The sequence below is a fragment of the Shewanella salipaludis genome, from assembly GCF_012911865.1.
Lineage (GTDB): Bacteria > Pseudomonadota > Gammaproteobacteria > Enterobacterales > Shewanellaceae > Shewanella > Shewanella salipaludis.
Window position 1 is genome coordinate 55,469 of the sequence record NZ_JAAXYH010000005.1, and the last position, 115,343, is coordinate 170,811.

The 115,343-nt window shown below is 55.0% G+C and carries 100 protein-coding genes and 2 tRNA genes (2 of these 102 running past the window's edge); 67 read left to right on the forward strand and 35 right to left on the reverse strand.

The window, feature by feature from the left end; all coding sequences use genetic code 11:
• The 5 genes from HC757_RS08980 to rsgA all read right to left on the reverse strand — a co-directional run.
• Positions 1-391 carry the 5' portion of a glycerophosphodiester phosphodiesterase gene (locus HC757_RS08980; protein ID WP_169564012.1) on the reverse strand. The gene continues 344 nt to the left of window position 1, outside the view, so 391 of the gene's 735 nt are visible here — the first part of the coding sequence; it begins with the start codon at positions 389-391; its stop codon lies beyond the left edge, outside the window.
• 25 nt (positions 392-416) lie between these two features.
• Complete coding sequence (locus tag HC757_RS08985) at positions 417-3,620, reverse strand: mechanosensitive ion channel domain-containing protein (RefSeq protein WP_169564013.1); 3,204 nt, start codon at positions 3,618-3,620, stop codon at positions 417-419.
• A 67-nt stretch (positions 3,621-3,687) separates the two neighbouring features.
• Positions 3,688-4,599 (reverse strand): DMT family transporter, encoded by a 912-nt coding sequence (locus tag HC757_RS08990; RefSeq protein WP_169564014.1) that lies wholly within the window; start codon positions 4,597-4,599, stop codon positions 3,688-3,690.
• Between the two features lie 23 nt (positions 4,600-4,622).
• Positions 4,623-5,504, reverse strand: a complete 882-nt coding sequence (asd, locus tag HC757_RS08995; RefSeq protein ID WP_169564015.1) for an archaetidylserine decarboxylase — start codon at positions 5,502-5,504, stop codon at positions 4,623-4,625.
• Between the two features lie 42 nt (positions 5,505-5,546).
• Complete coding sequence (rsgA, locus tag HC757_RS09000) at positions 5,547-6,608, reverse strand: small ribosomal subunit biogenesis GTPase RsgA (protein WP_169564016.1); 1,062 nt, start codon at positions 6,606-6,608, stop codon at positions 5,547-5,549.
• 112 nt (positions 6,609-6,720) lie between these two features.
• Here rsgA and orn point away from each other — a divergent pair, with 112 nt between their 5' ends.
• The 26 genes from orn to astD all read left to right on the forward strand — a co-directional run bounded on the left by orn (position 6,721) and on the right by astD (position 32,977).
• A complete protein-coding gene (gene orn, locus HC757_RS09005) occupies positions 6,721-7,266 on the forward strand; it encodes an oligoribonuclease (protein WP_169564017.1) in 546 nt (181 codons plus the stop codon).
• Positions 7,267-7,526: 260 nt separating this feature from the next.
• Positions 7,527-7,602 (forward strand) — tRNA-Gly (locus tag HC757_RS09010).
• Between the two features lie 49 nt (positions 7,603-7,651).
• A tRNA-Gly gene (locus HC757_RS09015) sits at positions 7,652-7,727 on the forward strand.
• 354 nt (positions 7,728-8,081) lie between these two features.
• Positions 8,082-9,578, forward strand: coding sequence for an NAD(P)H-hydrate dehydratase (locus HC757_RS09020; protein WP_169564018.1), 1,497 nt, complete (start codon positions 8,082-8,084; stop codon positions 9,576-9,578).
• An 86-nt stretch (positions 9,579-9,664) separates the two neighbouring features.
• Positions 9,665-10,123, forward strand: coding sequence for a tRNA (adenosine(37)-N6)-threonylcarbamoyltransferase complex ATPase subunit type 1 TsaE (gene tsaE, locus HC757_RS09025; protein WP_169564019.1), 459 nt, complete (start codon positions 9,665-9,667; stop codon positions 10,121-10,123).
• Positions 10,124-10,125: 2 nt separating this feature from the next.
• Positions 10,126-11,454, forward strand: a complete 1,329-nt coding sequence (locus tag HC757_RS09030) for an N-acetylmuramoyl-L-alanine amidase (protein ID WP_169564020.1) — start codon at positions 10,126-10,128, stop codon at positions 11,452-11,454.
• A gap of 14 nt (positions 11,455-11,468) precedes the next feature.
• Positions 11,469-13,379 carry a DNA mismatch repair endonuclease MutL gene (gene mutL / locus HC757_RS09035; protein WP_169564021.1) on the forward strand — a complete coding sequence of 637 codons (1,911 nt, stop codon included), beginning with the start codon at positions 11,469-11,471 and terminating at the stop codon, positions 13,377-13,379.
• Entirely contained in the window at positions 13,372-14,298 is a 927-nt protein-coding gene (miaA, locus tag HC757_RS09040; RefSeq protein ID WP_169564022.1) for a tRNA (adenosine(37)-N6)-dimethylallyltransferase MiaA, read from the forward strand. The genes mutL and miaA overlap by 8 nt, the downstream gene beginning before the upstream one ends.
• A gap of 87 nt (positions 14,299-14,385) precedes the next feature.
• Entirely contained in the window at positions 14,386-14,661 is a 276-nt protein-coding gene (gene hfq / locus HC757_RS09045) for an RNA chaperone Hfq (protein WP_169564023.1), read from the forward strand.
• Between the two features lie 23 nt (positions 14,662-14,684).
• Positions 14,685-15,986 (forward strand): ribosome rescue GTPase HflX, encoded by a 1,302-nt coding sequence (hflX, locus tag HC757_RS09050; protein WP_169564024.1) that lies wholly within the window; start codon positions 14,685-14,687, stop codon positions 15,984-15,986.
• Between the two features lie 35 nt (positions 15,987-16,021).
• Positions 16,022-17,164 carry an FtsH protease activity modulator HflK gene (gene hflK, locus HC757_RS09055; RefSeq protein WP_169564025.1) on the forward strand — a complete coding sequence of 381 codons (1,143 nt, stop codon included), beginning with the start codon at positions 16,022-16,024 and terminating at the stop codon, positions 17,162-17,164.
• Positions 17,165-17,166: 2 nt separating this feature from the next.
• Complete coding sequence (gene hflC, locus HC757_RS09060) at positions 17,167-18,063, forward strand: protease modulator HflC (protein WP_169564161.1); 897 nt, start codon at positions 17,167-17,169, stop codon at positions 18,061-18,063.
• Between the two features lie 492 nt (positions 18,064-18,555).
• Positions 18,556-19,146: a ubiquinol-cytochrome c reductase iron-sulfur subunit gene (petA, locus tag HC757_RS09065; RefSeq protein WP_169564026.1), complete on the forward strand. Its 591-nt coding sequence runs from the start codon at positions 18,556-18,558 to the stop codon at positions 19,144-19,146.
• Positions 19,146-20,360 (forward strand): cytochrome b, encoded by a 1,215-nt coding sequence (locus tag HC757_RS09070; RefSeq protein ID WP_169564162.1) that lies wholly within the window; start codon positions 19,146-19,148, stop codon positions 20,358-20,360. The genes petA and HC757_RS09070 overlap by 1 nt, the downstream gene beginning before the upstream one ends.
• On the forward strand, positions 20,360-21,055 hold the full coding sequence (locus HC757_RS09075) for a cytochrome c1 (protein ID WP_169564027.1): 696 nt from the start codon (positions 20,360-20,362) through the stop codon (positions 21,053-21,055). The genes HC757_RS09070 and HC757_RS09075 overlap by 1 nt, the downstream gene beginning before the upstream one ends.
• Before the next feature lie 95 nt (positions 21,056-21,150).
• Complete coding sequence (gene sspA, locus HC757_RS09080; RefSeq protein ID WP_169564028.1) at positions 21,151-21,780, forward strand: stringent starvation protein SspA; 630 nt, start codon at positions 21,151-21,153, stop codon at positions 21,778-21,780.
• Complete coding sequence (locus HC757_RS09085) at positions 21,780-22,220, forward strand: ClpXP protease specificity-enhancing factor (protein WP_169564029.1); 441 nt, start codon at positions 21,780-21,782, stop codon at positions 22,218-22,220. The genes sspA and HC757_RS09085 overlap by 1 nt, the downstream gene beginning before the upstream one ends.
• Positions 22,221-22,398: 178 nt before the next feature.
• Positions 22,399-22,971: an anthranilate synthase component II gene (locus tag HC757_RS09090; protein WP_169564030.1), complete on the forward strand. Its 573-nt coding sequence runs from the start codon at positions 22,399-22,401 to the stop codon at positions 22,969-22,971.
• Between the two features lie 209 nt (positions 22,972-23,180).
• Entirely contained in the window at positions 23,181-25,664 is a 2,484-nt protein-coding gene (locus tag HC757_RS09095; RefSeq protein ID WP_169564031.1) for a S9 family peptidase, read from the forward strand.
• 265 nt (positions 25,665-25,929) lie between these two features.
• A complete protein-coding gene (locus HC757_RS09100) occupies positions 25,930-26,355 on the forward strand; it encodes a carboxymuconolactone decarboxylase family protein (RefSeq protein WP_169564032.1) in 426 nt (141 codons plus the stop codon).
• Positions 26,294-26,578 (forward strand): hypothetical protein, encoded by a 285-nt coding sequence (locus tag HC757_RS09105; RefSeq protein ID WP_169564033.1) that lies wholly within the window; start codon positions 26,294-26,296, stop codon positions 26,576-26,578. The genes HC757_RS09100 and HC757_RS09105 overlap by 62 nt, the downstream gene beginning before the upstream one ends.
• Positions 26,579-26,695: 117 nt before the next feature.
• Positions 26,696-27,838: an HDOD domain-containing protein gene (locus tag HC757_RS09110; protein ID WP_169564034.1), complete on the forward strand. Its 1,143-nt coding sequence runs from the start codon at positions 26,696-26,698 to the stop codon at positions 27,836-27,838.
• A gap of 79 nt (positions 27,839-27,917) precedes the next feature.
• Positions 27,918-28,838, forward strand: a complete 921-nt coding sequence (locus HC757_RS09115) for an alpha/beta hydrolase (protein ID WP_169564035.1) — start codon at positions 27,918-27,920, stop codon at positions 28,836-28,838.
• 306 nt (positions 28,839-29,144) lie between these two features.
• Positions 29,145-30,362 (forward strand): aspartate aminotransferase family protein, encoded by a 1,218-nt coding sequence (locus HC757_RS09120; RefSeq protein ID WP_169564036.1) that lies wholly within the window; start codon positions 29,145-29,147, stop codon positions 30,360-30,362.
• A gap of 122 nt (positions 30,363-30,484) precedes the next feature.
• The gene (gene astA, locus HC757_RS09125; RefSeq protein ID WP_169564037.1) at positions 30,485-31,504 is read left to right on the forward strand and encodes an arginine N-succinyltransferase; all 1,020 of its coding nucleotides are present in this window, start codon (positions 30,485-30,487) and stop codon (positions 31,502-31,504) included.
• A 12-nt stretch (positions 31,505-31,516) separates the two neighbouring features.
• Entirely contained in the window at positions 31,517-32,977 is a 1,461-nt protein-coding gene (astD, locus tag HC757_RS09130) for a succinylglutamate-semialdehyde dehydrogenase (RefSeq protein ID WP_169564038.1), read from the forward strand.
• 151 nt (positions 32,978-33,128) lie between these two features.
• Here the strand turns inward: astD and crp are convergent, their stop codons facing one another.
• On the reverse strand, positions 33,129-33,764 hold the full coding sequence (crp, locus tag HC757_RS09135; RefSeq protein WP_169564039.1) for a cAMP-activated global transcriptional regulator CRP: 636 nt from the start codon (positions 33,762-33,764) through the stop codon (positions 33,129-33,131).
• Between the two features lie 255 nt (positions 33,765-34,019).
• Between crp and HC757_RS09140 the strand changes: the two genes are divergently transcribed.
• Positions 34,020-34,799, forward strand: a complete 780-nt coding sequence (locus HC757_RS09140) for an SEL1-like repeat protein (protein WP_169564040.1) — start codon at positions 34,020-34,022, stop codon at positions 34,797-34,799.
• Positions 34,800-34,843: 44 nt separating this feature from the next.
• On the opposite strand, the gene HC757_RS09145 is transcribed toward HC757_RS09140, so the two are convergent.
• From HC757_RS09145 to HC757_RS09155, 3 genes are all read right to left on the reverse strand, one after another.
• Positions 34,844-35,725 carry a phosphoribulokinase gene (locus tag HC757_RS09145; RefSeq protein ID WP_169564041.1) on the reverse strand — a complete coding sequence of 294 codons (882 nt, stop codon included), beginning with the start codon at positions 35,723-35,725 and terminating at the stop codon, positions 34,844-34,846.
• A gap of 92 nt (positions 35,726-35,817) precedes the next feature.
• Complete coding sequence (locus HC757_RS09150; protein WP_169564042.1) at positions 35,818-36,063, reverse strand: YheU family protein; 246 nt, start codon at positions 36,061-36,063, stop codon at positions 35,818-35,820.
• Positions 36,047-37,030, reverse strand: a complete 984-nt coding sequence (locus HC757_RS09155) for a hydrolase (protein WP_169564043.1) — start codon at positions 37,028-37,030, stop codon at positions 36,047-36,049. Before HC757_RS09155 ends, HC757_RS09150 begins: the two co-directional genes overlap by 17 nt.
• Before the next feature lie 139 nt (positions 37,031-37,169).
• Between HC757_RS09155 and HC757_RS09160 the strand changes: the two genes are divergently transcribed.
• Positions 37,170-37,679: a TAT leader-containing periplasmic protein gene (locus tag HC757_RS09160; protein WP_169564044.1), complete on the forward strand. Its 510-nt coding sequence runs from the start codon at positions 37,170-37,172 to the stop codon at positions 37,677-37,679.
• Between the two features lie 41 nt (positions 37,680-37,720).
• Complete coding sequence (locus HC757_RS09165; RefSeq protein WP_169564045.1) at positions 37,721-39,346, forward strand: GMC family oxidoreductase; 1,626 nt, start codon at positions 37,721-37,723, stop codon at positions 39,344-39,346.
• 31 nt (positions 39,347-39,377) lie between these two features.
• On the opposite strand, the gene HC757_RS09170 is transcribed toward HC757_RS09165, so the two are convergent.
• Together HC757_RS09170 and HC757_RS09175 are read right to left on the reverse strand one after the other, a co-directional pair.
• On the reverse strand, positions 39,378-39,824 hold the full coding sequence (locus HC757_RS09170; RefSeq protein WP_169564046.1) for a TIGR02444 family protein: 447 nt from the start codon (positions 39,822-39,824) through the stop codon (positions 39,378-39,380).
• Positions 39,825-39,901: 77 nt separating this feature from the next.
• Positions 39,902-41,806, reverse strand: a complete 1,905-nt coding sequence (locus tag HC757_RS09175; RefSeq protein WP_169564047.1) for an ABC transporter ATP-binding protein — start codon at positions 41,804-41,806, stop codon at positions 39,902-39,904.
• A 210-nt stretch (positions 41,807-42,016) separates the two neighbouring features.
• Here HC757_RS09175 and HC757_RS09180 point away from each other — a divergent pair, with 210 nt between their 5' ends.
• Positions 42,017-42,220 (forward strand): YheV family putative zinc ribbon protein, encoded by a 204-nt coding sequence (locus HC757_RS09180; RefSeq protein ID WP_169564048.1) that lies wholly within the window; start codon positions 42,017-42,019, stop codon positions 42,218-42,220.
• 371 nt (positions 42,221-42,591) lie between these two features.
• Positions 42,592-43,053, forward strand: a complete 462-nt coding sequence (locus HC757_RS09185; RefSeq protein ID WP_342343059.1) for an acyloxyacyl hydrolase — start codon at positions 42,592-42,594, stop codon at positions 43,051-43,053.
• Positions 43,054-43,059: 6 nt separating this feature from the next.
• On the opposite strand, the gene HC757_RS09190 is transcribed toward HC757_RS09185, so the two are convergent.
• The 8 genes from HC757_RS09190 to HC757_RS09225 form a co-directional block, all read right to left on the reverse strand.
• On the reverse strand, positions 43,060-43,854 hold the full coding sequence (locus HC757_RS09190; RefSeq protein WP_169564050.1) for an ion transporter: 795 nt from the start codon (positions 43,852-43,854) through the stop codon (positions 43,060-43,062).
• A 143-nt stretch (positions 43,855-43,997) separates the two neighbouring features.
• Positions 43,998-44,321, reverse strand: a complete 324-nt coding sequence (locus HC757_RS09195; RefSeq protein ID WP_169564051.1) for a hypothetical protein — start codon at positions 44,319-44,321, stop codon at positions 43,998-44,000.
• A gap of 48 nt (positions 44,322-44,369) precedes the next feature.
• Complete coding sequence (locus tag HC757_RS09200; protein ID WP_169564052.1) at positions 44,370-45,023, reverse strand: hypothetical protein; 654 nt, start codon at positions 45,021-45,023, stop codon at positions 44,370-44,372.
• Between the two features lie 15 nt (positions 45,024-45,038).
• Complete coding sequence (locus HC757_RS09205; protein ID WP_169564053.1) at positions 45,039-45,728, reverse strand: PspA/IM30 family protein; 690 nt, start codon at positions 45,726-45,728, stop codon at positions 45,039-45,041.
• A gap of 11 nt (positions 45,729-45,739) precedes the next feature.
• Positions 45,740-46,153, reverse strand: coding sequence for a YjfI family protein (locus HC757_RS09210; protein ID WP_169564054.1), 414 nt, complete (start codon positions 46,151-46,153; stop codon positions 45,740-45,742).
• 78 nt (positions 46,154-46,231) lie between these two features.
• Positions 46,232-47,971, reverse strand: a complete 1,740-nt coding sequence (locus tag HC757_RS09215; RefSeq protein ID WP_169564055.1) for a polyamine aminopropyltransferase — start codon at positions 47,969-47,971, stop codon at positions 46,232-46,234.
• 4 nt (positions 47,972-47,975) lie between these two features.
• Positions 47,976-48,875 carry a DUF350 domain-containing protein gene (locus HC757_RS09220; protein WP_169564056.1) on the reverse strand — a complete coding sequence of 300 codons (900 nt, stop codon included), beginning with the start codon at positions 48,873-48,875 and terminating at the stop codon, positions 47,976-47,978.
• Between the two features lie 14 nt (positions 48,876-48,889).
• The gene (locus tag HC757_RS09225; protein WP_169564057.1) at positions 48,890-49,858 is read right to left on the reverse strand and encodes a hypothetical protein; all 969 of its coding nucleotides are present in this window, start codon (positions 49,856-49,858) and stop codon (positions 48,890-48,892) included.
• Positions 49,859-50,140: 282 nt separating this feature from the next.
• Here HC757_RS09225 and glnE point away from each other — a divergent pair, with 282 nt between their 5' ends.
• From glnE to HC757_RS09240, 3 genes are all read left to right on the forward strand, one after another.
• Positions 50,141-52,996: a bifunctional [glutamate--ammonia ligase]-adenylyl-L-tyrosine phosphorylase/[glutamate--ammonia-ligase] adenylyltransferase gene (gene glnE / locus HC757_RS09230; RefSeq protein WP_169564058.1), complete on the forward strand. Its 2,856-nt coding sequence runs from the start codon at positions 50,141-50,143 to the stop codon at positions 52,994-52,996.
• Between the two features lie 151 nt (positions 52,997-53,147).
• Complete coding sequence (locus tag HC757_RS09235; RefSeq protein WP_169564059.1) at positions 53,148-53,777, forward strand: hypothetical protein; 630 nt, start codon at positions 53,148-53,150, stop codon at positions 53,775-53,777.
• Between the two features lie 259 nt (positions 53,778-54,036).
• The gene (locus HC757_RS09240) at positions 54,037-55,488 is read left to right on the forward strand and encodes an amidohydrolase family protein (RefSeq protein WP_169564060.1); all 1,452 of its coding nucleotides are present in this window, start codon (positions 54,037-54,039) and stop codon (positions 55,486-55,488) included.
• 82 nt (positions 55,489-55,570) lie between these two features.
• Here the strand turns inward: HC757_RS09240 and zapE are convergent, their stop codons facing one another.
• The 4 genes from zapE to HC757_RS09260 form a co-directional block, all read right to left on the reverse strand.
• Positions 55,571-56,767, reverse strand: coding sequence for a cell division protein ZapE (zapE, locus tag HC757_RS09245; RefSeq protein ID WP_211164342.1), 1,197 nt, complete (start codon positions 56,765-56,767; stop codon positions 55,571-55,573).
• 327 nt (positions 56,768-57,094) lie between these two features.
• Positions 57,095-57,628, reverse strand: a complete 534-nt coding sequence (locus tag HC757_RS09250) for a hypothetical protein (RefSeq protein ID WP_169564062.1) — start codon at positions 57,626-57,628, stop codon at positions 57,095-57,097.
• 172 nt (positions 57,629-57,800) lie between these two features.
• The gene (locus HC757_RS09255; protein WP_169564063.1) at positions 57,801-59,012 is read right to left on the reverse strand and encodes a LapD/MoxY N-terminal periplasmic domain-containing protein; all 1,212 of its coding nucleotides are present in this window, start codon (positions 59,010-59,012) and stop codon (positions 57,801-57,803) included.
• Between the two features lie 16 nt (positions 59,013-59,028).
• Positions 59,029-59,616, reverse strand: coding sequence for a transglutaminase-like cysteine peptidase (locus HC757_RS09260; RefSeq protein WP_244623383.1), 588 nt, complete (start codon positions 59,614-59,616; stop codon positions 59,029-59,031).
• A 744-nt stretch (positions 59,617-60,360) separates the two neighbouring features.
• Between HC757_RS09260 and galU the strand changes: the two genes are divergently transcribed.
• The 19 genes from galU (at position 60,361) to HC757_RS09355 (ending at position 83,726) form a co-directional block, all read left to right on the forward strand.
• Positions 60,361-61,305 (forward strand): UTP--glucose-1-phosphate uridylyltransferase GalU, encoded by a 945-nt coding sequence (gene galU, locus HC757_RS09265; RefSeq protein ID WP_169564065.1) that lies wholly within the window; start codon positions 60,361-60,363, stop codon positions 61,303-61,305.
• A 391-nt stretch (positions 61,306-61,696) separates the two neighbouring features.
• Positions 61,697-62,815: a non-hydrolyzing UDP-N-acetylglucosamine 2-epimerase gene (gene wecB, locus HC757_RS09270; RefSeq protein ID WP_169564066.1), complete on the forward strand. Its 1,119-nt coding sequence runs from the start codon at positions 61,697-61,699 to the stop codon at positions 62,813-62,815.
• A 71-nt stretch (positions 62,816-62,886) separates the two neighbouring features.
• Positions 62,887-64,128, forward strand: a complete 1,242-nt coding sequence (gene vpsB, locus HC757_RS09275; protein ID WP_169564067.1) for a UDP-N-acetyl-D-mannosamine dehydrogenase VpsB — start codon at positions 62,887-62,889, stop codon at positions 64,126-64,128.
• The gene (locus HC757_RS09280; protein WP_169564068.1) at positions 64,125-65,267 is read left to right on the forward strand and encodes an O-antigen ligase family protein; all 1,143 of its coding nucleotides are present in this window, start codon (positions 64,125-64,127) and stop codon (positions 65,265-65,267) included. The genes vpsB and HC757_RS09280 overlap by 4 nt, the downstream gene beginning before the upstream one ends.
• Positions 65,268-65,286: 19 nt before the next feature.
• Positions 65,287-66,576 (forward strand): MATE family efflux transporter, encoded by a 1,290-nt coding sequence (locus HC757_RS09285; RefSeq protein ID WP_169564069.1) that lies wholly within the window; start codon positions 65,287-65,289, stop codon positions 66,574-66,576.
• Positions 66,577-66,579: 3 nt separating this feature from the next.
• Positions 66,580-67,758: a glycosyltransferase family 4 protein gene (locus tag HC757_RS09290; RefSeq protein ID WP_169564070.1), complete on the forward strand. Its 1,179-nt coding sequence runs from the start codon at positions 66,580-66,582 to the stop codon at positions 67,756-67,758.
• Positions 67,758-68,852: a glycosyltransferase family 4 protein gene (locus tag HC757_RS09295; RefSeq protein ID WP_169564071.1), complete on the forward strand. Its 1,095-nt coding sequence runs from the start codon at positions 67,758-67,760 to the stop codon at positions 68,850-68,852. The genes HC757_RS09290 and HC757_RS09295 overlap by 1 nt, the downstream gene beginning before the upstream one ends.
• A complete protein-coding gene (locus tag HC757_RS09300; RefSeq protein ID WP_169564072.1) occupies positions 68,842-69,963 on the forward strand; it encodes a glycosyltransferase family 4 protein in 1,122 nt (373 codons plus the stop codon). Before HC757_RS09295 ends, HC757_RS09300 begins: the two co-directional genes overlap by 11 nt.
• Before the next feature lie 137 nt (positions 69,964-70,100).
• Entirely contained in the window at positions 70,101-72,134 is a 2,034-nt protein-coding gene (locus tag HC757_RS09305; RefSeq protein WP_211164343.1) for a bi-domain-containing oxidoreductase, read from the forward strand.
• 8 nt (positions 72,135-72,142) lie between these two features.
• Positions 72,143-73,318: a glycoside hydrolase family protein gene (locus HC757_RS09310; RefSeq protein WP_244623385.1), complete on the forward strand. Its 1,176-nt coding sequence runs from the start codon at positions 72,143-72,145 to the stop codon at positions 73,316-73,318.
• A complete protein-coding gene (locus HC757_RS09315; RefSeq protein WP_169564075.1) occupies positions 73,305-74,051 on the forward strand; it encodes a WecB/TagA/CpsF family glycosyltransferase in 747 nt (248 codons plus the stop codon). Before HC757_RS09310 ends, HC757_RS09315 begins: the two co-directional genes overlap by 14 nt.
• Before the next feature lie 494 nt (positions 74,052-74,545).
• The gene (locus tag HC757_RS09320; protein ID WP_169564076.1) at positions 74,546-75,946 is read left to right on the forward strand and encodes an undecaprenyl-phosphate glucose phosphotransferase; all 1,401 of its coding nucleotides are present in this window, start codon (positions 74,546-74,548) and stop codon (positions 75,944-75,946) included.
• Positions 75,947-75,981: 35 nt separating this feature from the next.
• Positions 75,982-77,184: an outer membrane beta-barrel protein gene (locus HC757_RS09325; RefSeq protein WP_169564077.1), complete on the forward strand. Its 1,203-nt coding sequence runs from the start codon at positions 75,982-75,984 to the stop codon at positions 77,182-77,184.
• Positions 77,185-77,192: 8 nt separating this feature from the next.
• The gene (locus tag HC757_RS09330) at positions 77,193-77,711 is read left to right on the forward strand and encodes a polysaccharide biosynthesis/export family protein (protein WP_169564078.1); all 519 of its coding nucleotides are present in this window, start codon (positions 77,193-77,195) and stop codon (positions 77,709-77,711) included.
• Positions 77,711-79,900, forward strand: coding sequence for a GumC family protein (locus HC757_RS09335; RefSeq protein ID WP_211164344.1), 2,190 nt, complete (start codon positions 77,711-77,713; stop codon positions 79,898-79,900). The genes HC757_RS09330 and HC757_RS09335 overlap by 1 nt, the downstream gene beginning before the upstream one ends.
• Positions 79,897-80,622, forward strand: a complete 726-nt coding sequence (locus tag HC757_RS09340) for a tyrosine-protein phosphatase (RefSeq protein ID WP_169564079.1) — start codon at positions 79,897-79,899, stop codon at positions 80,620-80,622. The genes HC757_RS09335 and HC757_RS09340 overlap by 4 nt, the downstream gene beginning before the upstream one ends.
• A gap of 72 nt (positions 80,623-80,694) precedes the next feature.
• Positions 80,695-81,324 (forward strand): hypothetical protein, encoded by a 630-nt coding sequence (locus HC757_RS09345; RefSeq protein ID WP_169564080.1) that lies wholly within the window; start codon positions 80,695-80,697, stop codon positions 81,322-81,324.
• A gap of 45 nt (positions 81,325-81,369) precedes the next feature.
• Complete coding sequence (locus HC757_RS09350) at positions 81,370-82,704, forward strand: O-antigen ligase family protein (RefSeq protein ID WP_244623387.1); 1,335 nt, start codon at positions 81,370-81,372, stop codon at positions 82,702-82,704.
• Between the two features lie 194 nt (positions 82,705-82,898).
• On the forward strand, positions 82,899-83,726 hold the full coding sequence (locus HC757_RS09355; RefSeq protein WP_169564082.1) for an N-acetyl-ornithine deacetylase: 828 nt from the start codon (positions 82,899-82,901) through the stop codon (positions 83,724-83,726).
• A gap of 172 nt (positions 83,727-83,898) precedes the next feature.
• Here the strand turns inward: HC757_RS09355 and HC757_RS09360 are convergent, their stop codons facing one another.
• From HC757_RS09360 to HC757_RS09375, 4 genes are all read right to left on the reverse strand, one after another.
• Entirely contained in the window at positions 83,899-84,813 is a 915-nt protein-coding gene (locus HC757_RS09360; RefSeq protein ID WP_169564164.1) for a L,D-transpeptidase family protein, read from the reverse strand.
• Positions 84,814-84,995: 182 nt separating this feature from the next.
• Positions 84,996-86,540 (reverse strand): nitric oxide reductase transcriptional regulator NorR, encoded by a 1,545-nt coding sequence (gene norR, locus HC757_RS09365; RefSeq protein ID WP_169564083.1) that lies wholly within the window; start codon positions 86,538-86,540, stop codon positions 84,996-84,998.
• A 178-nt stretch (positions 86,541-86,718) separates the two neighbouring features.
• Complete coding sequence (locus HC757_RS09370) at positions 86,719-89,001, reverse strand: nitric-oxide reductase large subunit (protein WP_169564084.1); 2,283 nt, start codon at positions 88,999-89,001, stop codon at positions 86,719-86,721.
• A 333-nt stretch (positions 89,002-89,334) separates the two neighbouring features.
• On the reverse strand, positions 89,335-90,261 hold the full coding sequence (locus tag HC757_RS09375; protein WP_169564085.1) for an LpxL/LpxP family Kdo(2)-lipid IV(A) lauroyl/palmitoleoyl acyltransferase: 927 nt from the start codon (positions 90,259-90,261) through the stop codon (positions 89,335-89,337).
• Between the two features lie 103 nt (positions 90,262-90,364).
• Between HC757_RS09375 and hldE the strand changes: the two genes are divergently transcribed.
• The 3 genes from hldE to HC757_RS09390 all read left to right on the forward strand — a co-directional run bounded on the left by hldE (position 90,365) and on the right by HC757_RS09390 (position 93,277).
• Positions 90,365-91,795, forward strand: a complete 1,431-nt coding sequence (gene hldE / locus HC757_RS09380) for a bifunctional D-glycero-beta-D-manno-heptose-7-phosphate kinase/D-glycero-beta-D-manno-heptose 1-phosphate adenylyltransferase HldE (RefSeq protein ID WP_169564086.1) — start codon at positions 90,365-90,367, stop codon at positions 91,793-91,795.
• Positions 91,796-91,811: 16 nt separating this feature from the next.
• Positions 91,812-92,657, forward strand: coding sequence for a hypothetical protein (locus tag HC757_RS09385; protein WP_244623405.1), 846 nt, complete (start codon positions 91,812-91,814; stop codon positions 92,655-92,657).
• Positions 92,658-92,788: 131 nt separating this feature from the next.
• On the forward strand, positions 92,789-93,277 hold the full coding sequence (locus tag HC757_RS09390) for a TetR family transcriptional regulator (RefSeq protein WP_169564087.1): 489 nt from the start codon (positions 92,789-92,791) through the stop codon (positions 93,275-93,277).
• A gap of 85 nt (positions 93,278-93,362) precedes the next feature.
• On the opposite strand, the gene HC757_RS09395 is transcribed toward HC757_RS09390, so the two are convergent.
• The 4 genes from HC757_RS09395 to HC757_RS09405 all read right to left on the reverse strand — a co-directional run bounded on the left by HC757_RS09395 (position 93,363) and on the right by HC757_RS09405 (position 96,402).
• Positions 93,363-94,745, reverse strand: coding sequence for an NAD(P)(+) transhydrogenase (Re/Si-specific) subunit beta (locus HC757_RS09395; RefSeq protein WP_169564088.1), 1,383 nt, complete (start codon positions 94,743-94,745; stop codon positions 93,363-93,365).
• Between the two features lie 92 nt (positions 94,746-94,837).
• Positions 94,838-94,939, reverse strand: a complete 102-nt coding sequence (locus HC757_RS19040) for an NAD(P) transhydrogenase subunit alpha (RefSeq protein ID WP_244623389.1) — start codon at positions 94,937-94,939, stop codon at positions 94,838-94,840.
• Positions 94,940-94,945: 6 nt separating this feature from the next.
• Positions 94,946-95,221, reverse strand: coding sequence for an NAD(P) transhydrogenase subunit alpha part 2 (locus tag HC757_RS09400; RefSeq protein ID WP_169564089.1), 276 nt, complete (start codon positions 95,219-95,221; stop codon positions 94,946-94,948).
• A complete protein-coding gene (locus HC757_RS09405; RefSeq protein WP_169564090.1) occupies positions 95,221-96,402 on the reverse strand; it encodes a Re/Si-specific NAD(P)(+) transhydrogenase subunit alpha in 1,182 nt (393 codons plus the stop codon). The genes HC757_RS09400 and HC757_RS09405 overlap by 1 nt, the downstream gene beginning before the upstream one ends.
• A gap of 264 nt (positions 96,403-96,666) precedes the next feature.
• Between HC757_RS09405 and HC757_RS09410 the strand changes: the two genes are divergently transcribed.
• From HC757_RS09410 to HC757_RS09425, 4 genes are all read left to right on the forward strand, one after another.
• Positions 96,667-98,445 (forward strand): assimilatory sulfite reductase (NADPH) flavoprotein subunit, encoded by a 1,779-nt coding sequence (locus HC757_RS09410; RefSeq protein WP_169564091.1) that lies wholly within the window; start codon positions 96,667-96,669, stop codon positions 98,443-98,445.
• Positions 98,446-98,552: 107 nt separating this feature from the next.
• Positions 98,553-100,250 (forward strand): assimilatory sulfite reductase (NADPH) hemoprotein subunit, encoded by a 1,698-nt coding sequence (cysI, locus tag HC757_RS09415; RefSeq protein WP_169564092.1) that lies wholly within the window; start codon positions 98,553-98,555, stop codon positions 100,248-100,250.
• Positions 100,243-101,025 (forward strand): phosphoadenylyl-sulfate reductase, encoded by a 783-nt coding sequence (locus HC757_RS09420; RefSeq protein ID WP_169564093.1) that lies wholly within the window; start codon positions 100,243-100,245, stop codon positions 101,023-101,025. The genes cysI and HC757_RS09420 overlap by 8 nt, the downstream gene beginning before the upstream one ends.
• Before the next feature lie 714 nt (positions 101,026-101,739).
• Entirely contained in the window at positions 101,740-103,461 is a 1,722-nt protein-coding gene (locus HC757_RS09425; protein ID WP_169564094.1) for a hypothetical protein, read from the forward strand.
• Between the two features lie 3 nt (positions 103,462-103,464).
• Here the strand turns inward: HC757_RS09425 and HC757_RS09430 are convergent, their stop codons facing one another.
• Positions 103,465-105,117: a S41 family peptidase gene (locus HC757_RS09430; RefSeq protein ID WP_169564095.1), complete on the reverse strand. Its 1,653-nt coding sequence runs from the start codon at positions 105,115-105,117 to the stop codon at positions 103,465-103,467.
• Positions 105,118-105,185: 68 nt separating this feature from the next.
• Positions 105,186-106,052, reverse strand: coding sequence for a phospholipase A (locus HC757_RS09435; protein WP_169564165.1), 867 nt, complete (start codon positions 106,050-106,052; stop codon positions 105,186-105,188).
• Positions 106,053-106,563: 511 nt separating this feature from the next.
• On the opposite strand from HC757_RS09435, the gene cobA reads away from it, so the two are divergent.
• The 7 genes from cobA (at position 106,564) to HC757_RS09470 (ending at position 114,242) form a co-directional block, all read left to right on the forward strand.
• Positions 106,564-107,376 carry a uroporphyrinogen-III C-methyltransferase gene (gene cobA / locus HC757_RS09440; protein WP_169564096.1) on the forward strand — a complete coding sequence of 271 codons (813 nt, stop codon included), beginning with the start codon at positions 106,564-106,566 and terminating at the stop codon, positions 107,374-107,376.
• A gap of 42 nt (positions 107,377-107,418) precedes the next feature.
• Positions 107,419-108,327: a sulfate adenylyltransferase subunit CysD gene (gene cysD / locus HC757_RS09445; protein WP_169564097.1), complete on the forward strand. Its 909-nt coding sequence runs from the start codon at positions 107,419-107,421 to the stop codon at positions 108,325-108,327.
• 45 nt (positions 108,328-108,372) lie between these two features.
• Positions 108,373-109,815 (forward strand): sulfate adenylyltransferase subunit CysN, encoded by a 1,443-nt coding sequence (gene cysN / locus HC757_RS09450; protein ID WP_169564098.1) that lies wholly within the window; start codon positions 108,373-108,375, stop codon positions 109,813-109,815.
• A 3-nt stretch (positions 109,816-109,818) separates the two neighbouring features.
• Positions 109,819-111,543: an SLC13 family permease gene (locus HC757_RS09455; protein WP_169564099.1), complete on the forward strand. Its 1,725-nt coding sequence runs from the start codon at positions 109,819-109,821 to the stop codon at positions 111,541-111,543.
• A gap of 75 nt (positions 111,544-111,618) precedes the next feature.
• On the forward strand, positions 111,619-112,251 hold the full coding sequence (gene cysC / locus HC757_RS09460) for an adenylyl-sulfate kinase (protein WP_169564100.1): 633 nt from the start codon (positions 111,619-111,621) through the stop codon (positions 112,249-112,251).
• Positions 112,252-112,571: 320 nt separating this feature from the next.
• Positions 112,572-113,669 carry a M35 family metalloendopeptidase gene (locus HC757_RS09465; protein ID WP_169564101.1) on the forward strand — a complete coding sequence of 366 codons (1,098 nt, stop codon included), beginning with the start codon at positions 112,572-112,574 and terminating at the stop codon, positions 113,667-113,669.
• Positions 113,670-113,747: 78 nt separating this feature from the next.
• A complete protein-coding gene (locus tag HC757_RS09470) occupies positions 113,748-114,242 on the forward strand; it encodes a hypothetical protein (protein ID WP_169564102.1) in 495 nt (164 codons plus the stop codon).
• A gap of 116 nt (positions 114,243-114,358) precedes the next feature.
• Here HC757_RS09470 and HC757_RS09475 read toward each other — a convergent pair whose 3' ends face one another.
• Both HC757_RS09475 and HC757_RS09480 read right to left on the reverse strand, forming a co-directional pair.
• The gene (locus HC757_RS09475; RefSeq protein ID WP_169564103.1) at positions 114,359-115,216 is read right to left on the reverse strand and encodes a TIGR03899 family protein; all 858 of its coding nucleotides are present in this window, start codon (positions 115,214-115,216) and stop codon (positions 114,359-114,361) included.
• A gap of 22 nt (positions 115,217-115,238) precedes the next feature.
• On the reverse strand, positions 115,239-115,343 hold the final stretch of the coding sequence (locus tag HC757_RS09480) for an MFS transporter (protein WP_169564104.1). Its footprint extends 1,110 nt past the window's final position; only the last 105 of its 1,215 coding nucleotides appear in the window; its start codon lies off the right edge, out of view; it ends in the stop codon at positions 115,239-115,241.

Sequence of the window (115,343 nt, forward strand, 5' to 3'; positions counted from 1 at the left end):
AGGAGGAGATCAGCAGCTGCTCGGATCTATATCCCAGCTCGGTCAGCGCCTTGGGGTAGAGCGCCAGGAAGGGCGTGACTGTGTCTATGCCTTTCAATTCTATGTTGATGATGCAACGCCCCCCGACAAACTCCAACACTTGCCACAGGCTGGGAATAGGCTCGCCGCCCACTCTGATGCCGGCCAGCTCGGCCCGGCTCGTCAGGTGAATAAGCCCCTTGCCCGAACTCTTGCCTTCGAGCCGGCGGTCATGGAATACCATCAGCTCGCCGGCGACATTGTGGACATCCAGCTCGATCGCCTCGGCGCCCAGCGCCAATGCCTTTTCCATCGCGGCCAGGGTATTCTCCGGGGCGTAACCGCTGGCCCCCCTATGGGCAAATATCAGCATCTCATCATCCTGTTTCTGTTTGTCGTCAGCTTCTGATCAGGCTGGCGGTGTCTCTTTGCTGGCCGTTGTGAATATGGATTTCCATCTGTGGATAGGCCAGTTCCAGCTGGTTTTCCTTGAGCTTTCTGGTGATCCTCTTATGCAGATCGTGGCGCAGCGGCCAGCGCGACGCCATCTCCTTGGCATAGGCCCTGACCTCATAGTCCTGGGTGTGCTTGCCAAAGCCGGCAAACCAGACCTCGGGCTCAGGGGTCTGTAGGGCGTCCTGGCATTCACGCACCGCCTGATAGAGCGAGGCCTCGACCTTGGCGGGATCCGAATCCCGGGCCACAGAGACATAGACTATCACCCGGGTGATGGGATCCGACAGGGACCAGTTGATCAGCTGCTCAGTGATGAAGGCCTTGTTGGGGACTATGATCTCCTTCCTGTCCCAGTCTATGATGGTGGTGGCGCGGATTTGGATCTTGCTGACCGTCCCGGTGAGCTCGCGTATGGTGACTGTGTCGCCGATGCGCACCGGCTTCTCGAACAATATGATGAGACCCGAGATGAAGTTGGCGAAAATTTCCTGCAGGCCGAAACCTAAACCGACCGACAGGGCGGCGATCAGCCACTGGAGCTTGGACCATTCCATCCCCAGGGTCGAAAAGCCCACCAGCAGGCCGAAGAAGACCACCAGGTAGCGGCTGACCGTGGTGATGGCAAAGCCGGTTCCCGGGCTGAGATCCAATCTTTGCAAGAGTACCAGTTCCAGCAAGCCAGGCAGGTTGGTGGCTATCATCATGGAGAAGCCGACAATGACTATGGCAAACAGCAGAGACTTCAGGGTGATCGGCAGGGTCTGTTCCATGCCGTTGACCATGGCACTGCTGGTCCAGAGGCTGATGCCATCCAGGAAGGAAAACAGCGCCGTGTGGGTCTGAGTCCAGAGGCCGATCAGGCTGATGAGGAAGGCCAGCAGCAACAGGGAACGCACCAGGCCCAGGGACTGGCTGGAGATGGTGTCGAGATCGACCACAGGTTCCTCATAGCTGTCCGCCGTTTCGTTGATCCCGCCCTGAATCTCCCCCTTATCCCGCTGCGCCAGGCGTTCGGCCCGTTTCGCCTTGGCGCGATCGAAGGCGATGCGCCTGTGCTCTATCAGCATCCAGCGGCGGATCAGTTGATACAGCAGCAGGAAGCTCAATCCCAGCAGGAAAGAGAGCTGCAGTTGCAGCAACATCTGGAACGCGGTGAAGTAATAGCCGCGGATGGCCAGCACTGCGCTCACCAGGGGCACGAATATCAGGCCGCTCCACAACAGCTTCTGCAGCAGCTGTTTATTCTTGCCATCCTGTTGGGGTTCATTATGCTGCTTGGACAAGAGCAGCATGTCTTTATAGAGCAGGAATAACACCAGACAGAAGAGGATGAAGGCGCCGCGGCCTATGCTGTTGCGCACCAGGGATGCATCCAGCACTTCGGTGAAGCCCATCACCCAGATCAAGGGGCTGGCGACTATGACGAACTTCCTGAACCTGAGCTGCCCCAGCTGCAGCACCTCACGCGGCCATTTGAAGTGGCCCACCATCACGCCTTTCTCCGATGCCAGCAGCCGGGTAAGCCGGTGCAGCAGATAGATGAGGCCGATGGCGAGTGTGCCCATGCCGATAGCCTGGACCGAGTTGCGCTCCGAGGCGTATAGGATCAGGCCCGCCACTATGATGGGGAAGGGCTTGACCAGGGCGTAGCCGAAGGTCGCAGTCAATGCCTTGAAGGTATAGATGAACTTGTCCTGGGTCACGTTACCTACGCGGGTGGCGTACTCGTCCATGGCGGCATTGAATCCCGGACTCAACAGATCCTGGGCGACCAGACAGAGCACCAAGAGTATGATCCACCAGGACCAGTAGTTATTCTGTTCTGCCCAGGTTTGTTGCAGCTGCTGCCATTGACCTGGTTGCAGCAGCCAGAGACCGCTGCTGTGGACATCCGTCAGCCAGAGCTTGCTTATGCTGGCGGCATTGGGCACCCAGAATAAGTGTTCATTGAGGGTATTCTTCAGCGTTTGGTGCAGCTGGTTGAGTTGTTCGAAGTTAACTTTGAGTTTGGCCAGCTCGTTCAGATATTGATCGTAGCCCTGCAGCAGCTGCTCGATCAGCACTTGCTGGGAGGCGAGCAGTTTGAGCTGGAATTCGTTGAGCAGATTGCTCTGTTCATACCTCTGCTCGTTGATCGAGAGCTGTTGCTCCAGATGGTATCTGGCCAGCCTGGCGTCGGCTATGTCGGCCTGCAGTCCTTCCTGACTCGGGGGTTTGGGCAGGGACTGCAGCATCTGCAGGAAACGCTCGCCGAAGGCCGAGTTCATCTTCACCCAGGTGATCTGTTCCTGGATATTGGTCAGCTGCTGCGACTGGGATTGGTACTGTTTCTCCGTGTCTTCCTGCTGTTCTATGGCATTGCCTATCTGCAGCGTCAGGGTCTGAAGTTTCTGGCCATAGAGCTGGTTGGCATCGCTGAGTTGTTGGCTCAGGGGATCGGTGCCGGCTTCGCTGGGTTGCAGATTGTCAGCCAGGGTCGCCTCTGTCTGTTGCTGCCGTTTTTCACTCATGACCTTGTTGAGCGTCTCAATCTGAGTTTCTTGCTGGAGCAATTGCTGACGCAGCAGCTGTAGTTGCAGCTGTGCCAGCTCGATACGCTTCTGGCTGCTGGCCAGCTCGGCTTCGTCCGTCGCCAGACTCTGTTCATACAGTAATCGCTGCGCCTGCTGCACCTGACCCTTGGGGGTGTCTATCGGGGCCAACTCCGTCTTCTGATGTTGGGTCAGCGCCTGTCTGGCCTTGGAGATGACACCGGGCAGGTTGTTGTGGCGCTGCAGCAGCTCGGCGACTTGCTGACTCAGCTGGGCTTCACTCTCCTTGAGCTCCGACAGGCGAAAATGTGCCATGGAGACTTGTTGGTTGAGTTCCACTTCTTTGTCCAGCGGAAGCTGGGCCGCGGCCTGCTGCAACTGGGTCAGCAGCGCCTGCTTATGGTGCTCGAAATTCAGCTGGACTTGCTGATATTGGGTCGCCTTGCTCGCCAGGCTGTCTATGCCGAGTTTCAGCTCATCGAGTTGTTCGTTGGTGGTCGGCTTTTGCGGCTCGGTCTGGGGTTGCCCCCCCAAGCGATTGTTGAGCGAGAGAACTGGGCTGGCCACGGAAGCGAAGGAGAAAAAAAGAATAATAAACAGGAAAATACGCAGCATATAAGGTATGAGCTTCAGGACGGGAGACTGACCATCTTAGCCAACTTGGCCGCCAATTGGTATGTTTCTACAGGCTCTTTTTTTGCCTTTGGGTCCTGTGACTCTGATGGGTTTCCAACAGGGCCGTCACGACCACCAGAGTGCCGCCCAGCAGGGTGCGGCCATCGAGGGTTTCACCCAGCAGCACCAATGCCAGCATGGCGCCGTAGAAAGGTTGCAGGCAGGAGACCAGGCCAACCGTCTTGGCACTCAATTGCCTCAGTGCCGAGGTGAACAGGGCATGGGGCGCGGCGGTAAAGACAACCCCCAGCAACAAGATGAGCCACCAGGTCTGTTGCTGAATTTCGCCCGGCGTTACCTGGTGCCAGGGGGCGAGGAATAGCACGGCCACAGCTGTCTGGTAGAACATGGCTTGGGGGCCGCTGTAGGCAGAAAAATAACGCTTATGCAGCAAGTTGCGGGCGGTGAATAGCATGGCGGACAGGACCCCGAGCAGTATTCCCAGGGTGACATCGTTGCCCAGGCTGGCCTCGGGGATCAGCAGGCTCACGCCGGCGAGCACGGCAACACCACTGAGCAAGTCCCCGAGCCTAAGCCGGGTCCGGGTCAACATGGGTTCGAGCAGCACAGTCATCACCGGATAGCAGAAGAAGGAAATCATGCCTATGGCCACGGACGAGAGTTGCATGGAGGCGAAATAGGTCACCCAATGCAGGCTGACCAAGACCCCCAGCCCGATGGCTATGAGGTAATCCCGGCCGCTGCCGAGGGTGAGTCTATGGCGGCTGAACTTGACTATCGAGGCCAGCACCACGGCGGCAACGATGCAGCGCAGCAGGGTGATATCCAAGGCGCCAAGGGGAATGAGCTTGGAGAACAGGGCCGTGCCACCGAAGAGCAGCACCGCCAGGTGCAGTTCTATGAGACCCGCACCCGGCAACCCGGATGATGCCGGGGCGGGAGTCTTGGGTCCCGGCATTTGCGCTGGTGCTTGCAAGCGTCTCAGTCTGCCTGTTTGGTCTGTGGCGCCAGGGTGGCGAAGGGGGCGCCCATACGGGTGACGGCCTCGGCTTCGACGCCGGCGGCAAAATCGGTCAGTGCGTTCTTGGCAAACAACATGACGACAGTGCTGCCGAGTTTGAAGCGACCCATTTCGGCGCCCTTCTCCAAGGTGAGGGCTTCCGGCCCCTGGGTCGGATAGTCCCAGGTGAATACTCGCTTGCCTTCTGGGGGCGTCACTGTGCCGGCCCAGACGGTTTCTATGCTGGCCACTATCGTCGCGCCGACCAACACCATGGCCAGTGGGCCAACCTCAGTTTCAAAAATGGCCACAACCCGCTCGTTGCGGGCGAATAGCCCGGGTACATGGCGTGCGGTCAGAGGGTTGACCGAAAACAGCTCTCCCGGCACATAGGTCATCTTGGACAGGGTGCCGCGAATGGGCATATGGATCCTATGATAATCCTTGGGTGCCAGATAGATGGTGGCAAAATCACCGCCGTCGAAGCGTTTGGCATCTTCGGCTTGATCGCCGAGCAAGGCCAGTGAGGAATAATTGTGCCCCTTGGCCTGGAAGATACGGCCATCCTCGATAGGCCCCAGCTGGCTCACGGCACCGTCGACCGGGTGCACCATGATGTCACTGTCCTGGCACAGGGGCCTGATGCCGGGCTTGAGTGCCCGGGTAAAGAAGGCATTGAAGCTGGTGTAGGCTTCGGGTTGGCTCTGGGCCGCCTCACTCATGTCAATCTTATATCGCTTGATGAACCACTTAATGCCGGCGGTGGTCAAAGCACCGGCTTCGGCGGCGGCCAATTTACCCACTAAGCGTGATAACAAGTGTTTAGGCAGCAGATACTGCAACGCTATCTTCACTTTATCCAATTTAGACTTCCTTCATGGTACTGATTAATTATGGGGTGATTTCTACTGTTCGTCCGTTGCCGCCCTGAAATAACGGGCATGGCGCTGCTCGTCCAGGCTGGCGATGATCTTGTGATAGTTGTTGAACCTGTCCTCGGTGATCTTCCCTGCCTTGAGGGCCTCTTGCAGGGCACAGCCGGGGTCGTCGCCATGTTTACAGTCGCGAAACTTACAGGTGCCGAGGAATTCGCGGAATTCGATGAAACACCAGCCCACTCTCTGCGCCGGCAAGTGCCAGAGGGCAAACTCACGCACCCCGGGGGAGTCGATGAGATCGCCGCCGCTGGGCAGATGCAGCAGTTTGGCTGTGGTGGTGGTGTGTTGTCCCAGGCCCGAGTTGTCTGAGACATCGCCGACCAGCAATTCGGCGTCCGGCAGCAGGGCATTGATCATGGAGGATTTACCTACACCCGACTGGCCCGCGAAGACGCTGACCTTGTCCTTGAGCAGGCCCTTGATGGCATCCAGGCCGTCACCGGATTTGCTGCTGACTTTAAACACCTTGTAGCCTATGTCTTCATAACGCTGGAGCGCGGCGGCTATCTCATCGGCCTCGTCTGGATTGAGCAAGTCTATCTTGTTGAGGATGATCACCGGGGGTATGCCCGTGTCTTCGGCGGCCACCAGATAGCGGTCGATGATCTGAGTGGTAAAGCTGGGTAACACGGATGAGACTATGAGGATCTGATCTATGTTGGCGGCAATCACCTTGACGCCATCGTACAGATCCGGACGGGTCAGGGACGAAGTGCGCGGGTGCACGGCTTCCACTATGCCGCCAATGCCGGACTGTTGTTCGAGTGCCAGCCTGACGATCACCTTGTCGCCTGTCACCAGGCCTTTGATGGTGCGGCGGATGTTGCAGCGCACGGTTTGACCGTCCGCAGTCTCTATGTCTGCATGCTGGCCGAAGCGGGAGATCACCACCCCAGCCTGTTCCGGTCCGAGAGAATTGTCCTGTAGTTCAGGCAAGTTTTTATCTGAATTGCCGCGCTGCAATCGCTTCTCGTGATTGGCACGCATGCGCCGTAACTGGCCTTGGCTTAGGGGTTTCTTTTTGCTCACAGGTTTATCTTCATCAATAAGGTGATTTTTTGTGTTCCGAAAAGGCAGTATGATACACACTCTTGAATAAAAAAGCCTGAGTTTAGGCTAATGGACACGATAAGGCTTAGTTATGGCGGCGGACGCGAACAATCTGATTTGGGTAGATTTGGAAATGACGGGGCTGGACCCTGAGGTGGACAGGATCATAGAGATAGCCACCATAGTGACAGATCAGCAGCTGAACATACTGGCACAGGGGCCAGTGATTGCGATTCATCAGTCCGATGACACCCTGGCGAAGATGGATGACTGGAACCAGAAACACCATGGTGAGTCCGGGCTGATCGCGAGGGTGAAGGCCAGCCAGTTCAGCGAAGCGGATGCCATAGCCCAGACGATAGCTTTCTTGAGCGAACACGTGCCCCAGGGAGCTTCCCCCATGTGTGGTAATAGCATAGGCCAGGACAGGCGTTTCCTGAATCGCTACATGAGAGAGTTGGAAGATTACTTCCACTATCGCAATGTCGATGTCAGCACCATCAAGGAGTTGGTGAAGCGCTGGAGCCCGGAAACCATGGACGGTTTCAAGAAGCAAGGCACCCACCAGGCATTGCAGGATATCCAGGAGTCCATCGCCGAACTCAGGTATTATCGCGACAAAGTATTTAAAATTTGAGCGATCGGCAGATAAATCTTCAAGAAGGGGTTGCAGGCGATGGAATTTTTCATATAATGCGGCCTCAACTTTCGGATGGCATGCCGGATGGGAGTTGAATGTTGTGATACATATTTCAGTTTTGGGGTTGGAAACCTGACGCCGAAGCAGTAAGTTGGATATGTGGCACAACAGATTAAAGCGACATTGGCTCAGTTGGTCTTGGTGGAAATACGATACCTTGCCAATAAAATGAGTCAGAACGACGAAGAAAAATTAAAGCGACATTAGCTCAGTTGGTAGAGCGATACCTTGCCAAGGTATAGGTCATCGGTTCGAACCCGATATGTCGCTCCAATTTAAAGGTTAAGCGATTCACAAGCGTCGTTAAACCGCAAAGCATTAAGCGACATTAGCTCAGTTGGTAGAGCGATACCTTGCCAAGGTATAGGTCATCGGTTCGAACCCGATATGTCGCTCCAATTTCCAAATCCCCCTGTTTTCTCAAAAATCCAGCATTCTCAAGAGCCGCACTCGACTGTTTTGTTCGAATGAAATGATATCCGCTTGGTTTTGAACTGCACTAGTCATAGCCCGAATCATAGCTCTGAACCTTTGCCTATGCCGGCAGGGTCGCGCCAATGCCCAACAAATCCCCCTCTTGCTCTTAGCATCTCAGGTGACACTCTCGTGCTGTTGGCATTTAGTGGTGTCTGCCCATGGCTTGTTGCCGGCGGCATTTATGGCTAGTCTGGAGATTGAGTCGGCAAGGGGCCGTTCGGCATTGTTGGCGGGGAACACAAGAGGCCGTTGGCATCATTAGCGGGGGACACAAGATGGCGCAAGATTTGTCTGCATTGCCCAGAAGCTTGTACACAGGCCAACAGATACGCGCGGCCGAGACAGAGGCTGTGGCGCGGGGTGATGTGACCCTGTATGGCCTGGTCGAGCGGGCCGGTGAGGCGGCATTTGGGCTCATCACCCAGCAACACAGTGCGCCGACAGAGGTGTTGGTGCTGGCCGGCACTGGCAATAACGGCGCCGATGCGCTGGTGTGCGCCGCCAGGCTGTTGAAGGCAGGTTATGCCGTGACCCTGATGGCTTTGCCTAAGGCCGAGCCGGGTGAGCCCCTGTCGCTGGCGCTTGCGGCCTTCGCGGCTCAGGGCGGTAAGGTGCAACCCATGGCTCTGCCGGACATCGCCAAGGCCAAGCTCATAGTCGATGGGCTGTTGGGGACAGGGGTGACGGGCGTGCTGCGCCCCGGGCTGGCGGACATAATAGCCGCCGTCAATGGCTCGAACGCCTGGGTGCTTAGCCTGGATTTACCTTCAGGACTCAACGCAGATACCGGGGCCTGTGACGGCGTCCCGGTGCAGGCCGATGTCACCCTGACCTTCGGCGGCCTGAAACAGGGACTCTTTACCGCCAAGGGACGCCAACACTGCGGCTTCATAGCGCTGGCGGAGCTAGGTTTGACTGCGTATCTGCCGCAGCCTGCCGCCCGGAAAGTGACCCTTGAGTATCTGGCATCCTGCCTCGCTCCCAGGGCCAGGGATAGCCATAAGGGCATGGCGGGCAAGGTACTCATGGTTGGGGGGGACACTGGTATGGCCGGGGCGATACGGCTAGCGGGTGAGGCGTGTCTCAGGGCCGGCGCCGGCCTGGTGACTGTCATGAGCAGGCCAGAGCATCAAGTCACGGTCAACATGAATCGTCCCGAGTTGATGTTTCTCGGTTGTGAGCCGGCGGATCCGGCGTTTCTGCAACGCCTGGAGTGGGCCCAGCTGGTATTGCTTGGTCCAGGTCTTGGGCAGCAAGTATGGGGCCGGGCCTGTTTTGATGCCTGCCTGGGTGTCGGCAGGGCAGGCATTCCCAAGTTGCTGGACGCAGATGCATTGAACTTGTTGAGCCAGGCGCCGCGAAGCTGTCCGGACTGGGTATTGACTCCCCATCCGGGGGAGGCGGCTCGGCTGTTGGGCTGCAGCCTGGCCGAGGTCGAGACAGACAGGTTTGCGGCCATCAGGGCCATCCAACGCAAGTATGAGGGTGTGGTACTGCTCAAGGGCGCCGGCACCCTGATCTTCGACGGTGAACATATGTATGTCGCGCCCGTGGGCAATCCTGGGTTGGCGAGTGGTGGGTGTGGCGATGTTTTGTCTGGTATAATCGCCGCCTTGATGGCACAGGGGCTGGAGCCCATATCGGCGACGCTTGCGGGCGTCATAGTACATGGTCATGCCGCAGATCTCGCCGCCGCAGAGGGGGAGAGAGGCATGCTGGCCAGCGATTTGATGCCTTTTATTCGCCAATTGGTCAATAGTGATTTACTCTAGGCGGCCCATGGATACTCAGTCAGCTCGGGTTAAGGCATGAGTGTGCATCCTCACACATTTTGAGACAGCGGCGATACGAAACAGACATGACAGCAATAACTTTTTTTCTCGAGACTGAAACTGAAACCTTGGACCTGGGCAGAAAACTCGCCGCGCTGATGCGTCCTCCTTTCACCCTGTACCTCAGCGGTGAGCTGGGAGCGGGAAAGACCACCCTGAGCCGGGGAATAGTGCAGGGGCTGGGGCATGAGGGGGCCGTCAAGAGTCCGACCTATACCTTGGTTGAACCTTATGAGCTCGCAGACGTCGAAGTTTATCATTTTGATTTATATCGGTTGAATGACCCTGAAGAACTCGAGTATATGGGGATCCGCGATTATTTCTCCGCCACCAGTTTGTGTATTGTAGAATGGCCTGAAAAGGGGATGGGGTTGCTGCCCGAAGCCGATATACAGCTGCATCTTCAATATGCCGATGGCGGGCGGGAGGTACGGATAGAAGCCAAGTCCATCAAGGGGCAAGCGCTGTTAAATAATGTTAAGTAACCATGATAAAGACTAATAAGTTATTCACCCGGATTCTATGCTGCCTATGCCTGCTCACTTCTTGTTGGGCGGCCGCGGCGAATAAACTCGACGGTGTCCGCATTTGGGCGGCTCCCGAGTCGACTCGGGTCGTTTTTGACCTCAGCTCGGCGCCTGACTACAGTCAATTTACCCTGACGGGCCCCTATCGCCTGGTGGTCGATCTCAAGCAAACCTCGACGTCACTCAAACTGGCGGACATAGCCAACAACAGCAAGTTAGTCAAACGGGTGCGTGCCAGTCAGTCACCGGAAAAGGGGACCTTGAGGTTGGTCATAGATCTGGCCAAGCCGGTTGCCGCCAATTTATTTTCGCTGCCGGCGACTCCGCCCTATGGCAACCGTTTGGTGGTCGATCTCGAAGACAAGCTGCCGCCGGCCAAGAGCCAGGACAGGAGCCTGAGTCAAAGTGGGTCCAGCCTCAGGGATGTCATAGTGGCCATAGATGCGGGCCATGGCGGCGACGATCCAGGTTCCATAGGCCCTTCGGGTATGTATGAGAAGAAGGTGGTGATGGAGATCGCCGATAGGGTGGCGCAGAAAATCAACACAACCCCGGGCATGCGTGCCGTGATGACCCGCAGCGGCGATTATTTCGTCAATCTCAATAAACGTTCCGAATTGGCGCGCAACAGCAAGGCGGATCTGCTGGTGTCTATCCATGCCGACGCATTCACCTCACCACAGCCCAGGGGGGCGTCCGTGTGGGTCCTGTCCATGCGTCGGGCCAACAGTGAAATAGGCCGCTGGCTGGAGCAGAAAGAGAAGCATTCGGAACTGCTCGGCGGCGCCGGAGAGATCATCCAGAATACGGATAACGAGCAGTACCTGGCGATGACCCTGCTGGATATGTCGATGGACAGATCCATGGCCATCAGTCATTCCATCGCCGGTGATGTGCTCAAGAATTTAGGCTCTGTGACCCAGCTGCATAAGCGGCGCCCCGAGTCGGCGAGTTTTGCCGTGCTCAAATCACCGGATATTCCCTCGATTCTGGTGGAGACAGGCTTCATCTCCAATCCCAAGGAAGAGAAGTTACTCTCAAGCTATGCGCATCAGGAAAATCTGGCCAAGGCGATACATAAGGGGGTGTTGCGTTATTTCGAGAATAACCCGCCGGTCGACAGCCTGTTCGCCAGCAAGAGCGACATCCGGCATAAGGTGAGTCGGGGTGAGTCACTCTCGGCCATAGCCAAGAGATATCAAGTGTCGGTCGCCAGCATCAAACAAGCCAATAATCTCAAGACCGACGTAGTGCGTATCGGCCAGAAGTTAGTGATCCCAAGGGCTTAACACAGGACGCATTTATGGGTATTCAAATACTGCCGCCGCAATTGGCCAACCAGATAGCCGCGGGTGAAGTGGTGGAACGGCCTGCATCCGTGGTCAAGGAACTGGTGGAAAACAGCCTGGACGCCGGCGCTACCCGTGTCGATATCGAGATAGACAAGGGCGGCAGCAAGCTTATCAGGATACGGGATAACGGCGTTGGCATTCCCAAGGATGAGCTGTCACTGGCCTTGTCGCGGCATGCGACGTCCAAGTTGCATAGCCTGGACGATCTCGAGGCGATCCTCAGTTTCGGCTTTCGCGGCGAGGCGCTGGCCAGTATCAGCTCAGTGTCGAGATTGACCCTGACATCCAATACCGCCGGACAGAGTGAAGCCTGGCAGGCGTATGCCGAGGGTTCGCAGATGGCGGTCAGGGTGATACCTGCGGCGCACCCCATAGGCTCGACGATCGAGGTGATAGATCTCTTCTTCAATACCCCGGCGCGGCGCCGTTTTCTCAAGAGCGATAAAACCGAATTTACCCATATAGATGAGTGGCTCAAGCGCATCGCCTTAGTGCGGGGGGAGATACATTTCACCCTGAGTCACAATGGTAAACTGGTGCGCAATTATCGCCCGGCGCTCACCCAGGCCCAATATCTGCAGCGTTTGGCCCAGGTCAGTGACCGCCATTTTGCCGAGCAGGCGCTGCGGATCGAGTGTGAGCACGATGGCCTCAGGCTCAGCGGTTATCTGCAATCACCGCTGCAGACCAGGGCAACCGAGACCCATTATTTTTACGTCAATGGCCGGCTGGTGCGTGATCGCCTGGTGAACCATGCGGTGCGCCAGGCGTTTGCCGGTCAGGCCCAGGCAGAACAACCCGCCTATGTGTTGATGCTGAACCTGGATCCCCATCAGGTCGATGTGAACGTGCATCCGGCCAAGCACGAGGTGCGCTTCCATCAGGGGCGTTATATCCACGACTATATTTTGCAGGCATTGCAGTCGGCCTTGGAGCAAGCCGGGGAGCTGGCCCTGTCCGGCGCTGTGCCGGCAATGGCCGAGGCGGTTGGAGAGCCTGTCGGCGAGTATCTAGCCCAGGTCCAGGGGGCCGAGAGTGCTGCCGTAGCGGATGCAGCGCCAGCGGCTGCGGCCACACCCCATGCCGGTGCCGGCTCTGCGGTGACTCAGGTGCATGCCAACCCGCATTCTTCCGCGGCGAGGCGCGTCAGTCAGAGCCGTTATGGCAGCATGGAACTGCCTGGCAGCGGCGGTTACTCTGGCGGGCGGCCCGCCACCTCAGGTCATGGCCAGCAGACGTTGCCCAGCCAGAGCGCCATCGCCAGTTATGGGGCCCTGTTGACCACGCCTTCGGCGAGCAGCCAGGAAGCAACTTCGGCCGCTCAAACGCTCAAGCCGGCGGGCATGCCACCCTTGCTCGGTGGCCGCTATTGGGTATTGACCCAGGGAGAGGCGCTGAGTCTGCTGGCGGTAAAAGAGCTGGCGCTCTCGACCCGCAAGGCGGAGATCGCGGCTAAGCTGGCGACCGGCCTGATAGGTCAGCCGCTGTTGATGCCGGTATCCGTCGCCGTCGATCCCGATTGGGCCGAGATACTCGCTAGCCGCGAGACCCTGATCAGGCAGATGGGGCTGGAGCTAACAATTCGCTATCAACAGTTGATTATCAAGAAAGTGCCCCCATATCTGAGAGACAGTCAGCTCGCGACTCTCATCCCCGAATGGCTGCAATGGGTTAAGTATGAGTCGCCGACCCCAGAGGCCCTGGTGGCTTGGTTGGCAAAACAGAGCTTATCGGGTTTTATTTCTGCGCCGCAGATTTGGTCGGCCTACCTGATGCTCGACGAGCAGCAACAAGCAGATATTTTGAGTAGCGCCAAGGCGCTGCCCTGGCAGTCATGGTTAGAAGAGCAGGCAAGTGAATAAAGAAACCCAGCCGAGAGTCTTGTTTTTGATGGGGCCCACGGCCTCCGGCAAAACAGCATTGGCAATCGAGATGGCTCAGCAGCATAACTGTGAGCTAGTGTCTGTCGATTCGGCCTTGATCTATCGCGGTATGGATGTGGGGACGGCTAAACCTACTCAGGCCGAACTCGCCTTGGGGCCACACAGGTTGATCGATATTCGCGATCCCAGTGAAAGTTACTCGGCGGCGGATTTCAGGCGAGATGCGCTCAGCGAAATCGAACAAATAGTGCAGGCGGGTAAGACGCCCCTGCTGGTCGGTGGCACCATGATGTACTTCAAGGCCTTGCTCGAAGGCTTGTCGCCACTGCCAAGCGCCAACGAACAGATACGGGCCGAGATCCAGGCTGAAGCCGACAGCTTGGGCTGGCAGGCGTTGCATGACATTTTGCGCAATATAGACCCGGTTTCGGCGACACGTATTCATCCCAACGATCCCCAGCGTCTGGCGCGGGCGTTGGAAGTCTACCGCATCTCCGGCAAGACACTGACGGAATTGACCCAGACCAAGTCGGCGGCCTTACCCTATGAGGTGGTGCAGTTTGCGATAGCACCGAGCGAGCGTAAGGTGCTGCATGAGCTGATAGCAAAACGTTTCGAGATCATGTTGTCCCAGGGCTTTGTCGAAGAAGTGGAACGCCTGAGGGCAAGGGGCGACCTGCATTTGGATCTGCCATCCATGCGCTGCGTCGGTTATCGTCAGTGTTGGCAGTATCTGGATGGTGAGTACGACTATAATACTATGGTCGAAAAAGCCGTAGCTTCTACTAGGCAATTGGCCAAGCGTCAATTAACATGGTTACGTGGTTGGCCGGCCTTGGAATGGCTGGAAAGCGGTGCGCAAGGGAATTTAGTTAGACTAATGCAACAAAGCCGCTAGCTTATTGGTCCTTGCTGTATAATACTAAAACTAAACAAGAAAGCTGCACGATAGTAGATTTTTTATAAATTAAAAAGGAAAAAACAAATGGCTAAGGGGCAATCTTTACAAGACCCATTTTTGAACGCATTGCGTCGCGAGCGTGTACCGGTTTCTATTTATCTGGTTAACGGCATCAAACTCCAGGGACAGGTGGAGTCTTTCGATCAATTTGTGATCTTGTTGAAAAATACGGTAAGCCAAATGGTTTACAAACACGCGATTTCAACGGTAGTGCCGGCGCGTCCATTTAACGTCAATGCGCATCAGAATACCCAAGGCGGTTATGGTGCCACTGGCGATGAAACCTCAACGGCTGAGTAATTTAGCCTTAAGGAGTTAGCTTCTTGTTTGATCGTTATGAGGCGGGAGAAACAGCGGTTCTTGTCCATATCGACTTTACCGATGATGAAAAACGCGAAGATTTGGTAGAGTTGCAACTTTTAGTCGAGTCTGCCGGTGCCCGTTCGGTCGGTGTCATCACAGGCAGTCGGCGTTCACCGGACCGCAAATATTTTGTCGGTTCGGGGAAAGCGGAAGAATTGGCCACTCTGGTGGCGGCAACGGACGCCAACGTGGTGATATTCAACCATGCATTGAGTCCGGCTCAGGAGCGTAACCTTGAGCAGGTGTGTCAATGCAGGGTATTGGATCGTACTACACTCATTCTGGATATTTTTGCTCAAAGGGCCAGAACCCACGAAGGCAAGTTACAGGTGGAGCTAGCGCAATTGCGCCACATGTCGACTCGCTTGATCCGGGGCTGGACTCACCTGGAGAGGCAAAAAGGCGGTATAGGTCTGCGGGGGCCGGGTGAAACCCAGCTCGAAACCGACAGGCGTTTACTCCGCGGGCGGATTAAGAATATCAACCGCCGCCTGGAAAGGGTCGATAAACAGCGGGAGCAGAGCCGTCGGGCGCGCAAGCGCAGTGATATGGCGACTGTTTCGCTCGTGGGTTATACCAACGCCGGCAAGTCGACGTTGTTCAATGCCTTAACTTCCTCAGAGGTTTATGCCGCGGATCAGTTGTTCGCGACTCTGGATCCCACCTTGAGGAAGCTTGACCTGGCCGACGGTGCGGTGATCTTGGTGGACACGGTAGGCTTTATCCGCCATCTTCCCCATGATCTGGTGGCCGCCTTTAAGGCGACCCTGCAGGAGACGCGTCAGGCCGAGATCCTGCTGCATGTTGTCGATTGTGCCGATGACAACATGGCGGATAACTTTGAGCAGGTACAGAATGTGCTCAAAGACATAGAGGCCGATGAGATACCCCAATTGGTCGTATGCAACAAGATAGACCTGCTCGATGAAGTCCCCCCCAGAATTGATTATGATGCTGAGGGCAAGCCTGAACGAGTGTGGATTTCGGCGCAGAAATCACTGGGTTTTGATTTGCTCTTGCAAGCCATAGGCGAGCTTATCGGGGCGGTGATAAAAGAGCTGACATTGAAGATTCCAGCGACGGCCGGACATTATCTTGGCCAGTTTTACCGACTGGAGGCGATACAGCACAAAGAGTATGACGATCTGGGAAACTGTATTTTATCTGTTCGTTTATCGGATGCCGACTGGCGCAGATTAGCGAAACAGAGTCAGGGTGAGTTAGACACTTTTATCTTGAATGAAGATAGTGTAGCTTGCTAATAATCTAATTATTTCATCCACTTATGGAGTGCTAAATGGCTTGGAATGAGCCCGGTAACAAGGGTAATGACCCTTGGGGAAATAAAGGTGGTAACGACAAAGGACCACCGGATCTGGACGAAGTATTTCGTAATCTTTCAAAACGCTTCGGCGGCAAAGGCAATGGTCCTGCGGGTCAGGGATTCAGCGCCTTGAGCCTCACTGTGGTGCTCGGCATTATCCTGGTAGTGTGGGGGCTTTCGGGTTTCTATACCGTCAAGGAGGCCGAACGCGGCGTCGCCTTGCGTTTCGGTAAACACGTTGGCGAAGTCACTCCCGGTCTGCAGTGGAAGGCGACTTTCATCGATCAGGTCTACCCTGTGGATGTGCAATCGGTACGCTCCATTCCCGCTTCGGGCAGCATGCTGACCTCGGACGAGAACGTGGTGAAAGTCGAACTGGATGTGCAGTACCGGGTCATAGATCCCTATCTGTTCCTGTTCAGTGCCGTCGATGCCAACTCGAGCCTGCGTGAGGCCACCGACAGCGCGCTGCGCTATGTCGTTGGGCATAACAAGATGGATGACATTTTGACCACGGGGCGTGACGCCATACGTCGCGACACCTGGAAGGAAATCGAACGCATACTGGAACCCTATAAGTTAGGGCTCACTATCGTCGACGTTAACTTCCTGCCGGCGCGTCCGCCGGAAGAAGTCAAAGATGCCTTCGATGATGCCATCTCGGCGCAGGAAGATGAGCAGAGGTTCATCCGTGAAGCCGAAGCCTATGCCCGCGAAATCGAGCCTAAGGCCCGCGGTGAAGTGCAACGCATGGCACAACAAGCCAGTGCCTACAAGCAACGTGAAGTCTTGGAGGCTCAGGGTAAGGTCGCCCGTTTCGAGAAGCTGCTGCCCGAGTATCAGATGGCGCCGGAAGTGACACGTAAACGCTTGTATCTAGATGCCATGCAGCAAGTGCTGACCGACACCAACAAGGTCGTCATAGACGCTAAGAATAACGGGAATTTGATGTATTTACCCTTGGATAAGCTGATGAATAACAAGTCTGCCCAGCCCGAGCCCATGACTCAGACTGAACAGCATATCAATTCATCTTCTGTGTCCGGCACCCGCACTTCTGTGCCTCTGTCCGGGCGTCCGACCCGTGATGAGCGTGCTCGCCAAGGGAGGGAGTAATGATGGGAAGATTTAGCGTTATTGTCATAGCGATAATCTTGGGTATCAGTCTGTCCTCCATGATGGTGGTCAGCGAAGGCGAACGTGCCATAGTGGCGCGCTTCGGCAAGGTGCTTAAAGACGAGGTCGATGGTCAGGGGATTACCCGGGTCTATGGCCCTGGATTGCACTTCAAGATCCCGGTTATCGACAAGATCAAGCTGCTCGACGCGCGTATTCAGACCTTGGATGGCGCCGCGGATCGCTTCGTGACCTCTGAGAAGAAAGATCTCATGGTCGATTCCTACGTGAAGTGGCGCATCAAGGATTTCGAAAAATATTACCTGTCGACCAACGGCGGGGTTAAATCGAATGCCGAGTCCCTGTTGCAACGTAAGATCAACAACGATTTGCGTACCGAGTTCGGTCGCAGGACCATCAAGGAAATCGTGTCCGGCGAGCGTGATGAGTTGCAAAACAACGCCTTGGAGAATGCTTCCGAGAGTGCCCAAGATCTGGGTATCGAAGTTGTCGACGTCCGTGTCAAGCAGATAAATCTGCCGGCTAACGTCAGTAACAGTATTTACCAAAGGATGCGCGCCGAGCGTCAAGCCGTCGCCAAGGAACACAGGGCACAAGGTAAAGAACAGGCCGAAATCATTCGTGCAACCATAGATGCCAACGTGACGGTCAAGATTGCCGAAGCCGAACGTAAGGCATTGACAGTGCGTGGTGAAGGTGATGCCCTGGCGGCGAAGATTTATGCCGATGCCTATAACAAGGATGCCGAATTTTTTGCTTTCGTCCGCAGTTTGGAAGCCTATAAGGCCAGCTTCGCGGGCAACTCGGACATCATGGTGCTCGAGCCGGACAGTGAGTTTTTCAAATATATGAAGACCACTTCGCCCAAGGGCAAGTAGCGCCGACGCACCGACTCACTAGCATAAGCCCGGCATCGCCGGGCTTATTTTTTGCCTGTCGAAGTCAGTCGGCACAGATGAGCCTGTGCCCGGCTCGCCTCAATTAGCGGCGCGTGTCGGGAGCCGTTGGCGTTGATATATATTTGCTGTCGATCACAGTTCCGCGAGATAAATATTGCTTCGCCTGGGGGCAATTCGGCTTGCCGTTGCAGCCTCATAACCTCGGCTAACCCATATGAATTATGGCCTTTTTATGCCTGCAAGCCATACGCGGACAGTGCGGGCCATCAGGCATTTTTGCTGTTTTTTTAATCCCCGCTTCTGAAAACCCGCAATCCCCACAGGCAACTTGTGTGTTTTCGCTATGATCTGCTTGCAGTTTTTAGCTATAATGAGCCCCGCCTCAAACTTTGGCTTTTATTCTTGGTCTAGGCTAAGCAATCTAAAGTCTTGATAAAACAAAAATTCCAACACCCTCTGGGAGATAAGTGGATGAGCAATGCGCCAGTCGATACCGGACGTCGCAGATTCCTGACAGCCGCAACCGCCGTAGTAGGTGGTGCTGGTGCCGTCGCTGCTGCGGTTCCTTTCATCAAGTCATGGAATCCGAGTGCCAAAGCGAAAGCTGCAGGTGCACCGGTCGAAGTAAATATCAGTAAAATAGAGCCAGGCCAGTTAATACGTGTCGAATGGCGCGGTAAACCAGTATGGATTGCCCGTCGTACAGAAGCTGTGCTGAATGAATTGCCAACACACGAAGATAAGCTGCGCGATCCCGGTTCTGCAGAAATGCAACAGCCCGAGTACGCGAGAAACGCACTTCGTTCGATCAAGCCCGAGTACTTCATCGCCGTCGGTATTTGTACTCACCTGGGTTGTTCCCCAACTTACTTACCCGATTCATTCGGTGAGCAGGTTGAAGGCATCTCTTCTGGCTTCTTCTGCCCATGTCATGGCTCCAAGTTTGACATGGCGGGTCGCGTCTTCCAGGGGGTGCCTGCACCTTTGAACCTGGTTGTCCCTCCGCATCAATACATCAATGATGGCACTGTCATCATAGGTGTAGACACAGGAGTCGCATGATGTTTACTAATCTGATTAATTGGATAGATGCTCGCATCCCAATGACGGCGACCTATAACCGTCACGTGGGTCAGTATGCGACACCGACCAACTTCAATTTCTGGTACTTCTTCGGCTCGCTGGCCATGTTGGTATTGGTTAACCAATTACTGACCGGCATCTGGCTGACCATGAACTATGTCCCTACGGCAGAAGGCGCGTTCGCTTCCGTCGAATACATAATGCGTGATGTCGAATACGGCTGGTTGCTGCGATATATGCATTCCACCGGTGCCTCGGCCTTCTTCGTGGTCGTGTACCTGCACATGTTCCGTGGTTTGATCTACGGTTCTTATCAGAAGCCAAGAGAGCTGTTATGGCTGTTCGGCATGCTGATCTTCCTGGTGTTGATGGCCGAAGCCTTCATGGGCTATCTGCTGCCTTGGGGCCAGATGTCTTACTGGGGCGCTCAGGTGATTATCTCCCTGTTCGGTGCCATCCCCGTCATAGGTGATGATCTGACCCTGTGGATCCGTGGTGACTATGTGATCTCCGGTGCTACCCTGAACCGTTTCTTCGCCCTGCACGTCATCGCCTTGCCTTTGGTGCTGATAGTCCTGGTGTTCCTGCACTTGGTGGCATTGCACGAAGTGGGTTCAAACAACCCGGACGGCATAGAAATCAAGAAGAACAAAGACGAGAATGGCTGGCCATTAGACGGTATCCCATTCCATCCTTACTATACGGTCAAAGATATCATGGGCGTCGCCGGCTTCCTGATCGTCTTCTGTTATGTGATGTTCTTCGTCCCTGAGGGCGGTGGTTACTTCCTCGAAGGTCCTAACTTCGAAGCAGCCAACCCAATGAAGACGCCTGAGCACATAGCGCCGGTTTGGTACTTCACACCTTTCTACGCCATCCTGCGTGCGATTCCGGACAAGTTGCTCGGTGTTGTGATGATGGGGCTGTCGATTGCCGTACTGTTTGTTCTGCCTTGGCTGGATCGTTGTAAGGTCAAGTCGGTTCGCTACCGCAGCATGCTGCACAAGCTGAACATAGCGCAGTTTGCGGTATCATTCATCATTCTGGGTTACTTAGGTGCAGTTCCTGCCACTCCTGTCCTGACTACAGTTGCGCAAGTATTTACTCTGACTTATTTCGGTTTCTTCGTGGCACTGTTCGTTTACAGCAAAAATGAGAAAACCAAGCCAGTTCCAGCGAGGTTGACACACTAATGAAAAAACTACTGATTGCATTAGTTACATTACTGCCTACCTTAGCCATGGCATCTGGCGGAAACGTACACTTGGAAAAAGCCGGCATCGATTTGCATGACAAGGCCTCTCTACAGCGTGGTGTGGATTTATTCCAACACTACTGCTCTGGCTGTCATAGCACTCAATATCAGCGTTACGAGCGTGTAGCGACCGATTTGGACATTTCGTTCGATGATATGCGTAACAACTATATGTTTACCGATGCCAAAATCGGTGAGCTGATGCAGAACGCTATCCCGAAGAAAGATGCGGCCAAATGGTTTGGTACTACGCCACCGGATCTGACGCTGGTTGCCAGGGCTCGTGGTGAAGACTGGGTATATTCTTACCTTAAAGGTTTCTACCAGGATCCCAGCCGTCCGTTCGGTGTGAACAACAAGGTGTTCCCCTCCGTGGGCATGCCACACGTGTTGCAGGAACTGCAGGGCTTGCCTGTCGAACAGGAAGACGGCACTATCGTCGCCACCGGCGGCAAGTTGAATGCAGAAGAGTATGATCAGGCGGTACGTGATATCACAGGCTTCCTGGCTTACTCTGCCGAACCCGTCAAGCTTGAGCGTCAAGCCTTGGGCTGGTGGGTGCTCGGATTCCTGTTCGTGTTCTTCATTGTTGCCTACCTCCTGAAGAAAGAATACTGGAAAGATGTGCACTAGCTTGCAATAACGGGTAAAATGTATTATCCGCATAGTGTAAACGGGGGGCTTAGCCCCTCGTTTATTTTTGTTTATTTCGATTCTGGAGGGTATCAATGGCTGTTGCTGCCAATAAACGCTCTATCATGACCCTGTTTTCGGGTGCTGATGATCTCTATAGCCATCAAGTACGCATAGTACTGGCTGAAAAAGGGGTAACTGTTGATGTTTTACAGGTCGACCCCAATGAAATGCCTGAAGAGTTACTTGAGGTCAATCCTTATAACTCAGTGCCTACCTTGGTAGATCGCGAACTTGTGTTGTACGAGTCACGCATCATCATGGAGTATCTGGATGAGCGTTTCCCTCACCCACCTCTGATGCCTGTTTATCCTGTGTCTCGTGGCCAAAGCCGTCTTATGATGCACCGCATAGATACCGACTTCTATTCACTGGTCGAGCGCATCCGTAAGGGTGATCGTGCCGAGGCGGCCCGCAAAGAGCTGACCGAAGGTCTGCTCGCCATCGCCCCTGTGTTTGGCGAAGTGCCTTATTTCATGAGCGAAGAATTTGGTCTGGCAGATTGTTATCTCGGCCCCTTGTTGTGGCGTTTGCCTGTATTGGGCATAGAGCTGGACAGTCGCACCGGAAAAGATATCAAGGCTTACATGACACGCATTTTCGAACGCGAATCCTTTAAAGCCTCTCTGACCGAAGTCGAGCGCGAAATGCGCATGGGTATCTGATGAAAGCTTTGACGCCCAATCGTCCTTATTTGCTGCGCGCCTATTATGACTGGTTGATGGATAACCAGTTGACGCCGCATGTGGTTGTGGATGCCTTCGTCAAAGGAACTGAAGTGCCACAGCAGTATGTGAAAGACGGCCAGATAGTGCTGAACATCACCGCGGGTGCCGTAGGCAATTTGCTGATGAACAATGAGTTTGTCGAGTTCAGTGCCCGTTTCGGCGGCGTGCCTCAGCGGGTGATACTGCCCATGGCGGCCATAGTGGCCATCTATGCCAGGGAAAATGGCGCTGGCATGGTGTTCGATCCGGAAGATGCCTATCTGATTGAAGACGAGGCAGATACCTCCCTCTCAGTCGTGGCCGACAAGCCGCCGCAGAGTGCAGCCGATAAGGCTCAGGAGAAGAAACGCCCGAGTCACCTGACCGTCGTCAAGTAACCCTGTCTGTACCCAAAGCGCCTGTCTCTATGACAGGCTTTTTTTTGTCCTGAGCCGGGCCGACTCGGCGCCGGGATGATTAGTCCGGTCCAGTATGTTAGCATCAGCGCCAATCACAGGCGGGCAGTAGCTTAACTCAGTGCCCAGCAAGAGCACCAGCGTCAGACGGATACCCTAAATGTTGTTGATGATAGATAACTACGATTCTTTTACCTTTAACCTGGTGCAATACTTTCAGCACTTGGGGCAGGACATCTTGGTTAAACGCAACGATGAGCTGAGCCTGGCGGATATCGAGGCCCTGAATCCCACCCATCTGGTGATCTCTCCCGGTCCCTGCAGTCCCAATGAAGCGGGGATCTCCCTGGACGCCATCCGCCATTTTGCCGATAAATTGCCGATACTCGGGGTCTGCCTGGGCCATCAGGCGCTGGCCCAGGTCTATGGCGCCGCTGTCGTCCGGGCCAAGCGGGTGATGCATGGCAAGACCAGCAATATCAGGCATACGGGGCAGGGACTGTTTGACGGCTTGAATAACCCCCTGACCGTGACCCGTTATCACTCACTGCTGGTCGAGCACTTGCCCGAGGATTTTCGTCTGGATGCCTGGTTCGACGATCCCCTGCATGGGCGGGAAATCATGGCCATGAGCCACAAGTCTCTGCCCTTGTTCGGGGTGCAGTTTCATCCCGAGTCTATCTTGACCGAGCAGGGGATTGAGTTGTTGGCGAATTTTCTGCGTTATCCTTGAGTTAAGCTCCAAAGCCCAGAACCGCCTCCCGGCAGAGATTGCAGACCCGGCACCCGGGCCGGCTCAATCCCTGTTACAAGATTTCCTCTTCCCGGCGCCCAGTTTACCTGGCAAATATGGTATAACAGGCCGCAAAATAGCCCCAATCACCTGGTTGCAACGAGATTGACGCCGCCATGGCGGATTGAGATAACAAGAAAGGAAGATAGATGACCAGCCTGATGCGTAATACCGGCCTCAGCGCCATAGCACTCCTGGTGCTGACCGCCTGCAGCGCCACTCCCTCGACTCAAGCAACGACTCACGTCAAGCACGTACAAAGTGCCACGCCACTCCTGGCAACGCCGCCCCAGGTGTCGGCCCAGCTGACATTGGAGCAGATCATGGCGAATCCCGACTGGATGGGGATTTTGGCCAAAGACGCCTATTGGAGCGACGATAGCCGGAGTGTCTATTTTGCGCGTCAGGCCAGCGCCTCACCGCTGCGCGATTACTACCGCCAGGGGATAACCCAAACGACCGCGACCCAGTTGGGTTTGGATGCCTTGCATCTGGCGAGTCAGCAATACGGGGTATTCGATGCCGATAAGCGCCGCAAGGCCTACCTGTATCAGGGAAACCTGTTCGTCAAAGATCTGCACTCGGGCGAGATCAAGCAAGTCACACGTCAGAACGCCGCCATCGCCGGGGTACGCTTCCTGACCGATGGCGATCTCGTCTATTGGCAGGGGGAGAATATTTTCCGCCTGCACCAGGACACAGGGCTGATAGAGCAACTGGCTAACATCCAGATGCTGGATGAGCCCAAGGGCGAAACCGAGCCCGACACCTATATTGGCAAGCAGCAACAGAGGTTGATCCGTTATGTGGCGCTGCAGCATGAGAATGCCAAGCGCGGCGAACAATACAAGGCCGAACTGCAAGCGGCCGATCCTACCCTGGCGGCCAACAGCTGGTATCTGGGTGACAAGGAAAAGGTCTCCGAGCTGAGCGTGTCCCCGGACGGGCGTTATGTCTTACTGGCACTGACAGACAAGGACTATGATTGGCGCAGCGAGCATGACATCATGCCTAACTATCTGGGCAAGCAAGGTTATGTCGATGCCGTGCCTGTGCGGGCGCGGGTTGCAGAGGACAATCCGCCGGGGCAGCGTTTGGTGCTGCTGGATTTGAGTTCACACCGGAAGCAGGATATCACCATAGAAGGCCTGCAGGGGTTCGATGAAGACGTGCTGGCCAAGGTCAAGGCAGAGAATGCCAAGGCCATGGGGACAGGCTACAAGAGTGAGAAGTCCCCCCGCAAGATCCAGTTGATCGAAGACTGGGGCTGGAGCCAGAGCGCGATCCAGTGGAGCGATGACGGTAAACACTTGGCCGTCATGCTCGAGGCAGTGGACAATAAGGATCGCTGGCTGGCCAGGGTCGAACTGGAAAAGGGCAAGCTGCGCACTGAGCACAGGTTGCATGACGATGCCTGGATCAACTATGACCATAACCAATTTGGCTGGTTACCAGGCACAGACAGCCTCTATTACCTGTCGGAAGAGACGGGTTATTCCCAGCTGTATCTCAAGCCGCTCGCCGCCAAGGCCAAGGCATTGACCCAAGGCAAGTTTGTGGTCTCAGATATCCAGCTGGGCCCCAAGGCCGAGTATATCTACTACAAGGCGAATAAGACTCACCCTGGTATCTATAATGTCTACCGCGTCGCCTTGGCGACGGGCGAAGACGAGCAGCTGACCTACTGGGATGGCAACCTGGATTACAGCCTGAGTCCGGATGGTCATAGCTTGCTGCTGACGGCCTCACGCCGTACTCAGCCCGCCGAGCTCTATGTTCAACCCATCGCGGGTGAACTCAGGCAGTTGACGCATTACACCAGCGATGCCTTTAAAAACTACTCCTGGCAGGCACCCGAGGTGGTCACTGTGCCCTCGAGCCATGGCGCCGGCGCTATCTATGCCAGGGTCTATCTGCCACAAGGGTATGATGCAACGCGGGCGGCTAAATACCCTGCGGTGGTCTTCAACCATGGTGCCGGCTATCTGCAGAATGCCGACTATGGTTTCTCGGGTTATTTCCGTGAGTTCATGTTCCACAATCTGCTGAGCCAACAGGGCTATGTGGTGCTGGACATGGATTATCGCGGCTCCAAGGGCTACGGCCGCGACTGGCGGACCGCCATCTATCGCAACATGGGCCACCCGGAAGTGGAAGATCTCAGGGACGGTGTCAGCTGGTTGGGCGCCAATGCCCATGTCGACACAGGGAAGGTGGGCACCTATGGTGGTTCCTACGGTGGCTTCCTGACCTTCATGTCGCTGTTTACCGCCCCTGACCTATTCCAGGCCGGTGCCGCGCTGCGTCCCGTGAGTGATTGGGCCCATTACAATGCGCCTTATACCTCCAACATACTCAACACCCCGGATGTGGATGCCATCGCCTATCAACGCAGTTCACCCATAGAAGTGGCCCAGGGGTTGCAAAAACCCTTGCTCATCATGAGCGGTGTCCTGGATGACAATGTCTTCTTCCAGGACAGTGTGCGCGTGGTGCAGCGGCTGATCGAGCTGGAGAAACCCATGTTCGAAACGGCCATCTATCCGGTCGAGCCCCATGGTTTCCGGCAACCATCGAGCTGGCTGGATGAATATCGCCGCATCTACAAGCTGTTTGAGCGGGAACTGAAATAGTCCGACGCCCATCCGCTGCAGTCCCCTGAACGACCGTCGAAAGCCTGCTTTCGGCGGTTTTTTTTTCGAAAGATCCTGCCTGCATGCCCAGGGCTAATGAACCGGAAAGCTGCGGCAGCAAGCATGCAGTGTCCTCATAACGCCATGGATTAAAAGCCATTTTAATATGTGGATAAGATCTGAGTGCCCACCCTTTTAGCGCCCAAATCGCCTGGTGCAGGGGCTATACTTTCTTATGCCAAGGTATCATTAGGAGGTAGGTATTATGGCGATTAAAGACACCTATGCGGAAATCGAGAAAACTCTGGGGTTGGTGCCCGAATGGCTGAAACAGATGCCGGAAGGGGCTGCCGAGGGTTTTTGGGTAACAGCGAGAGATTTTTGGTTGGCTGAAACTGAAATCCCAAATAAATATAAGGAGTTGATAGGTTTGGCCGTCTCAGGCGCGACCCGCTGCAAGTACTGCTGCTTGTTTCATACCGAAGCGGCGCGACTCTTCGGTGCTACCGAAGCTGAAATCGCCGAGGCCAGCATGATGAGTGGCGTCACCATGATGGGCAGCACTTTCATCAATGCCCAGCAGGTAGATTATGATAAGTTCGCGGCCGAGACCCAGGATATAATCAATTATGTCAGAAGCCATAGACAAGTTGCTGCAGAGCAAGCCGGCACTGAAGCCCATCATCACTGAGTTGAGTGCCAGGAAGTTAATCACCGTTAAGGGCGGCCGTTACCTGACCACCAGGCGTTGGCATGGTGCCATGATGCGCGCCGCCCGCTATTTTGCCGAGCGGGGGGAAACCCGCCAGGACATGCGCCTGCCCATCACCAAGGCGTTGCTGGAATGCTATGGACGACAGGTCAGCGATACCGAACTGTGCCAGGCCATAGGCATCATGTTGGTCCTGAGCTAACCTTGATCGCTGCAGCCATGGGCCAGGCAAACAGACAACATCCCAGAAGCTCTGCTATACAATAGAGTTACATGGTAAATTACTCCGAATAAGATTGAGAACGGGAAAGGTTAACGGGTGTCAATATCTGTGACGGGTGGAGTCAGACCCGAAAAAATAATTGAAATAGAGCAGAGACTGTACCAGCAGCTGCTCGTGGCCAAGATGAAATCCGGCACCATGCAGGATGAGATCGACATGGAACTGGAGGCCGACGCCAACAAGCTGGATATAGAGCGTGAAGCCATACAGGCGCGCCTGGCCAAGCAGAACCAGGCCAGAGCCGTGTTCAAGGCCGTCAGTACGCAATTGAGCAACAGGGTCAACAATGCCATAGAGCATCACCTGGCGGTACCCGAGTCGGTACTCGCAGCCTGCGGGATCAGTGCGCAACAAATGTTGTTGCTGGAGATGCTCCAGAGCCAGAGTCTCGATCTAATTCGCCTGCGTCCGGTGATCGCGGAATTGGACTGGCTGATCCGGGATCTGAGCAATGTGCTCAACAGCCCCTCCTTCAGGCACCAGCGCCAGCAGAGAGCCGATGTCCAAGTGACAGATCTCAAGCTGGTTCTCAATTATATCGGCATAGAAAATCTCAGGATTTTGGTGCCTTACTTCTGTTTGCGCCACTGGCTCCCCAGTGGCAACACCCACCTGCTGTGGACCATACGCAAGCTCTGGCGTTACAGCCTGGCCACGGGTATCGCCGCCCAGGCGTTGGCCAAGTTGCATGATGGCGACGAGGGCTTGATGTACACCTGTGCCCTGTTGAATCAGCTGGGGACCTCGGTGGTACTCAGCTGCAGTGCCGGCTTGTATGAGAAACACTGGGGCGAGTGGTTGCGGGAAGCCCATAAGAGCAAGGACAAGGAACTCTATGATGCCGTGATGGCGACGCCATTCCCCGCCAAGGCCTTGCTGGAACAAGTGCAGAGCCAGGGGCAGAGACTCAACTGGCTATTGCCCAGTTTGCTGAATTTCAGCGACAGCCGGCTGACGCTCATGCTCAAGGAACTGGATGAGTCACCCAGTTATGCCGGCTTGTCTGCCGATGCGGCCCTGATAGCGCGTGCCTCTTGCTATGCCAAGGTGCTGATGCTCGAAGAAATGCGCCAGATAACGCCGCAGGAGAAACGCCTGATGTTCGATTATTATCAGTTGAGCGAGCAGGAAGTGTTGCGCTTGAAAGGGCAGAATTATCGCAGGGTCGAGCTGTTATGAACTTGAGGCCTGGCTCAGTCTAGGCCGCGTTTGGGCCCAGGGCCGGTCCGAATCTGCGCCGTCGCTATTGGGGGAAATTATGCCCAGCTGGCAAGGGGCCGTGTTCAATGCCTTATTATCCTATCTGGTCCGCCCCTGCCTCGGCTATGGCAAGGCAAGAGGGTCACTGCCGCGGCTGAGGCTCAGACTTCTGGCCCTGGACCGCCGCTGGCTGGCCTGGCCCGCCGGGCTGGAGACGAGCCGCAAGGCCCTGAGCCAGAGCGAGCTGCTGTATTACCCCAGCATGCGCTCCGGGGAGAGCCGGGAAGCCAGAGGCAGCCTGTTCTACATTCGTGGCGGAGGCTTCTGTTTCAAGACGCCTCACGCCCATGCCCGCATGTTGGCCGAGTTGGGCCTTAGCTGCGATACGGATATTTATGTGCCAGATTATCGTCTCGCGCCCGAGCATCCGTTTCCCGCCGCCCTGGACGACGTGCTCGAGGCTTATATCCAAGTCTTGAGTCTCGAGAGCGCCGCGCGCCTGGTGCTGATGGGGGACTCGGCAGGCGGTAATTTGGCGCTGAGCCTGTTGCTCGAATTGAAACGCCGCCATTTGCCCATGCCACGGGCCTGCGTCCTGATTTCCCCGGCTTTGGATCTCGCCTTAACCGGCGATATTGAGCGCATGCTGGGTGCCAAGGATCCCTTCTTCAGCCTGGAGTCTCTGCTGCGTCTCAGGGGGGCCTATCTGGCGGGGGCCGATCCCATGGCGCCCGCAATCTCGCCGCTGCTGGGGGATCTCTGTGGTTTGCCCGCCATTTTGGTCATCGCAGGCACCCGAGAGTTATTGCTGCAGGATTCACAGCGTTTGCTGGATAAAGTCGGCGCCGCTGGCGGTGACATCCGGGCGTTGTTTTACCCCAACATGCCCCACGTCTTCCCCCTGGTCGCCGCCTTGCCCGAGGCGGTCGATGCCAGGTTAAAAATCTGTGAATTCATCCGCGACAGGCTCCAAGGTTAATCTTGTGTAATTATTCATATTTCATGAATAGCTAGCAAAAATGCCGGCAAATAACTTTTTTTGTGACTATTTATGCCTTAAGCCCCCAGGCTAAACGCTTGTATAGTTCCTAATCCGCAATCTTTATGCACTATTCCTGTGCCCGAACCCGAGGCTGTTTGTGAAAAACTGGTATTTTCATCACAATTTCGCTAATAATGTCCACTAAGTAATACCAGCCCCGCAGTACCTCTGACTCGAGATGAAGATCTGTCGCGGTACCCGGCGACGTTTAAGCGTCGTGGACTAAAATAAAGGATGAAAGCAATGAGCGTTGACATGAATCTAACACGTGCCCAATTTGATGAAGTTATGGTGCCTAACTATGCGCCGGCAGCCGTTATCCCCGTCCGTGGCGAAGGCAGCCGCGTCTGGGATCAACAAGGCAATGAGTTTATCGATTTTGCCGGTGGTATCGCGGTCAACTGTCTAGGCCATTGCCATCCAGCACTGGTGGGCGCATTGAAGGAGCAAGGTGAGAAGTTATGGCACCTTTCCAACGTGATGACCAACGAGCCTGCCCTGGCGCTGGCGACCAAGCTGGTCAATGCCACCTTCGCCGAGCGGGTTTATTTCGCCAACTCGGGCGCCGAAGCGAACGAAGCGGCGCTGAAATTGGCCCGTCGTTATGCCCTGGAACAGTTCGGTGCCGACAAAGATCAAATCATTGCCTTCGACAAGGCCTTCCACGGCAGAACCTTCTTCACAGTGAGCGTCGGTGGTCAGGCCGCCTATTCTGACGGTTTCGGTCCCAAGCCACAGAGCATCACCCATGTGCCATTCAACGATATCGCCGCACTGGAAGCCGTGATCTCCGACAAGACCTGCGCCATCATGCTCGAGCCGCTGCAAGGCGAGGGCGGCATCATAGATGCCGATCCTGCCTTCCTCAAGGCGGTGCGCACCCTGGCCGACAAACATAATGCGCTGGTGATCTTCGATGAAGTGCAGACAGGTGTGGGTCGTACCGGTGACTTGTATGCCTACATGAGCACAGACGTGGTACCGGATATCCTGACCACGGCCAAGGCCCTGGGTGGCGGTTTCCCGATTGCGGCCATGTTGACTACGGCCAAGATCGCCGAACACCTGAAGATAGGCACCCATGGTTCGACCTATGGCGGTAACCCTTTGGCCTGTGCCGTTGGCAATGCGGTGATGGATGTGGTTAACACCGCCGAAGTGCTCGAGGGCGTTAAGCATCGCGAACAGCTGTTCCGCGATGGCTTGAACAAGATCAATGCCAAGTACCATGTCTTCTCCGAAATCAGAGGCAAGGGCCTGCTGCTCGGCGCCGTGCTGAACGAGCAATATCAGGGACGCTCGCGCGACTTCCTGGTCGCCTCCGTTGCCGAAGGCCTGATGATCCTGATGGCCGGTGCCAACGTGGTACGTTTCACGCCTTCGCTGGTGATCCCTGAAGCGGATATCGCCGAAGGTTTAGCGCGTTTCGAGCGCGCCGTCGCTAAAGTTGTAGCCGCCTAAGATGACCCAGGGTGTGGCTCGCCACACCCTGGGTCATGGGGAATGCTTGCGCTTTTATCCACCGCCGCTAGTTTTAATCCTGAGGCGATGATATTGCCAAGTTCCAGTGAGGAGACATTAAGATGTTGATCATACGCCCGATCCGCGGCAATGATTTCGAAGCACTCTACCAGATAGCCGAAGAGTCGGGTCACGGTTTCACTTCGTTACCCGTGAATGCCGATCTGCTGCATAGCAAGATTGCCAGGGCGGAAGCCTCTTTTTCAAAATCGGTCGATGAGCCCTTCGATGAAGGTTATCTCATGGTGCTCGAAGATACAGACACAGGCGAGGTGGTAGGCACCTGTGGTATCGAAGCGGCCGTCGGCATGGAAGACGCGTTTTACCATTACCGTCTCGGGACAGAGGTTTATCACTCGGAGCAGATAGATGTGCGCAACGAAGTGGAGACCCTGACCCTGTGTCATGACTACACGGGCGCCGCCGAGTTATGCACCTTGTTCCTGCGGGACTCCTATCGCAAAGACAACAACGGCCGCATGTTATCCCGTAGCCGTTTCCTGTTTCTGGCCCAGCATGCGGCCCGTTTCGGGGAGACTGTCATCGCCGAGATGCGTGGTGTGAGTGACGAGGAAGGCAATTCGCCTTTCTACGCCTGGTTGCAGCAACATTTCCTCGGCATAGATTTCATCCAGGCCGATTACCTTTCGGGTCTGGGCAAGAAGGCCTTCATGGCCGAGATGATGCCGCGAAACCCTGTCTATGTCTGTCTGTTGCCCGAAGCGGCGCAGAAGGTGATAGGCGAGGTGCATGCCAACACGCGCCCGGCGCTGAACCTGTTGCAGGCCGAGGGATTCAGATGCCGTGGTTATGTCGATATCTTCGACGGCGGTCCGACGGTAGAGTGTCGTTTGAACGACATACGTTCGGTCAGGGAGAGCCGCTTGTTGACTGTGCGCCTGGGCGTCATGCCGGCCACAAACACGAGTTACATCATATCCAACACCATATTGGCGGATTACCGCGCCACCTCGGCCAACCTCTTGGTGGCAGCCGACACGGATGAGGTGGTCCTGAGTCCTGAATTGGCTGCCGCCTTGCTGGTGGCCGAAGGTGAACAAATCCGCGTATTGGCAATGTAGTAGGAATCAAGAATGACACAATATATTCAAGGTCAGTGGCTCGCCGGCAAGGGTCATGAGTTGACCTCAATCAATCCTGCCAACGGTGAAGTGATCTGGCGTGGCCAGGCGGCCACGGCCGAACAGGTCAATGCGGCCGTCGAGGCGGCCCGCAACGCCCAATTCGATTGGTATATGCTGGGTTACGAGCGGCGCCTGGCGATCGTCGAGGCCTATCGCAGTGAACTCGAGGCCAACAAGGCCGAGCTTGCCGAAGTCATAGCCCAGGAAACGGGCAAGCCCCAATGGGAAACCATCACAGAGGTCGGTGCCATGATAGGCAAGATAGGCCTGTCTGCGGCGGCCTACCTGAAACGTACCGGCACGGAAGAAAACGATACCCCGGCCGGCAGAGCGGTATTGCGCCACAAGCCCCATGGCGTGGTGGCGGTATTCGGTCCCTACAATTTCCCCGGGCATCTGCCCAATGGCCACATAGTGCCGGCGCTGCTGGCGGGGAATACAGTGGTATTCAAGCCGTCCGAGTTGACCCCTAAGGTTGCCGAAGAGATGCTCAAGCTGTGGCATAAGGCCGGCTTGCCGGCCGGGGTGCTCAACCTGGTTCAGGGCGAAGTCGATACCGGCAAGGCGCTGGCATCCCACCCTCAGCTCGATGGCTTATTCTTCACCGGCAGTTCACGCACGGGTCACCTGTTGCATCAGCAATATGCGGGTCACCCAGGCAAGATCCTGGCACTGGAAATGGGCGGCAACAATCCCTTGATCATCAAGGGAGTGAGCGATATCAAGGCGGCGGTACACGACATAATCCAGTCGGCTTATATTTCTTCCGGCCAGCGTTGCACCTGTGCCCGCCGCCTATACGTAGAGCAGGGCGCCGAGGGTGATGAACTGATAGCGCAACTGGTTGCCGCGGTGAAGCGGATCCAGGTCGGCGCCTGGAACATGCAGCCACAGCCGTTTATGGGGTCAATGATCTCCGAAACCGCGGCCAGGGGCATGGTCGCGGCGCAGGCGCAGCTGCAATCCCTGGGGGGCGTGTCTCTGGTGGAACTCAAGCATCTGCAAGCGGGGACCGGTCTGGTCTCTCCTGGCCTCATAGATGTGACCGAGGTCGCTCAGTTGCCTGACGAGGAATACTTCGGTCCGCTGCTGCAGTTGGTGCGTTACACAGATTTCGATCAGGCGCTCAAGCTGGCCAACGATACCCGCTATGGCCTGTCGGCCGGCCTGCTCGCCGACAGCCACGAGGACTATGAGTATTTCCTGGCCCGTATTCGTGCCGGCATAGTCAACTGGAACAAGCAGATCACCGGCGCATCCGGCGCGGCACCTTTCGGTGGCGTCGGCGCTTCGGGTAACCACAGGGCCAGCGCTTTCTACGCCGCCGATTATTGTGCTTACCCCGTGGCTTCGGTAGAAGCCGATGCCGTCAGCCTGCCGGCCAGCCTGAGCCCAGGCTTGAGCCTGTAATCCCAAGGCTACTGAGAATAAGGAAGTGCCGCTACGGCACTTCCTTTTTTTGTACCCAAAATAGCCAAAGCCCATAAAAAACGGCGTATTCGGTGGAATACGCCGTTTTTTATGGGCTTAGGCATGGCCTCTTGGCGCCGGCCGGGGGAGTCTAGCGTGTGCCGTAGACCACTATGGTCTTGCCGTGGGCCTGGATCAGATTCTGTTCTTCGAGCATCTTCAGGATACGTCCCACTGTCTCGCGGGAACAACCTACTATCTGGCCTATCTCCTGGCGGGTGATCTTGATCTGCATGCCGTCGGGGTGGGTCATGGCATCCGGCTGCTTGGCCAGGTGCAGCAAGGTCTGGGCTATGCGTCCGGCCACGTCGAGGAAAGCTAAATCGCTGACCTTCTGGCTGGTGGTATGCAGTCGGTAAGCCATCTGCGCCGACAGTTTCATCAGGATTTCCGGATTCACTTGGATAAGTTGCTTGAACTTCTTGTAAGAAATCTCCGCTATTTCACAGGCTTGCTTAGCTCTAACCGAGGCGGTACGCTCGGCCTGTTCTTCGAATAGCCCAAGTTCGCCGATGAAGTCACCCTGGTTGAGGTAGGAAAGGATCATTTCCTTGCCTTCGTCGTCTTTGATGAATACCGCCACAGAGCCTTTGACTATGTAATAAAGGGTATCAGAGGCTGCACCTACGTGGATAAGGGTGCTCTTGGCCGGGTATTTGTGGATGTGACAGTGTGACAGAAACCATTCCAGTGTAGGGTCTGGTTTAGGCTTACCGATCAGCGCCATGGTGATTCCTCGATGGATTAACTCATAAGAATAATATTAATTGTGCATTCTAGGTCAAACTTTCCGTTAAAACCTTGATATAGGTCTAGTTTGGGTCAAGTAGACGGGGACTGTCCTATCCTAGCTATCTGGGCTCATTGTGCGGTTTTAACATTACATGTCAACATTTTATCCGTGCCGAGCCGGCTCCGGGCTCGACTTATGGATGCAATTCTGGCTAACTGCCAGTAGTTTTCGATTTTTAGGGGGCAAGCTGTGAAGTACAGGCAGTGGATCATGGGGCTTGGGCTGGGTCTTTCGTTGGGGCTGAGTTCGGCGGCAAACGCATTTTCTATCCCGCAACCCGTCAGGGAGCGGGCGGCCAGCAAGCTGGCGCATATCCAGTTACAGGCGACGCAAGGGGAAGCCGAGGCGCAATTTCTACTCGGCTTGATGTACCTGTCCGGCCGCTTCGTGGTGCAGGACAGCGACTTGGGCATGCAGTGGGTGACCGAGGCGGCAAAGCAGCAGCATGTCAAAGCCCAGCAAACGTTGGCCGATATCGCCTTCGAGGGCAAGTTGGTGCCGCGGGACCTGGCGGCGGCCGAGCACTGGTATCGGCAGCTCGGCCAGCAGGGCCATAAGTGGGCTCAGTTCAGGCTGGGGTTCATCTATGCCTCGGGTGGCGATGGGGTGCGGCGCAATTGCGGCAAGGCCGTCGAGCACTTCAGTGCCGCTGGCGATGACATCGCCTTGGGCAATGTCGCCTGGATCTTGGCCACCTGTCCCGAGGCCGAATACCGTAACGGTGACAGGGCAGTGGCATTGGCATTAGAGCTGCTGCGGCATGATCAAGAGGATCCTACCCATCTGGATAACCTCGCCGCCGCCTACGCCGAAAGCGGTGACTTCAATGCCGCCATTGCCACCCAGGAGAAGGCGATTCAGGCGTTGAAACAGCAGTCGACCGCCGCCGATACCCAGGAGTTTGAATCACGTTTGAGCATGTATCAGCAGCGGCGTGCCTTTCGGGAAGTCTTCCCCTTGACGGATTAATGCCTGCAGCCTGGGCCGTCACCGGCGGTCCGGGCCGAGGTTATTCATTCTCCTGAGTGCAGTTGTTGGCGCTTATCCATCAGCTCTTTGATCAGTGGCGTTAAAATCAATTCCATCGCCAGTGACATCTTGCCGCCGGGTACCACCAGGGTATTGACCCTGGACATGAAAGATCCCTGGATCATGCGCAGGAAGTAGGGGAAGTCGACATTATCCATGCCGCGAAAGCGGATCACCACGAAGCTCTCATCCAGGCTGGGGATGTCCTTGGCACTGAAGGGGTTGGAGGTATCGACCGTCGGCACCCGCTGGAAGTTGATGTGGGTGCGGGAAAACTGCGGCGTCATATGCTGGATGTAATCGTCCATGCTGCGCACTATCGAGCCCATGACCTTTTCCCTGCTATGGCCCCGCTCCGAGGTGTCACGGATAATTTTCTGGATCCACTCCAGGTTGACTATCGGCACCATGCCGATAAGCAAGTCCACATGCTGGGCGACATTGCTCTCCGGGGTGACGACGCCGCCATGCAAGCCTTCGTAATAGAGCATGTCGGTATTGGCCGGCAGCGGGCGCCATTGGGTGAAGGTGCCCGGCATCTGATTGAAGGGCACCGCCTCATCGAAGGTGTGCAGGTAGCTGCGGGTCTCGCCCTGGCCTGTGGCGCCATAATCCCGAAAGCATTGCTCGAGCCGGTCGAAGTTGTTGGCCTCAGGGCCGAAATAACTCAGGTTACGGTTGGCGGCCTCAGACTTGCGTATCATGACTTCCATTTCGGCGCGGGTGAAATGATGAAAGCTGTCACCTTCGACGAAGGCGGCATTGATCCCCAATTGGCGAAAGATATGGCTGAAGGCTGTGGTTGTGGTGGTCGTTCCTGCACCTGATGAGCCTGTAACGGCAATGATGGGGTGTTTTGCTGACATTTTTCCTACCCGTTGGAAACTGAAAAGCGCCGCTGCACTGAAATGGTATCGAGTGTTAAGGCCCTAGTTATACGGTAATTTTATAGCCGAGGTCAATCCTGTGCTTTGGCGACCTGATCATGATGGCGAATGGCGATGCTCTCGTCTTCTTCGCTGTATTCCACCAACAGTTTCCCCTGTTTGAGTGCCTGGCGACATTGGGCCAGCGCCGCCAGAATTTCCTCTTCGCCCAGGTTGGCGAAGCTGCCGTCTTCTACCTGGGTCAGCAGATACTCGCGCATCAGGCTGTCCAGGGTCTCGCTCGGCAATTGGCTCAGTGCTTCATAGGGTACCAGCATGATCTTCTCCGGTTAAAAATTGCATGATCCGCCCTTCGAGATAGAAGCGCGGTTTCCAGGGGCTGCCCCCCTGGATGAAACCTACGTGGCCGCCGTGGTGGTGCAACTCATATTCTACCGCCGCCGACAGCTGGTGGCGGCTGGGGATCACGGCTTCGGTCATGAAGGGATCGTCCCTGGCGTGGATGATGAGCGTTGGGCTGGCTATGTTGGCGAGAAAGGCCATGCCGCTGGCACGCTGGTAATAATCATCGGCTCCGCTGAAGCCATGCAGGGGGGCCGTGACCTTATCGTCGAAGCGATAGAAGCTGGAGAGTTCGTCGACCTGGGTATCGGCCACAGGCATGCTATTACTCAGCTTGGGATCGGCCAGCTTGGCCCTGAGCTTCTGTTGTAATTGTTTGATGAGATAGCCTTGATACAGCTTGGAGAAGCCTTTTTCCAGCCGTTTGGCACAGGCCGCCAGTTGCAGGGGCGCAGAGACCACCACGGCGCGCGTCAACAGGCTGGCGCTGTGGGTCTCACCCTGATACTTGGCCAGCACGTTGCCGCCGAGACTGTAACCCACGGCATACAGGGGCGAGTCGGGGAAGCGTGCTTTGAGTCGTGCCAGGTTGAAGGCGAGATCTGCCGTGTCACCGCTGTGATAGCTGCGGCCGAGGCGATTGGGTTCCCCTGAGCAGCTCCTGTGATGATGCACCAGGGCGCACAGCTGCAGCGCGGCACAGGCCTGGAGCAGGCGTCTGGCATAATGGGACTGGGCACTGCCTTCCAGACCATGAATGATCACCAGTATCGGCCGTCCCTGGCTTGGCTCGCCTTGCCAGTCAAGATCGATGAAGTCACCGTCGCTCAGCTCGAGCCTTTCCCTGCGCAGGCGTGGGCCGGCCACCTTGGTCAGCAGAGGCAGTATTGTCTGTACGTGGGGGCTGGTGGCCCACCAGGGAGGTGAAAATGTCTTATTCATTGTGTGCTAATCATGCCCCGGGGCTTGCCGAACATTAAAACGTGTGTTTAATTGGCTAACTGAATTGCCGCGACTCGAGAGTGTCGCGGCCGGCATTGTAACACAGATGTTGATTCGTCTGACACTGGCGGGAGGGGGCATGGAGCGACGGACATTTTTGCTGGCGGCCCTGACGGGCACGGCGGCCTTGGCCCTGGGCAGCTACCTCTATCTGCCTGAGTTGGAAGGCATAGACACAGATCAGGATCACAGGGTGTTGCTGAGTGTGCTCTTGCCGGTTTTTCTCGACGGCGCCTTGCCCGAGGTCGAGGGCCCCAGGTTGCAGGCGCTGAATCGCACTCAGGAGGCTATCGCCGCCTCTATGGCCGTGCTGCCCTCCCATCAGCAACAGGAGCTGCAACACTTGTTCGGCTTGCTGGAAGCCCAGCTGGGCCTGTTGCTGCTGACCGGCAGCCTGACTCCGCTGATGTTGAGATCGCCGAGCGAGCTTATCCAGATGCTGGAACGCTGGCGTACCAGTTATGTGGATCTGCTGGTGACTGCCTATCAGGGGCTGAGGGAGCTGGTGATGGCCAGTTTCTATGCCTGTCCCGAGCATTGGGCCAGGCTGCATTATGCCAAACCCAGGCTGTTCGATGGGGCCCAATAGCATGATGACCGAGATGATTGTTTGCACCGGGAGGTGCCCGATTGGTGATTGAAGATCCTATTAGCGCAGGGCTTGCCGCAGGTTGGCAACACCTGGATGCGGGTACCCTGAAGCAAGACAGGCTGTTCGAAGCCGATGTGGTGATAGTGGGCTCGGGCGCCGGCGGCGGTGTGGCGGCCGAGATCCTCACCCAGGCGGGATTGCAGGTCATCTTGCTGGAAGCGGGCCCGCTCAAATCTTCCAGCGACTTCAACATGGAGGAGCGCCGCGCCTATCCGGATCTCTATCAGCAGGCCGCGGCCATGAAGACCGCCGACAAGGGCATCAGCCTGTTTCAGGGTCGGGCCGTCGGCGGCTCGACCACGATCAACTGGACTACCTGCATCCGCACGCCGGAAGCGACCCTGGACTTTTGGGCTGGGCATAAAGGGGTCGCCGGCTTGTCGGGCGCGAGTCTCGCCCCCTGGTTCGAACGCATGGAGCGGCGACTGAATGTCCACGAATGGCAGTATGAACCCAACCGCAATAATGCCGCCCTCAAGCAGGGTTGCATCGCCCTTGGCTGGGATTACACCCACATCAAACGCAATGTCAGTGGCTGCTGGAACACGGGTTACTGTGGCATGGGCTGCCCGGTGAACGCCAAGCAATCCATGCTGGTGACCTGCATCCCGGCGGCGTTGCAGGCCGGGGCCCAGCTGCTGAGCGGCGTCCGGGTCGTCAAGATAGAACAGCATAAGGATAAGGTTTACGCCTTGAAGGCCGAAGCGCTCGACAGCGCCGGCAAGCCGTCTGGGGTGGCGCTCATGTTCAAGGCCAGACATTATATTCTCAGCGCCGGCGCCATCCATACTCCGGCCTTGCTGCTGCGCTCGGGCGCCGTCGATCCCCATGAGCTTTTGGGCAAACGCACCTTCTTGCATCCGAGCCTATTGTCCGGGGCATTGTTCAATGAGGCCATCAACGGCCACAGCGGTGCGCCTCAGTCCATCTATTCGGATCAGTTTGTCTGGCAGCATGGCGCGGCGGGGGAGCTGGGCTATAAGCTGGAGGTGCCACCCATTCATCCCGTGCTCATCGCCTCCAAGACCTTGGGCTATGGCAGCAGTCATGCTGAGCTGATGGCGCAATTCAATCAATTACAGGTGACTATCGCCCTGGTGCGCGACGGTTTTCATGAGCAGAGTCGGGGTGGACAGGTGCGCCTGACCCGCAGCGGCTATGAGCTGGATTACCCCCTGGATGATGGCTTCTGGCGCGCGGCGCGGCGGGCATTTGCCAGCATGGCCGAGTTGCAGTTTGCCGCCGGTGCCCGCAAGGTGTTGCCTATCAGCGAAGGCATGGGCTATCTGAACTCCTGGGCCGAGGCGAAGCAGGCGATCGCCACTATGACATTGGCACCGCTGAAGACCCCGGTGGCATCGGCCCATGTGATGGGGGGCTGCGCCTTCGGCGAAGATAAGACACAGGCCATGGTCGACAGCTGGGGCCAGTCGCATTATCTGGAGAACCTGTCCGTGATGGATGGCTCCATTTTTCCCACCAGCCTGGGGGCCAACCCGCAACTGTCCATCTATGCCATAGTGGCCCGTAATGCCAGTGCCCTGGCCAAACGCCTAAGGCCAGAGCCGGCTAAAGCTGTGCCGGCCGACGTGCGCGGCCATTGATGCGGCTATAAGTGCGGGTAGGCTGGTGCGGCTAGGCGGTCTCAGGACTCAGCTCTGGATATGTGCCGGCATCCAGCCCGAACAGGCCCAGGTAGGAGGATAGATTGGTCTGCGTGCCTTCGGGTGTCAGCTGATTGAGCTTATGGAGGATCAGGCGCTGTGATTTGCGTTCCAGCATCAGCTCGAGCGCCAGCATCTGTTGATATTCGGCCTCGAGCAAGTGTGACTTGGCCAGCCGGCGTAATTGCCTATAGGGTAACAACAGGCTCTGTTCCCAGTGGGCTATCTGTTGCTGCAGCGTCTGCCATTGGGCCGGTGCGAGCCAAACACCGCACAGATCCAGCTGCCTGGCCAGGAGCAGCAAGTTGACATTAACCCCGTGGCTGTCCTGCAGTGTGAGGCATAGGGCGCCATGCCGGGCATAAGCCTGTTCGCATTCTTGCCATAAGGCAGGATCATACTGCGTCTTTTTTCCCAAAATCCATTTCCCTTCGCTTGGCCTAAATATCCATTAATACCATGATAGAGAAGTTGGCTTCGGAGATAAACCTTTAATCAGGCGAAGGTTTCCTGTTCTATTACCTCTATGCTTTCCTGCAGTTCCAGCCAGGCCATTTCACTCTCTTCCAGGGCTTGGGTCAGCTGGGTGCGCTCATTCAGTACCTGGGTCATGCGTGCCTTATTCTCGGCGTCATACAGGCTGGTATCCGCCAGCATATGTTCCAGCTCCGCGAGCCGGGCGCCGATCTTCTGCTGCTCGGTTTCCAGCTTGGCCTGCTGCTTCTTCAGCGGCGAGACCTTCTGTCTCAGCTCGGCCTCGAGGCGTTTCTGCTGCTTCTTGTCCTGGGCCGGTTTGGCCTCCAGGGGATCGCCGGTTTGACCCGCGGCCTTGGCGGCATCGAGCAGCCACTGGTGGTAATCATCCAGATCGCCGTCGAAACTCGCGACAGTGCCATTGTCGACCAGGTAGTAGTCGCTGCAGCTCAGTCGCAACAGATGCCTGTCATGGGACACTATCACCATGGCGCCTTCGAAGGTTTGCAATGCCATGGTCAGGGCATGGCGCATCTCGAGATCCAAATGGTTGGTCGGTTCATCGAGCAACAGGAGGTTGGGGCGTTGCCACACCAACAAGGCCAGCACCAACCGCGCCTTCTCACCGCCGGAAAAGGGTCTGACCGCAGACAGGGCCATGTCGCCGTTGAAGCCGAAGCCCCCCAGGAAGTTGCGCAGCTCTTGCTCTCTGGCATTGGGGGCCAGGCGCATCAGATGCTGCAGCGGGGTATCGTCCAGACGTAAAAATTCTATCTGGTGCTGGGCGAAATAACCTATGTTCAGCCCTGGATTGGGTTGATACAGGCCCGTCATGGGGGCCAGCTGGCCGGAGAGCAGTTTGATCAGGGTAGATTTACCTGCGCCGTTGCGCCCCAGCAGGCCGATGCGCGCGCCGGGAACCAGGTTCAAATGCACGCTCTTGAGTATCGGCTTGTCGGTGTAGCCGACCGACACTTGCTCCATGGTCACCAGGGGATTGGGCAGGGCATCGGGTTCACGGAATTCCATGTAGAAGGGGCTGTCGGCCTGGGATGGCAGCAGTTCAGTCATACGTTCCAGCGCCTTCAGCCGGCTCTGGGCCTGTTTGGCCTTGCTGGCCTTGTAGCGGAAACGGTCGACGAAGGACTGCATGTGTGCCCTTTCTTTTTGCTGGCGTTCGAAGGCCACTTGTTGCTGGGCCATGCGTTCGGCACGTATGCGTTCGAAGGCGCTGTAGTTGCCCTTGTAGAAGTTCAGCCTGTAGTTTTCCACATGGACTATTTCATCGACTATGGCATCGATGAAGTCCCTGTCATGGCTGATGAGGATCAGTGTGCCCTGATAGGACTTGATCCAACCTTCGAGCCAATACATGGTATCCAAGTCCAAGTGGTTGGTAGGTTCATCGAGCAGCAGCAGATCTGAGCGGCATAGCAGTGCCTGGGCCAAATTGAGGCGCATGCGCCAGCCGCCGGAGAAGCTCTTGACCTGGTTACTCTGCTCGACTTCGCTGAAACCCAGCCCTGCCAGCAGAGACGCGGCGCGGGCGCGAATGGCATAACCTCCTATGGCGTCCAGCTTGCCATGCAGGGTGGCTATGGCATGACCATCGTTGCGCTCCTGGGCGGCATGAAGTTGGGTTTCCAGCTCACGAAACTCCCTGTCACCATCGAGCACATACTCCAGCGCCGACACCTCCAGCGCCGGGGTTTCCTGGGCCACAGTGGCTATCTGCCAACCCGCCGGCAGGTTGAACTCGCCCTTATCCAGGCTCAGCTGTCCCAAGATCAGCGCCAGCAAGGAAGACTTGCCCGTGCCGTTGGCGCCCACTAAGCCCACCTTGTGGCCGGGATAGATGGTGAGCGAGGCCTCGTCGAGCAGTGTCTTGGTGCCGCGGATTAACTGTGCTTGGTTGATGCTGATCATTGACTACAACTTGGTTAGAACGTGAAATCGTCGGGCACAGATGATAGCCCACATGGGTGGGGCTGTGCTACCCAAGCCAAGCAAAACTTGGTCCCAGGCGCGGCAAACGCCATTCGCGGCTCCTATGCTGTGGTCCGGGCCGATTTGTGGCAAAATAGGCTGATTCAGGCCCTGATCCCCGGGGCTGCCAGTCTGGACGATAGAACCAAGATGACAGTGACCAAGATTAAGAAACGTTTCGTTGCCGGTGCCAAGTGCCCCACCTGTGGTGCCAAGGACAGCATCTTGCTTTTCAAAGAAAACGGTGTCGAGACCATAGAGTGTGTCGAGTGTGATTACCGTGAGCAGCAGACGGACGAGAAGCTGGCGGCCAAATCCACAGGCGCAGTGATAGGCGTATTCAAGCCGGATTGAGCGCCCCGGGCTTTCCCAAGCCCTGTTTTTTGCCTCCGAGGCACTGATGCCAAATGGTTTTTTAGCAAGCCGTCGACTAGCCACTATACTCTATCTTCGAGGGCCGAAATTGTTATTTGTCCGCTGTAGCAAGCCTGACAACGCCTGACAACTGAGGAAAGGCGTGTTTTCTCCCTGTGGCGGCATCATTCGGTTCTCTGTTTTCTGTGAGTTTTCTGCGTTTCTAAGCGTCCAGAATGCCTTGGGCCGCGTTAAAGCCCGGGCCAATCCAGTCAAGGGTAGATAGCATGAAAAAAATAGCGGCATTGTGTTTGGCTTGTCTTTGGCCCCTTTCGTCCCTTTCGGTCGCCAAGGCTGAGCCCTTGGCGAGTGTGTATGCCGTCTGGGGCGATGGGAATACAGAAGGCGTCAAGCTGGCTTACGAGGCGGACACTCGGCTGTTGAATGCCTGGTTGCCCGCATGGCTGGCAGAGGGAGAGTTGTCCCTTGAAACCAGTGTGGGCTACTGGGGCTATGACGGTAAGAAGGGGCATGAGACCAATTGGCTGCTGACAGGCTCGCCGGTATTGAGGTACCCCTTGGGCTCGCTGGCCGATCAGGATGTTTTCATTGAGGTAGGCGTTGGCCTGGCATTGCTGCAGGAGACCCGCTTCGCCAACCGCAATCTGGATACGCATTACCAATTCGAGAGTCGTCTCGGATTGGAGACTCGCCTGGGAGAAGCAGACAGACATAGATTAGGCTTGAACTACTTGCATTATTCCAACGCAGGTCTGAGTTCACCCAATCCAGGGATGGACTTCATCAGCCTGTCATACAGATATAGCTGGTAATACACCCTAGTGTTCTTGCTTGGTGATGGCATGTTTCAACTCGGCGATTTCGGCCATCATGCTCGCCTGATTTTGCTCCATTCTGAGCAGTGCCCTCGCCAGCTCCGACTTGAGTTCATCCGCGTGAACATCCAGGCGCTCGCTCTCTTCAGGCGCGACAAAGACCGAGGCCATATAACCTGATATTACCCCGAAGAAGCTCACCCCGCTGATGATCACCAGGCCGCCAAGCACATGACCCGCGGTGCTGACCGGGTAGTAATCGCCATAGCCGACGGTGGAGATGGTCACCAGCGACCACCAGATGGCCTGTTCCGCCGTTTGGATATTGGCGCCCTCGGTACCGCTTTCGACAATCAGTATTATGATGGAGGAGAAGGCCAGTATGGTCACCATGGCCACCAGTAGGCTTGCCAGGGTAGTCTGCTGGCGTTGCTTGATGAGCGGCACCAACAGGGAGCGACTCATGCGTATGAGGCGAACCACCCGCAAGATTTGAAATATTCTGGCAAACCTGAAGGCTTCGATGGCCGGAATGCTGGCAATCAAATCTATCCAATGCAACTTGAAGTAGTAGGACTTGCTGTGTGCCTGGAATAAACCTACGGAAAAATTGGTAAGAAAAATCAGGCATATACCTGTATCTATGAAGAAGAGCAGCCTGCTGGTCTCTGTGTCCAGCGGCGCGAACGTCATGACCAGCACCACTATCACAGACATGAGGGAGAGCAGCATCATGGCCAGTTCGAAGGGTTTTGGGCCGCTCAGGGTCCGCAGAGACCAGCGAGTTTTTTCCGTCATGCTTGGCAAAATCCTGTTATTGGGTCCGTGGCGATGGGTGGGGTCGCTCATCCCAACAGGGTAAAAGACTTGCGCTTGAGTGTAAATGCCTGGCGTCGACAGTGCCCGGCTCGGACGTCAGGCACTGAGGTTTGGCTTGAGGCTCAGTTCTTGTCGACGAAATGCACCAGGTCGTCCAACACACGTTTCTTGATTTCCAGTTGGGCATCGGCGGCCAGGCCATATTTTTCTGCCAGCAGCAGATAATCTTCGGCGCTGAGGGACACAGTCAGCCTGGGACGTTTGGGGCGTTTGGCGACCGAGAGTCCGAGTATGGTGCGGATCTGATCCGAGGGGCTGACTCCTGCGTCGAGTGCGGCCTTGCGGATCGAGTATTGAAACTTCTCATCCAGGTCGAAGGCGACCTGAGTCGCCTTGGCCGCTTGTTGATTCTTCAGCCATTTTTCCGGTAATGGATGTTTACTCATGCCGCAATCTTCTCCAGGCAGTACTGATTCGGGCTCCGGCTCCCAGGCTTAAGCTGCGGGCCAATATTCACGTATGTCACTCAAGGGACGATACAGGGTCAGCATCACATCCGTGTCGCCGCCCTGATAGACTTCCACCTCTATGGCGCGGGTTTCCTGCTCATCGAGCAGTTCGTAGGCCTCGAAGGGCTCACCTGTGGCGCCATCGGCATCCTGAGGCGGCTTCTGGCCGCGATAGTCCTGGCGGTGAAAATAGCCGAATTCGGCGAAACTCGTCTGGTGGTATTGCTTGCCCAGCCATGAATCGAAACGCGCCGCGGCCTCGCCGCTCAGTTCCTTGGTGGTAAGCTCGGCCCTGCCAGGTTCCTCGAACAGCTCGCTGAAGGCATCGAGATCGAACAGTTGCTCGACCGTGCTGCGGTTGATCTTGATGGAAAAGGCCAACCTGGGCTCATCATCCTGTTCCAGCGACAGATAGATGCTGTCTCCACTGTGACCCTTGAGCAGCCACTCGGTTTCTTGCATTGTTTCATACTCATAGGTATGCACAGCCTCGACCCTCAGCTGTTGCCCGCGCAATTGCCCGGGCAAGGCGAAGCTGTCATCGAGGGCGATCATGTCGCCTTCGAGCAGCTCCGAGGGATGGGCGAGCCGACGCTTGGGGGCTTCCTGTTTGCCAAACAGGCCACGGAAAAATCCCATGTGTTACTCCTTAGATTAGCCCTTGCGTGCCTTGATGCGATCCAGCACGGCATTGGCATTGGATTTTTGCTCGCCTATGCCGGCCTCGGCCAATTTCGACTGCAGCGACTTATCGCTGTTTTCTTCGGCCAAGGTTTCCGCCGCCTTGAGACGATCGTCAAACTGCTGCTGGCGGGCCTTGATGCGCTCCAGTGAATCTTTGGCGTTCAGCAGCTTGGAGTTGCTCGAGGCGAAAGAATCTGTGATGGTCGCGGTGGCTTTCTGCACGCTCTCAGTGGTCTTCACCATAGACAGCTGGCGCTGGTAATCGCTCAGCTGACGTTCTGTCTTCTTGACCAGATCTTTCAGCCGCGCCGCATGGGCGGAGAAGCTGTCGTTGGCGCTCTGCTGCTCGGCCAGTTCCTGATCCAGTTGGGCTATCTTCTCGGCCACTTCGATCGCCAGGGCTTCGTTGCCTTTGTCCAATGCCTGAGTGGCATAGCCTTCATGCTCGGCTATGCTGCGTTTCAGGCGTTCGATCTCACGACTGGCTTGCATTTCCTTGGCCATCACATCCGTCAGTTCCCGCTTGGCCTTGGTCAGGTGTTTCTCGGCATCGCGGATTTCCTGTTCGAAGATGCGGGTGGAGTTGGCGTCAACTATGCTTTGGCCAACTTCGGTGGCACCGCCGCGAAACGCTGTCAGAATTTTATTGAGTATGCCCATGATGTGGCTCCTTAGTTAAGATAGTCGACCATTTCGTCTATGACTTCGAGGCAGTTATCGGATAACACAGATAACTCCTGTTCTATTTCCTGCATGCTGGAGTGCAGCGACAGTGCGCCGTAAACCACGTATTTATCATCAATTTTTGCAAAGGCTGACAGTGGCATAGGAATGTTGAGTTCCAACATGGCCTCGAACATCTCGGCCCTGCGCTCCTGGTTTACCTCGGCTTCGCCCCACAGATAACTGATGCAGAGGATCTGGTTATCCGTGACTGAAACAAACACAGGGATCTCTTCCCGTCCAACCACATTGACCTGTAAGACTTCCACTTCACCATCAATGGGATAACAATCGAATCTCAAACCTGTCTGGCTGTTGTCACCCAGGGCGTTGAGGTGATTGGCAATCGTATGGATATTCATATTTGTCCTCTATGACATATTATGTCTGCGGTTAAAGATAGCATCGAGACATAATATGTCAAGCGCTATCTGCGTCTGTTAGAAAAGTTCCAATCCCTGACTTTCTGACCAGGCTTTAAGGTGGTAGTGATACAGGTTCAGGGAGCCTATTTCATTGACCCGAATGCTGTCTGCATCCTGGTAAAAATTACCGGGAAACTCGAGGGCGCCGCGGATGAGTCCCGGGGTCAACCAGGCATCCTCGACCGGCAATGTCGCCAGGGCGCTCAACCTCTGCCTGGCATCTTTGCCCGCCACCGTCCCCATGCTCCAGCCCCATTCGCCGAAGCTGGGCACATTATGATGGTACTGGCTGACGCTGAAACCTGCACTGCCCAGGGTCTTGCCCACAGAAATGAAGGCATTTCTGGCGTGATAGGGCGAGGTGGACTGCACTGTGATGGCGCCATCTGCGCTCAGCAGTTCCTTGAGCTTGCGGTAGAAGTAGTCCGAATACAGCTTGTTGAGATCCGGATGGCTGGGGTCGGGCAGGTCGACTATGATGGCATCGTATTTCTCGTCCGCGGCCAGCAGTCGGTCGACCCCGTTGAAGGCATCGTCGTTGATTATCCTCACTCTGGCATCGTTGAGGGCATCGCCGTTCAATGCCAGCAAGGCGCGACTCAGGCGTGGCGGCAGCTCATCGTTCCTGCCCTTGAATATGCGGATGAGCTCGGCATCGAGATCCAGCAGGGTCACGGCCTCTGGCTGCCACTTCAGGACCTGCCTGAGGCCCAAACCATCGCCGCCACCAATGATCAACACCTTGTCATGCCGGGCGCTGGCCGCAAGGGTGGGGTGCACCAGGAAGGCGTGGTAGATGTGCTCATCACTGCTGGAAAACTGCAAACGACCATTGATGTAGAGGTTATACACGGGAGGCAGGCCATGGCCACGCAGTCGCTCGGTAAAGGTCAGTTGTTGGAAGCGGGTCGCCTGGGCGTAGACCACCTTATCCTTGTAGAGCAGATTGTTGAAATCCTGCTCCCACTTGGGTCCCTGCAGCGCGAGCAGGAGCAACAGCGCCGTGGCCAGCAGGTGACCCGTGAGTATCAGGCCCACCCGGCGGATCTTATGCCGGAAACGCCAGATGAACAGGTAGCCGGCCAACAGGTTGAAGCTGGCGGTGAGGGCCGCGGCCAGCTGAATATCCAGCGCCAGCATGAAGCCGACCCAGAGCGCCGCGCCTATCCCGGCGCCTATGTAGTCGGCGCCATAGATGGTGCCGGCATTATGCAGCAGATGCTCATCGGACAGGGACTGGCGCACTCTGGCGATCAGCGGGATCTCCATGCCTATCATCAATCCCAGCAGCACGCCCCAGACATAGGGCAGGTATTCGCTGAGCCTTTGCAGGTGGCCGATGAAGCCGCCATCGGGCAGTTGATCCGGTGGCAAGCCCAGGGTGTTGGCGATGAATAACGGCAGTTGCTGACCCAAGCCTATGACGGCGGCGGTGAGCAGAATCGCCAGTGCGCCACACAGGGCAACGGTCAGTTCGAGCAGGGCGAAGCCGGTAAAGGCGCAGCGTATCTTGCGGGCGGCGAAGGCGCCCAGTCCCATGGAGACTATCATCAGGCCTATCATGGTGTAGATGGCGGCCTCTAACGCGCCGAGGATCCGGCCGGCGTAGTGGGACAACAGATACTCGTAGATCAGGCCGCAGGCGGCGAGCACCGCCATTATCCCCAGCAGCAGGGCGTCATCGAGCCAGCCCAACTTGACGGGCGTGACTCCGGGACTCTGTGTCGGCCCTGTGCTTGCCTCTTGGTTTGCCATGGGGTTAAGCCATCAGGGCGGTGAGGACCAGGGCGATGGCCAAACTGATGGCCAGCTCGACCGTGGCTATGCCCAGGTTTTGCTGATGCTCCACTTCCGCAGCCAGATTGATCCGCGCCAACACCAGCTTCTTCACCAGGCCGATCAGCAGTGTCAGGGCGATCAGCATCAACACGGAAAACAGCAGCCAACCGAGCAGGTTGCTGACATGCGCCGTCGGCTTGAACTGGATGAAATGGCTGGCGGCATTGAAGCTGAGGGCCATGGCGATCATATAGCCGGAGTGGCGCACCGCCAGGGCGATTTGTCCCTGCACCAGTGCCGCCTGCATGGAGGCGCCCTGATTGCGGCGGGCATAACGCATCTCCCTCAATCGGGTCAGCAGCACCAGCATGAGTTGCGAGATGGCGAAGGCGCTGAAGATGGCGATGAAGGTGTCCAGGGTCAGGTCCTCGGCCCACAGCAGCACGGCCCTGATGATGATGGCGGTCGCTATGGCGGCACTGGCATCGACCAGGGCGACCGACATATTGCCCTTGAGGATCTGGGCGTTCTTGTCCAGTTCATTGAGGGCTATCTTGTCATGCAGGAAGCGGCCGAGTTTGATCAACACCAGACCGAACAGGCCGTAGGCGCTCATGCCTATGGCTTCGATGAGATAGGAGGAGGCGGCGGCGCCCGTGATGGCGCCGGTAAGCACTATCCCCAGGGCGGCGACGGCACCCGCTGTGCTGATGCCGAAGGCGAAGTTGTCGCGCTCGGCCAGTTCGGCCGAGCTGTTGACCTTGATGCTCCAGCCCTGCAGGTAGCGCATCAAGGTTAACAGGGCGACCGCTATGGTCAGATCTATCGCCAATATGATGGCCAGTTCCTGGGTGATACCGAAATCCTGAAATAATGTCATGGGAAATCCTTTAATTACTTGCCCCGGCGCACACCGCGGGTGGTACGGTTGCTGGAGTTACGAAAACTGCTGTCTTTGGCATAGTTGGAACGAAAGCCGCTGCCGCTCTTGCTGCTCATGCCTGTGCTGCTGGCCTTGGGGACACTGCTGCTGGCCCTGGATAGGCTGCTGGCACCGCTGCGCGGTTTGGCATAGGGGCTGTCGAAGTTTTTGCCCTGGGCGTTGAACTGCTTCTTGGTGCGCTCATAGGTCTGGGTCTGGGCGCTCGCCTGTTTGGGCGAGGTATAGCGGTAGCGGCCAACGTCGTTGTAGTAGCTGTAACCCCGGCGATCCGACCAACGGTCGTAATATATGGGTCTATGGAATATGTTGGAGAACATGGAATACATGCCGTACCAGGCCCAGAAGGAGGTGCCGCTCGAATTGGTTTGCCAGTTGCCATAGGCCGGGTTGCCAACCAGTTGGCTACCCGGACCGAAGTCTTCCGCGCCGTTGGCGAGCGCGGCCGCCTCGCGGCTGATGGCATTGACCCGACTCAGGCTGCCGCCGGACATGTCGGCGACCACGTTGACGGGATCGGACAGGATATCGTTATACAGACTGGGATCGGCGGCCTGATACAGATTTTCCGCCTCGCTCAGCTGCTGCGCCACGTCGACGAAGTTGGCGGCGTTGCGGGACTCCTCCAGCCGGCGTTGCAGCGAGCCATACATGGGACCTGAGCGGGTCGCATCCTTGGCCAATTCCTCCAGCAGTGGCGCCAGCTCCGGCTTTTGCTGGCGCAGCAACTGGGTGTATTGGCGCAGCAAATTGGCATTGCGCACCTGGCCCTCATCCAGCATCTTGCCCAGGGTATCCAGGCGTTGTTGGGTGAGCTGTTGGTATTTGAGGATTTGCTCCGGTCTGTCATCGCCACAGCCGCTGAGCAGCAGACTGACGGAACAGAGCAGCACTGTGAGAATACGGGGTAGCATTCCTGCCATGTTTTCTCCAAATTAGGTTTGAGTTGGCTTAAGGGAGACGCAAGAATATTCTTTGCGGCCAATATGCCTGACGCTTGGGTTATAGTACCCTTTAACGCAACATATGAAAGGCTTAAGCCAAACTGAGTTCATTGCCGGATGCGACTCGCGGTCTCGCAATCGCATTGGCCCGCGTCTTGTGAACAAGGCGCAGCCGGCAAAAGTACAGAGTACTTATGTAAGGTACAGATCTATACCATTCACGACATAATATGTCGATAGCTAAATTTGTTAGGGATTACTATGGCGCCGCAAGACAAGACTCAAAACGACCTGCCGTCCCCGCTGGCGCAGGTGGCCACAGGGCATTGGCAGCGCCTGCTCGAGTCCTGGCCGCAGGGCATGGCGGCGCTGGAGCCGGCCCAGGCGGACGAACTCAAGACTGTCCTGGGGTTGAGTGATTATATTGCCACTCAGTTATGTCGCCATCCCGACTGGCTTGAGACCCTGTTCGGCGGCGAGCTTGAGCGGCTGGAGCGGCAGAGTTTCAGCACCGAGCTGGCAAATCGTTTCGCCGGCATAGGCAGCGAAGATGAGGCCAAGGCGACGCTCAGGCGCTACCGCAACTACCAGATGGTACGCCTGGCCTGGCGGGACTTCATGGGGTACGCCGAGCTGGAACATAGCCTGCTGGACTTGTCGGCACTGGCCGAAGCCCTGGTCATTGCCGCCCGCGATTGGCTTTATCTGGACATGTGCAGGCAATACGGCACGCCGATGGACGCCGAAGGCAGGCCGCAGCCGTTGCTGATCCTGGGCATGGGCAAACTGGGTGGCCGGGAGCTTAACTTCTCCTCGGACATAGATCTCATCTTCACCTTCCCCGAACATGGCGACACCCAGGGGGGACGCAGGAGCCAGCCCAATCAGCAATTCTTTATCCGCATGGGTCAGCGCCTGGTCAATCTGCTGGATCAAGTCACAGTCGACGGCTTCGTATTCAGGGTCGACATGCGGCTGCGGCCCTACGGCGAGAGCGGCCCCCTGGTGGTCAGCTTCAGTGGTCTGGAGGACTATTACCAGGAACAGGGCCGTGACTGGGAGCGTTATGCCATGGTCAAGGCCCGCGCCCTCGGTCCCTGGACCGGCTATTCGGACGAGCTGCACGATCTCCTGCGGCCCTTCATCTACCGCAGATACATAGACTTCTCGGCGATAGAGTCCCTCAGGCGGATGAAACAGCTTATCGCCCAGGAAGTGCGCCGCCGTCAGCTGACGGACAACATCAAGCTGGGGGCCGGCGGCATTCGCGAGGTGGAGTTCGTGGTGCAGAGTTTTCAGCTCATCCGCGGTGGCCGTGAGCCGGCATTGCGCCAGCAGAGCCTGTTCGGCGCCATAGACGTGCTCTACCATCTGGGACAGCTGGAATACCTGGCCGTAGATGAGCTCAAGCAGAGCTACCTGTTGCTGCGCCGGGTCGAGAACCTGCTGCAGGCCATAGGCGATAAACAGACCCAGACCCTGCCGGACAACAGCCTGGATTGGCAACGCCTGTGTTACGGCATGGGTCTGGCAGACGAAACCGAACTCAGGCAGCAGATAGCCGCAGCCATGCTGAAGATCCATCGCCATTTCAAGGCCACGGTCGGCGGCGACGAAGGCGAGGACAAGGCCGAACATTGGACGGCGCAGCTGTGGAATAGCCAGGAGGCCGAGGATGCCCGGGCCCTGCTGAGCGAGCAACAGCTGCAGGACGACGGTCTCTGGCCGCTGCTCAGCAATTGGCGCGACAGCATGGCCAAACGTGCCATAGGCCCAAGGGGGCGGGAGACCCTGGACAAGCTGATGCCCAGGTTGTTGCAGGAACTCCTGGGGCAACAGAGCCCCTCGGCGGCGTTCGAGCCGGTTGCCAGGGTATTGGATCAGATACTGACCCGCACCACCTACCTCGAACTCCTGTGTGAAAACCCGGGGGCGCGCCAGCAACTGGTGAGCCTGTGCTGCGCCAGCCCCTGGATAGCGGCGCAGCTGGCCAAGTTCCCCATGCTGCTCGATGAACTCATAGATCCGGCACAGTTGTACGACACCACTTCGCTGGATGACTATGGCAGCGAGCTGCGGCAGTACCTGTTGCGGGTGCCGGAAGAGGACATGGAACAACAGATGGAGGCGCTGCGGCAGTTCAAGCTGTCACAGCAGCTGAAGATCGCCGCCGCCGATGTCACCGGGGTGTTGCCCGTGATGGAGGTCAGCGATCATTTGACCTTCCTGGCCGAGGCCATCATAGAGCAAGTGGTAGTGCAGGCCTGGCAGCAGATTTCGGCCCGTCATGGGTTGCCGCCACAAAGGGAAAACGGCGGCCTGGGCTTTGCGGTGGTGGGTTATGGCAAGCTGGGGGGCATAGAGCTGGGTTATGGCTCGGATCTGGATCTGGTCTTCCTGCACGACAATACCAGCACGGACCTGACCAATGGAGAGCGGCCCATCGAGGTGAACCACTTCTACCTCAAGTTGGCGCAGCGGATCCTGCACTTGTTCTCCACCCGTACCACCTCGGGTGAGTTGTACGAGGTCGACATGCGCCTGCGGCCCTCGGGGGCCTCAGGGCTGTTGGTCAGCGAAATCGAGCGTTTCGGCGAATACCAGAGAGATGAGGCCTGGACCTGGGAACACCAGGCCCTGGTGCGGGCGCGTTTCGTCTTCGGCGACAATGCCCTGGCGGCCAGATTCAGCGCCATCCGCGCCCAGGTGCTGGAAAAGCCGAGGGATAAGGCCGAGTTGGCCAAGGCGGTGCGGGAGATGCGGCAGAAGATGCGCAGTCACCTGTTGAAGGTGAGCGACGACCAATTCGATCTCAAGCAGAGCCCGGGCGGGATCGCGGATATCGAGTTCATCGCCCAGTATCTGGTGCTGGCCAACGCCAGTGACTACCCTGAGCTGACCATCTGGTCCGACAATGTGCGCATCTTTGGGGTGCTGGCCGAGCTGGAGCTGTTGCCCATCATGAGCGCCCAACATCTGACCCAGGCCTATTGCCTGTTACGGGATGAGAACCATAGGCTGACATTGCAGCAGTTGCCCGGTCTGGTGGCGACAGACAAATTTGCCGCCCAGACCCTGGATGTGCAAAACATCTATCGGGCGGTCCTGGGAGATTAGGCGAAGGGCTGGGCGAGGCCGGTTTCCCTGGCGCGGCTTGGCCATGCCGGGTAAATCTTTAAATGGTTAGGTATAGGTAAAATCAACTGTACTTAACTGATTTGATTATGAAACAATTGGGTTTTATTGGAACAATACCTTAAGGAAGATGATGAAACCTGCACTCTGTATTTTACTCGGATTATTGGCCACAGGCTGTGGCTTGACCGGCGGCTCTCAAAGCAGTGCCCCAACCCGCCAGGAAACTAACCAGGAAGCCAGCGACAAGGCAGTCGTTGCAACGGCAACAGCCGGCGCAACTAAGCAGTCTCAACCACAAATGCCGACTGAGCCTGTCAAGGCTAAGGCTGCTGCGGCCCATGCCGGCGACATAGTGATACTCTTCGATGTGCCTTTTGCCAACGAGAACCATATTGCCGACAATGTGGTCGAAGAATGCAGCGACATAGGCAAGCAGTTTTCGGCCTCGGTCATTAAGTACGCCCATTCCAACAACCTCAAGATCAGCAGCGCGGCCACGTTACCCGAGTCCGGCAAGGTAGTGCAGCTGAGCATAGACAATGTCTACAGTGCAGGTAATGCCTTCATAGGCCACAGAAAATCGGCCACAGTGTCGGCCAGATATCTAGTCGACGGCAAAGAGGTGGCTCATACGGAGAAAACCCGTAATTCCGGCGGCGGTTTCTTTGGCGGCTTCAAGGGCTCATGTTCCGTGTTGGCACACACAGTCAACACCTTGGGCAGTGACGTTGCTAAATGGCTCAAGCAGCAGACACAATAGCTGTGCCGATGTAATAGTTTCGCCGCAAGAGGCCGAAATCACGGCCTCTTCTCCCCCGTTGCCTGTGACTCTTCCGTCTCAGGAGCGATCCGAATGAAGCCGCAGGACGCAGGCGGTAACCTTGCGACCCTGTGGTTTATCGCTGCGCCTCTGCGCAGGCAGCTCAAACCGACGACAATTCTGTTAACACTTTTCCCGCCAATCCAGCCAGGGGCCGTGCTAGGCTGTGGCCATTCACTTACCTAAAACCAAGATAAAAATGAATAATCCCTTCTCCAATCTCAGGCCACTCCTGCTTGGCGCCGCAGTCGGCCTCAGTTTGCCGGTCGCCGCCGAGGTGCAGCACGATCTGTTGCTGAAAAATGTCAGTCTCGTCGACGTCGAATCGGGCGAGATCCGTCAAGACAAGTCAGTGCTGATAGACAAGAACCGTATCGTCGCCATCTTGGCGCAGGATAAGGCTGCCAGTCTGCAGGCCGCCAGGATCGAAGATCTGCACGGCAAATTTATCATTCCCGCTCTGTGGGACATGCATGTGCATTTCGAGGGCAGGGAGCTGATCCCGGACAACGCACTCCTCCTGCCCCTGTACCTGGCCTATGGCATCACAGGGGTGCGTGAGGCGGCCAGCGATCTGGCTCCCGAAGTGCTGCAATGGCGGGCAGAGATTGCCGCCGGGCAACGCCTGGGGCCGAAGATCTTCACCGCCGGGCAGAAGTTCGAGGGGCTGGAGTCAATCTGGAGCGGCGATCTCGAAGTCGGCGATCGCCAAGCCATGTTGGCCGGCATGGACAGGCTCGATGCCATGAAGGTGGATTTCATCAAGATCACCGAGAACACTATGGACGCGGATCTCTTCCTCGATACCATAAAGGAGGCGAAACGCCGGGGTTACCTGGTGTCGACCCATGTGCCCTATGGACTGAGTATCGAAGCCATGGCCGATGCCGGTCTCTCCAGCATAGAGCATGCCTCCTATGTGTTGCGTCTGGGCAACAAGGACGAGGCCAAGATAGCCGGGGCGGTGCGTGCCGGTAGCCTGAGCACCAAGGCCGCGGCCGAGCAATACGCCCAGGGATTCGACCAGCTCCAGGCGGAGCGGGGCTATCGCATGCTGGCGGCCAAGGGCGTGGCCGTGACGCCGACGCTTATCGGCGGCAGGCAATTGGCCTATCTGGCCGAGACGGATCACAGCCAGGATGACTTCCTGGCCTACCTGACCCGCGGTTTTGTCAGCAAGTACCAGTGGCGTGTGGATCGCATGGCGGGCGAGAGCGAGGCCGACAAGGCTAAGCGTAAGTCGCAATACCGTTTGCTGGCCAGCCAGTTGCCTAAGCTTAAGGCCGCGGGCGTCACTCTGCTGGCGGGCAGTGATTCGGCGGCGCTCAATACCTATGTGTACCCGGCGCAGGCGTTGCATCAGGAGTTGGTCTTGTTCCAGCAGGCGGGTTTAAGCCCCTTGGAGGCATTGCAGGCGGCGACGGTCAATGGCGCCAAGTTCATGGGGCAATGGCAGGACTATGGCAGCCTGGCCGAGGGGAAGATGGCCGATATCTTGATCCTCAACAGTAATCCCTTAATCGATATTCATGCCACTCAGGACATAGACAGCCTGATCTATCAGGGGCGAGTCTTGGATAGAGCCAGGCTCGATGCCCTGCTGGCCAGCGCCGCCGAGACCAGGCGCCAGCTGGATGCGGCGGCGCGCTGACGTCTATGTCTATGACACAAGCAGGAGCAGGGGCCGAGCGGCGTGCCGGATCCTGCTCTGCCCTGGTGCTCAGTTTGCTCGCCTAGACTCTGGGCTCGGCCGAGCCTGTCCTCGGTGCCTTGGCTGCATGCCCGGGCTCATTGTCGCCCAGTCTGTGGCCCATCTCGATCAGGCGGCTATGGGTGCGGCGGAATTCGAAACTCAGGGCACCGCCCTGATAGAGCTCGGTTAGCGGCACTGCGGCGCTGATGTAGAGATTTACCCCTTGATCATAGAGTTCATCCACCAGGCTGATGAAGCGTCTGGCCGGGTCGTCCCCCTGAGCGTAGGCCAGTTGGCGCTCGCCCGTGGTCGCCGCCTGGTTACTGCCTGTGCCGTCCTCTGTGCCCCGGGCGCGGATCCAGCCCTTAATTTCTCCGCCCAGACGAGGTACGCCGCTGAGCAACAGGGTGTGGAAGCGTTCGGCCAGTTCGATATAGTCCAGTTGTGAGCGCGGCCCGTCACACAGGTCATTGAAATCGAACCATGCAACATCGGTAGTGGCGGCGATGACGGGAATGGGGCGCCGGCATAGGGTGACAGCCTCGGCGCTAATGGCCGCAGGCGTCAGCTCGGTCAGCAGCTGGCCGAAGTCTTTCTCATGGGGTAAGAAGTAGTTGTGCAGGACGCAGTTGCCTGCCGGTCGCTCTGTCATGGCGTGCAGTCGGTGATCTTGCTCGCCGTCCAGGTGTAGCTCCAGGGTATGGCGCTGCAGCAGCTCGATACAGGGCAGGAAGCGATCCCGCGCCAGGCCGTTGTGGTACAGCTTGGCGACGGGAATGTTGGAGGTGGCGACCAGAATGACCCCTTGCTCGAATAAGGCCTCGAACAGCTTGCCGAGGATCATGGCGTCGCCAATGTCAGAGACAAAAAACTCATCGAAGCACAATACCCGGCATTCGGCCGCTATGCCTTTGGCCACTCGTTTGAGGGGATCCCGGCTGCCGGCTATCTCGCTCAGCTCCCTATGAATGCGGGCCATGAAGCGATGGAAATGCAGCCTGAGTTTATGCTGCAAGGGCAGGCTGTCGAAAAACAGGTCCATCAGCATGGTCTTGCCGCGACCGACATCGCCCCAGAGGTATAGCCCCTTGGGCTCGGGCTTAAGTTTGGCCTTGGGCGTGTCGAGCAGCCTGTGATACAGCGCATCCAATGCCTGCACCGCCTGGTGTTGGGCGGGATCGTCGATGAACTGCCGGGTTAGCTTGGCGCGATACAAATCCTGGGGTGATAGGGTCATGGCTTGGGCTTCTGCTCTGTCTGCTGTAGGGCTGTGTTGCTTATGCATGCGGCGGCCAGTATAGCAGTCGCTGCCCATGAGATAAACGCAGCTGCCTTGGCTCCGGCAACCGAGGACGACCTAGGTAAAACTGGATCTGTTTCTCACCTTTATCGAGGGTCATTGCCGTTAGTCTCGGATGCCGACGGGGATGGAAGCGCCCCGCAGCTCACACTTGTATGGAGACGGGGACTGGCAGAAATACCGCGGTACCGGCTGTTAGCATCAGGCAGCAAAAAGGGCCATTAAGGCCCTTCAGGTATCAGTGGTGCGTATCAACAACGGCAATCAGTTGCCTGATATTGAACCACCGCCACCGCCACTGCCGCCACCGAAACCTGGGGTCGCAGGGGCTGGAGCCGATGTCTGGACAGTGCCGGCATTCAAGGCTGTTTGAGTGTTAGCTGCATCGTTGCTGTCGCTTGCATCGTTGCTGTCACTTGCAGTTTCATCGCCGGTGTTACCCGCCGCAGCGGCAGTCGCAGGGACAGCGGCTTCTACGGCTGAAGGCTCAACACCATTGGCAACGGCAACGGCAAGAATGGTATCTGAACTGACGTTAGCTTCTGCTGCGGCACTGAGTACGGCACTCAGAATTTCAGGGCTGTCTTTGGCCGTTTGAATGGCTAAAGCCAGAGCTTGTTCAGCTTGTTCAGGGTTGGCTTCAATAACCGACTTGACATAGTCGGCCAAGGATTGACCCTGTTCGGCTGCAGCTACATATCCCTGTTGAAAACTGTCAGCAGTCAAACTTTCAGCGGCGGAAACACCACCGGCTAAAAGTGCAGATGCGAGCAGCACTGCGATTTTTGTATGGCGCATAATGGTCCCTCATTTATCTGTAGTATAAAAAATTAGCGATAAAAGATTTTAAACCAGATTGATTTCAATTGCAGCTTAATTTTTATGGTTCATGGCGTTAGCCCACTATAAAACAAGCAGATGCGCTGGGGGAACGGCAGGTAGCGCCGATTCCCAAAGCATCACTGTTGGCTCATTTCACCGACCTGAGACCATGATGAATACTAAAGCCGCTGTCCGGCGCTATCAGGGTATCCAGGCGTTTTATACATGCGGAGAAACTTTCGTTGGGGTTTACCTTGAGCATGACATGTTGTGCAAAGCCATTGGGGTAGCCGGTACCGCGCGCGGCATTGAAAACGATAGATAACTTGTTGTCGAGTATCTTGGCGACGGAGGCGCTAAGCCGGGTCAGAATGGCAAACTCAGAGCCGGATACCCGATAGATACGCAGATAACCTATATCGAGCATCTGTGCCTGCAGTGTCATGGCGGCCTTGGTGATGTATGCATCGCCGCTGCCATAACCTTTGCTGCTGTTGATTTCCGTCAGGGAAGGTAAAGACACCAAGCCCAGATATAAGGCCTTTCCTGAGTTATCGCCTTCCAGTTGCATATTGGCAAACTGTTGCAGCAGGGCGCGTCTATTGGGTAAGCCGGTCAGACTATCCAGATACACCTCCATAGAAAGCTTGTCGGTTTGCAAGGACTGATCCTCGAAAGACTGCCGCAGCTTGGTTAGCATGCGATTCAATGCCTGTGCCAGAGCGCGGATTTCGCTGGTGGAGAAGGCGGCCTCATCCAATTCAAATTGCTTATGGGGCACACTCTGAGTCTGCTGCTCCAGTTTTTTCAGGGAACCAATGACAGACTTGAGGATCAGGTAAGCGACCAATAATGAAAACAACAGCTGGATGAGGCTAATGGCAGCCACTTTTATGCTCTGTTGCCACAGGGTGTCATAGGCCATACCCGGATGGGATTGTACCCGCAGGCTACCGGCAGGCCTCCAGCCGGCATTGACTTCACTGACCATCACAGGCGGGTTGAGCGGAAACCAGCGGCTAAACCAGTCGGGTACCTGGAGACTGTTGCCCGTATGCTGACGACTGAAAAGCAGTTTATTATCGGGATCCACGAAGCTTATCTGTTGGTAATAACCCGAGTTGAAAATGGCGTCGACCATGGTTTCGGCTGTCACTAAGTTATCTTCATCCAGATAGGGTGAAATAGACAAGCCAAGGCTGTGAGCCGCCCCCTGGGCATGGGAGGCGAGTTGAGCCTCAAGGTAGCCCTGCATGCTGGTGATATTGTTGTAGAGCGATGCCGAAAAGGTCAGTAACGCCAAGCAGACAACCAAGCTGTACAACTGAGTCGTCAGTGGTAAACCATGCCATTTTTTCACTTGGTGCACTCCATTGTTATTCACCCTGCTCTATGCGTTGTTGCAACAGCTGCCAGTTTTTTACCCCTGGGCTGGCGGCCACTTTCTTACCTAGCCCCTGAGCGCGCGCCAGCCATAGGCCAGTACCGTTGAACGAATAGATGGGCTTGAGATCCGGGCGTTCACCTGCGGGTAAAATACTGTCCTTTAAATTATCCAATACCAGAGGCATCGTCTTGGGATCGCTAAAGTAAATTAACACTATGTGCGGGCTGTCTACCGTTAAGGCCCGCACGTACATTAACCTGAGTTTACTCTCATCCATCCCCATGGCCAGCAGGGTCATATATTTGAAAATAGCATAATCTTCACAGTCGCCCTTGGCGCTGGTCAAGGTTTCTATCGGGGTAGCCCAATAGTCCTCCACGTGCCAGTGCCGTAGATCGCTCATATATGCCACCCGTGAGTTGGCAAATTGGTTCGCGGCCTGCAGCCGCTGCCAATCGGAACTGCCCCGATGTTCTTCTATCAAGTTCTGCCAGGCTTCGAAACGTGCAACCACTGTCTTGCCATAGGAGGCCAGTAGCGGCAGCCGAAAGTCAATCCCCAGACTCTGCAGCGACAAGCAGCAAATGATCAGTCCCGCTAGCCGCAGTGATCGCCGCTGCCGACTCAGGAGTGGCTTGAGTCGATTAAGGATGAAATGCATGATGTTCGATGCAACATTCGGCGCAGAGTGTCATTTCAATGGCCCATACCAAATATAGATAGAAGCGAATAAAGAGTATAGCAATGGCCTTAGGTAAAGGTTGTGCCGAATTAGCTTGGCAAGAAGCACGCTATTTGATCCTCAAGGGCTCAGCCCTGACTTTACATCCCTTCATAGGTAAACAAGCTTAAATATGGGATGAGATAGCCCTGAAATAGCGTCAAAGCGGGCAGTAATGGTTAATTCAGTGCTTTGAATTCCATGTCTGCAGTAAAAACAACCAGGCTGTTTAAAGGGAGGGATAGGATAATTCCAGTCCTATATGGGGTGGGATACCAACCACTGTATCGCCACTTTTTTGACGTATGAGATATTTATTCCACGGGCGTTTCATGACATGGGTATAAGCAAAGAATGCAATGTAAGCTGTTGATTGTTATCTTCTTGTTTGTTTGTGTTAAGTCGTGATCAAACGACTGGTGACAATAAATCGTCTCGACCTTGGTGTGTGGTGGTAGTTTTTTGAACAGCAGCTAATTGACCTAAACGGCTAAAATCGGCATTATAGCGCTTCCAAAGGAATGGAATCAGCGGAAAAGGGAAGTAGTAGCTATTATGAAGCATCCCTTTTTGTAATTCATAGTCAAATAGATGCTAACAATGCCAAAAAAAATCCATCATAAGGTGCGTAAGGCCGTTATTCCGGTCGCGGGCCTGGGCACTCGTATGTTGCCTGCCACCAAAGCCATTCCCAAAGAAATGTTACCTCTGGTCGATAAGCCACTCATTCAATATGTGGTGCAGGAAGCCGTCGCGGCGGGGATCACCGAAATAGTGCTGGTAACTCATTCCTCCAAGAACAGCATAGAAAATCATTTCGACACCAGTTATGAATTGGAAGCCACCCTGGAAAAACGGGTCAAGCGCCAGTTGCTCGAAGATGTGCGCTCGATAGTCCCAAAGCATGTCACAGTGATCTCGGTGCGCCAACCCGTGGCCCTGGGCTTGGGCAATGCGGTGCTATGTGCCAGGCCAGTGGTGGGCGACAATCCATTTGCGGTGATCTTGCCCGATGTGATCATAGATCAATACCAGAGCAATCTGAAAAAGGAAAACCTGGCCGCCATGATGCAGCGCTTCGACGACACTGGGGCTAACCAGATCATGGTCGAACCCGTGCCCCATGAAAGCGTCAACCAGTACGGGGTAGTAGATCTCGCCGGTCACCAGCTTGTTCAGGGTGCCAGCGCAGCTATTGAAGATATGATCGAAAAACCTGAATTGGATGAGGCCCCAAGCAACTTGGCTATCACCGGCCGTTACGTACTGTCGGCCGCCATTTGGGACTTACTGGAATACACTCCGCCCGGTGCCGGCGACGAAATCCAGCTTACCGATGCCCTGCATCAGCTGCGGCTGCTCGAACCCATGGAAGCCTACCGCGTAATAGGTAAGTCCCACGATTGCGGCAGCAAGCTCGGCTATATGATGGCCAATATGGAATATGGTCTGCGCAGCGAACATCTGGGCAAGGCCCTGAAGCAGCATATGCTGCAATTGTTGCAGGATGATAAGGCAGAAGCCGAACTCACTGTCGTTGCCTAGTAAACCAAGGGCGACGCCAGGGAATAACAGGCTGTTTGTCACATAGAGTGCCGGCGAGATGCCGCTGATTAACAGCTATAGGTGCCGTGACGGAAGCCGAGTTGCTGCCGTGAAGAATACGAAACGCTAAAAGCACTGTAAAAACGGTAACACAAAGCCGTTAGAACAAAATTGTAAGAGCAAAGTTTAGCGCGAGTCTGAAATGGCTCGAATTGATATAAAAAATCTTTTTAATTAAATAGTTGGATAGCACCATAGGCACACTGGAAGCTGTAATTCAGGGGCGGTAGCGTGCCTGAATTTTATCGATAACAAAGCTTCTCGAATAACAGACTGGATTAGATGCATCAGACTGAGAAGTAAACAGCTAAAGGAATAGGAAGTGAAAGAGATGAAGAAGCTGTTAATTGTATTTGGTACCCGACCAGAAGCCATCAAGATGGCACCTTTGGTCCACTTTCTCAAGGATGATTCCCGCTTCGAGGCGCGTACCTGTGTGACGGGCCAACACAGAGAAATGCTGGATCAAGTGCTGGAACTCTTTGAAATAGTGCCTGAGTACGATCTCGATATCATGCAGCCGGGCCAGACGCTGCCAGAAGTGACATCGAAAATTCTGGCGGGGATGACAGCTGTACTGGAGGAGTTTCAGCCTGATGTTGTCTTGGTGCATGGTGACACAGCTACAACCTTCGCGGCATCGTTGGCTGCCTATTACAAACAAATTCCAGTTGGACACGTAGAAGCAGGTTTGCGCACAGGTAATATTTACTCTCCCTGGCCCGAAGAAGCCAATCGCAAATTAACAGCTTGTTTGACTCAATATCATTTTGCGCCCACAGAAACCTCGAAACAGAACCTGCTGGCGGAGAACTATGCCGACGAGTCTATTCATATCACCGGCAATACAGTGATCGACGCCTTGTTGCTGGTCCGCAATAAGATAGCCAACGACAAAGATCTACAACAGACGCTGGCGAGTCAATTCACGCAATTGGATCCGGCAAAAAAACTCATCTTGGTTACAGGTCACAGGCGTGAAAGTTTCGGTGCTGGCTTCGAACGTATCTGCGAAGGCTTACTGCAAACGGCGGCCAAACATCCTGAGTGTGAAATCCTCTATCCGGTCCATCTGAATCCGAATGTTAAAGAGCCCATAAACAGGTTGCTTAAGGGGGTCAGCAACATTCATCTGATTGAACCTCAGTCATACCTGCCATTCGTGTATTTGATGGACAGGGCCCACATCATATTGACTGATTCGGGCGGTATACAGGAAGAGGCGCCGTCGTTGGGCAAACCTGTGTTGGTGATGCGCGACACCACAGAGCGACCCGAAGCCGTCGACGCAGGTACCGTGAAACTGGTAGGCACAGATGTCCAGTTAATGACCAAGGCATTGAGCGAGCTGCTGACAGATGAATCAGCTTACAGAGCAATGAGTCAGGCTCACAACCCTTATGGTGACGGGCTGGCCTGCTCGCGTATTGCCGATATATTGGCACGTTAATATTCAGGCCGTACCGGCGTGAAAATAAATAATTATTTGATAAAGCAATGAATTGCTCTTTAGGGATTGAAATGGCATTTAACAAAGTATCAGTGATCGGCCTGGGTTATATCGGCTTACCTACGGCGGCGGTGCTAGCTTCTCGCGGGATCGATGTGATAGGCGTAGACGTGAACGAGGCTGCAGTAGCCACCATCAACTGCGGCGAAATCCATATAGTCGAGCCGGATCTGGACATAGTAGTACGCAGCGCCGTGATGACGGGCAAGCTCAGGGCAGTGACCAAGCCGGAAGCGGCCGATGCCTTCATGGTAGCCGTACCTACTCCCTTCAAGGGCGACGAACATGCGCCGGATCTCAGCTATATAGAGGCGGCCGCCAAGGCGATAGCCCCTGTGTTGGAGAAGGGAAACCTGGTGATCCTGGAGAGTACCTCGCCCGTGGGCGCGACAGAGCAGATGGCGGCCTGGCTCGCCGAGGCTCGCCCGGATCTTAGCTTTCCCCAGCATAAAGGCGATAATGCCGATATCAAAATAGCTCACTGCCCGGAACGGGTATTGCCCGGCTATGTGCTGCAGGAGCTGGTCAGCAACGATCGCGTCATAGGCGGCATGACCAAGGCCTGTAGCGCCAGAGCCGTAGAACTCTATAAAACCTTTGTGCGTGGTGAATGTATCATCACCAACGCCCGCACCGCCGAGATGGCGAAACTCACAGAGAACTCCTTCCGTGACGTCAACATCGCCTTCGCCAACGAATTGTCTATGATATGTGACAAGCTGAAGATCAACGTCTGGGAGCTTATCAAGCTGGCCAATCGCCACCCCAGGGTCAGCATACTCAATCCCGGCCCGGGTGTCGGCGGCCACTGCATCGCGGTGGATCCCTGGTTTATCGTCAATTCCTGCCCGGATGAGGCAAAACTGATCCGTCAGGCCCGTGAAGTCAACGACTACAAGCCTCATTATGTTATCGAGCAGATAGCCCATGCCGCAGATCAATTCAAGAAACCGGTTATCGCCTGCCTTGGCCTTGCCTTCAAGGCCGATATCGATGACCTGCGTGAGAGCCCTGCCTTGCAAATCGTCGAGCAATTGGTCATGGCCAATATCGGTGAGATCCTCGCCGTTGAGCCCAATGTGTTATCCTTGCCGCAGACGCTTGCCGACAAGGGAATCGAGTTGCTGAATATGGATGCCGCGCTGGAGCGGGCCAATATAGTGGTGGTGCTGGTGGATCACAAAGAATTCAAGGCCGCCGACAGCAAGCAATTCGCGACTAAGGTTGTAATCGATACACGTGGGGTGATATGAAGAATATATTTATATTTTTTACTTTGCTGTCTCTTCTTAATTTAGAATATTTATATTCAGTTCCAATGTGGAGCCGGTTAGCTGTTTTAATGGTTCTTTTTGTAGTTGCTTTGCCAACGAAGTATAAAAAAGTCATAACAGACAAAGATTGGATTTCGATTACGTTAGTTATTTTTTCATATACCATATATAGTTATTTTGTGATGGATGAGGTTTATCACGCCTCTTATTTCTCAGCTTACTACTTATACATATCGCTAGCATATTTTATTGGTTTTTATAGTGATGATTTTGATTTTATTTCTTTAATGAAAAAGATATTTTTATTTTATACGTTAGGTACTGTCATTCTTTTATTTCCTGGCTTTGAATATTTTTCTCTAGAAAGTGGTAGTTATCGATTAAGAACAATGGTTGGTGGTCCTCCGGCCTCATCATTTATGTTTTTATTTTTTTCAGTAGTTTTTATCTCATTCAAGCATTTTAAATATGGATATCTATCATTATTCTTGATGTTACTTACTGGTAATAGAATTGCAATGCTCGCTTCTATTATAATTTTGTTTATATTTTATTTCAATGATAAAACCTTGAGGAGGCAACTAAGTTTATTGACATTGATGTCGATTCCGTTGGTTTTATTTAACCTTACGGAATTATTAATTAAACTAAGATTTTTCGATTCGTATGGTGATACGAATATGGGGACTTTTGATGGGAGATTAGTTCATTGGAATTGGGCTTCTGAATATTTCTTTAATAGTGATTTTACTAAACAGATTTTAGGAAATGGTGTTAACTCAACGAAAGAGATTTTTTTTACATTTCGAGAGTTTAATGGTGAAAAAACCGGTTCAGGAGCTATGCATAATGAATATATAAGAGTTATCTTTGAAAATGGAATTTTAGGTTTCATAATGGTTTTTTATTTAATGAAGCGCGTTGTGTTTGGGGTTGAATCTAACATAAATAAGTTGACAATTATAGGGTTAGTGTTAAGTGTTATGATCTGCTCAATGACTGACAATACATTTTATTCATTTTCTACGTATTTAGCTCTTACATTTTTTTCGATTGGATACTTAAAAAATAATGAAGGTTATATTCCAGAAAAGAAAAATATAAAAATAAAATTTTAATTTAGGAGATATTTAAAACATGATGTTTTTATTTTCTATAATGGAGGTTTTTAATAAGTTAAGTGGGTTTGTTATTTTAAGTTTGTATTCCAGAATTTTAGGCGTTGAACTCTTTGGCGAGTTCACTGCTATCTTAGTTATATTTGGATATTTTGTGGAATTTTCATATTTTTCATATCAACCTAAAAATCTTGCAGAAACTACCAGGCTTGGAAGTAAATATATTTATTCTGAAATTTTTCGCTTGAGAGTTAAACTGGTTTTTTTTATTTCATTGGTTTCAGCAATTATTTTTTATATTGCAAACAAAATTAACACGCAATTAAATTTAACTCCACTATTCATTGTGATATCTCTTTCATGTGTAAATTTTGATTATTTATTATATGGAAGCAATAATGCTAGTTATGTAATATTTTCTAGATTCGTTGGCCAAGTATTTCTTTTGTTAACTGTTTTTTGTATGTATTATTTTGATTTCATAATGGTTGAAAACATTTTCCTTATTCAATTGTTGCATACCGCATTTTTAATGGGGCTGGTTATTTATTTCTGTCATTTAAAAAAAATGTTCTCATTTAGTAATATCATTTCGCTTGCAAAATATCGCATTAAACTTAGACTATATTTATTTGAGATTCAGAATCAGACTCCTATTTTTTTATTTAAATTAATTGTATTGATTTTAGTTACTGTAGAGTTGCCCCTGTTAATGTATTTTGATAATAATACATATCAAGAGTTAGCTGTTGGCCACAGAATAACATTAATTTTACTCCCATTCTTACTGTTTTATTTAAACACAAACCTTGATAAAGTGAGTGAGAGTGAACTAAAAAAAATCGTTGTATTTTCATCGGTATTATCATGTGGGTTAATACTGATATCTCCAATCATAGTATTGATGCTCTTTGGTAAAGATTACATGCTTAACTTACAAAGCTATAGTAATTATTACTATTTGATAGTATTTCAGGTGTTTATTAATTACACCTTTTATATATCGATAAAATATGGCAATGAATCAAAAGGTTTCAAAATGATTGCTATAGCATTTTCTTGTTATCTTGTTGTATTTTTTTCATATAACTATTGGCAAGATATAACTCAGCAATCGCTTGTCTTATTATGCACGTTTAAAGTTTTTTTAGTTGTTATGTTGTCAATATATAGCAGCTTTCGCGAGAAAATACTGATTACAGTGATGATTTGTTGTCCGATTATTTTATCAGTGTTACTTGGTGAGTTTTATTATTTTGAATTTTCAGAAAACATGCTGAATTTTGTTATCAATGCAATAAGGTTATGAGTAATGCATATTAATATATTGGCTAGGCCAGATCATTCTTTAAAATTATTTGAGCAGCTATTAAAAATTAAATCTGAAGATGATGTAATTAAACTCTATACATTTTATGCCTTAAGAAAAGGCTCTGTTGCTAATAATTTATTCCCAAAATTTAAAACGGCTCCTGAACAAGCGATAGTTTTAATGTTTTTTACTTTTATTACACGTATCTCTAATATATTCCTTAGGAAAATTGGTGTCAATACGCGAGAAAATGAAATTAGAATGTTCAGAGCCTTTGCCCCAAAGGCAGAATTAGCAAAGGCAGATGTCTTACATTATTGGCCCTTTTATTGCGCTGGTATGGTTAAACAGTTGAAGGGAAATAAAAACATGAGAACTGTGGCTGAGTATTACGAGGCGGAGCCAAGTTTTGTAAATTCGATTTATGATGATGAGTATAAAAAGTTTGCTATTAAGACAGAGAAAAAAATTAACACTTTAATAGATCAAAATGCCTGCTTTGAATTTGAAGACAACTTTATTGTTGCATCTGAATTCACAAAAAAAACTTATGAGTTAAAATATCCTAATAAAAACTATTATGTTTGCAAATATGGTCCAGCAGGCTATCCTTTAGATAAAAATAGCGATTTTTTTGTCTCTAAAAAATGTGAGGTCTTTAATATTGTATTTGTTGGCCAGATATGTGTTGAGAAAGGAGTGCATTATCTTATCGAGGCGGTGAAGAATATTGATGTAAAACTTGATTTAGTTGGCCCTATTCGTAATGGGCAAGAAAAAATATTTTCAAAAATGATCAGTGAAAATAAAAATGTGAAACATTTAGGGCCAAAGCGGCATTCAGAAATTCTCGATATTTTAAGGGGCTACGATCTATTTTGTTTGCCCTCGCTGGCTGACAACTATTCATTGGCTGTAGTAGAGGCGCTAAGTGTGAGAATTCCCGTAGTTGTCACTGAAAATTGTGGTAATGCTGAGGATGTAAAGAGATATAATTTGGGGTTGGTTGCAACAGTAAAAAATGCTGATTCATTAAAAGCCTGTATCATGGGAATAAAAACGAATTTTGATTTTTCATTATTCAATGATGGCCTAGAAGAATTTTTTAGTTTAGAGAATCAATTGGTATATCCAAAAGCCGTGCTAGATGTTTACAAAATGATAGCAGGGTCATATTAATGGCAACAGTATTTATTACAAATATACCTGCACCATACCGTGAACAAGTTCACGAAATTACAAGTGAAAAATTAGACGGTAACTATCATGTCATTTATTGTTCTAGTATTGAAAAAAACAGAAAGTGGAAGTTTGAGTTTGGTAACTACACGAAGACCTTTCTTACTTGCAAGGTGATAAATTTCAGGGGACGTACAATTTATTTAGCTTCTGATATACGCCGTGTTTTAAATACTGTTAACCCTGAGGTGGTGATTATTGGTGGCTTTTCTTTGCCAATGATAATAGCTTATGTATGGGCTATTTTTAAGAATAGAAAAGTCATTTCTTTTTCTGATGCCAATATGGAATCAGAAAAAAATCTGAATGTTATACATAAACTTGTGCGTAAATTTTTTTATGGAAAAAGTCATGCTTTTATTGGCGCTAGCCAGAAAACATTAAAATTATTTAGACGTTACGGCGCAAGAAAGGAACAGCTATTTCAAAGTCATTTGTGTGCAAATAATGTAATGTACTCTGGCGTTAGTGAAGCATACCGAGACCGAGACTTTGATATTATTTTATGTGGGCAGATGATTAAAGGTAAGATGTTTGATTTCTCACTTGATGTAATAAGTTTGCTGCAAAAGACACATGCAAATATTAAAATTAAATTGCTGGGTTCAGGGCCGCTCCAATCTCAAATCATTAAAAGGTTAGAGCAGATGCAGGTTAGTTATGATTACCCTGGCTTTGTAGAGCAAAACTTATTACCTCAACATTATGCGACAGCGAAGATTTTTTTCTTCCCATCAACCAGAGATGCCTGGGGTGTCGTTGCTAATGAAGCATGTGCAGCAGGTACGCCTGTGTTTACATGCCCTGTGGTTGGTGCTGCCGATGAATTGGTCCTTGATGGGCATAATGGTTATATTCTTGAAGCTAATGCACAAACTTGGGCCGACAATGCCAACAGATTACTTGAAAATGCAGAATTGTGGGAGAACCTGTCGGCTAATGCTATTAGATCTGTAACACCATACACATATTATAATGCAGCTTTAGGAATTATCGATGCAAGTAGATATGTAAGAGGTATCGATGAAAACTAAAGTTTTATTTTTAATGCAGTTACCACCACCGGTTCATGGCGCTTCAATGATGAATTTATTTATCAAGAGTAGCAGCTTGATAAATGAGCAATTTAATTGTGAGTTTATAGATATATCTCCTGAAAATACAGCTTCAGGTCTTGGTAAGTTCTCATTTGAAAAAGTTTTTAAAAGCTTTAAGATCGTATGTGAAGCATCAAAGGCTTATTTTAAATTTAAACCAAAATTAGTGTATGTTGCAATAAGTCCTCATGGATTAGCTTTTTACAAAGATGCGTTATCAATTTCTGTTCTAAAATTAATGGGAGCAAAGTTTGTATACCATTTGCATGGTAAAGGTATTGAAAGTGAAAGTCGAACATTTATAAAGAAGATTATCTACCGTTTGGTTTTTAAAGGAGCTGATGTTATACACTTATCTGAATGTTTACATTCGGATATTCGTGATGTACGTGATACGGATTGTGATATATATACTTTGGCTAATGGTGTACCAGATCACTATGATGTTCATGCTAATGTCTCGCGCCTACCTACATTCCTATATTTATCTAATTTCATTCCATCCAAAGGAGCACATGTTTTTTTAGAGGCTATAAATAAATTGGATGATAAATACCGTGGATGTTTTAAAGTGTTGCTAGTCGGTAGTTTCAGAGATGATGATTATAAAGAAAAGTTGAAATTATCTATAGCCGAAAAGTTCCCCGAGTCAATTGAACTCGTTGGCCCTGCTTATGGTGACGACAAGGTTGAATTTCTTAATAATTCCGATGTATTTGTGTTGCCTACCAGTTATAAAAATGAATGTTTTCCTTTGTCTATATTGGAAGGTATGTGTCATTCGTTAGCAGTGGTGTCTACGTATGAAGGGGCAATACCGAACATCATTGATGATGATAAAAATGGCAAATTATTTAATGTTGAAAATATCGATGTTTTATGTGAAATAATTCGCAATTATATAGATGATAAAGATTTATTATTAGAGCATAAGAGTGCTGCTCGTGAAAAATTTTTATCGGATTATGAAATATCTGTTTTCGAAAGCAATCTTTGTAAAATTTTGAATACAATTACACAAAAAAAACAAGAGCAAATCTTTTCATGAAACAAGTAACACAAACCCTTAAGACTGGAATAGTCGAAGTCAATGATGTCCCTGTGCCCGCATTAACAGACTCCTTCGTGTTGGTGTGCAATTCGGCTTCGGTTATCAGTGCCGGCACAGAGAAAACCAAGATAGATATGGGTAAGAAAAACCTGTTGCAAAAAGCCCAGGCAAGACCCGACTTGGTCAAGCAAGTCATTCAAAAGGTACGCACCGAGGGCTTGGTTAAAACTTTTCAAACCGTCAACTCTCGGCTTAATTCACCCTCTCCCCTTGGTTACAGCTGTGCGGGTCAGGTCGTTGCCGTCGGTGGTTTGGTGGAAGGTTTGCAACCGGGCGATCGCGTAGCTTGTGGTGGCGCCGACTATGCCAACCATGCCGAGTTCGTGGCTATTCCCAAAAACCTGGTGGTAAAGGTACCGGATAATGTCACCGATGAAGAGGCGGCCTTTACCACCGTTGGCTCCATTGCCCTGCAGGGTGTGCGTCTGTCTGAACCTAAACTGGGCGAAACCTTTTTGGTGTTAGGCCTTGGGCTACTCGGCCAGATTGCGGTACAACTGCTGCGGGCCAACGGTTGTCATGTGCTGGCAACCGATCTTGATCCTGAGCTGGTGAAAAAGGCTGAAACCTTTGGCGCTGTCGGTATCCTGCCGGGCAGCGATGTCGAGTCCGTGTGCAAGGGGATGACAGCCGGTTATGGTGTCGATGGTGTACTGGTTTGTGCAGGCACCTCGAGTAACCAACCTATCGAGCTCTGTGGCGCTGTTACTCGCAATAAAGGTCGAGTGGTGGTGGTTGGCGCCGTGCGTATGGATATCCCCAGGGAAGATTACTTTAAGAAGGAGATCAGTGTCGTGATCTCACGCTCCTATGGCCCGGGTCGTTATGATCCTAGCTATGAAGAGAGTGGTCTCGATTACCCGCTGGCTTATGTTCGTTTTACCGAGCAGCGCAATATGCAAACCTTCCTCGAATTGGTGTCCCAGGGCAAGCTGGACTTACAGTCCCTGATCACCCACAGGTTCAAGGTTGAGAATGCCGCCGATGCCTATGCGTTAATCGAAGGCGCCAAGAGCGAACCCTACCTTGGCATTGTGATGAATTATTCGGCGAAACCAACCCAAACTCTGTCAGGCCGGATAGGCACGGCTTCCAAGCCGATGAATAAAGACAAGTTGGGGTTATCTTTCTTTGGCGCCGGTAACTATGCTACTGCGAGTCTTTTACCTCCGCTACGTGATTCGGGTAAGGCAGACTTCAGAGGTCTGGTTACTGCCAGTGGTCGCACGGCCCAAGGCGTGGCAACTCAGTTTGGTTTTCAATTCTGCGCCGGTCAGTTTAGCGAATTGCTCACCGATGACACAGACGTGATCTTGGTTAACACCCGCCACGATACTCACGCGACTTCAGTTATCTCGGCTTTGAATGGTGGCAAGCATGTGTACGTAGAAAAACCCATCGCCTTGTCGGTCGAAGAGTTACAGGCCATCCATCAGGCACATCAGAAGCAAGAAGAGTGTCAGGTTATGGTGGGCTTTAACCGTCGTTTTGCCCCAGCTACCCAGGAAGTGAAAAAGCATTTCGAGGGTGTGAATAGTCCCTTAGTCGTCAACATTCGTGTCAACGCCGGTAGTATTCCCGCGGATCATTGGATCCAGGATCCTGCAATCGGAGGCGGTCGTATCATAGGGGAGGGGTGCCATTTCATCGATTTAGCGGCTGCGATTGTCGGCCAAAATGCCAAATCGGTATATTGCATTGGCACGGCAAAGGCAAATAAATCCGCCATGCTCAACGACAATGTGATCATTAGCATGACCTTTGACGATGGCAGTATCGCCAATATTTGTTATTCGGCTGATGGCTCAAAAGCCATGCAAAAAGAGTATGTTGAAGTATTCGGTGGCGGTAGGTCGGCAATCATCAATGACTTTAAAGACGTTACTCTGTTCGAAGGCGACGCCAAGGTCTATGTCAAGAAGGGCTCGACCCAGGACAAGGGCCAGAAAGCCATGTTGAGTTTGTGGCTCGATGGGCTCGTTGCGGGTCAACCTTGCGTGAGTTACGAATGCCTGATGGCAAGCAGCCTCGCCACCATTATGGCAGTAGAGTCTATGACCATAGGCGCGCCGCTTATGATCGATTTACGTATTCTTAACCGGGACTGATGAGTTCTATGGATTTGATTAGCTTAAATCGGCATCTATTGGGCAATGCCGGCAAAAATAACTTTGCGGGCTATGATCCCTTCGATGGCCTCAACAGTGGTTTATTCAGGTTGTTCCCCAGGTTAAAGCAGGGCCTGTTTGGTCTGGCCTGGATACAGCTCAATAAACGCTCGGTATTGAATTTACGGCCCTTGTTGGCTGTGCCCAAGGGACGCAATCCCAAGGGCATAGCGCTGTTTATCTTGGGCATGCTGGAGGATTATCATCGTACCCAAGACGAAGGGTATCTTGTGCAGGCAAGGGAGTTGGCGGATTGGCTCCAGAGTCAGCAAAGCGATGTCAGCGTATGGCAGCATGCCTGCTGGGGTTACCATTTCGACTGGAATGCCAGGGCGTTTTTCGTGCCCAAGGGTAAGCCCAATGTGATCACTACTATCTATGTGGCACAGGCGCTGTTTGCCTTGTTTCAGGCGACCCAAGAGAAGCGTTATCGGGACTTGGCCTTCGATGCGGCCCACTTTATCGTCAAGACTTTGTATACCGAACACGAAGGGCGAAAGTTCTTTGCTTACATTCCGGGTGAGACCGCCTTCGTGCATAACGCCAGCCTGTGGGGAGCGGCTTGGGTCGCCCGGGTGGCGGCCGAGACTGGCAACCATGAATATGCCCAAATGGCGCTGACTGTGGCCCGACAATCTGTGGCCTTGCAGGAAGTCAATGGCTCTTGGGTGTATGGGGCGCGTCATCATCATCAGTTTATCGATGGTTTTCATACAGGTTATAACCTGGAGGCGCTGCATTCGTTACAACAGGCGCTGGGGACTGATGAGTTTGACGAGGCTATTCAACTTGGGTTGGCCTATTACAAGGCTGAGTTGTTCGATGAGGATGGCACGGCAAGGTACTATCAGAACAACCGCTACCCGCTGGATATGCATTCGGTTGCCCAGGCAATGATTACCCTGCTGAGGGTGGGTGGAGCAAAGGAGGATCTTGCCCTTGCCCGTCGGGTGCTGGATTGCAGTATCCGCCAGATGTACCAGCCCGCCAAGGGACGCTTTAGCTATCAGAAGCATAAATTTTTCAGCAATAAGATCAATTACATGCGCTGGACCCAGGCCTGGGTCTACTACTCTTTCGCTTATTTTAATCGTGTGACTCAGGATGCAGATGCAAACCATTAATTTTCTCGATACCCGGATGCATAACGCCACCATGGCTGAAACAGTGGCCCATATTGCCGATGCGGTGAGCCAAGGCAAGTTTACCCAGCATGTGGTTGTCAATGTCGCCAAGTTGGTGCATATGCAGACGGATCCCCAGTTGGCCGAATCCGTATCCTCCTGTGACATAGTCAATATCGATGGCATGGGGGTGGTATGGGGCGCGAGGTTTCTGGGTCATCATGTGCCCGAGCGCGTCGCCGGTGTCGATCTGTTTCATAACTTGTTGGCCATGGGCGCGCAGCGGGGCTTTCCTGTGTTTTTGCTGGGCGCCACCGAGGAAGTCGTCTCGAAAACGGCAGACAGGGTGAAGGCACTTTACCCTGGAGTGCAGCTTGCCGGTTTCCATCATGGTTACTTTTTCAATGAAGAAGGCAAGGACGAGAGGGCTGTAGTGGAGAAGATCCGCGCCTCGGGCGCCAGAATGTTGTTCGTGGCCATCACTTCGCCGAAGAAGGAAAACTTTATCAACAAGTGGCGCGATAAGTTGGGGGTCGATTTTGTGATGGGCGTCGGCGGCACTTTCGATGTGGTGGCAGGCAAGGTCAAACGTGCGCCTGTGTGGATGCAAAACGCCGGCCTGGAATGGCTTTATCGGGTGATGCAGGAGCCGGGCCGCATGTGGAAACGCTATCTGGTCACCAATAGCAAGTTCGCTTGGTTGTTGCTGAAAGAAAAGTGTGCATCTCGATAAGATGTCGTTTTGGCAATAAGCCGTGAGTCACAGCTTCATCTGCTCCGCTTATTTTCAGTTTATCTTTTGAGAAATACTTCATGTGGCTGACCTATTCAGCATCTGTATCCCGGCGCAGTTTAGACGCTAGCCCATGGTCACTGCTAATGTAGAAGCTTGTGTATGATGCACCCATTAGATTGCCGAGCCTTATTCTGTTATTTGGAGCGGACTCTAAGGTTGGCCCTTTAGATTGATGTCTTTTTAGGCAATCCTGTTGGCGTTTCCTTCTATGCTTTGCCTTAAGCTTGTCAGTTGGACTTGTGAGCAAAATTGTCTTATGACATCAGTTTCGCGTTTAAGTCATTTTGTTGACAATGCACGATGTGAAGCTGTTTTATTGACGATTTTAGGCTGGTGCCACTTTTTTGTTGCTGTGAAAACAGGTATCATTCCACACTATTAATTTGGGTATTGTTCAAGGATTATGAACGTCACCAGGGAGGAACCGTAATATGACAGGGCCGTCAAATTTCAAGTTTGAAAATAATAGTTTTTCTTTCCTATACCGCTTCATCGATGTGCTGATCCTCGGGATGGCGTTAGCCACCATGCTGGTGCTTTATGGTGTCGAGCTCGATCGCAGCTATCTGTTGTTACTGGCGGTAGAGTTGTTTTTATTCACCTACCTGGCTGAGTCTGCACAACTCTACAAATCATGGCGGATTGGGCGTTTCTCGCGAATGATTTGGTCTCTGTCCGGCATACTCCTGTTGTCATTCTTTTTGATCGTGGCCGCGCTATTCATTCTCAAAGAAGGCGAGACCTATTCCCGGGTCGTGATACTGGGGTGGTTTCTTTGTGCCTGGTTCATTCTGGTTGCCTGGCGAGTCACGGCGAAAGCCATTAAAACCTATCGACGTCAGCATGGCTTGAGCATGCAGAAGGTGGCCATCATAGGCTTGACCCACTCGAGCATGGAACTGCATCGCCAGATCGAGGAAAATATCGAGTTGGGGTTCGACTGTGTTGGTTTCTTCGATGATCGTGACGCAGAGCGCTTGAAAGAGTTTGACCCGCAACTTATTGCCGGTTCTATTGAGGATGCCGTCGCCTTGGCTCGCCGCGGTGCAGTGGCCAAGTTATACCTGTGTTTGCCCATATGGGCCGAGAAGCGGATCGCCACTATTATACAGGCGCTCGGTGATACTACCGTAGACGTGCTATTGATCCCGGATTTTATGCTTAAGAACCTGATGCATGCGCGTATTGGCAGCGTGGGTGAGATAGATACTATCAGCGTGTTCGAGTCGCCGCTTAATGGTATGAAAGACTTTTATAAACGCAGCTTCGATATCCTATTCAGTATTTGTGTCTTGCTCGCCATTGCCCCCTTGTTGGTCATTATCGCCCTTGGGATTAAATTGACCTCGCGGGGCCCGGTATTATTTCATCAGGATCGCTATGGGCTGGATGGAAAGCGGATTGGTGTTTATAAATTTCGCTCCATGACTGTGGCTGAAAATGGTGATAAAGTGACTCAGGCGACGAGGGGGGACAGACGTATTACGCCATTCGGTGCTTTTTTGCGTCGCACTTCCTTGGATGAACTACCCCAATTTTTCAATGTGTTGATGGGCGATATGTCGGTCGTCGGTCCCCGTCCCCATGCCGTGGCACATAATGAAGAATACCGCCAGCTGGTGAACTATTACATGTTGCGTCATAAGGTGCGCCCCGGCATTACCGGCTGGGCTCAGGTGAATGGCTGGCGTGGCGAAACCGATACCTTGGAAAAGATGGAAAAAAGAATCGAGTATGATTTGGCCTATATTCGCAACTGGTCGTTGTGGTTGGATATAAAAATCGTCTATATGACGTTTTTTACGGGTTTTACCAATAAAAATGCGTATTAACTGGGTAACTAAAGTATGAATCAAGGAATTAAAAAATGAACCAAGGAATTAAATTATGTATCCTGGCCCTGAGCAGCGGCTGCACCCTGCTTGCCGGTCAAGTTGCCGCGCAGGATGGACAGCAAGGGGCTATCACTACCGCATCAGGCATAGATCTGATCCCAGGACTGAATTCCAAGTTGAAACACGATGACAACATCGCCAGCAGCAGTGCCAACGAAGAAGAGAGTTGGGTACTCGAGGTCACACCTGCGTTGAGGGCACAACTACTGCGCGGTGCTGATCAGTACAGCCTGGATGTTGCCGTGGCAGCTGGTCGTTACTTCAGCAGCAGTGACGATGATTATGTCGATTTCCGCCTGGGTGGGGATGCCGCCGTCGAATTGAATCAGAGCAACAGGTTCAACCTCAATGCCCTATGGTTGAAAGGCCATGAAGACAGGGGTACCGGGGTATCCGAGGGCGCGGGTAATGCGCAGGATGAACCCAACAAGTTCACCAGTTATGACCTGGGTGGCTATTACGAGTATGGTGCCATGACGACTCCGGCGCGCATCAGATTGAATGCCAAGCTTCACGATAAAGACTATACCAACTTCGAGGCCGTGACCCGCTACAAAGACTATGCCTCTTATGCCTTGGGTACTGCCTTCTATTATGACACCCGGGCTAACACCAGCCTGGTTGCCGAAGTCAGCCAGGAAAACATCAGTTACGATGAAATCGACCCAAGCGGCGATCGCGATAACAGCAGCCGTGACTATAAGTTGGGTGTCGACTGGCAGGCTACCGCCGCCACCGCAGGTAGTTTCCGTATCGGTTACCAACAGAAAGACTTCGATAATCAAGCCCGTGAAGACTTTGGCGGTTTAGCCTGGTTGCTCAGTGTCACATGGCAACCCCTGACGTACTCGACGCTGCAGTTGAATTCGGGTCGTAAGGCGAAAGATCCCAGCACAGATGGCGATTATATTCGTGAGACCAGTTATGGCATTAACTGGACCCATGAGTGGTCACCCATCTGGTCAACAGATGCAGGTTTCAGCCGGATGAAAGAAGCTTATACCGGCATAGATCGTGATGATACCCTCGATAGCTTCAACCTTTCTGTGACCTACGCCGCAGCGCGTTGGTTGACCATGAAAGCCGGTGTCGATATCTCCGACAAGAGTTCCACGGTTGAAAACATCAAGTTTGACAAGAATGTGTTCTACCTTAGCGCGAACATGACACTCTAGGAATTGACATGCGATTTGTAGTACTGATGCTGATCCTGTGCCTGGGATGCGTTAACGCCCAGGCAGCTGATAACAGCTATAAACTGGGACCGGGCGATGAAATCGTGATCAAGGTCTATGGTGAGGAGGGGCTGGAGCTGGATACCCAGCTGACCGACAGTGGCACGGTAAACTACCCGTTTCTGGGGACCTTACAACTGCGCGGCTTGACCATCAAGGATGTGGAGCAGCTGGTATATAACGGCCTCAAGGGCGATTATCTGGTTGAGCCCAATGTGTATGTGGGCATAGTCCAATACCGGCCCTTCTATATCCATGGCGAGGTGAAAAAGCCCGGCGGTTATCCTTATCAGCCGGGGATGACCGTCAACCAGGCGATAGCCCTGGCCGGCGGCCTCACCGAGCGAGCCTCCCAGGATAAGATTTATATCTCCCGGGAAGGCGCCAAGACACAGAGTGAAAACGGTTCCATCAACAGCAAGATAAGCGCCGGTGACACCATTATCATAGAGCAGAGATTTTTTTAATGATGCCATCAGCAGCAGAACCCAAAGCAATATCGCAAACCGAAGTGATCGACCTGGGCAAGATGCTTCAGGTCGTTAACCGGGTCAAGTGGCGTATCGTCACCCTGGCCCTCTTAGTGACTGTGCTGAGTGCCTTCGTGGTGCTCGGCATGGAGCCTATTTACAAGTCGACCTCGACCCTTTTGATCGAAGCTCAAGAGGCGAGGGCGATTAAGATTGACGAGGTCTATGGCATCAACTCGGGGCAGAGCGAGTATTATCTGACCCAATTCGAGATTTTGAAATCCCGCTCCATCGCCGAGCGGGTATTTACCCAGTTGGATCTCGCCAAACATCCGGATTTCATCGCCAAACCATCTCTTATCGGTGAAATCAGGGCCTCGCTCAGTTTTCTGCCGAAAGAGAGCGCGACCCGTTCCGCCGAGGAACTCGAGGCCATCAGGCTGCAACAGCAGTTGGATGCCTTCATCGAGAAGATCAGCATAGAGCCGGTGCGCAAGACCCAGCTGGTGCGGATCAGCTTTGAAACCCCGGATGCCAAGCTGGCTGCCGCCGTGGCCAATGCCTTGGGAGATGCTTATATCAACAGCCAGTTGGAAGCCAAGATGGGCATCACCCAGAGAGCCAATAGCTGGCTGGGTGGCCGCCTTGGGGAGCTGCGTGAGCGTCTGGACGCCTCAGAGCTGCGCCTGGAAGAGTTTCGTCAGCAACATGGCCTGGTGGATGTGGAGGGGGTGACCTCACTCGATGCCAAGGAACTCGAGCGCCTGAGCGATGAAATTACCGTGGCCCGCTCCAGCCTGGCTCAGGCCGAAAGCTTCATGAAGGTGGTGCGTAAATACGGCGCCACTGACATAGGGCGGCTGGAGAGCCTCCCCGAGGTGACCTCGCATCTTTCGATACAGAACGTCAAGAAAGAAGTCGTTCTGGTCGAGCGCAAGGTATCCGAGCTGCGTAAGGTCTATGGCCCCAAACACCCCAAGATGATTGCTGCCGAGGCCGAGCTGAGCGCGGTGCAACAGAGTCTGCATGCTCAAATAGCTCGTCTGGTGCAGGGCATAGAGGATGAAGCGCAAACGGCGAAGCAGAATCTGCAGGCGCTGCAGCAGCAATTCAACCAATCCAAGGGCGCGTTTCAACGGCTGAGTTCGGTTGAGACGGATTACCGCCGCATGCTGCGTGAAGTCGAAACCAACCGCCAGTTATTCCAAAGTTTCCTGTCGCGACAGAAGGAAACCGAGGTCACGGGGGACTTCGACTCGCCGGTTGCCCGTTTCACCGACAGGGCTGTGGTCCCCACCGCGCCTGTGAAACCGAAAAAAGCGCTGATCGTCTTGCTGGCTTTTGCGGGGAGCCTGGGGCTGGGGATTGCGCTGGCCTTGGGGCTGGATGCGCTCAACGACACCATCAAGACCACTCAGGACGTGGAGCTGCTGTTGGCACAACGTGCCCTGGGTTACTTGCCCAAGGCCGCGAAGCGCAGCAACAGCGAACAGCGGGACTTTGCCTTCTTCGACTCGGAGCAGAAGCTGCATTCGGAAGCGGTGCGCTCGATTCGTACTTCCTTGTCGCTGATGGCGATCGATAAGCGTCTCAAGTTCATCGAAGTGACTTCGTCCTATCCGGGAGAAGGCAAAACCTCTGTGTCCATGAACCTGGCGTTCGCCTTCTCGTCACTGGAGCGGGTGTTGGTGATAGATGCCGATATGCGCAAACCCACCATGGGGATGCGCTTCGGTCAGCCGAGCTATCAGGCGGGCTTGGCCAATTTCCTGTCCGGCACAGACGCGCTTGGCGACTGCATTGTCAGGGAGGTTCGTCCGAACGTGGATCTCATGCCTGCGGGTGCCATTCCCCTCAACCCCTTGGAGTTGTTGGTGTCGCCGCGTTTTGCCGAGTTGCTGACACAGCTTAATGAACAGTATGACAAGATCATCATAGATACGCCGCCGGTGCAGGCGGTGAGCGATGCGCTGGTGCTGGTTGGCCATGCAGATGCCGTGGTGATGGTGGTGAAGGCGGATCATACCCGTAGCGGTGCCGTTAAACAGACGCTGGGACAATTGAACCAGGCACATGCCAAGGTGTATGGCGTGGTGTTGAACCAGTTCAACCCCAAGAATGCCAGCAGCTATTATGGCCAGTATGGCTATTATCAGGCCTATGAGTCGAATGAGGCTGTGTCTTGATCGATTTGCATTGTCATATTCTGCCGGGACTCGATGATGGCGCCAGAGAAATGGATGATGCCATTGCTCTGGTGCGTCTCGCCGCCGAGCAGGGCATTAGCCGCATGGTTGCCACGCCCCATATTCAGATTGGTCGCTTCGATAACAATCTGGCGACTATCCAGGCGGCCTTAAGCTCCCTGAATGAGGCGATAGCCCCCCTGGATCTTGGGGTGGATATACGGGCCGGAGCCGAATTTCGTATCTGCCCGGAAGTCATGATGCTGGCCGAGCGCAATGAATTGCCTTTCATAGGTGAATATCAGGGGGCCAAGGTGTTGTTGCTCGAGCTGCCTCACAGCCAAGTGCCTGCGGGTAGCGATAGGCTGGTCGATTGGTTGATCCGCAATAATATCTTGCCCATGATTGCCCACCCGGAACGGAATCGCGAGCTGCAGGCTTTTCCCGACAGGATAAGACCTTTTGTCCGCAGTGGTTGTTTGTTTCAGCTCACTGCGGCCTCGCTCGTTGGTGACTTCGGTGACGTTGCCATGGCGCTGAGTGAGCGTTGGCTCGGTGAACAACTGTTCACCGTCATTGCATCCGATGCCCATTCCGAGAAGCGTCGTCCCCCCAAATTAGCCCAGGCTTTTGCCAGGGCCAAAGAGTTGATTGGTGAAACCCAGGCGCTGGAGCTGGTACAACAGCGTCCTTGTGCCATCTCCCAGTCCTTGTTTATTTAATCCATGCGCCATTTCCTGTCTCGAAAACTGCTCCCCTGTCTGCTGCTCTTAGCTCTCTTGGCTAGCTTGCCTTTGCTGTTTCAGACCGGCTTGGCCAATGCCTATCACTTCAAGTCTCGTCACTATATAGACATCTGGAACCTTGAGGCTAAGTTGACGCCGCCAGAGTTCGAGGATGCCTTGTCGGCCGCCCAGCGGGCCTATGAACTGGAGCCGGGTAATCCCCATTATCAGCTGACCCTGGCCAAGGTGATGGAGTGGGGGGCGTTCGCCGGTATTTATCAAATAGATACGTCATTATCGACCAGCCTGTATCGGCAGGCGATAGCCCAACGTCCCAACTGGCCCAACGCTTACGCAGATTATGCTTACCACTTGGCCTTCTTCCGGCGGGATCTTGCCGCCGCTTGGCCCCAACTGAGCTTGGCGCTGGATTATGGTCCCTTCACCCCGGAAGTACTGCGGCAGGTGTTGGTGGTGGGCTTCAATTTTTGGCCCGAACTCAGTGCCGGCCAGAAGTTGTTGGTATTGCAAAGTGCCCATAAGTTAGTGCTTGCTAACGGCAGGCATTACCAATTGGTGAACAAATTGGCCAGGCAGTATCGGCGAAGCGGTGCGCTCTGCAGTTATTTGAAAAATCTGTCTGACCCCTTACCGGCTGCGAAACTCACTCAGTTGAATCGTGACGTATGCCGAGCTTAACGCCCCGATAAGGGTGAGTCCCAGTGATTTTGTTCAGGAATTATGATGGAAAAACGACATAGCTTTGCCACAGGTATGGTGCTGGCGTTGGGGCTGCTGCTCGTCTGGATGCCGATCCCCCTGGGCAGCAATCGCCCCTGGGCCTGGTCTTTGCTCGAATTGGCTATCGCCATTCTGACCCTGGCACATCTCAGCCATTGCATTATTTACTCCTCCCCCCTGGTGCGTTCGCGTTGGCAGTGGCAGTTGCTCCTGCCTCTGTGGGGATTCATAGGTTTCATGGCGCTGCAACTCACGGGGATAGTGCCGGACATAGCGACCGTCGATCCCTATCAAACCCGTACCCTGTTGATTAAATCCGTTTTTTTCGCTTTTTTTATCCTGTTGGTGAGCCAGTATTGCCTCTCGGCCAGGCTGTTGCGTGTTTTGCTGGTGGCGATCATCATTTCCGGTTGCCTGCAGGCCTTCTATGGCACTGTGATCAACCTGCTGCAGTTTGATACTTCTCCCATCTGGGGATATCCGGAGGCAGGCCGTGCCCGTGGCTCTTTCGTGTATCAGAATCACTTCGCCAACTATTTAGGCCTCTGTCTCAGTTTGGCTATCGGCTGGCTGATATCCGAGATGAAGACCGGCAAGAGCCAGTTTACCGTGCGCGGCTTCTTGGTGGGCGCCATGAATAACCTGCTCAGCCGTAAGTTTATTCTGCGGCTGGCGATTATCATCATGATCATAGGCCTCATCCTCAGTCGCTCCCGTATGGGCAATGCCGGCTTCTTTACCGCCTTGGGTGGGGTGGCCTTGCTGGCGCTGTTCATCTATCGCAATCCGCCCAGGTTATTCAAACCTCTGGTGCTGAGCATCTTCGTGCTGGATCTGATTATCGTGGGTTCCATGTTTGGCCTGGAGAAGGTCAAACAGCGTATCGAAGATACCAGCTTCGCCTCAGAAACCCGTGATGAGGTCGTGATAGATAGCCTGCCGATAGTCGAGCAGCACTGGCTGGCCGGCACCGGCGGTGGCAGCTTCTATACAGTGTTTCCCAATTATCAGCCCAATATCTATTCCGGCTTCTATGACCATGCCCATAACGACTATCTGCAATTTGCGCTGGAGTTTGGTATCCCTGCCACTGTGTTGCTGGGTCTTTGGGTGCTATACGCCTTCTGGCTCGCCTGCCGCAGCATGTACCTGCGACAGGAGAAGCTGTATCGAGGGATAGCCTTCGGTTGTGCCATGGCGATAGTGTTCATGTTGCTGCACATCACGGTAGACTTTAACCTGCAGTCGCCTTCCAATGCCTTGCTGTTTCTTTGCGTGTTGACTTGCTGTTATTTGGTGCGTTACCTGCCGGCGGAAACCAGGGCTGCAAGGGCCTAGTTTTCTATGGGGTAGGTGTGCAGTCTTACCCTCTGCCTCTTGCTGGAATATAGCGCCGTTTTCGCTGTTGGCAGGGCCGCCGACCGCGGCGCCGGCCTGCAGATGAATTTTGTGCAGATTCATTTGAATAGGATTCAGTTTTCTATCAGAACTGCTATTATGGCTGAGTTCCTTTTCCGGCATTAAGTGCGTATATGGCAAGCAGATCCCCGTTCGAATCCTTTCAGTGGACGTCCAATATTTTCGATTGCGAAAGCACGGATATAGACAGCTTCTATCTTCAGTTGGCCCAGGAAACCCGTCGTCTTGGACTGACATCGAAGAAACTCGGGGAGGTCGGCGATTATCCCATTCACTTGTATCAGTCTCCCGCGCCCAAGGCGGGGTTGCCGTCTGTGCTGATCAGCGCAGGTTTTCACGGTGAAGAAGCCGCCGGCCCCTGGGGCTTGGTGCATTTTCTGAGCGAGGCCGGCAGCGAGCTGTTCGAGCGGGTCAATCTGACTCTGTTGCCGCTGGTGAATCCGACCGGTTTCAAGAAGGGGCATAGATTCAACAAGTTCGGTGAGAATCCCAATCGTGGTTTCGTGCTGGAGAATGGCAAACCCAAAGCCAACTCGGATACCTCGGTCGAGGGTAAGATGTTGCTCGAGCATAGCCAGTTATTATTGGCGGCCAGCCGCGACGGCATACTGACCTGTCATGAAGACGTGCTGCAGCAGCAGACCTATGTGTATTCCTTCGAGCCCAGCCAGGTGCCGGGACGTTTCAGCCTGGGATTGCGTGATGCCTTAACCCAGTACTTCCCCCAAGCCGTCGATGACGCCATAGACGGCTGTCCTGTGAAGGATGGCGTCATATTCAACCACTTCGATACCTCGTTCGAGGCTTTCCTGGTCCGCAGCGGCGCTAAGCTCGGAGCCTGCAGCGAGACCCCTGGGTTGCAGAATTTCGATCAGAGGATCTTGGCCAACAGCGCCGTGATGACGGCCTTCCTCAACGTGTGCGCCCCAGCGGGCGAGTGAGCCCTGCCGTTCTAGTGAGCCTTACCGTCCTGGAGGATGCGCCCATGTCGCGTTCTCTGGGCCTTTCCTACCGAAAACCAGCAGTCGATGCCTGAGTAAGCAGGCGAGTGACCATGGCTAACCCCCGCTAAACCCTATAGTCACTTGTGAGCAAGAGGCGCACCCCCAGCCGTCAGTTGTTGATCTGTGTCGGTATGCCGCTGCGCTGATCCAGCAATTGCTTGATCACATGGGAGTTGGTATCCGCCTTGGCGATGAAGCGGGTGATCTCCCTCGGCAGCGTCAGGCTGACCGGCTCCCGGGATTCAAATTCTTCCACTGAGCGCGACAGCGGCTGATGGACGGCGAGATAACGCTTGCCGTCCGGCTCTTCTGTGGCCTTGATTGGCTGGTTGACGAACTGCACTCGGGTACCCGTAGGCACCGAATTGAATAAGTGTTCTATGTCGTCGTTGCGCAGGCGAACACAGCCATGACTGACCCTGAGGCCGATACCGAAGTTGGCATTGGTGCCATGAATGGCGTACAGCTTGCCTATGTAGAGGGCGAAGAGCCCCATAGGGTTATCTGGACCTGCGGGCCATACCTTAGGCAAGGTTTGGCCCATGTCGGCATATTCCTTGTGTACCTTGGCCGTCGGCGTCCACGTCGGATTGGCGCGTTTGCGGTAGACCTGGGTGACCCAGTTCTCCGGGGTGTCTTTGCCTATCTGGCCTATGCCTATGGGCAGCACTTCGACCGTCTTCTTGCCCTTGGGGTAATAGTAGAGGCGCATTTCGGCCACATTGATGACTATGCCTTCGCGGGGGGCGTCGGGCAGGATCAGTTGATGGGGGATTAACAGGCTGCTGCCCGGGGTCGGCAAGAAAGGATCCACCCCTGGATTGGCCTCCAGCAGGTTGGTCAGGCCGAGTTGAAATTCGGCGGCGATAGCTTCCAGGGTGCGCTTATCATCGGGCACCAGATAATGCTGATTCTCACCTATGAGCCTGCTGTGTGCCGGCGGCAGGGGATATTCCAGGGCGGAAAGCGACAAACTAACCAGCATGAGCGGCAATAATAATGCCGTGGTACGAAGCATACTCATCATAGGGTAACTACAAGTCCTATTAGTAAAGGTGTTGGCTGGCCGCGGCTGCGAGTACCTCATAGGTACTGCAACAAAGAGTGCACAAAGCACTGCCAGAGTCGGCGGCATAGGGCCCGCATCCTTGCTTATTTCGCACATAATTTCAACTGCTAAATGGCTCTGAGCTCCTTTCTTTGCGGTTATTTTAGTCCCAGCCGCTTGGCGAGTCTATGCAGATTGCCCGAGTCCAGCTGCAGGTTTCTGGCGGTTGCCGCCCAGTTGTCGCCTTGCTGTGTCAGGGTCTGGCGTATGTAATCTGCCTGAAACTCGTCGGTGGCCTGCTTGAGGCTGCCGGTATAGTGGCAATAGGTCGGCGGTATTTGAGGGTGATTCATTTCCTGCTTGATGTCCCGCTGCCGGCCTGCCAGTTCGAAATGTTCCGGCTTGATGATGCAGATCTCATCGGCGCTTTGGGAGCGGGCGAGGATGGCGGCCCTGTGGACCGCATGTTCCAGCTCGCGAACATTGCCCGGCCAGGCATATTGGTTTAACAAGCTCAGGCTGGAGGGGCTCAGGTTGAGGTGTTTGAGTCCTAATTTCTGGCGGTAACGTTCGGCGAAGAAACCGCTCAGCAAGGTGATGTCTTCTTCTCTGTCTCTCAGCGGGGGCACCAGCAGGGGAAATACGCTGAGCCTGTGGTATAAATCGGCACGAAACCGACCTTCGAGTACCTCGGTTTTCAACTCTTTATTGGTCGCGGCTATGATGCGCACATCGACCTTGAGGCTGCGATCGTCACCTATCTTCTGCAGATCGCCATATTGCAGTACCCGCAGCAGTTTGGCTTGCAACGACAGCGGCAGCTCACCTATCTCATCCAGGAATAGGGTGCCCTTGTCTGCCATCTCGAACTTGCCGCTTCTATGGCTTATGGCGCCGGTGAAAGCCCCCTTAACATGGCCAAAGAGTTCACTTTCGGCCACGGATTCGGGCAGGGCGGCGCAGTTGAGGTAGACCAAAGGTTTGTCGGCCCGCTGCGAGCCTTGGTGTATGGCCTTGGCGACCAACTCCTTTCCCGTCCCGGTTTCACCTAAGATGAGTACGTTCAGATCTGTGTTGGCAACCACCTGCAGTTCTTTATTCAGGCTCAGCATGACGTCCGAGTGGCCTATGATTTCCGAGTCTGAACTTATGTTGACACTATGGTCGTCGACGGTTTCCTGGCTGTGTATCGCCATTCTCTCCAGTTTTTCCACCATGAGGGCATTGTTCAGCGATGCCGCGGCGATGGCACTCAGGTTTCTCAGTTCTGTGTTATTGAATTTGTCGAATTGCTCTGGGTTGAAGGCATCTATGGTGACGGCCCCTATGAGGCGTTCATTGGCAAACAGCGGCAGCCCTATGCAGGCATGGACCCTTAGCTCGTCACCCTGATTGGGAATGAGGCCATCGTAGGGATCGGCCAGCTCGCTGTTGGCGGGAAAGCGGACTATGTCTCCGGCACGGGCTATGGCTTCCAGCCTCGGGTGTTCACTGAGAATGAAGCGACGCCCCAACACATCGGCATTGAGGCCGTCTATCGCCAGTGGGGTAAAGTATTCCCCCTGGAAGGCGAGCAGGGCGGCGGCGTCACATTGTAGATTCTGGCGCACTGTGTTCAGCAGACGCGAATACCTGTCGCGATTTGCCAGTCCAGAGGTGATATCCAGTGCGATGCGAGTGAGATCGGATTGACTCAAAGCCATGGCATTCTCCACATGAGAGCTAGGTTGAGATTGCATGAGTCCTACCAGGTTGGGTAATTTGTTGTCATATTGACACCCACCACAGATGCAATCTTTGATTTGGATCTATATTTCTTCGACTTCATAAAAAAGGAGCCGCGAGCGGCTCCAATGTGAGTGAGCAGTAGCTGTGTGGCGATTAACGCGTCGGCAGCACCTCACCGATAGCCTGAGGCTTGTTGCCCAGGGTCTTCTTGAGCAAATCGACCAGGAAGGCTCCCATGAACAAGGCACCGAAGCTGAAGATGACGTCACCGAACATACGCATCCACACCAGGTTTTCAACCGTGGCGCTGTGGATGACGGCAGGCGAACGGGCGTACCAGTAACCGTGGTCTATGACAGCGAAGAACTGGGTCAGGCCGACGGGCAGCAGTGACATGAACACCATGGCCGCCAGACCCAGGTTCAGGCTCCAGAAGGCCCCCTTGAGCAGCTTGTCGTTCCACTGCATTTTGCCCGTGATCCCACGCAGACAGAAGAGCATCAGCCCCATGCCCAGCATGCCATACACTCCCATGAACGCCGCGTGACCGTGGGTCGCCGTGGTGTTCAGGCCCTGGATGAAGTACAGGGAGATGGGGGGATTGATCAGGAAGCCCAGCATACCGGCACCGACCAGGTTCCAGAAGGCGGTAGCCACGAAAAACATGATAGACCAGTGATATCTATGCATCCAGGGGCTGGCCTTGCGCAGGCGGAAGGTTTCCATCGCTTCGAAGCCTATGATGGCCAAGGGCACGACTTCCAGAGCCGAGAAGATGGCGCCCCAAGCTATGACAGGCGTCGGTGCACCGGTGAAGTACAAGTGGTGCAGGGTGCCTATCAGGCCGCCGGTCAGGAAGATGACGGTCGTGAACAGCACGGCACTGTTGGCGCTGCGGCCGCGGATCAGACCCAGGCGAACCAGCATCAGGGCGATGACCGAGGTGGCGAAGGTTTCGAAGAAGCCTTCGACCCACAGGTGCACTACCCACCAGCGCCAGTATTCGGCGATAGCCAGATTGGTGTGCTTGCCCATGAACAGACCGGCGCCGTAGAACAGGCCTATGGCAACACAGGAAGCGTACAGCACCCAGACCACGGCGCGCATGTCGTCACGCACCTTCAGCGCTGGACGTATGGCGGCCGTCACCAGTGCCAACCAGATAAGCAAGCCAGCCAGCAGCAACACCTGCCAGACACGGCCCAGATCTATGTATTCATACCCCTGATGACCGAACAGGAAGTTCATATCCAGGCTGAAGTACTGTTGCACCCCAATCCATTCACCGGCCATGGAACCCAGCACCACTATCACCAGGGCGACCCAGAGCACATTGACTCCCAGGCGTTGGAACTTGGGCTCATAACCCGAGAGCGCCGGTGCTATGTAAAGGCCGGTACCCAGCCAAGCCGTGGCAATCCAGAACACCGCTAACTGGGTGTGCCAGGTGCGGGTAACAGAGTAAGGTAAAATTTCAGACAGTGGCAGGCCGTAGAAGTTTTGCCCCTCCACCGCATAGTGGGCCGTGATGCCGCCCAGCAGTATTTGCAGCAGGAACAGGCCCACGGCGGTGACGAAGTACTTGCCGACCGCCTTCTGGGATGCCGTTGGCTTGGTCATGAACAGCGGATCTTGCTCGGCGGGCTTAGGCAGGCTCTCGTGTTTACCGCTGGCATGGTGCCACAACAGGGCGCCGACCCCCCCAATCAGGGTCACGATACTCAGGATTGACCAGACTATGTTATCGGAAGTTGGGGTATTGCCTAACTGAGGATCGAAGGGCCAGTTGTTGGTATAAGTGTAGTTTTCACCCGGACGTTCGGTAATCGCGGCCCATGCACCCCAGAACAGGAAGGCATTCAATTGTTCACGGCGGCCAAGATCAGGCACTGTGCCTTCTTTCATGGCGTACTGTTCACGCAGGCCAGACAGTTCAGGATCATCACCGAACAGCGCCAGATAGTGATCGCTGACTGCTTTTATGGCGTCGATGCGGGTGTTTGACAGTGTCACTTGGGTGGTGCCATCGGCATTTTGCATCACAGTGTTGTGGCGCATATCATCGCGCAGCGCCTGTTCAAGCTTGGCCTGTTCCTGTACCGATAGGTCGGCAAAGTCTTGTTGCAGTGTTTGCTGGGCCGTGATGTTCAGCCAGGCCTGAGCCTCCTTATGCAGCCAGTCGGCCGTCCAATCCGGGGCGACGTAGGAGCCGTGTCCCCAAATTGAACCGAGTTGATGGCCACCCATGGAGCGCCACACCAGCTGGCCTTGCTCTATGTCGTTTTGGGAGAATATGACCTGACCGCCGACGTCACTGAACGCGGTCGGTATGGGTGGTTTCTCCTGGTATATTTCACTACCCAGACTCAGTAGTACGGTAAATGAAGCGATCAGCACTATTAGCAGCGCGATTGCCGTGAGTCGTAATTTGCTCATAAATCCCCTTAGCACAACGTCAATTGATACAGACGTCTTAGCTATTGCGGGTTTTATGCCAACCTTGCATCTTATTGATTTAAAGTAGTTTTGTTTGTTTTATGCTGGCGTTGGTTGTCCTTATGACAATGTCTTTGATTGTCATTTCGACATGCATGTCTTTATGACACCCGCGGGGCTGGGTCATAAAGACAGGGCACGACACACAGGGCATTTTGACTGCCGCTATTGGCTCTCGATGACGCCTGCGACTCGGGCCGACGCCCTGGCATAACAACGCCGGCATTATCGCCGGCGTTGTTTGTCATGCCTGTAAAAGGTGATGGATAAACCCTATTGGTAGAGCGAGGCGCCTTCCGGCTGGGGGCGGGTCTTGAAGCGTCGGTGCAACCACATGTATTGGGCCGGATTTTTTTCGATAAGCGTTTCGATGATCTTATTCCCCCGGATGGCGTCCTGGGTTTCATCCTCACCGGGAAAGTCCTCCAGTGGTGGCAGTATCTCTATGCGGTAACCCGCATCGCCCTCGGTGCGCTCGACAAAGAACGGCAGCACCTTGGCCTTACCCAGGCGTGCCAATGTGGTGGCGCCGGTGATGGTGGCGGCATCGGGCACGGCGAAGAAGGGGATGAAGACGGCGCTGGAGCGGCCGAAGTCCTGATCCGCCGTGTACCAGATCACATCCGGATGACGCAGGCAACGCACCATCTGGCGCAGATCCCGCTTAGGGACCAGGGCCTTGTTGGAGCGCAGCCGGCCCTTCACCTGCAGGTATTCCATCACGGGATTGTCGTGGGGGCGGTAGACGCCGACGCCGGGTTGAAATTGACCGAAGATGCGGGCGCCCATTTCCAGCGGCAGACAATGTACTGCGAACAGTATCACCCCCTGACCTGCGTCCAGCGTCCGGCGCACATGCTCTTGCCCCTGGATCTGCATATGGCGGTGGATTTTCGCATCCGACCACCACCAGCCATTGATGGTATCGAATATTGCCTTGCCGGTTTCCTCGAAATTACGTTCGAGCAGGGCTCGGCGCTCGGCGGGGGACATGTCGGGAAAGCATAGCTCCAGGTTGCGCCTGGCCGTATGGGTGCGGCTGCCGGCGAGCGCCATCGCCAGCCGGCCGATGCCGGCGCCCAGTCGCATCTGCCAGCGCAACGGTAATAGCTGGGTCAGCCGCATCAGGCCAACGCCGAGCCACAAGAGCCAATATTTGGGATGATACAGATGAGATGAAAATTCGGCTTTCTCTACCACAATGAACTCTAAACTTTGCAAAAATTACTGCACATTCTAACTCAAATTTTGCCGGAAATTAGGTACAATCAGGGTTTAATTCGGGTAAAAAATAAGATCCCCTATGAAGGTTACTCTGCCAGCGTTCGAAAAAGCCAAAGTATTAGTCGTCGGTGACGTGATGTTAGACCGTTACTGGGTCGGCCCCACGGGGCGTATTTCGCCGGAGGCGCCTGTGCCTGTGGTCAAGATCAATCAGATCGAAGACAGGCCCGGCGGTGCGGCCAACGTCGCGCTGAACATAGCGACCCTGGGTGGCCAGGTGCAACTGGCGGGACTCGTGGGCCAAGACGAAGCCGCCGCGGCGTTGACACTTGGGGTGAAAACCTTGGGGGTCGAGCCTGAGTGGCTCGAAGTGAGCGATAAACCCACCATCACCAAGCTCAGGGTGCTGTCGCGTAACCAACAGCTGATCCGCCTGGACTTTGAAGAGCCCTTCGCCAAGGCTGACAGCCAGCGGCTGCTCGAGCGTAGCCGCGCCCTGCTGGACGGTGTCGGGGTGCTGGTGCTGTCCGATTATGCCAAGGGGGCCATCGACAACCCGCAGGAATTCATCGCCCAGGCGCGCGCCAAGGGCATCCAGGTGCTGGTGGATCCCAAGGGCAGCGATTTCGCTCGCTATCGGGGCGCCTCCCTGATCACCCCCAACATGAGTGAATTTGAGGCGGTTGTCGGCACTGTCACCTCGGAAGCCGACCTGCTGGAGAAGGCCAACAAGCTGCTGCAGCAACACGACTTCGGCGCCATCCTGGTGACGCGTTCGGAGAAAGGCATGACCTTGGTCACGCCCGGGCAAGCCGAGCTGCACATACCCACGGTGGCCAGGGAAGTGTTTGACGTCACGGGTGCCGGCGATACAGTGATCTCGGCCCTGGCGATTTCACTCGCCGCCGGCAGTGACCTGCCCCAGGCCTGTGCCATAGCCAACACGGCAGCGGGTGTCGTGGTCGGTAAGCTCGGCACCTCGACCGTGAGCCGCATCGAGCTTATCCAGGCCTTGTCTGCCCATCATGGGGAGTCAGGGTTTGGCGTCATCAGCGAAGATCAACTGGTGTATGCCCTCGAGCAGGCGCGCCAGCGCGGTGAGACGGTAGTGATGACCAACGGCTGTTTCGATATATTGCATGCAGGCCATGTCAGCTACCTGAAACAAGCCAAGGCGCTGGGCCACAGGCTGATAGTGGCGGTCAACGACGATGCCTCGGTGAAGCGTCTCAAGGGCGAGGGTCGTCCCGTCAATCCGGTCGAGCGGCGGATGGCGGTGTTGGCCGGTTTGGCTTCGGTCGACTGGGTGTTGCCCTTCACTGAAGACACGCCGCAGCGGGTGATCGCCCACCTGCTGCCGGACTTACTGGTCAAGGGCGGCGACTATAAGGTTGAAGACATCGCCGGCGGCGCCGAAGTGCTCGCCAACGGCGGCCGGGTCGAGGTGCTGGGCTTCGAAGACGGGGTCTCGACCACGGCGATTATCGAAAACATCATGGCCAACAAGTGAGGCTGATAGCGTGAGCATGTTGGCGCTGGCATTGGCCTCAGGCCTCTACTGGACCCAGGTCGGCTCGGCACAGGCACTGGTGTGCCCCGTGTCCCTCCTGAGTCTGTGTCTGGAGGAGTTGAGCCCTGAGGTGCGGCGCCAGCTGCCCGACAGCGAGAGCAAGATCCTCGGCGCCATGGGGCTGCGCAGTGCCATGGTGATGCCCACGTCAGACGCTGAATGTGCCGGTCTGGTGCTGGTGAATGACAACGGAGATCGCACCTCGCTGTCGGTGAACCTGGGGGGCGAGGGCTATAGTTTGCCTCTGACCCGGCAGCACGAACTCACCCTGTGGCATGAATTGGGCCATCTGCAGAACCTGGCGCTGCGGGGTACCGTCTTGCCTCTCGAGCTGAGGCCCTATCAGCATGAATGGCTGGCCGACATCTATCTCGTCTGGCGCAGTGTCCATGAGACAGGCAGTCTCGACTTGGCTTGGCAGCAATACCATAGGCGCAACCTGGCGGTGCTGGCCGATGTCACCAACATGTCACACTGGAGTCCTCCTGTGTTGCGGCAATTACTGGAAAAGTATGATGCCGGCCAGCTGATGGGCTTCGGCCATTACGCCGACTTCCTGAAGGCCAGCTATCCCCTGTTGCGGCAGTATGACGCCGATGCCCTGGGAGAATTTTCGAGCCTGATCCAGCGCACCTTCGGTCCCGGGGCTGTGCAAGACCTGCCCAGGTATATCTTCTGGCGCAAGGCCAGGCTGGGTTACTACCTGCAGCCCACCTTGAGGGCATTGATGGGCCCCAATGCGGCAGATGCCTGGTTGACACAGGCGGCGATGCAGCCTCTTTCTGAGCAGGGGGCGCCTTAGGCTTTCCCGCGAACTGAACCTTAGCTGAACGTAAGTGATATTCACTTAGTTTTCACATTTTTCCAGCAGTATTCTCTCGCCCGCTTTGGTAAGCTTTTCATTCACAAGAATAAGAAGGGGAGAAGTTGAACATGGCAAAGCGTTCGAAGGCTCAGACAGAGCAAACTATTAATCAGATCATGGACGAGGCATTAAAACAAATCCTGACCCTAGGATTCGACGCTATGTCCTACACTACCTTATCCGAAGCGACGGGGATCAGCCGCACGGGTATCAGTCATCATTTTCCGCGCAAGACAGATTTTCTGGTACGCCTGGATGAGCGTATCGGTCGTTTCTTCGTCGCCAGTCTGGATTTTTCCAGTGTGCAGGCGCTGGAAAACTCCTGGATGCAGGCGCTGACCGAGTCCCATTACCGGGCGGTACTCAAGTTGTTCTTCAGCCTTTGTGGCTACAGCAATTCGGAGATAGCCCTATTCCGCGCCATCAACAGTGCCCGCGAGACCGCCTTGCTGGAGCTGGGTGCCGAAGGAGAGCGGGTCGTCAATCAACTTCTGGGCCGCAGTGCCTTGCAGTTGCTGACTCAAGTCAACGACATGGCCAAGGTGCAGGCGGCATAAGCCGGGACAACGGTGAAATAACCGTGACAAGCAAGAGGCGCCGATGGCGCCTTTTGTTTGTCCGTTTTTTGCATTGGGCTGCGGCTCAGTCGGCTTCCTTCAGGCTCTGGGTCAGCTCGACGATTTCCTTCTTGCCATCGCCGAACAACATCAGGGTGTTGTCTTTGGCGAACAAGGGGTTGGGCAAGCCGGCAAAACCTGGGCTGAGGGAGCGCTTGACCACTATCACGGTACGGGCCTTATCCACGTTGAGGATCGGCATGCCATAGATGGGGCTGCCCTTATCTTCCCGTGCCATGGGATTGGTGACATCGTTGGCACCTATGACTATCGCCACGTCTGTCTGTTCGAACTGGGGATTGATCTCATCCATTTCGATCAGCTGCTCGTAGGGCACTTCGGCCTCGGCCAGCAGCACGTTCATATGCCCAGGCATGCGCCCGGCGACCGGATGTATGGCATATAGCACCTCAGTGCCCCGACTCTGCAGCAGGTTGGCCAGCTCGCGCACCGCGTGCTGGGCCTGGGCCATGGCCAAGCCATAGCCAGGCACTATCACCACCTTAGCCGCGGTTTCCAGCATCATGGCGACTTCCTCCGGCGAGGTCGACTTGATCTTGCCGGCATAGACTTCGTCAGCGTCTATGGCTTCGCCACCTGCGGCCATGACACCGAACAAGACGTTGAACAGCGAGCGGTTCATGGCCTTGCACATGATCTTGGTCAGTATGATGCCAGAAGCGCCCACCAGGGCGCCGGCGACGATCAGCACTGTGTTGCCCGTGATGAAACCTGTGGTGGCCGCGGCTATTCCCGAATAAGAGTTCAGCAGGGCGATCACCACAGGCATGTCGGCGCCGCCAATGGGAACCACCAACAGCACGCCGAGCAGCAGGGACACGCAGGCCAGGGCATACAAGAGGTTGGTGTTATCCGGGGTGATGACTATGGCGATGGCCAGCCCCAGAGCGGCGGCGAACAGCAGGGCATTGAAAAACTTGTTGCCCGGCACCCTGATGGGGTTTCCCGGGATCAGCTCCTGCAACTTGGCGAAGGCGATCAAGGAACCCGAGAGGGTGACGGCCCCGATCAACACGGCGACGCCTATGGCAACCTGGGCGACGCTGTGAGTCGCAGACTCGGGATCCAGTAGGCTGGCGATGGCGATAAACAGCGAGGCGCCGCCACCGAAACCATTGAGCAGGGCCACCATCTGGGGCATGGCCGTCACCTGGATCTTGGTCGCCATGATGGCGCCTATGGCGCCGCCGAGCAGCAGACCGGCAATGATCCACTCGTAACTGAGAATGTTCTTGTCCAGCAGGGTGACCACCACTGCGACCAACATGCCCAGAGCCGACAGCTGGTTGCCCCTGACTGCGGTTCTGGGCTTGGTCAGCCCCTTGATCCCCAGGATGAACAGGCTCGCCGCCAAGAGGTAGGACAGATAAATTATGCTCATGCTCATCGATGTTATTTCCTTGTAAACCTGGCTGTCAGGCAGTAGTGCACCCGGTTGCGGTTGGCGGGCATGGAGAGACGTGTGATGTTCATCCGTGGCTATTTCCTTTTAAACATGGCCAGCATGCGGTTGGTGACCAGCTGATTGTGGAGTACCACCCGGTTTGGGGTGGCGGGCATGGAGAGGCGTGTGATGTTCATCCGTGGCTACTTCCTTTTAAACATGGCCAGCATGCGATTGGTGACCAGATAACCGCCCACCACATTGATGCTGGCCAGCACCACGGCGATGAAGCCGAGCACATTGACCCAGAAGCCGGCGCCCGACCCGGCCGACAGCAGGGCACCCACCAGGGCAATACCCGAGATGGCATTGGAGCCGGACATCAGCGGGGTATGGAGCGTCGGCGGTACCTTGGTGATGAGTTCGACCCCGAGGAATATCGCCACCACGAATAAGGTCAGCAAGAGTAAGATTTCCATCAGTGTGCCTCCTGGCTCAGGTTCGGATTGGATTCGGTTAAGTGCAGCAGCTCACGCAGGCGGGCATTGACCAGTTGGTGGTCATGGGCCACGACCGTGTCGCGGACGATTTCATCCTCGAAGTCCAGGGTCAGCTGGCCTTGCTGATCCAGCAGCAGGTTGAGCAGGTTCTCGACGTTGGTGCCATACATCTGGCTGGCATGGTTGGCGGCGCTGGCGGGCAAGTTGGCCGGTCCAAGTATGGTGACCCCCTTATGTACCACTTCCTCATCCAGGCGGGTAAGCTCACAGTTGCCGCCTGTCTCGGCGGCGAGATCGATAATGATGCTGCCCGTCTTCATGCCTTCGACCATGGCCTGGGTGATGAGTATCGGCGCCTTGCGCCCCGGGATGGCGGCCGTGGTGATGACGATATCCTGCTGCGCCAGTACCTTGGTCATGGCCTGTTGCTGACGCTTGAGGAAGTCGTCGCTCTGTTCGGCGGCGTAGCCGCCCTTGGTCTCGGTGTTTTCCGCTTCTATGTCCAGCTCGACCGGCTTGGCGCCGACCGAGAGTATCTGCTCCCTGGCCGCCGGGCGTATGTCATAGGCCTCGACGACGGCCCCCAGGCGCTTGGCGGTGGCACAGGCCTGCAGTCCTGCGACCCCGACGCCCATGATGAAGGCGCGGCTCGGCTTGAGGGTACCGGCGGCTGTCATCATCATGGGGAAGAGACGCGGTGCCCGATAGGCTGCCAGCACTACCGCCTTATAGCCGGAAATGGTCGCCATGGAGGAGAGCACATCCATGCTCTGGGCCCGGGTGATGCGTGGCATCAGCTCCAGGGCTATGCCTGTGGCGCCTGTGTCGGCCAGGCGCCGGGCGTTCTGTGGCTGCATCAGGGGATCCATCATGCCTATGAGCAACTGGCCGGGTTTGAGTGCGGCGCTCAGCTCATCGAACTGAGTGCCCTTGCAGTTCACCACAGTGATGATGTCGGCATCGCGCAGCAGTTGTTCGCGACTGGCGGCTATGCTGGCACCTGCCTTGAGGTAGTCTTCGTCGGTGAAGCCTGCCGCCAACCCGGCCCCGGTTTCTACCTGGACCTCCAGCTGCTTCTTGCGTAATCGTGCCACATTGGCCGGGATCAGGGCGACCCGTTGTTCGCCGGCCTGACATTCTCTTGGTAGACCTAGTTTCACAGGAACACCTCTAAGGTTAAGGGCAAGGTTAGCCATGGGGCAGGTCGGCATTGGGCGCGTCCCGGCGCTGGCATGGGGGGCTATTTTTCATGTTGCGATCATTAAAGCGTGCAAAGTCAAAACTTTGCTGCTGTTGTACTTTTGTAGCTTAATTTTTCACCTTTGTATATTCCAAAATGGAATTAAAAATCAAATTTTATTCTTTTTTGCTTTTCCTAAAGGCGGCTAAGCTTACCGACATTACACTGACATAGGGCCGTCTTCATGTTGTTAAAAGAACTTTCATCGCTCGCTTCACCTCTGTCTCAGGGGCAGGTGGACAAGCTCAAGCAGCTCACCGCCGAGCTGAGTGCCGTGCAACTGGCTTGGGTCAGCGGGTACCTGGCGGCCTCGGCCAATCAAGGTCAGCTCGCCGGCGCGCCCGAGAGCGCTGCGGCGCAGAGCATCACCATCCTCTATGGCAGTCAAACCGGCAATGGCCGTGGTGTGGCCAAGGCGCTGGCGGCCAAGGCCCAAGCTCTGGGCTATGGGGTGAATCTGGCATCCATGGGCGAATACAATGTGCGCCAGCTGAAGCAGGAAACCTTGCTCTTGCTGGTGGTCAGTACCCATGGCGAAGGCGATGCCCCGGATGATGCGATCGAATTACATAAGTTCCTGGCCAGCAAGCGTGCCCCCAAACTTGAGCAGCTGCACTATTCAGTGTTGGCGCTGGGGGATTCCAGCTACGAATTTTTCTGCCAGACGGGCAAAGACTTCGATGCCCGCCTGAGCGCCCTGGGGGCCAAGGCCCTGTTGCCGACCCTCGAGTGTGATGTCGATTACGAAGACAAGGCCGAGCAGTGGCAGCAACAAGTGCTGGAGACGGTTAAACCTTTGATCCAGACCGCGGGTGCCAATGTGGTGTCCATAGGGGCGGCCAAGGGCGACAGCGAATACAGCAAGCAACAACCTTACAGCGCCGAAGTCTTGGTCAGCCAGAAGATCACCGGCCGCGGCTCGGATAAAGACGTTCGCCATGTGGAAATCGACCTGGCCGACTCGGGCCTGAGTTACCAGGTGGGCGACGCCCTGGGCGTCTGGTTCAGCAACGCCTCGGGACTGGTCGCCGAGGTTATCTCAGGTCTCGGGCTCGATGCCGCCGCGTCGGTGACTGTCGGCAAGGACACCATGACCTTGGCCCAGGCCCTGAGTGACAAGAAAGAGCTGACCCAACTGTATCCTGGCCTGGTCAAGGGCTGGGCCGAACTCAGTGGCAACGCCGAGCTGCTCGGCATCAGCCAGGACAAGGAGCTGACACGACAGTTTATCCTCAAGCATCAGCTGGCGGATCTGGTGGCCCTGTATCCCGTGACTGTGACTGCGGCCGAGCTGCTGGAATTGCTGCGGCCACTGACGCCGCGCCTCTACTCCATCGCCTCCAGCCAGAGCGAAGTGGAGGCCGAGGTGCACCTGACGGTGGCCCTGGTGGAAGACGAGCGCCATGGCGCGGCCCGCTTCGGCGGCGCCTCCCACTTCCTGGCCTCGGCCGAAGAAGGCACCCGAGTGAAGGTCTATGTCGAGCCCAACAAGCATTTCCGTCTGCCGGAGAACCCAGAGACGCCGGTGATCATGGTGGGTCCGGGCACTGGGGTGGCGCCGTTCCGCGCCTTCATGCAGGAGCGTGTGGCCCAGGGGGCGAGCGGCGACAGCTGGTTATTCTTCGGCAATCCGCATTTCGAGCAGGACTTCCTCTACCAGACTGAGTGGCAACAGTACCTCAAGAACGGCGACTTGAGCCGTATCGATGTGGCCTTCTCCCGGGATCAGGCGCATAAGATCTATGTGCAGCATAAGATCCAGGAACAGGCCGAGACGCTGTGGCAATGGCTGCAAGCCGGTGCCCACCTGTATGTCTGTGGCGATGCCGAGCGCATGGCCAAGGATGTGCACCAGGCGCTGATCCAGGTAGCCATCCAGGAGGGCGGCTTGGAGCAGGAAGCGGCGGAAGCCTATTTCGAGTCACTGCGCGCCGATAAACGCTATCAGAAAGACGTGTACTGAGCCCGAACGACTTAAGCCTGTACTGAAAGCCTGTCCGCAGAGACAGCACAGCAGTGACGCCGGTTGAACGCGCCGGCAATTGAACCGAATTTTAAGAGGCAGTGGCCATGAGTGAGCAAAAGTTAGCCGTAAACGAATATTTGAAAACCGACAGTGATTATCTGCGCGGTACCATCAAGGAAGGCCTGGACTCTTCTGTCACAGGGTCATTCAGCGATGGCGATCAGCAGTTGATCAAGTTCCACGGCTTCTATCAGCAGGATGACAGGGATCTGCGCAACGAACGCAAGGAACAGAAGCTGGAGCCCTTGTACAGCTTCATGCTGCGTGCCCGTGTGCCCGGCGGCATCTGCACCCCTGAGCAGTGGCTGGGGGTCGACAAGATTGCCTCTACCCTGACCAGCTCCAACAGCATACGCCTGACCACCCGCCAGACCTTCCAGTATCATGGCATCCCCAAGCGCAACCTCAAGACCATAATCCAGGATCTGGACAGGGAGGCGTTGGACTCCATCGCCGCCTGTGGCGACGTCAACCGCAACGTCATGTGTAACCCCAATCCGGTCGAGTCCAGGCTGCATGAGCAGGCCTATGCCTTCGCCAAGATGTTGTCGGATCACCTGCTGCCGCACACCCGCGCCTATGCCGAGATCTGGCTGGATGAAGAGAAGCTGCTGAGCACCCAGGATGAGGTGGTCGAGCCCGTCTATGGCAAGACCTATTTGCCGCGCAAGTTCAAGATGGCGGTTGCGGTACCGCCGGACAACGATGTCGACGTCTACACCAATGATCTCGGCTTCATCGCCGTGGCCGAAGACGGCGAGCTGCTGGGCTTCAACCTAACCGCCGGTGGCGGCATGGGCTCGACCCATGGCGAAGTCGAGACCTTCCCGCGTCTGGCCGATGACCTGGGTTTCATCAAGCTGGAGGATGGCCTCAAGTTTGCCGAAGCCGTGATGACGGTGCAGCGCGACTGGGGCAACAGGGTCAATCGCAAGCGCTCACGCCTGAAATACACCATAGTCGACCATGGCTTGGAGGCCTTCAAGACCGAAGTCGAGGCCCGCGCCGGGGTCAAGTTCGAACCCAAGCGCGAGGTAGTGATAGGCGATCGCGGCGATCGTTATGGCTGGGTGCGGGGCCTGGACAGCAAGTGGCACCTGACCCTGTTCATCGAGAGTGGCCGCATCAAGGACATGCCGGGCCAGACACTGCAGACGGGGCTGAGAGAAATTGCCAGGATCCACAAGGGCGATTTCCGCATGACCTCGAACCAGAACCTGATCATCGCCGGTGTGGCCGAAGCCGATAAGGCGACCATAGAAGGCCTGGCGCGTAAACATGGCCTTCTTGGCCAGGTATTGACCCAGACCCGGGGTCATTCCATCGCCTGTGTGGCGCTGCCGACCTGTCCGCTGGCCATGGCCGAAGCCGAGCGTTACTTCCCCGAGTTTATCGACCATATAGATGCGCTGCAGGCCAAACATGGCATCAGCGAGCAGGCGATAGTGGTGCGCATGACGGGTTGCCCCAACGGTTGTGCCCGTCCCTTCGCCGCCGAAATAGGCCTTGTGGGTAAGGCCCCCGGGCGTTATAACCTGTATCTGGGCGCCAGCTTCGAAGGCACCAGATTGAACAAGATGCACAGGGAAAACATCCAGGAGGCCGAGATCCTCGCCGAACTCGACACCCTGTTTGCCCGTTATGCCGCCGAGCGCGACGCGGGTGAAACCTTCGGTAACTTCACTGTGCGCATCGGCGTGGTGAAGGCGGTGATAGACGCCGCTAAGGACTTTCATGGCTGATATCAATACAGGCGCGCAAGCCGAGGTGATCTCCTGCATCACCCGCGCCGAGCTGGAGGCGCTGCTGACTGCGCCCAAGGCAGAGCAGGTGCTTGAATTGGCGCGAGTCAACGACTTCCTGGCCGGCTTAAGCGCCGCCCAAAGGGTTGTCTGGGCACTGGAATACCTGCCGGGTAACCATGCCTTATCCTCCAGTTTCGGCATCCAGGCGGCGGTGATGCTGCACCTGGTGAGCCAGGCCAAGGCGGATGTTCCTGTGATCCTCACGGACACAGGGTATCTGTTTCCCGAGACCTACCAGTTCATCGATGAGCTGAGCGAGCGGCTGCAACTGAATCTCAAGGTGTATCAGGCACCGCAGACGGCGGCCTGGCAGGAGGCGCGTTTCGGCAAGTTGTGGGAACAGGGCCTGGACGGCCTGGAGCAGTACAACCGCCTGAACAAGGTCGAGCCAATGCAGCGCGCCCTGAATGAACTCGAGGTGGGCACCTGGTTTGCCGGTCTGCGTCGCAGTCAGGCGAGTACCCGCGAGGCCTTGCCTATCCTGGGGATCCACGGCAGCCGCTACAAGCTCTTGCCCATCATAGAATGGGGCAATAGGGAGGTGCATCAGTACCTGACGGCCCACGGCCTGCCCTATCATCCGCTGTGGGAGCAGGGCTATGTGTCGGTCGGCGATACTCATTCGAGCAAGCCACTGGAGCTGGGCATGACGGAGGAGGAGACCCGCTTCAACGGTCTCAAACGTGAGTGCGGCCTGCACTATGATATTTAAGCTTAATCCCAGTTAAGCTTAATCCCAGTTAAGCTTAATCCCAGTTAAGCTTAAGCCCGCGTCTTGGGCCTGGTTCCAAGGCGCGGGCTTAATGTCATCTAAGTGTCATCATCCGCCATTAGACTGTTCTTGATTAAGTGGCTGAATCTTAGTGAAGAATGTCCATAAAAATTTTGTACATTTTTACTCACAGAGTTATGCACAAAGACGGATTATGCTCTATAGTCCAAAGTTCCCGTAGATGGTTTTAGCCTCTTGGAAGCATGCGGGTTCAACTCTCGGTTGGTTTGTTCCTGGCTTTTCGTCCGGACAGCGGCAGGGACGTTTTACCCCCATAGGGTTTTGCTTGGCCCATTGGCTGGCCCCTATGCCGACATGCCAGCCTGAGCTGGAACCGGCTCATCGAGCCATGTTGTCTGATTGACCTTGTTAGCGCCTGTTCAATCGAGAGTCAGCCCCGGACGGTCAGTGGTCAAGACTGTCCGGGGAGATACTGAACCCTTACCATCCCCACTCTCCCCCTAGTTTGTTACCCCTTCTCATGGTCTGAGGCATGGCCTGGGTTATTTTAGCCGTATTTCCTGGATGCCGGTTGGCCCGGGAGCATGGCAACTGCTAGAGTCATTAGGTGTTTTGCTGCCTTGAATCAACCCGCCGGATCATGGGCGTCGAGCCCTGCTGCCGCTAGGTTGCCCCTGGAATGGAGTGGCTCAGATGAAGAAATTCCTGCTCGTTGCGGCGCTCATCCTGGCCGGGGCCATGGCTTATTGGTTCCACCAGGCATCTACCCCCCGGCTCGTTAAGGCCAATGCCGTGCTGGAGTGGGTGCCGGCGGACACTCTGGTGTTTTCGGGCCTCTTGAACCCCTTTCCCCTCAAGCTGTATCTGCAAACCGTGGCGGACAATTACCCTGGGGGAGTAGCGCATGGGCGGCTTCAAGCCCAGGCGGACGAGCCCATGGCGGCTTTCCTGCTCAGCATTTTCGATACTTACCTGCGGGGGCTCAAGGATCCCGCAGCCCTGCTGGCGAGGTTCGGCCTGGCGGATACCCTTAAGGCCTATGTCTATACCCTGGGCGCCTCACCCGTCATCAAGCTCGAACTGGCCCGGCCGGAAGCCTTCTGGGCCCTGTTGGATCAGGCCGAGCGCGACACGGGCGTGACTCATACCCAAGGTCAGTTGGTCGGGATCGGCTATCGCAGCTACCTATTGGCGGACGGCGCCGGGACTGGGCCCTTGTCCCTGGTATTCGCCGAATACCAGGGCATGCTGACCATCACAGTACTGCCTCTGTCCAGGGACACAGAATTGTTGGAGACGGCGCTGGGGTTGAAGCGGCCGGTCGAGTCGCTGGCGTCTTCCGGCATGCTGGAGGAGATCATCGACACCCATGGCTTCAGCGGCGACAGTGTGAGCTTCATCAATCATGTGGCGCTCGCCAAGGCCCTGACCTCAGAGGATGCCGATCCGTTGGCCAGGCAGCTCAGCCGCCGTATCTATGGCCTGCTGTCCGCCGGCGTGGGCGAGCTGCAGACGCCCGAGTGTCGGCGAGAGTTGATGACCCTGGCCAGCCATTGGCCGCGCACCCTCATAGGGCTCAATGAGATGCGCATAGATGAGCAACACAGCCATATAGAGGCGACCATGGTGATCGAGAGCCGGAACCGGATCATCCTGACGGCATTGCAGCGACTGCGGGGCTTCATTCCCGCCTATGTGGGCGAGGCCAGTCTCTTCGGCATGGGGCTGGGGATAGATGTCGATGAGTTTCCCCCGGCCGTGAAGGCGATTTGGTCCGAGTTACAAACGCCAGCCTATCAATGTGCGCCCCTGGCCCGCTTGCAGGCCGGATTGAGCGCCCGGGACCCTGTCATCCTGGGGATGTTCACTGGCCTGGCCGAGAGCGTCAAGGGAGTGAGTCTGGCATTGCTGGATTACCGCCTGGATGAGCAGCAAGCCGAGCCTGTGATAACGGCTATCGACGGCTTGCTGAGCCTGGCGGCCGATAAGCCGACCGCCTTGTTCGATACGGTTAAAATCTTCGTGCCCGGATTGGCTGAGATGCAACTGGTCGACGGCGCCGAGGCGATCGATCTCTCGACCCGCTTGAGGTTGCCGGCGAGATTCGGGATTAAACCTATGTTGGCGCTCAGGGGGCAACACTTGGTCATCTACGTCGGGGATAGGGCCAAGGTGCTGGCCGATAGCCTGGCCGAGGTACCGGTCGCTGCCAATGGCTTGTTCAGCATACTGGCAGATTACCCCAGGTTATTCGGTCCATTGTTGACCCTGGCCGAGATGGCTGTCGAGCCTTTACCCGAGGAGTTTGCCGTGCTGCAAGGTTACAAGATGCGTCAGCAGATACACCTGGATGTGAATGACAAGGGCGTAGTCCTGACCTCCGTGGTGGACAGCGAGGCGCGGGCCCGCGACTAGGCCTCAGTGCTGCGCCGTTTGCAACGGCTGCGGCTCAGCCCCTGGAGCCTGTGTCTCCGTCTGTGCCTCAGTCTGCAAGAGGGCCAGCCTATGGCGCAGGTCATCCGGCTGGGGTGAGAGGAGTTCCTGCAACCTGTGCCATTCGAGTGGCTCTCCCCCAGTAAGCTCGATATCCGGCAGAGTCCCTACTCCTGACAGGAGCTGCCCCTCGCTGGTGTAGGCCAGGGAGGCGCTCACGCCTATCCGCAGTCCGGAATTGGGCAGGGTGAAATAATATTTGCGCCCCAGATCGCCGACGGTCCGCTCGCCAATCAGGGTGACCCTGGACCAGGACTTGGCGCTGTGGGCTATCCATTCGCATTCCTGGCGGCAGTCTGGGCCTATGAGCAGTGCCAGGCGGTTGTTGGCGGGGAATGCGCCGCTTGGGGAAGATACAGACGGATAGGGACGCACATAGAAGGGGCTGAATGCCTGTTGCCCCGGCATAGGCATGAGCATAGGCCGGGGCTGGGTTGTGGCTAGTGAATCTGTGGCAGCTGTCTGCCGGGGTTGGCGGCTCGATTCCTCCAGAGGAATGAAGTTGAGGGGGCCGAGGTAATCGTTGCGAAGCCCTGGGGCCCGCCGGTAGTTGGCGAACCCCAGGGGCCGCTTGGCCTTTGGGCCATCGTCGTAGCCGGTCAGCAGCTGCAGCAGTTCAGGGTGGGTGCCATGGGCGTGGCGCAGGTCGAGCAGCAACAGTGGCCGTTGCAGGCCGGCGGCCAAAGTGGCTTGCAGTATCGGATTTATGGCCAGCTCATCCAGGTTCGTGATGGATATCCTCATGGCCTGACGGGCCAGTTCGGGCTCGGCGCCCATGTCTGTCTCCAGCTGGCTGGGTCGCGTTGGGGATTGCAGTTCGGGTTCCGAGACCCATTGCCGCAACTCGGAGGCCGCTAGGCCATGCTCGGTTAACCCTGGTACCTCAGACTCGGTTAAGCCAGGCTCGGGCGCGAGAGTTTGGCGTGACAGGGCAAGGATCAATTGGCGTTGTTGTTGGTCATCATTGCTCAGGGTCAGGGTGACTTCGGGTCTCTGTCTTAGGCCTATGTCTTGCCTGAGCAGCCCGAGTCGCTCCAGCCAGAAGGCTTGCATGCCGGCATGTTGTTGCATCTGCGTTGGCAGATATGCCTGGCTCGCCTGCAGCCACCTGCTCAGGGGGATACCATCTATATGGCTGATGAAGGGGTAATCCGGGTCCAGCGGTCGCTGGGCCAGGGTCAGTGCCAGCCAGCGGTCCCTGTAAGGCCGCAGTGTGACGGGCAGACGGGCTGCGCCTGTAGGGAAGGGGGCGACACTGGCGCCGGGATCGCCCAGGGTGCTCAACAGCTTGGTGATTTCTGCGGCCAGGCGGTCGCCGGTTATGCTGATGGGATAGCGCTCGGCGAGCCTATGGGCGGCCTGGTTGAGCGCCGCCTGGCGGCGCTGGGGTTCCAGAGCGAAGAAGGCGGAATTTTCGGTTAGTCGTTCGAGCAGCACATAGAGATCCTGGCGCAGGGCTTGACCTTCTATCCGCTGGGCCGGGAGTCTGGCGGGCAGACTGAAGAGGCTTAGCCTGAGCAAGCAGCAGCCGAGTAACAGGCAAAACACACCTACTATGGTGCGGTATCCGTATGGCATATCACTCCTTGATATGAGTCCTGAGTGGTGACAGAGGCCGCTGTCCTGTTATCCCCGCCGCTCACCGGCTAGAGAATATCGTTGAGAGACACGCCTATGCCAATACGTTGAGTATGTACATTATAGTCAATCAAACTCTCGCCATAGCCATTGAAGTACTGAGTGTAGAGTCTCAGGTTACCTATGAGGGGATAACTCCAGGTGAATTCCATGGCACCGTGATTATCTTTTTGCAGGTTATTGCGCAGGGTCAGGGAGAACCTGTGGTCATCCAGGCCATAGACGCCTATGAGTTCGACGTTTCCCAGGTAATCTTCTATGTCCGGGTTGTCGTCGCCGCGGGCCTTGTTGGGATCGGTTTTCTCCTCTTCGGGAATTCGCCACCAGACTTTGGCCGCCAGGGCGAAGGGGCCCTCATCGAAGATCATGGTGCCATAGAGGCGGTTCCAGCTGCGTGACAGGTTTCCCGAGCGGCCGTTGGATTGGTGCACGGCACCAAAGCCCCAGAAGGAATTGGTGAGTCCGCCTAACTGCCAATCGTTGTTGAACAGGATGAAGGCTTCGGGCTCATGATTGGTTTCCCTGAAGGGCGAAGAGGCGTCCTGGTTGTAGACCTGCCAGTAAGATTGATTGGTGTAGGCGAAGAAGAGATGCCCATTGTCGCCAAAGAGGTTATACACCAGGGGAAACTTAAAACTTATCTGAAACTTGGCCTCGAAATCCGTCAGGCTATAGTCTTGGCCGGTCGAAATGTCTTCGAAGGGAGCGACATTGGGGGAGGGGTTATAGGTCACGGGCAGCAGGTAGTTGACCTTGTGCGGGGTGATCACGAAGGGACGCTCCGAAGTCGCCAGTTCATCTTTGACCCTGCGGTCGACCAAAGAGTCATCGGCATGCAGGGGCAGGATGGGCAGCCAAGCCAGGCAGAACGACATGAGTTTTCGTGGCAGAGGTGTCGACATAGAGTTATCCCTGATAATGATGACGGTCCGATATTTATGGCAGCGAGGTTGCGGCAGAGATTATGCCTGTACCGGGAAAGCCTGCCGATGGAAAGATATTCGAGTCTATCACCGTGACCGGCATTTCTACAGTTTCAGTCTGTCGCGACGGAAAACCGCGGCGATTGCATGGGTCCGCCCATGGTTTGTGGTCACAGACGCTGAACCAAGTAGAATTTTTTGCCATAACTTAGTACCGGAAGCTAGCTGTTCAGGTGGCCGGTCAAGATTTTATTCCCGCATTGATTTAATTATCCTATTGTTATGTAATGGATAATTAAATTCATGTGCTCATGGCAAGCCTGCAGAAACCGCGTCTTTGCCAGTCCCGGATGTAAAATGCGCCATTTATAACTAATGGTTATAAAAACTAATTATTATCTATTTATTGTGGAATATAAGAAGGGCTATATTTCATCTCAGTAGAAGCGAGTGGGGAATGGCGATGGAATTAGTGTCTTTACCTGGCCAAGGGGCCAAGGGCAAGGTTTGGCTTGTGGGTGCCGGCCCGGGCGATGTGGATCTCTTGACCATGAAAGCCTGGCGGGTGCTCAAGAGTGCCGATGTCGTGCTCTATGATGCCCTGGTCAGCCAGGAGATACTGGCGCTCATCCCCAATGATGCCGAAAAAATTGCCGTAGGTAAACGCGCCGGCAAACACAGTGCGGGTCAGGATGAGATCAACCAGCTGCTGGTGACCAAGGCCTATACCCGCAACAAGGTGGTGCGCCTCAAGGGGGGCGATCCCTTCATCTTCGGTCGTGGCGGTGAAGAGTTGCAGACCCTGGTCGCTGCCGGCGTCGAGTTTGAAGTCATTCCCGGGATCACCGCCGCCAGCGGCACCTCGGCCTACGCCGGCATTCCACTCACCCACAGAGATCATGCCCAGGGGGTGACGTTCATCACAGGCCATTGCCAGCTGCAGAGCCGCCCCATGGACTGGCAGGGGTATGCCAATCCCCATAACACCTTGGTGGTCTACATGGGCATACTCAACGCCGGCATCATACGTCAGGGGTTGATGGATGCTGGCCGGGATGGCGCGACGCCTGTGGCCATTGTCTCCAAGGCGACCACGGCGGAACAGCGTTGTTTCGTCGGCAGTCTGGAGCAGCTGGAGCAACTGGCGGCAGACCCCGAGCTGCAAATGCCGGCGTTGATGATCATAGGTGACGTCGTTTCGCTGGCCGGCAGCCTCAACTGGTTCCAGCCCCAGGTGACAGCGAAGACGCAAGCGGCCAGTCAGGCAAACACATGAATCCTGCTGTTAACAGCACAATTTAGTTAATCGGAGAAGAGTATGGCAGGGCGAACATTAAGCCATTTACAACAACTGGAAGCGGAAAGTATCCAGATCATTCGTGAAGTCGCAGCCGAATTTGACAATCCTGTGATGCTGTATTCCATAGGCAAAGACTCTTCTGTGATGCTGCACCTGGCGCGCAAGGCCTTCTATCCGGGCAAGATCCCTTTCCCGCTATTGCACGTGGATACCGGCTGGAAATTCAAAGAGATGATAGCCTTCCGTGATCAACAGGCGCAGAAATTCGGCTTCGAGTTGCTGACCCATATCAATCCCGAGGGATTGGCACAGGGGATCAACCCGTTCGAGCATGGCAGTGCCAAGCATACGGACATAATGAAGACCCAAGGCCTGAAGCAGGCGCTGGAGCAGTACGGTTTCGACGCCGCCTTCGGTGGCGCCCGGCGTGACGAGGAAAAGTCCCGCGCCAAGGAACGTGTCTACTCTTTTCGCGATAAGCACCACAGATGGGATCCCAAGAATCAGCGGCCCGAGCTGTGGCGCACCTATAATGGCGCGGTCAACAAGGGCGAGAGCATCAGGGTATTCCCGCTGTCAAACTGGACCGAGCTGGATATCTGGCAATATATCTATCAGGAAAGCATCGAGCTGGTGCCGCTGTATTTCGCCGCCGAGCGCCCCGTGGTCGAGCGCGATGGCATGATGATCCTGGCCGATGACGAGCGCATGCCGCTCAATGAGGGCGAACAGATCAAACTGGCACAGGTGCGTTTTCGGACCCTGGGCTGCTATCCGCTGACCGCCGCCATGCATTCCGAGGCGGATAATCTGGAGAAGATCATCGAAGAGATGCTGCTGACACGTTCGAGTGAACGTCAGGGGCGGTTGATCGATTCGGATCAGAGTGCGTCGATGGAGCAGAAAAAACGTCAGGGCTACTTCTAATTTCGGCAGCCCTTCTTGAGACGAGCGGATAGAGTGAGAAAGAATATGGATCAAGCAGTAAATAAAACCACCCGCATGGCGGCCGATATCGAGCTGCATGGCGTGAAAGAATACCTGGCGCTGCAACAGCATAAGGGGCTGTTGCGTTTCCTGACCTGCGGCAGCGTCGATGACGGCAAGAGCACCCTCATAGGACGTCTGCTGCACGACAGCGCGCAGATCTATGAAGATCAACTGGCGAGCCTGAAGAGCGACAGCGCCAAGATGGGCACCACGGGCGAGGCCATAGATCTGGCGTTGCTGGTGGATGGCCTGCAGGCCGAGCGCGAGCAGGGGATCACCATAGATGTCGCCTACCGCTATTTTTCCAGCGACAAGCGCAAGTTCATCATAGCCGACACTCCTGGCCACGAGCAGTACACCCGCAACATGGCCACGGGTGCCTCTACCTGTGACCTGGCGGTGATCTTGGTCGATGCCAGATACGGGGTGCAGACCCAGACCAAGCGCCATGCCTTCATCGCTTCCCTGCTGGGCATTCGTCACTTCATAGTGGCGGTCAACAAGATGGATCTGCTCGATTTCGACCAGTCGGTATTCAACAAGATCGAGGCCGAGTTTGCCGATTTCGTCAAAGATTTCGGTGAGCTGGACATACGCTATGTGCCGCTGTCGGCGCTCAACGGCGACAACGTGGTCGAGCGCAGCCGTCGTGCCGATTGGTATCAGGGCGGCACCCTGCTCGAATTGCTGGAAACCATAGACACCCAGCGCGAACTCAGCGCCCTGCCTGTGCGTTTCCCTGTGCAGTATGTGTCGCGCCCTAACCTGGATTTCCGGGGTTTTGCCGGCACCCTGGCAGCGGGGACCATCGCCGTCGGTGACGAATTGGTCGCCTTGCCTTCAGGCAAGCGCAGCAAGGTCGAGCGCATAGTCACCTTCGATGGTGACCTGGCCGAAGCCGTGGCGGGCCAGGCGATAACCCTCACCTTGGAAGACGAGATAGATATTTCCCGTGGCGATCTGTTGGCCAAGCCGGAGAATGTTCCCCAGGTGGCGAGCCTCCTGAGTGCCGATCTGGTGTGGATGGATGAGAAGCCATTGCAGCTGGGGCAACTGTACGATCTCAAGGTGGCGGGCAAGAAGACCCAGGCCAGCGTTACCTCAATCGAGTATCTGGTCGACGTCAATACCCTGGAACGCAGCCAGGCCGACAGCCTGGGACTCAATGCCATCGCCAGGGTCAAGCTGGAACTGACCGAGGCCATAGTGGTTGACCCCTACAGCCTGGTGCGTGATACGGGTGGCATGATCTTGATCGACAGATTGAGCAATGCCACGGTCGCCGCCGTGATGCTGGTCGCGGCCGAGGCAGCCCCAGCCGCCGAGAGCGCAGGCTTCAGTGCCTTCGAGTTGGAGTTCAACGCCTTGGTGCGTAAGCATTTCCCGCACTGGCAAGCGCGTGATATCAGCAAGCTGGGGGCTTGATTGGTGAGTGAGCTGTGGTTACTCGGCATCATTCTCAGCGGACTCATCTGCGGCCTGATCGCCGGCGTTGCCACTCCGGCGGCGCTGTTCGCCGGGGCGTCGCTGCTCACTTACCTCTTGGGTATGCAGGGGCTGGAAGCCGCGCTGGCAAGTTTCACCAATGCCAGCCTGGTGACTCTGGTGTTGTTGGTCCTGGCGACCACGGCACTGGAGAAGACCTCTCTGCTGGGGAAACTCAGTCAGGTCATAGGCAATGGTTCCCTGACCCTGACCATGGCCAAGCTGGGGTTCTCCACCGCCTTGTTGTCGTCATTTACCAACAATACCGCCGTGGTGGCCTCGCTGATAGGGGTGGTGCGGCGCAATCAATCCCATGCGCCGGCTAAGTTGCTGTTGCCCTTGTCCTATGCCGCCATCCTGGGGGGAACCCTGACCCTGATTGGCACTTCGACCAATCTGATCGTCAACTCCTTCGTCGAGAATGCCGGCCTCGAGCCCTTGGGCTTTTTCGAGTTCACTGCCGTAGGTGTGGTGATAGTGGTATCCGGCATCGCCTTGTTGGTGCTCCTGGCCAATGTGCTACCCGACAGGCGGGAAGATCAGGGGGAAGAGAGCCTGCCCTATCTGCTCGAGGCCCATGTGGCGGCGAATTCTGCCCTGGTGGGCCGCAGCGTCCAGGACAACAGATTGAGGGCCTTGAAGAAGCTGTATTTGGTCGAGCTGGAGCGCAGCGGCATACGCATCTGCCCTGTGCCGCCACAGCTGGTGCTGCAGGCGGGCGACATGTTGAGGTTCAGTGGCGCGGTAGAATCTGTGGAGCTTTTGCATCAATTCGAGGGCCTGGACTGGTTCGGCAAGCAACAGGCGCGCGGCCAGAACCTGGTCGAGGCGGTGCTGGCACCTTCGTCCATGCTGGTGGGCACCTCCCTCAAGGCGTCACGCTTTCGCGAGCAGTTCGATGCGGCTGTGATGGCGATCCGCCGGGGGCATCAGCCCCTCAAGGGCGGCCTGGGTGACATAGTGCTGCAGGCCGGCGACGTCTTGTTGTTGACCCCGGGGGATGGCTTCGCGGCCAATCCTAGACTGGTGACCGACTTTGCCGCCGTCAGTGGCTTGGACCTGAATGTGCGCCTGGACAGCCGGCGGGGTCTCTGGGTGTTGAGCGGTTTCGCCCTGACCATAGCGGCCAGCCTGACGGGGCTATTGCCGCTGACCAAGGGGCTGGTGTTGCTGCTGCTCAGTTATCTGGCCATAGGCGCCGTGACCCTGGCTGAGTTGAAGCGGCGCTTTCCGCTGGAGCTGGTGGTGGTGGTGGGCTCGGCCCTGAGCCTGGCCAATCTGATGCTGAACACGGGCCTGGCCACGAACCTGGCCGATACGTTACTCGGGGTGTTCGATGTTTATGGCGTCATGGGGGCATTCGTGGGGGTCTATTTCCTCACACTGCTGCTGACCGAGCTTATCACCAATAACGCCGCGGCGGCCCTGGCATTCCCCGTGGCCTATGCCGTTGCCCTGCATTACGGCGTCGATACCCGGCCCTTCATTTTGGCGGTGATCTTCGGTGCCAGTGCCAGTTTCATCTCACCCTATGGTTATCAGACTAATCTTATGGTGTATAACGCCGGCAATTATCAGTTCAGTGATTTTATGCGCTTGGGACTGCCGTTATCTTTGCTCTACTCGGCGGTAGTGCTGTTTTTGGTACCAATTCTGTTTCCGTTTTAGGGATTGGTCTGTTTGGAAATTATGGGATCCGCTGCCGTTTGGCAGGCGTATCGCTGCAGGTGTTGAGGAGTAGTTATGACTGATATCGTTTGGCACCAACATGCCATAGATCAAGCCGCCAGAGCCGGGCAAAAAGGCCAGAATCCGGTATTGCTCTGGTTTACCGGTCTGTCGGGAGCGGGAAAATCCACCCTGGCGGGGGCATTGGAGCACGCCTTATTCGCAGCGGGTTTTCATACCTATCTGCTCGATGGCGACAATGTGCGTCATGGTTTATGTCAGGATCTGGGCTTCAGCGCCGAGGATCGCGACGAGAATCTGCGCCGGGTGGGCGAGGTGGCCAAGCTGATGGTCGATGCCGGCCTGGTGGTCCTGTCCGCCTTCATCTCGCCGACCCGCGAGGAGCGCGACGGCATCCGGGCCAAGTTCCCCCATGGACAGTTTATCGAAGTGCATGTGTCGACCCCTATCCAGGTGTGTGAGGCGCGCGATCCCAAGGGCTTATATCTCAAGGCCAGGAGCGGCGAAATCAAGGATTTCACAGGGATCTCCGCCCCCTACGAGGCGCCATTGGCGGCCGAGCTGACCATAGACACAAGCAAAGGCGATCTGGCGACTCAGGTGCAGGCCTTGCTGGACTACTTAACCGCCATTCAGGTCATAGGTACCAAGACAGAGATTGTCGACAAGTTAACGGCATTGGCCTGATAGCCGCCGGGGGGCCCCTTGGGGCTCGCCCGGCAACTGTGTTTCACCGCTCCCTTCATCGAATCTTGCCTCATTCATCGTCCTGAATGGGCTCATCCACCTGGTTCACCTCCAGCCTAAGTTATTAATAGTATTGCATTCTGTATTCTTGTTGGTGTTTTTCGGCTGATTTCAGTGGCCGGGGGAAATAATTCACTCGTTGGCGTTGCTTTGGGGTTTAAGTTCGGATTACACTCGTCATCGAAACTAGAATGCAACCAAGTTGCAACATGTTCGCAACACCTTATGGATGAATAATAATAACACCCGAGGACAATTGAATGAGTAAGCAGAACAAGCTACACGCCTTAGCCATCGCCGCCGCGCTGTTCAGTACCAGCGCACTCGCCGACGGCATTCATGCCAGCTTGAGCATGAGTCAACAAGATTATCAGGCCAGTGACGATGTGATAGTCACAGTCACCCTGACCAACGAAGAGCATGTTCCGGTCAAGCTCCTCAAGTGGTATACCGCCGCCGATGGCGTCGAAGAAGCCCTGTTTAAGGTCACTGCCGACGGCGAGCCACGTCATTACCTGGGGGCCCATTACAAGCGTCCGGCACCTACCAAGAATGACTATGTGAAACTCAAGGCAGGTGAGAGTGTGTCCTACCAGGTCGAGCTCTCCTCCCTGTACGACATGTCGCAAAGCGCCAATTATGAGATCAGCTATGATGTCAGCTCCATGCAACTGTTTGCGCCCAATCCTGGACAGGCGAAGAAACTCGCTCGCCTTGGCATAGATGGCATCAAGTCAGACAGCGTGAGTTTTTACCTCGAAGGGCGTGAATTCAAGGGCGGCGCTGCCGCCAAAGGCAAGCCGGGCACGGGCGATGGCGGCACCACGGTAGACGGCGTCAGCTTCACGGGTCGCTGCAGTAACTCGGAACAGACGGCCATCTTAGCCGGCCTGGATGCGGCCAAGGCGATGGCGGCCAATGCCAAGGGCTATCTGCAAGGCACAAGCACGGCCAATCGCAGCCAATCCGTGCGCTACAATACCTGGTTCGGCAACTATGATGCCGGTCGCTGGGATGCAGTGACCAGCAACTTCGTCAATATCGACAGCACCTTGAATACTCAGCCACTGACCTTCGATTGTGGTTGCAGCAAGAGCTACTACGCCTACGTCTACCCGAACCAGCCTTACAAGATCTACATGTGTAATGCCTTCTGGAGCGCACCTACCACGGGCACAGACTCCAAGGGCGGTACCATCATTCATGAGACCAGCCATTTCGATGTGGTAGCAGGCACGGATGATATCGTCTATGGCCAGAGTGGCGCCAAGTCGCTGGCAATCAGCGATCCGTCTCAGGCGATTCAGAATGCCGACAGCCATGAATATTTTGCCGAAAATACCCCGAATCAAAACTAAGCTTTAAAGGGGAATGACCTTGTCAGAGGGCGGAGTCTATCCGCCCTTTTTTTATGTCTATATTCAGAGGAGCATGGCATGAATGCCATAGTGTCTGCGAGCTTAGCCATGCTGTTGGCGAGCATAGATCAGGTTGGAGCGGTTGAGATGGTAACGAACCAGGCCATAGAGTGTCGGCTGACACAAGTGCGGGACACGACCGAGGTGCAGTTCAGAGTGAGCAATGGCGGGCAGGATACCTGGCGGCTATTGAGCTGGCATACCCCCTTCGACGCCTGGTTCAGTGAGTTTATGCATATCAGCAGGGAGGGCAGAGCGCTGCGCTATCTTGGGGCATTGGCCAAGCGCGGCGCGCCGGCCGCGGAGGATTATCTGCTGCTGCCCCCTGGGGCCAGCTTGGTGGCCGACTTGGACCTGAGTCAGGCTTATCGGCTGGAACCCGGTAGCTACAAGGTCGAGCTGGCGCCTATTGTCTTAAGCTCTTACGCCGGGGATAGCCATGCGGCGACCCAGCAACTGAGCCTGGCGTGCGAGCCGCTGCTGCTCACGCTGCCGGAGGCTGGTGACCGCTAACCCCAGTCATGCAACCAGGCTTGCAACCAGGCCAGCAATCCCGGCCTCGGACAGGGGCACTCTTACGCCTCTATGTCTATCCCTACGTCTCTGTGTCTATCCCTACGCCTCTATCCCTACCCCTCTATGTCTATCTTGAAATCCTTGGCGAACAGCAGTTGTAGCGCCCTGGCATAGTCCTGATCCGGTTTGGGCTGCACCAGCTGAGCCAGCTCGTCACCGACTGGGGTGAAGCGATAATAACTCAGCAGCAGGTTGCCACTCTTGGGGCCGAGTCTCATCTGGGTGCCATGCAGCACCAGCCTGACGGGGCTCTTGCTGTCGAGCAGACCCGTTTCAAACTCGCTGCTGTGCAGGATCCCGGCATCCACCAGGGTGAGAATTGCCGAATAGGGTAGGCCAAACTGAGACAGACCCAGGTTGACCGAGCTCGACTTGCGAAAATATTGCCCCAGGCCGCCGGAGAGGCGATAACCGCTGATCAGCTTGAGTCTGGGCTCATTATTCACCCTGGCGGCCATGCCCAGGGTCTTCTCCAGCACCTGAGCCTCCCTGTGGGTGAGTTGTTTCAGGGTGGCCAGGGTCCGCAGGCTGAAATTCCCCGGGGTGACTATTTCACTGGCGAGGATCCTTGCCCACAAGTCTTGCATCTTGCGGTTGTGGATCTGCTCCGCCATCAGGAAAAATTGGTGACTCCAGTCGGGATCCAAATCGACCCCAGTGACATCCGAGGGAGTATGGTTCAGCGCCATGGCATAGATGGTTTCCAGGTTGAGCTGATACTGACAGGCGCGTTTCTTGTCCCTGTGGTCGGCGCGCTCCAGGATAGAGGCGTTGGCCGGCCGGTAATCCTGCTCGCTCGCCAGCCCAAGTTGTCGCCCCAACACCAGGGCCTTCTTACGGGCCGAAACGCCGGAAGGACTGTCGGCGCTCCTGTCTGCCTCACCCGCTTTGGCCAGATTGCTGTCATTCATGATGGCTCAATTCCTTGTGAAGCTATTCTGAATCCTGTCCGAGTCTGGCCCGGGCGTCGATCTCTGGGGCCCTGTCCGAGCGCCATTGCCAGAGGGCTTCCTTACCCTGTGCCGGTGCCCCGGGCAC

What these genes read in the sequence shown, in the direction of transcription:
- HC757_RS08985 (WP_169564013.1), bottom strand. Translation starts at nt 3,620, where the DNA reads ATGCTGCGTATTTTCCTGTTTATTATTCTTTTTTTCTCCTTCGCTTCC.
- HC757_RS08990 (WP_169564014.1), bottom strand. Translation starts at nt 4,599, where the DNA reads ATGCCGGGACCCAAGACTCCCGCCCCGGCATCATCCGGGTTGCCGGGT.
- orn (WP_169564017.1), top strand. Translation starts at nt 6,721, where the DNA reads ATGGCGGCGGACGCGAACAATCTGATTTGGGTAGATTTGGAAATGACG.
- HC757_RS09020 (WP_169564018.1), top strand. Translation starts at nt 8,082, where the DNA reads ATGGCGCAAGATTTGTCTGCATTGCCCAGAAGCTTGTACACAGGCCAA.
- tsaE (WP_169564019.1), top strand. Translation starts at nt 9,665, where the DNA reads ATGACAGCAATAACTTTTTTTCTCGAGACTGAAACTGAAACCTTGGAC.
- HC757_RS09030 (WP_169564020.1), top strand. Translation starts at nt 10,126, where the DNA reads ATGATAAAGACTAATAAGTTATTCACCCGGATTCTATGCTGCCTATGC.
- mutL (WP_169564021.1), top strand. Translation starts at nt 11,469, where the DNA reads ATGGGTATTCAAATACTGCCGCCGCAATTGGCCAACCAGATAGCCGCG.
- hfq (WP_169564023.1), top strand. Translation starts at nt 14,386, where the DNA reads ATGGCTAAGGGGCAATCTTTACAAGACCCATTTTTGAACGCATTGCGT.
- hflK (WP_169564025.1), top strand. Translation starts at nt 16,022, where the DNA reads ATGGCTTGGAATGAGCCCGGTAACAAGGGTAATGACCCTTGGGGAAAT.
- hflC (WP_169564161.1), top strand. Translation starts at nt 17,167, where the DNA reads ATGGGAAGATTTAGCGTTATTGTCATAGCGATAATCTTGGGTATCAGT.
- petA (WP_169564026.1), top strand. Translation starts at nt 18,556, where the DNA reads ATGAGCAATGCGCCAGTCGATACCGGACGTCGCAGATTCCTGACAGCC.
- HC757_RS09070 (WP_169564162.1), top strand. Translation starts at nt 19,146, where the DNA reads ATGTTTACTAATCTGATTAATTGGATAGATGCTCGCATCCCAATGACG.
- HC757_RS09075 (WP_169564027.1), top strand. Translation starts at nt 20,360, where the DNA reads ATGAAAAAACTACTGATTGCATTAGTTACATTACTGCCTACCTTAGCC.
- sspA (WP_169564028.1), top strand. Translation starts at nt 21,151, where the DNA reads ATGGCTGTTGCTGCCAATAAACGCTCTATCATGACCCTGTTTTCGGGT.
- HC757_RS09085 (WP_169564029.1), top strand. Translation starts at nt 21,780, where the DNA reads ATGAAAGCTTTGACGCCCAATCGTCCTTATTTGCTGCGCGCCTATTAT.
- HC757_RS09090 (WP_169564030.1), top strand. Translation starts at nt 22,399, where the DNA reads ATGTTGTTGATGATAGATAACTACGATTCTTTTACCTTTAACCTGGTG.
- HC757_RS09095 (WP_169564031.1), top strand. Translation starts at nt 23,181, where the DNA reads ATGACCAGCCTGATGCGTAATACCGGCCTCAGCGCCATAGCACTCCTG.
- HC757_RS09100 (WP_169564032.1), top strand. Translation starts at nt 25,930, where the DNA reads ATGGCGATTAAAGACACCTATGCGGAAATCGAGAAAACTCTGGGGTTG.
- HC757_RS09105 (WP_169564033.1), top strand. Translation starts at nt 26,294, where the DNA reads ATGTCAGAAGCCATAGACAAGTTGCTGCAGAGCAAGCCGGCACTGAAG.
- HC757_RS09115 (WP_169564035.1), top strand. Translation starts at nt 27,918, where the DNA reads ATGCCCAGCTGGCAAGGGGCCGTGTTCAATGCCTTATTATCCTATCTG.
- HC757_RS09120 (WP_169564036.1), top strand. Translation starts at nt 29,145, where the DNA reads ATGAGCGTTGACATGAATCTAACACGTGCCCAATTTGATGAAGTTATG.
- astA (WP_169564037.1), top strand. Translation starts at nt 30,485, where the DNA reads ATGTTGATCATACGCCCGATCCGCGGCAATGATTTCGAAGCACTCTAC.
- astD (WP_169564038.1), top strand. Translation starts at nt 31,517, where the DNA reads ATGACACAATATATTCAAGGTCAGTGGCTCGCCGGCAAGGGTCATGAG.
- crp (WP_169564039.1), bottom strand. Translation starts at nt 33,764, where the DNA reads ATGGCGCTGATCGGTAAGCCTAAACCAGACCCTACACTGGAATGGTTT.
- HC757_RS09145 (WP_169564041.1), bottom strand. Translation starts at nt 35,725, where the DNA reads ATGTCAGCAAAACACCCCATCATTGCCGTTACAGGCTCATCAGGTGCA.
- HC757_RS09150 (WP_169564042.1), bottom strand. Translation starts at nt 36,063, where the DNA reads ATGCTGGTACCCTATGAAGCACTGAGCCAATTGCCGAGCGAGACCCTG.
- HC757_RS09155 (WP_169564043.1), bottom strand. Translation starts at nt 37,030, where the DNA reads ATGAATAAGACATTTTCACCTCCCTGGTGGGCCACCAGCCCCCACGTA.
- HC757_RS09160 (WP_169564044.1), top strand. Translation starts at nt 37,170, where the DNA reads ATGGAGCGACGGACATTTTTGCTGGCGGCCCTGACGGGCACGGCGGCC.
- HC757_RS09175 (WP_169564047.1), bottom strand. Translation starts at nt 41,806, where the DNA reads ATGATCAGCATCAACCAAGCACAGTTAATCCGCGGCACCAAGACACTG.
- HC757_RS09180 (WP_169564048.1), top strand. Translation starts at nt 42,017, where the DNA reads ATGACAGTGACCAAGATTAAGAAACGTTTCGTTGCCGGTGCCAAGTGC.
- HC757_RS09190 (WP_169564050.1), bottom strand. Translation starts at nt 43,854, where the DNA reads ATGACGGAAAAAACTCGCTGGTCTCTGCGGACCCTGAGCGGCCCAAAA.
- HC757_RS09195 (WP_169564051.1), bottom strand. Translation starts at nt 44,321, where the DNA reads ATGAGTAAACATCCATTACCGGAAAAATGGCTGAAGAATCAACAAGCG.
- HC757_RS09200 (WP_169564052.1), bottom strand. Translation starts at nt 45,023, where the DNA reads ATGGGATTTTTCCGTGGCCTGTTTGGCAAACAGGAAGCCCCCAAGCGT.
- HC757_RS09205 (WP_169564053.1), bottom strand. Translation starts at nt 45,728, where the DNA reads ATGGGCATACTCAATAAAATTCTGACAGCGTTTCGCGGCGGTGCCACC.
- HC757_RS09210 (WP_169564054.1), bottom strand. Translation starts at nt 46,153, where the DNA reads ATGAATATCCATACGATTGCCAATCACCTCAACGCCCTGGGTGACAAC.
- HC757_RS09215 (WP_169564055.1), bottom strand. Translation starts at nt 47,971, where the DNA reads ATGGCAAACCAAGAGGCAAGCACAGGGCCGACACAGAGTCCCGGAGTC.
- HC757_RS09220 (WP_169564056.1), bottom strand. Translation starts at nt 48,875, where the DNA reads ATGACATTATTTCAGGATTTCGGTATCACCCAGGAACTGGCCATCATA.
- HC757_RS09225 (WP_169564057.1), bottom strand. Translation starts at nt 49,858, where the DNA reads ATGGCAGGAATGCTACCCCGTATTCTCACAGTGCTGCTCTGTTCCGTC.
- glnE (WP_169564058.1), top strand. Translation starts at nt 50,141, where the DNA reads ATGGCGCCGCAAGACAAGACTCAAAACGACCTGCCGTCCCCGCTGGCG.
- HC757_RS09235 (WP_169564059.1), top strand. Translation starts at nt 53,148, where the DNA reads ATGAAACCTGCACTCTGTATTTTACTCGGATTATTGGCCACAGGCTGT.
- HC757_RS09240 (WP_169564060.1), top strand. Translation starts at nt 54,037, where the DNA reads ATGAATAATCCCTTCTCCAATCTCAGGCCACTCCTGCTTGGCGCCGCA.
- zapE (WP_211164342.1), bottom strand. Translation starts at nt 56,767, where the DNA reads ATGACCCTATCACCCCAGGATTTGTATCGCGCCAAGCTAACCCGGCAG.
- HC757_RS09250 (WP_169564062.1), bottom strand. Translation starts at nt 57,628, where the DNA reads ATGCGCCATACAAAAATCGCAGTGCTGCTCGCATCTGCACTTTTAGCC.
- galU (WP_169564065.1), top strand. Translation starts at nt 60,361, where the DNA reads ATGCCAAAAAAAATCCATCATAAGGTGCGTAAGGCCGTTATTCCGGTC.
- wecB (WP_169564066.1), top strand. Translation starts at nt 61,697, where the DNA reads ATGAAGAAGCTGTTAATTGTATTTGGTACCCGACCAGAAGCCATCAAG.
- vpsB (WP_169564067.1), top strand. Translation starts at nt 62,887, where the DNA reads ATGGCATTTAACAAAGTATCAGTGATCGGCCTGGGTTATATCGGCTTA.
- HC757_RS09280 (WP_169564068.1), top strand. Translation starts at nt 64,125, where the DNA reads ATGAAGAATATATTTATATTTTTTACTTTGCTGTCTCTTCTTAATTTA.
- HC757_RS09285 (WP_169564069.1), top strand. Translation starts at nt 65,287, where the DNA reads ATGATGTTTTTATTTTCTATAATGGAGGTTTTTAATAAGTTAAGTGGG.
- HC757_RS09290 (WP_169564070.1), top strand. Translation starts at nt 66,580, where the DNA reads ATGCATATTAATATATTGGCTAGGCCAGATCATTCTTTAAAATTATTT.
- HC757_RS09295 (WP_169564071.1), top strand. Translation starts at nt 67,758, where the DNA reads ATGGCAACAGTATTTATTACAAATATACCTGCACCATACCGTGAACAA.
- HC757_RS09300 (WP_169564072.1), top strand. Translation starts at nt 68,842, where the DNA reads ATGAAAACTAAAGTTTTATTTTTAATGCAGTTACCACCACCGGTTCAT.
- HC757_RS09305 (WP_211164343.1), top strand. Translation starts at nt 70,101, where the DNA reads ATGGGTAAGAAAAACCTGTTGCAAAAAGCCCAGGCAAGACCCGACTTG.
- HC757_RS09310 (WP_244623385.1), top strand. Translation starts at nt 72,143, where the DNA reads ATGGATTTGATTAGCTTAAATCGGCATCTATTGGGCAATGCCGGCAAA.
- HC757_RS09315 (WP_169564075.1), top strand. Translation starts at nt 73,305, where the DNA reads ATGCAAACCATTAATTTTCTCGATACCCGGATGCATAACGCCACCATG.
- HC757_RS09320 (WP_169564076.1), top strand. Translation starts at nt 74,546, where the DNA reads ATGACAGGGCCGTCAAATTTCAAGTTTGAAAATAATAGTTTTTCTTTC.
- HC757_RS09325 (WP_169564077.1), top strand. Translation starts at nt 75,982, where the DNA reads ATGAACCAAGGAATTAAATTATGTATCCTGGCCCTGAGCAGCGGCTGC.
- HC757_RS09330 (WP_169564078.1), top strand. Translation starts at nt 77,193, where the DNA reads ATGCGATTTGTAGTACTGATGCTGATCCTGTGCCTGGGATGCGTTAAC.
- HC757_RS09335 (WP_211164344.1), top strand. Translation starts at nt 77,711, where the DNA reads ATGATGCCATCAGCAGCAGAACCCAAAGCAATATCGCAAACCGAAGTG.
- HC757_RS09350 (WP_244623387.1), top strand. Translation starts at nt 81,370, where the DNA reads ATGGAAAAACGACATAGCTTTGCCACAGGTATGGTGCTGGCGTTGGGG.
- HC757_RS09355 (WP_169564082.1), top strand. Translation starts at nt 82,899, where the DNA reads ATGGCAAGCAGATCCCCGTTCGAATCCTTTCAGTGGACGTCCAATATT.
- HC757_RS09360 (WP_169564164.1), bottom strand. Translation starts at nt 84,813, where the DNA reads ATGAGTATGCTTCGTACCACGGCATTATTATTGCCGCTCATGCTGGTT.
- norR (WP_169564083.1), bottom strand. Translation starts at nt 86,540, where the DNA reads ATGGCTTTGAGTCAATCCGATCTCACTCGCATCGCACTGGATATCACC.
- HC757_RS09370 (WP_169564084.1), bottom strand. Translation starts at nt 89,001, where the DNA reads ATGAGCAAATTACGACTCACGGCAATCGCGCTGCTAATAGTGCTGATC.
- hldE (WP_169564086.1), top strand. Translation starts at nt 90,365, where the DNA reads ATGAAGGTTACTCTGCCAGCGTTCGAAAAAGCCAAAGTATTAGTCGTC.
- HC757_RS09385 (WP_244623405.1), top strand. Translation starts at nt 91,812, where the DNA reads ATGTTGGCGCTGGCATTGGCCTCAGGCCTCTACTGGACCCAGGTCGGC.
- HC757_RS09390 (WP_169564087.1), top strand. Translation starts at nt 92,789, where the DNA reads ATGGCAAAGCGTTCGAAGGCTCAGACAGAGCAAACTATTAATCAGATC.
- HC757_RS09395 (WP_169564088.1), bottom strand. Translation starts at nt 94,745, where the DNA reads ATGAGCATGAGCATAATTTATCTGTCCTACCTCTTGGCGGCGAGCCTG.
- HC757_RS19040 (WP_244623389.1), bottom strand. Translation starts at nt 94,939, where the DNA reads ATGAACATCACACGCCTCTCCATGCCCGCCACCCCAAACCGGGTGGTA.
- HC757_RS09400 (WP_169564089.1), bottom strand. Translation starts at nt 95,221, where the DNA reads ATGGAAATCTTACTCTTGCTGACCTTATTCGTGGTGGCGATATTCCTC.
- HC757_RS09410 (WP_169564091.1), top strand. Translation starts at nt 96,667, where the DNA reads ATGTTGTTAAAAGAACTTTCATCGCTCGCTTCACCTCTGTCTCAGGGG.
- cysI (WP_169564092.1), top strand. Translation starts at nt 98,553, where the DNA reads ATGAGTGAGCAAAAGTTAGCCGTAAACGAATATTTGAAAACCGACAGT.
- HC757_RS09420 (WP_169564093.1), top strand. Translation starts at nt 100,243, where the DNA reads ATGGCTGATATCAATACAGGCGCGCAAGCCGAGGTGATCTCCTGCATC.
- HC757_RS09425 (WP_169564094.1), top strand. Translation starts at nt 101,740, where the DNA reads ATGAAGAAATTCCTGCTCGTTGCGGCGCTCATCCTGGCCGGGGCCATG.
- HC757_RS09430 (WP_169564095.1), bottom strand. Translation starts at nt 105,117, where the DNA reads ATGCCATACGGATACCGCACCATAGTAGGTGTGTTTTGCCTGTTACTC.
- HC757_RS09435 (WP_169564165.1), bottom strand. Translation starts at nt 106,052, where the DNA reads ATGTCGTTCTGCCTGGCTTGGCTGCCCATCCTGCCCCTGCATGCCGAT.
- cobA (WP_169564096.1), top strand. Translation starts at nt 106,564, where the DNA reads ATGGAATTAGTGTCTTTACCTGGCCAAGGGGCCAAGGGCAAGGTTTGG.
- cysD (WP_169564097.1), top strand. Translation starts at nt 107,419, where the DNA reads ATGGCAGGGCGAACATTAAGCCATTTACAACAACTGGAAGCGGAAAGT.
- cysN (WP_169564098.1), top strand. Translation starts at nt 108,373, where the DNA reads ATGGATCAAGCAGTAAATAAAACCACCCGCATGGCGGCCGATATCGAG.
- cysC (WP_169564100.1), top strand. Translation starts at nt 111,619, where the DNA reads ATGACTGATATCGTTTGGCACCAACATGCCATAGATCAAGCCGCCAGA.
- HC757_RS09465 (WP_169564101.1), top strand. Translation starts at nt 112,572, where the DNA reads ATGAGTAAGCAGAACAAGCTACACGCCTTAGCCATCGCCGCCGCGCTG.
- HC757_RS09470 (WP_169564102.1), top strand. Translation starts at nt 113,748, where the DNA reads ATGAATGCCATAGTGTCTGCGAGCTTAGCCATGCTGTTGGCGAGCATA.
- HC757_RS09475 (WP_169564103.1), bottom strand. Translation starts at nt 115,216, where the DNA reads ATGAATGACAGCAATCTGGCCAAAGCGGGTGAGGCAGACAGGAGCGCC.